The organism is Halomonas marinisediminis, from assembly GCF_004347715.1.
Taxonomy (GTDB): Bacteria; Pseudomonadota; Gammaproteobacteria; order Pseudomonadales; family Halomonadaceae; genus Halomonas; species Halomonas icarae.
In genome coordinates, this window is the sequence record NZ_SLTR01000001.1 from 1 (window position 1) to 113,319 (window position 113,319).

Consider the following 113,319-nt stretch of genomic DNA (forward strand, 5'->3'; position numbering starts at 1 on the left):
TCGGGAGATCGACCACCCGATCCCAGTGGTCGAACGGTTCTATCACTGCTATCCGGGGATTAGGATCCTACTGCTCCATGGTAAGTAGTAGCAGTCGTCGCCAGGGATGATGCAGAAGGAGAAGAGCGTAATGGTCGAGCCGCTTGGCGCAGCAGAGGTGTTTCAGGCGTGTCCGGAGGAGGGGTTCCATTTCGAGCTCACCAGCGAGCTCGAGCCACTGGACCTGCTCGCGGGGCATGTTCGGGCCAGCCAGGCGCTGGCCTTCGGCACGGACATTCGCCGCGAGGGTTTCAACCTCTTCGTGCTCGGTCAGCCGGGGCACGGCAAGCACGATCTGGTGGAGCGCTATCTGATGCGGCGCTCGCGTGATGAAGCCTCGCCGCCGGACTGGTGCTATCTCTACAACTTCGAGGATCCCGCCACGCCGCTCTATCTCGAGCTGCCGTCGGGGTTGGGACGGCAGCTGCGCCGCGATATCGAGGCGCTGGTCGATGAGCTGCGCAGTGCGATTCCGGCGGTGTTCGAGCGGGACGAGTACCAGAATCGTCTGCAGGAGTTGAAGCAGGCGATGGGCGAGCGCCAGCGTGATGCCATCGAACAGGTGCGCCGCGAGGCTCGCGAGCAGGGCATCCTGCTGCTCTCGACGCCCAATGGCTTCACCTTCGCGCCGGCCCAGGGCGATAGCGACGAGATGGTGTCGCCACAGGAGTACGAGGCGTTGCCCAGGGAGGAGCGCGAGCGCCTCGAGCATACGGTGGAGATCCTGCAGCGCAAGCTCGCCCAGGCGATCCGCCGCATGCCGAAGCTGGCCAAGGCGCTGCGCGAGCAGATTCAGCAGCTCAACGAGGAGGTGCTGCAGGCGGCCATCGGCGCGCCGCTGGCGGAGCTCGAGGAGCGCTACCAGACGCAACAGGGCATCATCGATCATCTGGGGATGATTCGTGAAGCGATACTGGAGCACGCCGAGACGTTTGTGGCCGATGAGCCGGAGATTCCCCCGGAGGCGATCTTCAGTCGCTGCTATATCAACCTGCTGGTGGATAATGCCGATACCGAAGGGGCGCCGGTGATCTATCAGGACCTGCCGGGGCACCAGCATCTGGTGGGGCGTATCGAGCATCACGTGCATAACGGCACGCTGCTGACCGATTTCTCGCTGATTCGCCCCGGGGCGCTGCATCATGCCAACGGGGGGTATCTGGTGCTGGATGTTCGCGGCCTGCTGAGTCAGCCCGGGGCCTGGGAGACCCTCAAACGGGTGCTGCAGGCCGGTGAGATCCGCACCGAGTCGCTGGAGCAGGCCTATGGGTTGATCAGCACCGTTAGCCTGGAGCCCCAGCCGATACCGCTGGACGTCAAGATCGTGCTGCTCGGCGAGCGCCTGCTCTACTACCTGCTGTGTGAACACGACCCCGAGTTCCTGGAGCTGTTCAAGGTGCAGGTCGATCTCGAGGATGAGCTGGAGCGCAACGAGGAGAATCTGCTGCTCTATGCGCGGATGATCGCCACCCTGGCCCGGGAGGCGGAGCTGGCACCGCTCGACCGCAGCGGGGTGGCGGCGACCATCGAGCGCGCCGGCCGGCTGGCCGACGATCAGCAGCGGCTCACGGCGAGGCATCGCGACCTGCAGGATCTGCTGCTGGAGGCGGGGTACTGGGCGAGCGTGGAAGGGGCCCGCACGATCACACGGCCGCATGTGGAGAAGGCGGTCGTCCAGCAGTTGTGGCGCGCCGGGCGCATCCGCGAACGTAGCCAGGAGCAGATCGTCCGCGGCACCCTGATGATCGCCACCGAGGGGCGGGTGGTGGGGCAGGTCAATGGGCTGTCGGTACTGGCGGTGGGCGATGTCGCCTTCGGTCAACCGACCCGGATTACCGCCACGGCCAGGCCCGGCAGTGGCCAGGTGGTGGATATCGAGCGCGAGGCGCGCCTGGGCGGGCGCATCCACTCCAAGGCGGTGATGATCCTGTCGCGCTACCTGGCCGGCCGCTATGCCCGGGAGTCGACCCTGTCGCTGTCGGCGAGCCTCGCCTTCGAGCAGTCCTACGGTGGGGTCGAGGGGGACAGCGCCTCGGTGGCGGAGGTGTGCGCGCTGGTCTCGGCCATCACTCGGGTGGGGCTCGATCAGGCGTTCGCGGTCACCGGCTCGATCAATCAGCACGGCGAGGTGCAGGCGGTGGGGGGCGTCAACGAGAAGATCGAGGGCTTCTTCGATATCTGTCGCGCCCGGGGCGAGCTTGCCGGTCAGGCGGTGATCCTGCCGGCCAGCAATGTCGAGCACCTGATGCTCAAGGCCGAGGTGCGCGAGGCGATGGCGGCGGGCAAGTTCCGTGTCTATGCGGTGCGCCATGTGGATGAGGCCCTGGCGCTGCTGACCGGTGAGACCCCGGGAGAGGCCGATGGGGAGGGCAACTTCCCCGAAGCGAGCCTCAATGGTCGTGTGCAGGCGCGCCTGGCGGCCTTCCAGGCGGCGGTCAAGGCCGGCCCGGAAGGGCATGGCAATGACGAGAAGGCCACCGGTGATGGCGAGGAGGGGGAGATGGAGAGTGACGATGACGCCTGACCCCGAGAACCCATCAGCGGTGGCGCTGAGTGTCGAGATGCTTCGGGTACTGACGCTGCTGGATGACTCGCGCCAGGGAGTGGCGGCCCTCGAGGCGGCGGTGCTGCTGGCCGAACAGGTGAGTGCGGAACTGGTGGCGCTGTATGTGGAGGACCAGAACCTGCTGCAGTGTGCCGGCTTCCCCTTTTCGCGCGAGATTGGCGCGAGCAGCGGGGTGGTGCGCCCCCTCAGCCTGGAGCGACTGGAGTCGAGCCTGTTGCACCAGGAGCGCCGAGTGGCGCGGGCGCTGGAGCGGGCCGCGGCGGGCAGGGCGCTGCGTCATCGCCTGCAGGTCAGCCGCGGGCAGGTGGCAAGCGAGGCCCTGGCCGAGGCCGCGCCGGGCGATGTGCTGTTCCTGGGCAAGGCCGGACTCTCGGCGCGCTGGGGTAGCCGCCTGGGCTCCACCAGCCGGCGTCTTGTTCTCGAGGCTCCCTGCACGGTGGTGATCTGGGATGAGCGTCATCCGCCGACGCCCGGCCCGCTGCGCTACTTCCGCGGCGAGGCGCCGGCGCTGCCCTGGGGGGAGACGCCCCGGGAGGCGGTGCGGTGGCATCCACTGTTCGTGGGGCGCGAGGAGCTCGCCATCATGGAGGCGCCAGCCCTCGAGGCGTTCCTGGGCCAGGCGCGGCGTGGGGCGCTGGCCATGACGCGTGAACGCCTGATCCTTCTGCTTGAGCAGGATGCCGAGCTGCTGGCCAGGATCCCGGTGCCTATCGTGGTGGTGCCATGATCCGTTCTTGTATTTGATTCATCGCAGACTGACCTTAAACCTCTAGGTAGAAGGGATGCTCCGCTACCCACTGGGCATTTCGCCACCCTGTGGGAGGCCGGGTTTCCCGGGCGATGGCGCCGACAGGCGGCCGTACCTTGTGGGAGGCCGGTTTTCCCGGGCGATGGCGCCGGTAGGCGCCCGTTAGTCTTGCCGCATTCTTCTGGTCCATCCGGGGAGGCCGTTGGCCTCCATTCGCCCGGCAGAGCCGGCCTCCCACGCAGAGCCGGCCTCCCACGCAGAGCCGGCCTCCCACGATGCATCGCCGGGCTATCTCTCCGAGGGGCAGCCGGTGGTATCGTAAACATCGAAACCTCATCGCCGGGAACTACCATGTCTTTAAACTCCAGCCAGTCAGCGAAGCACCAGGGAGAGAGCCAGACCCAGGCGAAGAGCTCCCGTTACGAGCGTGCCTTCGAGCGCTTCCTGTGGAAGAGTCGCCTGCTGGTGATGCTGGCGGTGGTGCCGAGTCTGCTGGGTTCCCTGGTGCTTTTTATTATCGGCACCCTGGATATCGTCACGTTGGCGATTGATGCTGGCGCCTACTATCTGCTGGGTGGGCAGCCGGACATTCACGACAGCGTGGTGCCGCGCGTCGTGCTGGCCGTGGATATCTATCTGGTGGCCATCGTGCTGCTGATCTTCGGCCTTGGGGTGTATCGGCTGTTCGTGTCGCCGATCGAGCCGGCCGAATCGCATCCGGCGTCAAATCCCTTCAATGTCGCTACGTTCGACGAGCTCAAGGACAAGATCGCGCGGGTGGTCATCCTGGCGGTGATCATCGAGTTCTTCCGCGCGGTGGTGGATATCACCTTCGAGACACCACTCGACGCGATCTATCTGGCGCTCTCGGTGCTGGCCCTGGCGGCCGCTCTTTTCCTGATGAGCCGCGCCCATCGCTCTCACCATGACTAGAGGCCTCGGCGCCTGGCCCGCGCGCCGCCGCCCGCGGCCTGCCGGCTCTGTGGCACAATATCCGGTCCGTGAATCGACAAGGATCGCCAATGGCGTATGTGCTGGTGATGGGCGGTCTCGCCCTCTCGGTTAGCTTTACCCTGGGCTGGGCGCTGTGGCGCCTGGTGCGTGGGGCACTGGGCTGGTTGGGCGGCTCCAGCTCGGGGGGTACCAAGATCAAGCCCAAGGCCCGCAAGCCCGCGACCAGAAAGCCGGCGAGCAAGGCACCCGCCAAGTCATCTGCCGCCAAGTCATCTGCCTCCAGGCCATCCAACGCCAAGAGCGCGGCGCCTCGCAAGGCGGCTACCCAGCAGCCTGCCAGGCCCTGCGAACCCTGGGGCCTGACCCGCTGGCTGGCGGCGAACCGCTCCCTGCTGCCTCTTTCCAGCCTGGCCCTGATGCTCTACGCCTTCGGCCGCCTCGTGGTATTCGGCCTGCAGCACCGCCCGGTGGAAGCGCCGGCCTCCTTTGCCCAGGTGGTCATGGTGATTGGCTGGGTGGCGGCGGGGCTGCTTGGCCTGGCACTGGTTTCCCTGCTGGCCCGCTGGCGGTGTCGGGAGTGACGAGGACTGCGAACCCGCATAACGTTGGCGAGTCTCACCGAGGAAGCGACCGAAGGAGAAACTTGTGCTAGCCAATATTCAGCGATTCTTTCAGCAGATGCTCTCGGAGGAGGGCGACGGTGCCGGGCGTGAGACGCCGAGCCTGGAGCTGGCCGCCGCGGCGCTGCTCTGCGAGGTGATTCGCGCCGACTACGAGGTCAGCCCGGATGAGCTCGAGACGCTGCGTGATCAGCTGCGGCGCCATCTGAGTGTCGGTGAGGAGGCGGTCGATGAGCTGATGGCATTGGCCCAGCAGGAGGTCGAGGGGGCCGTCGATCACTATCAGTTCGTCTCGCTGATCAAACAGCATTACGACTACCCCCGTCGCTGCGAGCTGGTGCGCATGATGTGGGCGCTGGCGCAGGCGGACGGTGAGCAGCATCATCTGGAAGAGCACCGTATTCGCCAGCTGGCCGAGCTGCTGCACGTCAGCCACGGCGACTTTATTCGCGCCAAGATCCAGGTGCAGCAGGGGGATGAGGATAACGGCGGCGGATGAGGAGGAGTGATCTGAAACTTTTTACAGATCTGGGATATCCGCCTGAATCCAGATGATAAAACGGAAAGAATTCATGTTTAGGGGCAATTATTTGGCAGCCTTGTCTGTCGGTGAAACGTTATGATGCCCTGAGAACGCGGCCACCCAGGCGCCAGTTGGCTTGGTGGCAGGGAAGCGTCAATTATTGAGTGGGTCTCACCCCTTGGTGAGGCCTGCATTTCTTTCCAGGAGGTGTTGGTGATGTCTCGTGAAATCGTGGTTCTTGGGGCCGGCATGGTCGGCGTATCGGTGGCCTGGCATCTGGTGCGCCAGGGGCATTCGGTGACGCTGGTGGACCGACGAGAGCCGGGACGCGAGACCTCCTTCGGCAATGCCGGCATCATCCAGCGCGAGTCGGTGCGGCCCTATGCCTTTCCACGCGACCTCGGCACGCTGATGCGCGTGCTGCCCAACCGCGAGGTGGATATTCGCTATCGCCCGGCGGGCATGCTGAGCGCCATGAGCCCGCTGCTTCAGTACTGGCTCAACTCCGGCAAGACCCGCTACGCCAAGATCGTGCCGGAGTATGCGTCGCTGATCATGCGCTGCCTGGAGACCCATGCCCCGATGATCGAGGCCGCCGGGGCCGATCACCTGGTGCGGCGCGACGGTTGGCTCGAGCTCTACCATACCCAGAAGGCCTTCGACGCGCGTATCGTCGAGGCCCGCGAGAACCGCGAGCTCTACGGTGTCGAGTTCGAGGTCCTGGATGCCGCTGGCCTCTATGATATGGAGCCCCACCTCAAGAAAGGGCTGGTGGGCGCCATCCACTGGACCCAACCCTGGACCGTCGCCGATCCCGGCGCGCTGGTACAGGCCTACGCCGAAAACTTCGAGCAGCAGGGCGGCCGCTTTCTGAAGGCCGAGGTACAGGGTGTCGAGAAGGGTGGCAAGGGGTGGAAGGTGACCACCGATCGCGAGTCGCTGGAGGCGGAGCAGCTGGTGGTGGCACTCGGTCCCTGGAGCGACAAGCTGCTCTCGCGCCTGGGCATCTCGGTGCCGCTGTTCGTCAAGCGTGGTTACCATATGCACTACGCCAGCGCCGACGACAACGCTCGTCTCAACCACTGGATCATGGATGCCGAGACCGGTTTCCTGCTCGAGCCGATGCGGGCCGGGATTCGTCTGACCACCGGGGCCGAGCTGGCCGATCTGGAGGCGCCACCCAAGTTCAAGCAGCTCAAGGCGGCGGAGCAGGCGGCGAGAAAGATCTATCCGCTGGGTGAGCGGCGCGATCCCGAGCCCTGGAAGGGCGCACGCCCCTGCCTGCCGGACATGAAGCCGATCATCGGGCCGGCACCCAGGCAGGAGGGAATGTGGCTGGCCATCGGTCATGGTCATCAGGGCTTCACCCTGGGGCCGGTGACCGGCCTGCTGCTTAGCCAGATGATGGCCGGCGAGACACCTGAGGTGGATATGGCGCCCTTCAGCGCCACACGCTTCTAATCGGGACACTCCCCACCCAAGCCGGGACAGTCCTCACCCAAGCAGGAGCAGTCGCCATCCCCACGGGGACTGTTCCGCAGAAGCTATCTCGCTGGAGGCCAATGTAAACAGCGCCGCAGGGCCCTATGCCTTGCGGCGCTGTTTTACCTGGTGGGTGGCCAGCTTGGCTACCAGTGTGACGATAAACACCAGCCAGCCGGCGGTGGCCATCACGTTGAACAGCAGCAGCTTCTGCACGCCGCCAAGCGGCGCGAAGATCAGCTCGAAGGTGATGCCGAGCATAAAGGCGAGGAACAGCGGCAACGCCAGGATATGCATCCACATCTCGGTACGGCGCTTCCTGACGTGATAGCGGCGCAATAGAACCCGGGTAGGCCGGTGCACGAAGGTGACCAGCACGGTGGTGCCGAGCAGCAGCAGGGCCGCCAGGGTGGGCTGCAGGTTGCCGAGGTGAGCCGACAGGCTGATCGACCAGTACACGACCAGCCACATCAAGCCGGCCATGATGGCTGCCAGATCGGCATAGTGGCGAGCCTTGGGCATCTTCTCTCTCCCTGGAATCTGGCCGCATGATACGGGATATCCTGGCTACCTGGCGAGTGGCTGCTTGCTCCCGGGGCGTGTGCTACCCGGCGAAGCGCAGCACCAGCTTGCGGACCCAGTACCAGCGATTGATCAGCAGGGCGGTGAAGATCAGCGAACAGCCGGCCAGTTGCAGCAGGGTCATGGTCTCGCCGTACCAGGCGGCGGCCAGCAGCGCCGTCCAGACCGCCTCGAGCATCAGGATGACCGCGGCATGGCTCGGGGTGGTGAGGCCCTGGGCGTGGATCTGCAGGAAGAAGCGCAGGGTGCTCGAGAGCAGGATGCTGGCCGCCAGCCAGCCCAGGATATCGCCGCCGATGCGGGCCGGCCAGGGTTCGATCAGCGCCGAGGCCAGGCTGAGCAGAATGCCGACGATGGTGAGCTGGATGGCGGTAAGCGGCAGGGCGGGGAGGTGGCGTACCACCCGTGTGTTGATGTTGATCAGCAGCGAGAAGAGCAGCGCCGAGGTGGCGATCAGCCACTGGCTGGGTTCGAGTCGCAGGCCGGCGTTGAGCGACAGCAGGCCGAAGCCGACCAGGGCGACGGGCAGGGCGATCCAGGTGGAGCGCGGCGGGCGGTCACCGAACAGCAGGCGGGCCACCACCGGCACCAGCAGGATGCCGAGACTATTGATGAAGGCGCTCTCGCCCAGATGGCGGGAGTGGAAGAGCCCCATGACCCAGAAGCCGATGGCGGCACTGAACAGCAGGCCCACGCCGGCGCTGGTGACCAGGTCGCGTCGGCGCAGACGGCGCAGGGCGGGAAGGGCGAACAGCACCAGGATCATCCCGGCGACCAGGAAGCGTGTGCCGATAAACAGCAGCGGCGGCATGCCGCCAAGGGCCTCCTTGGAGAAGATCCAGCCGGCGGCGGCGAGCAGGGTGACGGTCAGCAGCAGCAGGTCGGCACGCAGCGGGCTGCGCTCCATGGGGTCGGTCATAGGGTGTCCGGTGAAGCAGCGAAACCTACATGTTAGCAGACTATACGATTCGCCGTTCTGCCATGCTCGGTGGCATCCGGTATACTGGCGCCATAGCAAGCTAACCCCTCAACACAGGATCCGCCGTGACTACCCTGACCCTGACTCGCCCCGACGACTGGCACCTTCACCTGCGCGACGACCAGGCGCTGGCCGCCGTGGTCGAGGCCTCCGCCCGGCAGATGGGGCGTGCCATCATCATGCCCAACCTGACGCCGCCGGTGACCACCACCGAACAGGCGCTGGCCTATCGCGAGCGGATCATGGCGGCGCTGCCCGAGGGGAGCCGCTTCGAGCCGTTGATGACCCTCTATCTTACCGATAACACGCCCGCCGAGGAGATCGAGCGGGCCCACGCCAGCGGCCTGATCCAGGCGGTGAAGCTCTATCCCGCCGGTGCCACCACCAACTCCGCCTCCGGGGTGACCGACCTGGCGCACTGCGATGACGCCATCGCCGCCATGGCGAGACTGGGTATCCCGCTGCTGATGCACGGCGAGGTGACCGACGCCGAGATCGATATCTTCGATCGCGAGGCGGTGTTTATCGAGAAGGTGCTCAAGCCGCTGCTGGAGCGCCACCCGAGCCTCCGCGTGGTGTTTGAGCATATCACCACCGCCGAGGCGGCCGAGTTCGTGGCCGCGGCGCCGGCCAATGTGGGCGCGACCATCACCGCCCACCATCTGCTGTTCAACCGCAACCATATGCTGGTCGGCGGCATTCGGCCCCACTACTACTGCCTGCCGATCCTCAAGCGCGAGCGTCACCGCGAGGCGCTGCTGGCGGCGGCCACCTCGGGCAGTCCGAAGTTCTTCCTGGGTACCGACAGTGCCCCCCATGCCCAGGGGGACAAGGAGAGCGCCTGTGGCTGTGCCGGTGCCTACACCGCGCCGGCGGCGATCGAGTACTATGCCACCGCCTTCGAGCAGGCCGGCGCCCTGGATCGCCTGGAAGGCTTTGCCAGCCACCACGGACCCGATTTCTACGGCCTGCCGCGCAACGCCGACACCGTCACCCTGGTGCGCGAGCCCTGGCAGCTTCCCGAGTCGCTGCCTTATGTCGGCGACGCGCGCATCGTGCCGCTGATGGCCGGCGAGACGCTGGCGTGGAAGCTGATGTAGCAACGACCCACGTAAACCTTCAGCGTGATGGGGTGGTCACCACCCGATTTTCGACTCTCGATTTTCGACTCTCGATTTTCGACTCTCGTCATGGCGATGCATCATATATGTTGCTATTGTTAAGAAAAAGCAGCGTATATGGTGCATTTTGATGAGCCTCCATGATGATCTAGTGCATCGCCGGCGTGACCTGGGATTGACTCAGGCTCAACTCGCCGAGCGAATCGGCGTAACGCGCCAGCAATACCAACGCCTGGAGTGTGGCGGCAATCCGCGCCTGGACACCCTTCGGCTGGTAGCCGACGGTCTCAATGCGCGCCTGGCGCTGATTCCTCTGGAGAAGTGGTACGCCGTCAAGGCGCTGCTCGATGGGGAGAACGAGGGCGGCACTCCTCTCGATGAGGATCCTTGGCAGGGTTTGCTTGGCAGGGAGGAGTGAGGGTGGCCGACGAAAGTGTCGAAATGCTCTCCCTCTGGCTTCATGGCCATCGTGTTGGCTGGTTAGCCGGCTACCGTGGTGGGCGCAATGTACTGGTATTTGACGATGACTGGCGTCTCGACGAAGGGCGCCCCAGCCTGACACTATCGCTGATGCCTTCGGCGCCCCATGGTCGACGCTTGATGCAGGAGCCCTGGATGCGGCGTCAGCGGCTTCATCCCTGGCTATCGAATCTGCTTCCTGAGGGAGCGCTGCGCCACTGGCTGGCCGCCGAGTTCAAGGTGCATCCCGACAATGAGTTTCCTCTGCTGGCTGCACTGGGCCGTGATTTGCCGGGTGCTCTGGAAGTTGCTTCCGTGGCGCCCGATGAGATGCCGGCCTGGGTGTTGGTTCATCGGTCGAGTGTGACGCCTCAGCCGCGGCGGGTAACCGTGGGGCGTGGGTTTTCGCTGGCCGGTGTGCAGATGAAGTTTTCCATGCGCGAACAGGATGGTCGCTTCTTCGGGGCCGATGAGGTGCTGCCTGGTGACTGGATCCTCAAGCCCCCGTCGCCTCATCATCCTTGGCTTGTTCAGAACGAATATTCCGCCATGCGCCTGGCTCAGGCGGCTGGCGTCACGATTCCGGATATTCGCCTGGTCCCGCTCGAGTCACTTCACGGTCTGCCCCGCATCAATCTTCCTGATGAGCCGCTTGCCTATGCGGTCAAGCGATTCGACCGCGAAGGTTCTGGGCGTATACACGCCGAGGATTTTGCGCAGGTATTTTTTCGATATCCCTACGAGAAGTATGACGGTCCTAACTACGAGCAGGTCGGACGACTGCTGCGAGAGTTTTCGGCTGATGGACTGAGCTGTGTGCTGGAGATGGCGCGCCGGCTGCTGATCAACGTGCTATTGGCCAATGGCGATGCTCACTTGAAGAATTGGAGTCTCTGGTATCCGGATCGTTATACACCCCGTCTGTCGCCTGCTTATGACATCGTGATGACCAGGGCCTATCTACCCGATGAGCGTGGGGCGGCCCTGAACCTGAACGGCAAGAAGCGCTGGGATCTGCTGGGAAAAGAGGATTTTCGGCACTGGGCCGAGAGGGTGGGCGTAAGTTGGTCGCTTGTCTCGACTGCCCTTGATGAGACCATGGCAACGGTCCGATCCAGATGGCCCGCCCTATTGGCAACGCTGCCCATGGCAGAAGAGCACCAGTGCCTCCTGAGAGAGCACTGGCGTCGTCTATCGCCGGAGTGGCGGGTCGAGCCCCAGCGTTAGGCGCTGGCGGCTATTGCGCCATCACGCTGCCGATCGCCCAGGCGGGCCACCATCGCCTCGATCATCTTCGAGGAGTGCAGGGCGGCCTTCTCCAGGAACTCCTCGAAGGAGAGGTGGTTGTCGCCGCCGCCGGGGATATCCGAGAGGGCGCGGATCACCACGAAGGGGCAGCCGTAGAGGTGGCAGGTCTGGGCGATGGCCGCGGCCTCCATCTCGGCGGCGAGCATGGTGGGGAAGCGCCGACGGGTCTGGGCCACCAGATCGGGGCAGGCCATGAACACATCGCCGGTGGCGATCAACCCCTCGACCACCCGGACCTCGCCCAGCGCCTCGACACACTCCCGGGCCAGGTGAACCAGTCGCTCGTCGGGCAGATAGGCCGCCGGCATGTCGGGGACCTGGCCATGTTCGTAGCCGAACACCACGGCATCCACGTCGTGGTGGCGGACCTCGCTCGAGACCACGATATCGCCGATCTCGAGCCCCTCGCCGAAGCCACCGGCGGAGCCGGTATTGATGATCGCCTCGGGCTGGTACATGTCGAGCAGCAGGGTGGTGCCGACCGCGGCATTGACCTTGCCGATGCCCGACTGCAGGATCACTACCTCCACGCCATGCAGCCTGCCGCTGTAGAAGGTGCTGCCGACGTGGCTGTGGGTCTGGCACCCCTCGAGCAGGGAGGCGAGACGCTCCACCTCCTGGCTCATGGCGCCGATGATGCCGATGCGCTTCATGCGAAGATTTCCGTCCACTCGTTGCGCTTGGCCAGGAAGCCGCGGGCGATCTGCTTGGCCCCCTCGAGGCTGTGGCTGGCGGCCCAGCCGCACTGCATCTCGTTGCAGGCCGGCACCTCGTCGGCCTCGAGGACGTCCTTGAGGGTATTCTCGAGCAGGGTCAGCACGCCTTCGTAGTCGTCGTGGTTGATCATCGCGATGTAGAAGCCGGTCTGGCAGCCCATGGGGCTGATATCGACGACCTTGTCGGAGTGGTTGCGCGACAGCTCCGCCATCAGGTGCTCAAGCGAGTGCAGGCCGGGCATCTCCATATGGTCCTGGTTGGGCTGGCAGATGCGCATGTCGTACTTGTGGATGGTGTCGCCGCGCTCGCCGGTCTTGATATCGGCCAGGCGCACGTAGGGAGCCTTCACCTTGGTATGATCCAGGTTGAAGCTCTCGACGTTCATCTTGTCGCTCATCTTGATCTCCTCATTCTGTTTCGGGGCTGTTTCGGGGTCAGACCCCAACCCCCGGGGTCTGACCCCTGGGGGCCCCAGGGGAGCTACCCCAGGTAACGTTAACTGGCGTCGTGCATATCGGCGGCCTGCAGGGTGTTCTCCAGCAGGGTGGCCACGGTCATGGGGCCGACACCCCCTGGAACCGGCGTGATCCAGGCGGCACGCTCGGCGGCGGCCTCGAAGTCGACGTCGCCGATCAGGCGGCCATCCTCCTGGCGGTTGATGCCCACGTCGATGACGATGGCGCCCTCCTTGACCCACTCGCCCTTGACCAGCCCCGGCTTGCCCACCGCCACGATCAGCACGTCGGCACGGCGCACATGCGCCTCCAGGTTGCGAGTGAAGCGGTGGCAGACGGTGGTGGTGCAGCCGGCGATCATCAGCTCCAGGGCCATGGGGCGGCCGACGATATTGGAGGCGCCGACCACGGTGGCGTCGAGGCCACGCACCGCCAGGCCACTCTCCTCGAGCAGCGTCATCACGCCCTTGGGGGTGCAGGGTCTCAGCAGCGGCAGGCGCTGTGCCAGGCGGCCCAGGTTGTAGGGGTGGAAGCCGTCCACGTCCTTGTCGGGGCGAATGCGCTCGAGGATGGGGCGGGCGTCGAGGTGCTCCGGCAGGGGCAGCTGAACCAGGATGCCGTCCACGCTGGGGTCGTCATTGAGCTGGTCGACCAGCGTCTCGAGCTGTTGCTGGGTGGTCTCCGCGGGTAGCTGATGTCGAAATGACTCGATGCCGGCCTCGACGCAGGCGTTGTGCTTGTGACGCACATAGACCGCGGAGGCGGGGTCCTCGCCGACCAGGACGACCGCAAGCCCTGGCGTGCGACCCCCTGCTTCGCGGCGTGCCTGCACCTGGCGGGCTACCTGCTGGCGAACACGGGCGGCTATCGCTTTGCCATCGATCTGTTGCGCGGTCATCGAGGATCCTCTGAGTGGCCGGTAGTAAAGGTAAGGGCGTGATTTTCGCATGCCAAGCGGTCGAAACAAAGCGGGTGATATCAGCAAACTGTGTTCTGCCGCTTGACGGGCGAAGAAACTCGCGTAGAATACGCATCGCTCGACGAGGCCTGTGCGGCGGCGTCCAGCCCGCTTGATCGCCGTCGGAGTGTAGCGCAGTCTGGTAGCGCGCCTGCTTTGGGAGCAGGATGTCGGGGGTTCGAATCCCTCCACTCCGACCACAACTTCTTGAATGTCTTGCGGTTTTTTGGCACTCAGGGTTGCGGCGAGGCGACCTGGAACGTAGAATGCGCCCATGGCTCAATCGGATAGAGCAACGGCCTTCTAAGCCGTAGGTTGCAGGTTCGAGTCCTGCTGGGCGCGCCACCCGGTGCGGTAGCAGGCAGTCAGTACGAGCAGTTGTCGAAGTGGTGGATGTAGCTCAGTGGTAGAGCCCCGGATTGTGGCTCCGGTGGTCGTGGGTTCGATCCCCATCATCCACCCCACCTCGGCGTGCTGCAAGATCGAGTCAGTGCTGCAAGCTCAAGACGTTTCATTATCAAGACTATGGTGGATGTAGCTCAGTGGTAGAGCCCCGGATTGTGGCTCCGGTGGTCGTGGGTTCGATCCCCATCATCCACCCCATGTCTTTCGTCATCAGGTTGGCCCCTCTCTTTTGTTTTTCTGATGCTTATCATCCCGCCTAGCATGGGATGGATATCTCTTTCTTCTCGCTATTTCGATGTTTCTCGTGCGGTGTATCTTGCGCGGTCGCTCAGGCGTCGGCGTTTTTTGGCGTGGGTGCGCCGTTGGCCCTTGTAATCTCCCACAGTGCCCCCACATCTTTCGCCTCGGTGCTTGCCAGTGCCGGACGGGATTCATAAAATCACCCTTTTGATTTTCCATTCACGCAATCAACACAGTGCCCCCAGTCGGTAGAGGACATTTCATGCAAGTTTCCGTCGATACGACCTCCCAGATCGAACGCCGCATCACGGTCCAAGTGCCGGCCGCCGAAATCGATGAGGCCGTCAATACCCGTCTCAAGGATGCCGCCAAGAACGTTCGTATGGACGGTTTTCGCCGGGGCAAGGTGCCGATGACGGTGATCCGCCAGCGCTACGGCAGCGAAGTGCGCAACGAGGTGGTGGGCGAGGTGATGCGTGAGCGCTACGTTCGCGCCATTTCCGAGAACGAGCTCAACCCGGCCGGCCTCCCGCAGATCGAGGCCACCGTCAACGAGGCGGGCAAGGACCTGGAGTTCGTCGCGACACTGGAGATCTACCCCGAGATCACGCTGGCCTCCATCGAGGGTGCCGAGGTCGAGCGTCCGGTGGTCGAGGTGAGCGAGGCCGATGTCGACGAGATGATCGACACCCTGCGCAAGCAGAACGCCGAGTGGGAGGTGGTCGAGCGTGCCGCCGAGGATGGCGATCAGCTGACCATCGACTTCCAGGGCTTCCTGGGTGACGAGCCCTTCGAGGGCGGCAGTGCCGAGGGTCATGATCTGGTGATCGGTTCCGGCAGCTTTATCCCCGGCTTCGAGGAGCAGCTGATCGGTGCCACCGCCGGCGATGACAAGGAGCTCAAGGTCACCTTCCCGGAGGACTACCAGGCCGAGAACCTGGCCGGCCAGGAAGCGACCTTCAAGGTCAAGGTCCATGCGGTGAAGGGCCAGGCCCTGCCCGAGGTGGATGCCGAGTTCGTCAAGAAGTTCGGCGTTGACGACGGTGACCTCGACAAGTTCCGCGCCGAGGTCAAGAAGAACATGAGCCGCGAGGCCGAGCAGGCGGTGGACAACCGCGTCAAGCAGCAGGTGCTCTCCGCGCTGCAGAAGGCCAACGAGGTCACCGTGCCCCAGGCGCTGGTCCAGCAGGAGACCGATGGCCTCAAGCGTCAGGCGGCCCAGCAGTTCGGTCTGGGTGAGGACTTCGACGTCTCCCAGCTGCCCAACGAGCTGTTCGAGGAGCAGGCGCGCAGCCGTGTCGAGGTGGGCCTGCTGCTGGCCGAGGTGATCAAGGTCAACGAGCTCGAGGCCAGCGACGACGAGATCCGTGCCAAGGTGCAGGAGCTCGCCGAGCAGTATCAGGAGCCCGAGCAGGTGGTCGAGCACTACATGGGCAACGACCAGCTCAAGACTCAGGTCAAGTCCGCTATCCTTGAAGAGAAGGCCGTGGATGTGCTGCTCGAGCAGGCCAGCGTCAAGGATGTCGAGATGTCCTACCAGGACGTGCTGGCAGCCGCCCAGCAGCAGGAAGAGGTCGACGAGGAAGAAAGCAGCGAAGAGGCCGGCGAGGAAGAGCGCCAGGCCTGATCGATGTCTCCGCGCCCCGGCCAGTGCCGGGGCGCCGTTTCTCTTCGCTTCCCTTTATCGTCGCTTCCATTCATCGGATGCAAGGACAACACGCAGATGAGCAACGAGTTCGAGATCCAGAACGCCGGGGGCCTGGTGCCCATGGTGGTCGAGCAGAGCGCCCGTGGCGAGCGTTCCTACGACATCTATTCCCGCCTGCTCAAGGAGCGTGTGATCTTCCTGGTGGGTCCCGTGGAAGACTACATGGCCAACCTGGTGGTGGCACAGCTGCTGTTCCTGGAGTCCGAGAACCCGGACAAGGACATCCATCTGTACATCAATTCGCCGGGTGGCTCGGTGACTGCCGGCATGTCGATCTACGACACCATGCAGTTCATCAAGCCGGATGTCTCCACCGTGTGCATCGGCCAGGCGGCCAGCATGGGAGCGTTGCTGCTGGCCGGTGGCGCCGCGAACAAGCGCTTCTGCCTGCCCAACTCGCGCATGATGATTCACCAGCCGCTGGGTGGGTACCAGGGACAGGCGTCGGACATCGAGATTCACACGCGCGAGATTCTTGGCATCCGCGACAGGCTCAACCGCATCCTGGCCGAGCATACCGGTCAGGATATCGAGACGATCGCCCGGGATACCGACCGTGACAACTTCATGGACGGCAACCAGGCCGTGGAGTATGGCCTGATTGATGCCATGCTGGATAAGCGGCCCACATCCTGATAGCGTGATTTGCATGACACGCTGATTGTTCCCGGCGGCGCAGGCCGCCGTTGCGAGCTCGGTGGTGCCGGCTCTCGCGGGTGCCACCAACATGAAAAGAGGTAAGCGAATGGCTGACGGCAAAGGCAAGGACGACGGTGGCAAGCTGCTCTACTGCTCGTTCTGCGGCAAGAATCAGAACGAGGTGCGCAAGCTTATTGCCGGTCCGTCCGTCTATATCTGTGATGAGTGTGTCGACCTCTGCAATGACATCATTCGCGAGGAGGTGCTCGATGCCGATGCCGAGAGCGACGACGAGCGCCTGCCGACGCCCCGTGAGATTCGTCACACCCTCGACGACTATGTGATCGGTCAGGATCGCGCCAAGATGGTGCTGTCCGTTGCCGTCTACAACCACTACAAGCGCCTGAGCTCCGAGGTCAAGAAAGATGACGTCGAGCTGGGCAAGTCGAACATCCTGCTGATCGGCCCCACCGGCAGCGGCAAGACGCTGCTTGCCGAGACCATGGCGCGGCTGCTCAATGTGCCGTTCACCATCGCCGATGCCACCACGCTGACCGAGGCCGGTTACGTGGGCGAGGATGTCGAGAATATCATCCAGAAGCTGCTGCAGAAGTGCGACTACGATGTCGAGAAGGCCGAACGAGGCATCGTCTACATCGACGAGATCGACAAGGTGTCGCGCAAGTCCGACAACCCCTCCATCACTCGTGATGTCTCGGGCGAGGGCGTTCAGCAGGCGCTGCTCAAGCTGATCGAGGGCACCACTGCCTCGATACCCCCTCAGGGTGGGCGCAAGCACCCGCAGCAGGAGTTCCTGCAGGTCAACACCGGCAACATCCTGTTTATCGTCGGTGGTGCCTTCGCCGGCCTGGAGAAGGTGATACGTGATCGTGTCGAGAAGGGTGGCATCGGCTTCAATGCCGAGGTCAAGAGCAAGGACGACACCAGGCCGGTAGGTGATGTGCTGGCCACCGTGGAGCCCGAGGATCTGGTCAAGTTTGGCTTGATTCCCGAGTTTGTCGGCCGCTTGCCGGTGATCGCCACCCTGACCGATCTCACCGAAGAGGCGTTGATCGAGATCCTCACCGAGCCCAAGAACTCCTTGGTCAAGCAGTACGCCAAGTTGTTCGAGATGGAAAATGTGGAGCTCGAGTTCCGCGAGGATGCCCTGCGCGCGGTGGCCGTCAAGGCCATGACCCGCAAGACCGGCGCACGCGGCCTGCGCTCCATCCTCGAGTCGGTGCTGCTCGACACCATGTACGAGATCCCCTCGCTGGACGGTGTCAGCAAGGTGGTGATCGATGCCTCGGTGATCAGTGGCGAAAGCGAGCCGTTGTTGATCTATTCACAGCAGCAGGAAGCCGCTAGCGACGGTACCGACGGCTGAACGATCGGGGGTATCCCCCACGGGAGCGCCTTACCTCCATCACCGGCCTGGCCGGCTGGGGTCACGGTGGCTCCCGTTTTTTTTGGCGTGTCGCCTCCTGCCTTGCAATGTTATCCGGTCGCCCCCATTCCACGGGGCATCCCTTCGTTTTTCTTGAGGTACGTCTGCGATGCAGCAGAACGCTGATCAGACCCTGAGTCTGCCCCTTTTGCCGCTGCGGGACGTGGTCGTCTACCCGCAGATGGTCATTCCCCTGTTCGTGGGTCGCGAGAAGTCGATTCAGGCCCTCGATGCGGCCATGAGTGCCGACAAGCGGGTATTGCTGGTCGCCCAGCGTGAGGCCAGCAAGGACGACCCCGACCGCGATGATCTGTTTGCCATCGGTACCGTCGCGGAGATCATGCAGCTGCTCAAGCTGCCCGACGGCACCGTCAAGGTGCTGATCGAGGGAGTCTCGCGGGCCGATGTGGGCGAGCTGAATGACGGTGATGACTACACCAGCGCCGAGGCGTTGCTGCGTGAGAGCACGCCGCTTACCGAGCGTGAACAGGACGCTCTGGTGCGTGTGCTGCTCAATCAGTTCGAGCAGTACGTCAAGATGTCGAAGAAGGTACCCAACGAGGTGCTCAACTCGCTCTCCGGCATCGAGGACCCCAGCCGCCTGGTGGATACCATCTGTGCGCACCTGTCGCTGAAGATTGATGACAAGCAGCAGCTGCTTGAGATGGACAGGGTGCGCGATCGCATCGAGCACCTGATGGCGCTGATCGAGTCGGAGATCGACCTGCTGCAGGTCGAGAAGCGCATTCGCTCCCGGGTCAAGGAGCAGATGGAGAAGTCTCAGCGCGAGTACTATCTCAACGAGCAGATGAAGGCCATCCAGAAGGAGATGGGCGAGCTCGAGAACGTGCCCAACGAGGCCGAGAAGTATGAGCAGGCCATCGAAGACTCTGGCATGCCCAAGGAGGCACGCGACAAGGCCGTCCAGGAGCTGGGCAAGCTGAAGATGATGTCGCCCAACTCCGCCGAGGCCACCGTGGTGCGCTCCTATCTCGACTGGCTGGTGTCGGTGCCGTGGAAGAAGCGGACCCGGGTCAAGCATGACCTGCTCCACGCCCAGAAGGTGCTCGACGAGGATCACTATGGCCTTGACGAGGTCAAGGCGCGGATTCTCGAGTACCTGGCGGTGCACAAGCGGGTCAAGAAGCTCAAGGGGCCGGTGCTGTGTCTGGTAGGCCCCCCGGGGGTCGGCAAGACCTCGCTGGGCAAGTCCATCGCGCGGGCGACCAACCGCAAGTATGTGCGCCTGGCGCTGGGCGGGGTGCGTGACGAGTCCGAGATTCGCGGCCACCGCCGGACCTATATCGGCTCACTGCCAGGCAAGATCGTCCAGCGCATGTCCCGCGCCGGGGTCAGGAATCCGCTGTTCCTGCTCGACGAGGTCGACAAGATCGGCATGGACCATCGTGGCGATCCCGCCTCGGCGCTGCTCGAGGTGCTCGATCCGGAGCAGAACGACACCTTCAGCGATCACTACCTGGAGCTGGATTACGACCTCTCAGAGACGCTGTTCATCTGTACCGCCAACTCCATGAACATTCCCGGGCCGCTGCTCGATCGCATGGAGGTGATTCGTCTGCCCGGCTACACCGAGGACGAAAAACTCGCGATTGCCAAGCGCTATCTGGTGCCCAAGCAGCTCAAGGCCAACGGTTTCAAGGAGGACGAGCTGGCCTTCTCCGATGAGTCGCTGCTCGAGCTGATCCGCTACTACAGCCGCGAGGCCGGGGTGCGTGAGCTCGAGCGTCAGGTCGCCAAGGTCTGCCGCAAGGTGCTGCGGGTGCGTATCGAGAAGGAGAGCGAGGAGGGCGCTCAGGCCCCGATGCTGCTGGCCGCCACGGATATCGAGGAGTATGCTGGGGTGCGCCGTTACAGCTACGGGCTGGCCGACCAGGAGAATCAGGTGGGCCGCGTGACCGGCCTGGCCTGGACATCGGTCGGGGGCGAGCTGCTTAATATCGAGTCGGTGGTGACCCCTGGCAAGGGACGCATCAACAAAACTGGCTCGCTGGGTGATGTGATGAAGGAGTCGGTGAGTGCCGCCCACACCGTGGTGCGCGCGCGTGCCCTCTCCCTGGGGGTCGACCCCGATCGCTTCGAAAAGGAAGACCTGCATATCCATGTGCCTGAGGGGGCGACCCCCAAGGATGGTCCCAGTGCCGGCATCGGCATGGTGACCGCCATGGTCTCGGCCTATACTGGGCGCCCGGTGCGCTGTGACGTGGCGATGACCGGTGAGGTCAACCTGCGTGGTGAAGTGATGCCGATCGGTGGTCTGAAGGAGAAATTGCTGGCCGCCAGGCGTGGTGGTATAAAGACCGTGCTGGTGCCCGAGGAGAACCGCCGGGACCTCAAGGAGGTGCCGGAGAATATCAAGGAGGCTCTCGATATCATACCGGTGCGCTGGATCGATGAGGTGCTCGAGGTTGCATTAGTAAAAAAGGATGAAGAGCCCAAAGAGGATTCTCATTCAGAAGAAACCTCGTCAGCGCAGTCAATGATCAGTACGCATTAAGGTCGATTTTCCCACCATTACTCTGTCTAAAGCCTTGTATGGTGGGGCTCTGCCTTGAATGTTGCTTGACAGCACTTTCCCCGCATTGCTATAAATTGGCCTATGCTGTGATCGTGCTTGTCAATTGCAAAGCCGGTTCGATTAGGGCCAATTTCCGAAAAAGTCAAGGGGTGAAGTGTGAACAAGTCTGAGCTGATCGAAGCCATCGCCGCGTCTGCCGATATTCCCAAGGCTTCCGCCGCGCGTGCCCTGGATGCCATGGTGGATTCCGTGACGGAAAGCCTGAAGAAGGGCGACAGCGTCTCTCTGGTCGGCTTCGGGACCTTCCATGTGAAGGAGCGTGCAGCGCGTACCGGTCGTAACCCCCAGACTGGTCAGCCGATCGAGATCAAGGCGGCCAAGGTTCCCGGCTTCAAGGCCGGCAAGGCGTTGAAGGATTCCGTCAACTAACTGTCGCCGAGCTGGAGTCGCGCAGCTTGCGCCGCTGATGGTTCGCCGTTGATGGTTGATTGATACAGGCGCATCGCCCTCGGCGGTGCGCCTGTCCTCGTTATAGACTCCACCCTTTCCCAGTATTTCTCTTGAGGCAACACTTCCGAGGCCTGCATGCTGCAAAGTATTCGAGACCGCTCCCGAAGCTGGGGAGCCAAGATCATCATCGGGGCAGTGGTCGTGACCATGGCGATGTTCGGTGTGGATTCACTGGTGGGCCTGTTCGGCAATAGCGGCGACGAGGTCGCCGAGGTCAACGGTGAGCCCATCATGCGTCAGGAGCTAGAGCTCTCGGTGCAACGGGCCATTCGCAGCGGCCAGGTGCCGCCGGAGCAGGAGCGGGCGCTGCGCAGTCAGATGCTCGACGAGCTGATCACGACCCGGGTGTTGAGTCAGTATGTCGAGGAGGGCGGGATGCACCTTTCAGAGGAGCAGCTCGACCAGATCATCGTGTCACTCCCCGAATTCCAGGACCAGGAAGGCCGGTTCGACCAGGAGCTGTTCCGCAACCGCCTGGCCAGCGCCGGCTACACGCCGCTGGGCTTTCGCCAACAGCTGCGTGGCGACATGAAGCAGCAGCAGCTGCAGCAGGGGTTGGCGTTCAGCGACTTCAGCCTGCCCGGCGAGCAGGAACGCCTGGCCGAGCTGCAGCGCCAGACGCGTACCTTCCGATATGCCGCCCTGGGGCCCGACGACCTCGAAGAGGAGCTTTCTCCTTCGGATGAGGCCATCGAGGCGTACTACGCTCAGCATAAGGCGCGTTTCCGCCGCCCCGAGCAGGTGCGTCTGAACTATGTGGTGATCGACCGCCAGACCATGGCCGATGAGATGGAGATCGACGAGCAGACACTGCGTGATGCCTGGCGTGAACAGACGGCCGATGCCGATCGCCGGCTCTCCCATATCATGGTGACCTTTGGTGAGCAGCGCAGCCGTGAAGAGGCGGTGGCCAAGCTCGAAGAGGTACAGGCGCGCCTCGCCGATGGCGAATCCTTCGCCGACCTGGCCGCCCAGGTCTCCGATGACACGGTCTCCGCGGAACAGGGTGGCGACCTGGGTGTGGTCAGCCGCGGCTTCTTCGGTGACGCCTTCGACGAGGCCGCCTTCTCACTCGATGAGGGTGGCGTATCGGAGGTCGTCGAGACCGACAATGGCCTGCACCTGTTGACCGTGACCGGGCTTGAGCGTGAGTCGTTCGAGTCAATGCGGGGTGACCTGCACCGCCAGGTGGCGCTGGACAGGGTCTCGGGGGAGTTCAATGAGAAGGTGCAGCAGCTGATCGACGAGAGCTTCGCCGCCGATGATCTGCAGAGTGTCGCCGATGATCTGGGACTCGCGCTTCACTCCAGCGACTGGGTTTCGCGTGATACTCGCGAGGGGGTGCTCTCTGAACCGGGAGTCATGGCCCAGGCGTTCAGCGACGATGTGCTCGAGGAAGGCTATAACAGCGAGGTGATCGAGTTGGATAGCGATCGTCGTCTGGTGCTGCGTGTCACCGAGCATCGCGAGGCGACCACGCTGCCGCTGGATGAGGTGCGCGACGAGGTCGCCGCCCAGGTCACGGCAGAGCAGCGTCGGGAGGCGCTGCGGGCTAGAGCGGTTCAGCTTGTCGATTCCCTTGGCGACGGTGAGTCCGTGGCGCTCGACTGGCAGCGGGTCGAGGAGGTCAGTCGCCAGGAGTCTCGGGGAGTCTCCCCGGCGGTGGTCAATGCTGCCTTCCGGCTGCCGGCACCCGAGGGAGAATCTCCCGTGTATGGTCAGGTGGTCGATGGTGATCGTGCCGTGATCATCGCCCTGGAGTCGGTGGGCGAGGGTGAGGTCGATGAGCAGGTCGAGCGTTTTGTCGCCTCGATGGCCGAGCGGCTGCGCGCTCAGGCCGCGATCCAGGGTCTGATCGAGCACCTGCGCAGCGAGGCCGAGATCAAGCGTTAACGCCATTCGATCAATGCCGCTGGTCAGCCCCCTGTGAGCCGTTGCCTCGCCGGGGGCTCTCTTGTTGTGATATCGCCATACTGATTCCAAGAGCCCTCGACGCATGCAGCTCAAGACAATCTCGATCGCCTCCGATACCTGGTTGATGGTGGTTTCCGTCACCTTCATGCTGATGGGAGGCGTGGCGCTGGCGACGAACTCCCTTCAACTGTCGGGGCCGGTGTTGCTCGCCGTGGATAGTGCCTTCGTTGCATTGGCCACTGGCGTCGGCCTGGTGGGGATTTGGCTTCGTCAACCCGGCCCGCGCATCATGGCTGGCATCACCCTGGCTGGGCTGGCCCTGAATACCCTGGTGCAGGGTGGCCTGGACGAGTCGTCCATGCCGGATATTCGCTGGTTGCAGAGGGGGGTCGGTCTAGGCTCGCTGGAAGCGCTTCTGCTGCTGGTTGTGGCACCGTGCCTGCTGCTGGGCAGTGGGTCACCATGGCTCGGCAGGTTGTGGCGACTCGTCGGTGTGCTGCTGCTGAGTGTTAGCGCCTTGTCACTGTGGGTCTTGGTCGTTGGCAGCGACCTCGGGCGCGCTGTGCGCGATGCCTCCTCCGAAGTCCTGGCACTGTTCACCCTGCTGCTCGGCGCCGCGATGCTGGTTGCCGGCTATCGGTGCGGGCATGACAGGCCCCTTATCGGACGCAAGACGCTCTGCGCCTGCCTGCTGGGAGTGGCCGTCAGCAGTGCGGCCTGGTATCTACTTAACTGGCAACAGGTGGTGCGCGAGACGGGGCGTGCCGAGCTGATCTTCGAGACGATTCGTCTCGATGCCGAGCGGGCCGTGAATATCCGTCTGCAGTCGCTCAGGCGCATGGCCGAGCGCTTGAACGCCACGCCCCATGGTTCGGGGGGCAGGGTCTCGCGTGACGATCAAATTCACTATTTGCGCGACTTGCCGAGCCTGGAGGCTCTTGGGGTCATGGCCCATGATGGGCGCTGGCGATGGCTTCGTGGGCGCGATGCCGAGGCCAGGCAGTGGCTCAGGCGGCAGGCCAGCCGACCACTCGCCGATGACTGGGAGGGGTCACTCTTTACTCACGCCGCCATGTTGTTACCCGATATCGATCACCCGAATCAGGCGCTGATCGTCGTCGGGATACCCCGCCATGATTATCGATTGCTTGCCTTGATTGACCTGGGCAAGTTGCTGAAGAGCGAACTGCATGTGCCGCTTCCTGCGTTTCAGGTGGCGCTGTATCAGGGTGGCGAGGCGCTGCGTCATGATGAGCGGGCGCTACTGAGGGTCGCGGCACCCGGGATGGTAGCCCGCCCCGTGGCGGAGACCCCTCGCATGCTGTCGCGCAGCATAGGGCTGCCGGGTGGCGTCAGGCTTGGCGTCGATATCCACTCGGCCAGGGCATCGCTATGGCCAATGGCGTTGGGATTGCCGGCGTTTGTCGGCCTGGGGGGACTGCTTCTCAGCTTTCTGTTGACGCTGAGCCTGGGCCTGGTAAGGCTCAACGCCTCGCGTACTCGGGAGCTCGATCACTCGCGGCAATACCTGCTTCGTCAGCAGGCCATTCACGCTCTTATCGCCGAAGAGTCGCCTCTCGACGCCCCGCTGGAAGCGGTCTGCGAAATGCTGGAAGAGCAGCTTCCGCAGCGACTCTGTTCCATCATGTTGGCCGATCGGGCCGGGAGCCGTCTTGAACTGGCCGCAGGACGGCGCCTGCCGGCGGCGTACCGCGACGCGGTGGCCACTATTCCCATCGCGCCGGGTGTGGGGGCCTGTGGGAGTGCCGCCTATTCTCGCAAGCTGGTGGTATGTGATGACCTCCCCAGTGACCCCGCCTGGCAGGGCTATCAGACGCTGGTGAGAGAGCACTCACTGCTTGCCTGCTGGTCGTATCCCATCATCGCCAGCGACGGCCGGATGCTCGGTACGTTCGGGGTCTATTCACGCGAGCCGATGCGTCCCACAACGCATGAGCTGGAGCTTGTCCGTCAGGCGGTCGATATCGTCGCCCTGGCCATCGAGCGGGATCATGATCGCCGTTCGTTAAGCGAAAGCGAACAGCGCTATCGCTCGCTCTTCGCCTACAACCCTGATGCCGTGTACTCCCTGGATATGGAGGGCTACTTCAGCAGTGCCAATGCCAGCTGCGAGGAGGTGACGGGCTTTCGGCTCCACGAGATCGTGGGAGTCCACTACTCGCGCTTCGTGCAGCCTCATGAGGTGGCAACGACTCAGTCACATTTTGAGCAGGTACTGAGGGGCGAGGCGCAGCGCTATCAGCTGGAAGTGGTCGGCAGGAGTGGGGAAGCGCGACAGCTGGATATCACCAATCTGCCAATCATGGTGGACGGGAGTATCCGTGGTGTTTTCGGTATCGCCAAGGATATCACCCAGCGTCGACACAACGAGATGCGCCTGCGAATCCTCGAGCAGGGCGTCGAGGTGAGTGTCAACGGCCTGGTGATCGTGGATGCCCTCAGGCCCGATATGCCGATCACCTATGTCAACAGGGCGTTCGAGACCATGACCGGGTATCAACGTGAGGAAGTGCTGGGGCGTAACTGTCGCCTGCTGCAGGGCCCGGATACCGATCCTCAGGCGGTTCTTCAGCTGCGTGAACGGCTGTCGAGGCAGCAGGAGGTCCATGTGACGCTGTGCAACTATCGCAAGGATGGTGCCATCTTCTGGAATGAGCTGTATATCTCGCCGATTCGTGATCGGTGCGGGCAGGTGACTCACTTTGTAGGGATCCAGCACGATGTCTCCGAACGCAAGGCGTACGAAGGGCAACTGGCCTATCACGCCAGCCACGATGTGCTGACCGGCCTGGCGAACCGTGTGGTTCTGGAGGAGCGACTTCCTCATGACCTGGCGCTGGCGAACCGTGAGGGCAAATGGTTATGTGTGCTGTTCATCGATCTCGATGGCTTCAAACCGATCAACGATAGTCTCGGTCATGCCATCGGTGACCAGCTGCTGCAGAGGCTCGCCGCACGGCTGGGAGAGGTGGTGCGTCGCGAGGACACCCTGGTGCGCTTCGGCGGCGATGAGTTCGTGCTGCTTCTCAATGACCCCTGTGATGAGGTGTGGGCGATGGAGGTGGCCGAACGGCTGCTTGATCTCGTCGCACGGCCCTACCGTATCGAGGAGCACGAACTGCACTTGACGGCCAGTATCGGTATCGCCGTCAACGTCGATAGCCAGACGCGTCCGATGGAGCTGATTCAGCAGGCCGATATGGCCATGTATCGCGCCAAGCAGCAGGGGCGCAATACCTATCAGTGGTTTACTCCCGAGATTACCAAGCGGGTGAGCGAACGCGTCGCCTTGCGTAACGAGCTCCAGGAGGCGATCGATACGGAGTCCTTCGAGCTCCACTACCAACCGCTGTTCGATCGCAATGGCGAAGTGGTTGGCCTGGAGGCGTTGCTGCGCTGGCCGAATCACCGGCGGGGTGATATCTCGCCGGCGACATTTATTCCCATCGCCGAGCAGACGGGCCAGATTATCTCCATCAGTCGCTGGGTGCTGATGCGTGCCTGCGAGGACATGGTGAGGCTTCGCCGTCAGGGCATGACAACGTTCGGTGTGTCGGTGAATATCTCACCCTTGCAGTTTCAGCGTGACAATTTCCTCGCCACTCTGGATGACACGCTATCGGCCACCGGGCTGCCGGCCGGTCTGCTGACTCTCGAATTGACCGAAGGCATCCTGATGAGCGAGACGGAGAGCGCCATCGAGGCGCTGCGAGCCTTGCGAGAGATGGGGGTTCAGGTGGCGATCGACGACTTCGGAACCGGCTTCTCGAGCCTGAGTTATCTGAAAAATCTGCCGGTCGACACCGTCAAGATCGATCGCAGCTTCATTCGCGAGATCGATCGCAACGCCAATGATGCTTCACTCACCCAGGGGATCATCTCCATGGCGCATCACCTGGGGCTCAGGGTCGTGGCGGAGGGTGTCGAGACCGACAGTCAATATCGACTGGTCCGCTCTCATGGCTGCGATCTGTTCCAGGGGTTCCTGCTGGCACGCCCGATGTCGTTCGAGAGGCTTCAGCAGTTCCTCGAGACGAGGCGGGGCAGTGCTGATGTCACTCTTGGGACAGGGACACCTTTCACAGGGCCACCTCCCTGAGTTCCGGTCTGGCCTCTTCCTCGATCACGACCTCCCAACCCAGGGTTGGCTGCCAGTCACCCAGCACGATGCGCCGGGCGGGCCGTCCATCGACCTCGAGCTCATGCACTGCCGGGCGGTGGGTGTGACCGTGGATCAGCGTGGTGACGCCATGTTCGGCCATGACCCGGGTGACCTCGTCCTGGGTGACGTCCATGATGTCCTCGGCCTTGTTGGAGTTGGCCTCTCCGGACTGGTCGCGAAGCTGCCTGGCCAGGGCGATGCGCTCCTGGATCGGCATCGACAGCACCTGCTCCTGCCATAGCGGATCTCGGGCCTGGGCGCGGAAGGCCTGATAGGCCTCGTCACGGGTGCACAGGCTGTCACCGTGCATCAGCAGTACCGGGCTACCGCCGAGGGTGACAACGCTGGGGTCCGCCAGCAGGGTGGCGCCGGCTTCGCTCGCGAAGCGCTCACCGAGCAGGAAGTCACGGTTGCCATGCATCAGGTAGACCTCGGTGCCGTCGTCGGCCAGGCGACGCAGTGCCCTGGCGATACGGGCCGCGAGATCGGCATTGCCGCTGGGGTCGATGTCCACCAGGTCGAGCAGGTCATCGCCGATCCAGGCCTCGAAGAAGTCACCGAGGATATAGAGGGCGTGAGAGCCATGGGCGCGCTGCTCCAGCCAGCGTAGAAACCCCTCGGTGATCTCGGGGGCGCCGGGGTGCAGGTGCAGGTCGGAAATCAGCAGGGTGGCCATATGGAGAGTTCCCGGGTTGGCGGCAGAGAGCAAGGCGCCCGCACGGGGCGGGCGCCAGCTGGGGGGGGCAGTACGGAGGGCTTACTCCTCGATGTAGGCCTTCTTGATCACCACGTCTTCGGCGGGCACATCGGCGTGCATGCCGCGGCGGGTGGTCTCGACACTCTTGATCTTCTCGACCACGTCCATGCCGTCGACCACACGGCCGAAGACGCAGTAGCCCCAGCCCTGGATGGACTTGCCGCTATGGTTGAGGAAGGTGTTGTCGGCGACATTGATGAAGAACTGGGCGGTGGCGGAGTGAGGATCCTGGGTGCGCGCCATGGCCAGGGTGCCGATCTCGTTGGCCAGGCCGTTGTCGGCCTCGTTCTCGATGGGGGCGTGGGTCGGCTTCTGGTCGAAGTTCTCGTCGAAGCCACCACCCTGGACCATGAAGCCCTCGATCACCCGGTGGAAGAGGGTGCCGTCATAGAAGCCTTCGCGCACATACTGTTCGAAGTTGGCGGCCGTCTTGGGGGCCTTCTCGTGGTTGAGCTCGACGTGGATGTCACCGAAGGTGGTCTGCAGTACGATCATGCGTAAGTTCCTGTGCAATAAAGGGGCGCTGCCTTGGCGTTGCCCATGGGCGTGGCGCTATAATACCGGTTTTGCCTCGCTGCGCGAAGCTAGCCTGATGATGGCTTGGATCGCCGCGGCGAGGGGCGCCGGGGATGAGCCGAAGAGGAGGTCCTATGCCATGGAAGGCATCGGTAGCGCCCAGGGAGGGGTTCACAGCGCCTCCTCGCAGGCTCGTCGCCGGAAAAGCCCCGAGCAGTGAAGGCCACATCAACGGCCCCCGGACCGCACCCCAACCAGAGGTTGTTTTCCCAACCATGACCACCGACACCACCAGCGCGCCGAACTTCATTCGCAACCAGATACGTGACGAGATCGAGGCCGGCCGCGACGGCAAGATCGTGACCCGCTTCCCGCCGGAGCCCAATGGTTTCCTGCATATCGGGCACGCCAAGTCGATCTGTCTCAACTTCGGCCTGGCCGAGCAGTTCGGTGGTGACTGTCATCTGCGTTTCGATGACACCAACCCGGCCAAGGAGGACCAGGCCTATATCGACGCGATCAAGGCGGATGTCAGCTGGCTGGGCTTCCAGTGGGCGGGCAACGTGCGCTTCGCCTCTGACTACTTCGACCAGCTCTATGCCTGGGCGCAGCACCTGGTGCGTGAGGGCAAGGCCTATGTCGACGACCTCTCACCGGACGAGATCCGCGAGTATCGCGGTACCCTGACCGAACCGGGTCGCCCCAGCCCCTATCGCGAGCGCAGCCCCGAGGAGAACCTCGACCTGCTCGAGCGCATGCGCGAGGGCGAGTTCGCCGAGGGGGAGAAGGTGCTGCGCGCGAAGATCGACATGGCCTCGCCCAATATCAACCTGCGTGACCCGATCCTCTACCGTATTCGCCATGCCAGCCACCACCAGACCGGCGACACGTGGAAGATCTACCCCTCCTACGACTTCACCCATGGCCAGTCCGACGCCATCGAGGGAATCACCCACTCCGTCTGTACCCTCGAGTTCGAGGATCACCGCCCGCTCTACGAGTGGTTCCTTGACAATCTGCCGGTGCCGGCAAGGCCGCGCCAGATCGAGTTTGCCCGACTCAACCTGAACTATACCCTGACCTCCAAGCGCAAGCTCAAGCTGCTGGTGGATGAGGGGATCGTCGATGGCTGGGACGACCCACGGCTGCCGACCATCTCCGGGCTGCGTCGCCGCGGCTATACCCCGGCCTCGATTCGCAAGTTCTGCGAAATGATCGGTGTGACCCGGGCCGATGGCGGCCTGGTAGAGATCGCCATGCTCTATCACGCCATCCGCTCGGACCTCGAGGACAACGCGCCTCGCGCCATGGCGGTACTCAAGCCGCTCAAGGTGGTACTGACCAATGTGCCCGAGGGGCATGAGGAGACCTACGAGGTACCCGGCCACCCGGCGCGGGAGGATATGCCCGTGCGCAAGGTGCCCTTTACCCGCGAGCTCTATATCGACCGGGACGACTTCATGGAGGAGCCACCCAAGAAGTTCTTCCGCCTGGCGCCGGGCAAGGAGGTGCGGCTGCGCAACTCCTACGTGATCCGCTGCGACGAGGTGGTCAAGGATGAGGTCGGCGAGATCACCGAGCTGCGCTGTTCGGTGGACTTCGACACCCTGGGCAAGAACCCCGAAGGCCGCAAGGTCAAGGGCGTGATCCACTGGGTCAGCGCCGAGCATGGGGTGCCCATGGAGGTTCGCCTCTACGACAATCTGTTCCTCGAGGAACAGCCGGACAAGGACAAGGATGCCGACTTCCTCGAGCATCTGAATCCCGAGTCGCTGGTGGTGTGTCAGGCCATCGGTGAGCCCAGCCTGGCCGGAGTCGAGCCCGAGAGTCGCTTCCAGTTCGAGCGCGTGGGCTACTTCTGCGCCGACCGCCATGCCTGTGGCGAAGGCAAGCTGGTGTTCAACCGCACCGTGAGCCTCAAGGACAGCTGGGCCAAGACCCTGAAGAAAGAGACCCAGAAGCAAGAGTCCCAGCAGAAAGACGCGCAGAACAAGGGCTGAGCATGACCGATATGCAGATCTACAACACGCTGACACGCCGCAAGGAGCCCTTCACGCCGATCGAGCCGGGCAGGGTGCGGATGTATGTCTGCGGCATGACCGTCTATGACTACTGCCACCTGGGCCATGCCCGGGTGATGGTGGCCTTCGACGTCATTACCCGCTACCTGCGTCATAGGGGATATGACGTGACCTATGTGCGCAACGTCACCGATATCGATGACAAGATCCTGCGTCGGGCCGACGAGAATGGCGAGACCATTGCGTCGCTGACCGAGCGCATGATCGAGGCGATGCACGAGGACGAGGCGCGCCTCGGGGTGCTGGCGCCGGATCAGGAGCCTCGGGCGACTCGACATATCGACGACATCATCGCCATGATCGAGACCCTGCTGGCCAAGGGCTACGCCTATGCCGCGAACAATGGCGATGTCTACTACCGGGTGAGGCGCTTCGAGGGCTACGGCAAGCTCAATAACCGTGACCTGGACGAGATGCGCTCCGGTGCCCGCATCGAGGTCGATGAGCACAAGGAGGACCCCCTCGACTTCGTGCTCTGGAAGGCGGCCAAGCCGGGCGAGGCGAGCTGGCCTTCGCCCTGGGGCGAGGGGCGTCCCGGCTGGCATATCGAATGCTCGGCCATGTCGAAGTGCTGCCTGGGCGAGACCTTCGATATTCATGGTGGCGGGCCGGACCTGACCTTCCCGCACCACGAGAACGAGATCGCCCAGTCGGAGGCGGCCAACGGCAAGCCCTTCGTCAACACCTGGATGCACGCCGGCGCGGTGCGGGTGAACCACGAGAAGATGTCCAAGTCGCTGGGCAACTTCTTTACCATCCGCGAGGTGCTCGAGCACCATGACCCCGAGGTGGTGCGCTACCTGCTGGTGGCCAGTCACTATCGCAGCGCGATCAACTACGCGCCGGAATCCCTGGCCGATGCCCGCAAGTCGCTGGAGCGGTTTTATAACTCTCTCGAAGGGGTTTCATTCGAAGGTATCGATGCTGCCAGCATTGAGGCCCTGACCGAGGGGGTGGATAGCGACTTCGACAAGCGCTTTAGCGCGGCGATGGACGATGACTTCAATACCGCCGGGGCGCTCTCGGTGCTCTTCGACCTGGCCCGCGAGCTGAACCGCGCGAAGAAGGAGGCCCCCGACCAGGCGCCGGCCCTGGCCGCCGAGCTCAGGCGGCTGGGCGGCATCCTGGGGCTGCTGCAGCAGGACCCGGCCCTCTTCCTCAAGGCGGGGGCCGGTGAGCTGCCGCTCTCGGAAGCGGAGATTCAGGCGAAGATCGACGAGCGCGCCGCGGCCAAGAAGGCCAAGGACTTCGCCACCGCCGACGGGATTCGCGACGAGCTCGCCGCCCTGGGCATCATCCTCAAGGACTCCCGCGAGGGTACCGGCTGGGTCTTCGAGAAGCCCGAAGCCTAGCCTGCCTCGGGAGCCTCGGGTGCCACGTCATCCTCTAGACGCCCGCCCCCTGAACTCGTTTACAGGGGGGGCTGGCGTCCTGGTATCCGGGGTGGCATCGGGAGGTCACTCGGCCCAGAGGCCGCGGTGGGTTTTCTGAAGGGAATCCAGCCGCTGCGCTATTTCCCGACGCGTACCTGCACTGACACCCAGTGCCCTGGCCACTTCATTCCATGCACTGACCGCCGTCATCACTTCCTCGATCACCTGCCTGGCCTCGCTCCAGCGCGTGAATCCGGCCTGGTCGGCCAGGGCCTGAATGACCTTTCGCGGCGGATTCTTGCCGTGCCCCATAAAGGCGGTGGCATGTTCATCGTAAGGGCCCGGGCTGAAGGTCAGGTCATACCCGGGGGAGGGGCGCCACTGGCCATCATTCTGCAGCAGAAAGGCCCAGTTCTTGCTGTGGTCGTCCTGGTTGCAGGCGAAGAGGTTGAAGATTGCTCGTCGAAACAGCGCCCTGCCGACGGCGGGGCTACCGCAGAGGACCTGGCCGGCTTTGATGAGGTCTGCGTAGTCGAGCGATGGCAGGCGGAAGTCGGCGTCCAGCAGGCCGCAGGCGCTGCTCATATGGTAGCGCCCCTGCTGGTTGCAGTCGAAGCGCCGCAACGCCAGCCAGGCCAGTGCCGGAGAGCCCGCAGGAGGGGTGATGAGCTGCCAGTCCGGTGTTTCGATGCCGGCCCGCCTGGCCAGGGCCAAGTAGGCCGCTTCGCACAGTCCTTCTTCATGCCCCAGCGCCAGTGCGCTGGAGGTGAACTTGACCAGCCAGGGCTCCAGTTCCGGGCGAGGGCGGGTGCTGGCCTGGTCAATGGTGCCCGGCGACAGATAGACCTGAACCTTGGGGCGTGCCCCGCCTGAGCTGCCAGCCTGGGCCAGGGCAGCGAACACCGTGTCGGTCTGGCCCTCGAAGAGCCGTCGAGCCTGTTCACCCAACTCGCCCAGGCGGCTCCAGTGATCGGCTTCGTCCTCATCGACAAGTTCTGTTGCTGGGTGGTAGCTGAGTGCCCCCATGCCATGCTCGCCGACGAAGGCCAGCCGGTCCATGGCTGTCACGGCATGGGGTGGAATGCCGTGCTGACGAAACAACCGGTCCATCAGCATCAGGCCCCAGCCGTCTGGCAGTGAGTCGGCGAACAGGCCGTGGAGTCCCTTGTGGGGCGATGGCGGGGCCGCGTGCAGGCGTGTGTCGAAGGGCAGCTGAAACGGCGACAAGCTGTGCTGCTGGCGACAGTAGGCCTCGTCGTACTGGAAGAAGACACCCTGCCTGTTCTGGGCCAGGCGGCCGACGAACACCTGACGGCCATCGCTGAGGCGGCGGCGCACCTCCAGCTGCCGGATAGGATTGAAGTCACTCGTCACGCAGCACCTCCTCGATGCTGCCAGGCATGCTCGGCCTGAGCACCGTCAGCTCCGCTATACGCTCCAGGCGATCCACGCTTTGCCATAGCAGCAGAAACTGACGCAGTGAAATCTGGCCGGTCGTCTCGAACCGCTTGATCGTGGGGGCCGGCACGCCGCTGCGCTCGGCGAGAGCGTCGCGCGACAGCTTCAGCTCCCGTCGACGCTGTCGAACCGCTCCCGCCAGGTCGTGCTGGACATCGCTGGCGGTCAGTAATGTGAGTCGCATGGTAGTCCTTTTTAGATATTATAGTATCTAATTATTCTCTCTTTATTAATTTATAGATATGATAGTGTCCTTTATGGTTTTATCAAGGAAGCGCTGGGGGAGAGCCTTGGACGCCATGGAGTGAATAGAAGGCCTCGATGGCGAGGTGAGGTATGTTCTACTCCCCTATACATTTTTATTGCTGCGGGTCGGTCATGGTCAGGAAGTCGAAGCAGATAGCGTGGGGCTCGGTCAGCCTCGAGGCGCTTGGCAAGCCGCTGGTGCCTGAGGGGCGAGTCGTCAGGGGAGTGGTGCTGAGCCTGATGTTCGGCCTGCTGCTGGGTGGCTGTACCCTGCCCACGCTGCAGGGGCGCAGCATGACCCGGGCACTGCCCCTCGAGCAGGCGCGGGATACCACCCTGGGCGAGCTGGTCCGCGATCGGCTGGATCGACACCCCGAGCGTAGCGGTATCTATCCGCTGGGTGATGCTCACGAGGCGTTTGCCGCCAGAGTGCTGCTGGCAGAGGCCGCCGAGCAGACCCTCGACCTGCAGTACTACATCTGGCACAACGATACCTCGGGCAGCCTGCTGTTCGATGCCGTGCGACGCGCCGCCGATCGCGGTGTCAGGGTCAGGTTGCTGCTTGATGATAATAATACGGTGGGACTGGACGAGACCCTAGCCGCCCTGGATGCCCACCCAGGGATCGAGGTACGCCTCTTCAACCCTTTCGTGGTGCGCTCGCCCCGCGCCATCGGTTATGTGACCGATTTCTCCCGTGCCAATCGGCGCATGCACAACAAGACATTCACCATCGATAACCAGATCACCATCATCGGTGGGCGAAACGTCGGTGACGAGTACTTCGGTGCCACCCGAGGAGTGTTGTTCTCCGACCTGGATGTGATGGCGATCGGACCGGTCGTGCAAGACGTCTCCGACGACTTTGACCGCTACTGGAACAGTCGGTCGTCCTACCCGGCGAGCCGCTTGATCGATAGCGTCGGCAGGGAGGGCCTCGCTCGGGTTGTGGCCAATGCCGAGCAGGCGCGCCGCCTGCCAAGATCCCAGAGCTATCTGGCGGCACTGGAGGCGAGTGATCTGGTGAACGGGCTGGTCCGTGGGGATCTGGCCTTCGAGTGGGCCACTGCCTGGATGGTAAGCGATGACCCATCCAAGGGGCTGGGAGAGGCTCAGGAACAGGAGCTTCTGACCAGTCGGCTCGGTGATCTGCTCGGCGCGCCGGGGCGTCAGTTGGATCTGGTGTCCCCCTATTTTGTGCCCATGAAGGAGGGCACGGAGTGGCTGGCGGGTCTGGCAGAGCAGGGGGGCCAGGTCAGGGTGCTGACCAACTCCCTGGAAGCGACAGACGTTGCCGCGGTGCATGCCGGGTATTCAAAGCGTCGCCGGGATCTGCTCGACGCCGGGGTAGAGCTCTTCGAGCTGAAGCGCAGCGGCGCCATGGATATGATAACGCATAGCAGCCCCTTCGGGCGTTTTGGCAGCTCCGGCTCGAGCCTGCACGCCAAGACATTCGCCGTCGACGAGAAGTGGGTATTTATCGGCTCGTTCAACTTCGATCCCCGCTCGGCGCGCCTCAATACCGAGACCGGTTTCTTGATCGAGAGTCCAGCCCTGGCCACGGCAATGGATGACGCCTTCGATAATCGAGTGTCCGAGCAGAGCTACCGCGTCAAGCTGGCCGATGATGGCCATCTGATATGGCACGAGCAAACGGGCGAACGGGACATCATTCACCGCACCGAACCCAATATCGGTCTGCTGCGTCGTATCGGTGTAAAGGTGATGTCGTGGCTGCCCATCGAGTGGCTGCTGTAGAGGGCAGGCCGGGGGTAAGAAGCAGCTGATCGAGACCCCGTTTGGCGATTGAGCCGCGCCGACCGCTAAGCGACCGGCGCTGCTGCTCCGCTATCTCCCTGTGCTCCCTGGGTCAGTGGCGGTGATCTTAATGGCCAGAGGGCTAAGCATCATGGCCCTGGGGGTCGCGGCGCAGGATCGTGCCGCGATCGCCCACGGCATAGACGCCGCCATCCTGGGTGGCACAGATGGCGCGCAGGCCGACATCACTGCCGCTGGGCTCGGTCAGCCACTGGCCCTCCTCCAGGCGCAGGATCCGCCCTCGGGTGCCCACCGCAAAGGCGCCGGCGGCCGGGGAGCCGGCCACTCCCAGCAGGTCATCGCGCAGGCGGGTCGGCTGAAGCTGCCAGCGCTGGCCGTTGAAATGGGCCAGGGTGCCGGAGAGGCCCACGGTGTAGATATCCTCCAGCGTCGGTCCCCAGACCCCATACAGGAAGTTCTCGGTGCCGACGTTGAATTCGCCCCACTCCTTGCCGTTGTAGCGCAACACCAGGCCGAAGTCGCCGACCGCCAGCAGGTGCCGATCGTCCCAGCCGTGGAGGCTGTAGAGCGCCGACTGGGTGCCGCTGGGCATGCGCTTCCAGCCCAGGCCGTCGAAGTGCAGGATCAAGCCTTCGTCGCCGACCGCGTAGATCGAGTCGGGTCCGGTGCCCCACAGGGAGAGGATGGTGAGGTCGAGATGCAGATCGAAATGCACCTGCCAGTGACTGCCATCGAAGCGGTAGATGCGCCCGAGCTGTCCTGCGGCAAACAGCCCCTTGCCACTGTCCCACAGACAGTGCACCGCGAGCTCGCTGGGAGCGGGCAGGGCGTGCCAGCCATCCGCGTCGAGCCGCAGCACGGTGCCCGCCTCGCCGCAGGCGTAGCAGGTTCCCTCACCGGCCTCGTGGATGCCCCACAGCTGATTGGCGGTGGGGGAGGCCATGGCGGTCCAGGGGCTCGGTTGCGCTGCCGCCGGCGGTGGCGCCAGGGCGGCGGTGAAGTCGGGAGCGGCGGTCATGATGGTGCCGAAGTCACCCACCGCCAGTGCCTCACCGGTGGGTAGCGTGATGATATCCATCAGGTCGTGGTGACTGTTGCTCTCCAGGCGATCGAGGCGCAACTCCTTGAAGTAGTAGAGATGGCCTTGGTCGCCGACGATCAGCACGCCCTCCTTGTAGGCCTTCAGCGCCCGCAGGCGCGGCATCGGCGTCTCGAAGGTCAGTGCCTGGAACTCGCCATGGCGGTAGCGCACCAGCTCCCCGCGAAAGCCCCCCTGGTCGACGAAGTAGCGCCCGCCGCCCAGCAGCAGTTCATCGTCTCCCAGCAGCACCATCGCTTGAAACCCCGAGCTCAGGGGGCAGTCGAGGGCCAGCCAGCGGCCTTCCCGGTTGCGCTGAAGGACCGTCCCCTCGCCACCGGCGGCGTAGACGGTGCCGTTGGGGGCACAGGCCACGGCACGCAGGTTGATGCGTGTCGGACTCGCCTCCCGGTGCCACTCGCTGCCGTCGTAGTGCAGGATCATGCCATCATCGCCCACCGCCCAGGCCTCGCCTGCGGCGTTGCCATCGATGGCGAAGAGCGGGGTGTTTTCGCTGCAGGGAGCGAAGCGCCCCTCGTCGTCGACGATGCCACCGCGCTGCTGGTGCCACTCGGTACCATCGAAGTGCAGGACGGTTCCCATCCAGCCGACCGCGATCAGGCAATCGGGGCTGGGCCCCCAGAGGCCGTGCAGCGGCAGGTTGGTGGGCACGCGCATGCGTTCCCACTGCTGCCCGGCGGTATCGGGGGCGCCGGTGTAGCGCAGCACCATTCCCTCGTCGCCGACCACGAAGACCTCGCCGTTGCCGGCCCAGCCGGACCAGAGCACATCTCCGTCACCGGCACCGACCTCGGGCACCCGGCGCCAGGGGGCACGCTGGGGCGTGCGGGAGCGGGCGCCGTCGAGCAACTGGCTGAAGAAGCGGCGGCGATCGGCCTGGGGAGTATCGCCATGGCGGGCCTGGGTCATGATGTTGCGTCCTCGCAGAGTCAGTGGTGTGGCGCAGCGTCCGGGGCTAGCGGGAGGCGTCGTCGTTGTTTGGAAGAGATCCGGCGCCGAGCAGGGCGCCCAGCTCCGCACGCAGGGCGTCGCGCTGGTCGTCGGGCACACTTGCCAGTGCCGCTTCCAGTTCACCCGACTGTTCATCAGACATCGACGGGTGCTGGCTCAGCGCCTGCAGGGAGTCGGCGGCGGCGGCGGCGAAGGTCTCGCTGGCATGTGCGATACACGCCTCCACCGCGGGCATGAAGGCGCGTGCCTCGGGGCCATGAGGGGCATCGAGCACGATGGGGCGCCCGGCATCGGAGCCGCTGGCCAGGGCCGGGGACAGGGGAATCTGCGCCAGGGATTCCACGCCGACCTCGGCCAGTGCCGCGGCCAGGTGACTCCGCGGGAAAAGGTGGAACTCACCCCCACAGTGGGGACAGGTCACCCCCGCCATGTTCTCCACGACACCGAGCAGCGGCATGCCGCGCTCCTGGCAGAAGCGTACCGCCTTGAGGCTGTCCATCAGCGCCACCTCCTGAGGCGTGGTGGCCAGCAGTGCCGCCACGTCATGCCCTTCGAGCATGTCGGCCAGGGTGATCAGCTCATTGCCGGTGCCCGGCGGCATGTCGATCACCAGAAAGTCCAGCGGACCCCAGTCGAACGAGCCGATCAGGTGGTGCATGAAGTCGTGCTTGTAGGCATCTCGCCACACGATGGGGGTGTCGTCGCTCTCCATCATGAAGGCCAGGGAGCCGACCTGGATGGGATGGTCGATGCTCTCGGTGCGAAAGGCACGGGGACCTAGGCCACGCTTGTCGATTCGCACACGCTCGCCGACGAAGCCGAAGAAGCGGCTCTGGTTGGGGCCGTGGATATCGGCATCGGCGATGCCGACGCGGTAGCCACGAGCGGCAAGGCCGGCGGCGACGTTGGCCGAGACGGTGCTCTTCCCCACGCCCCCCTTGTTGGCCATCACCATGATGATCTGGCCGATCCGCGCCAGGCGCGACTCGATCAGCTGCTTCTCGTGATGCCCCTTCTCCAGCTGGCAGGTCGCCTCATCCGGGCAGAACTGGCAGGCATGACCGCGGCCGCAATCTTCGGGTGCCAGCGCCAGCGGGTCGTGGGAGGGAAAGTGGGAAACTGACATCGTCGCTAACTCCTCAGCTGTCGGAAGCGCCTTCCAGGCCGGTATCCAGCAGGATCCAGGTATGCGTGACGCGCTTGTTGCCGTCGCGCTCGTTGTCGGAACCCTGCCAGACGGCGAAGGCGATCGGAACCTGCTCACGCTCGAGGCTCACATCATACTCGCCACCGGCCGTAAGGGGCCGCGACATCACCACCCGCCATAGGCTGTCTTGCTCGATGGCATCGGGGTAGTAGGCGCCTGCCCCGGTGACGTGTTGGTCGTCGAGCGTCGTGGTGCTGCGGTAACCACCGGCGGCGAGATTCTCGACCCGGTTCGTGTCATCGGCACGCCAGTACCAGATGTTGACGGGGTTTTCGGGGCCGGATCCCATCATGTAGGAGGTGTCGGTATCGCCGATGGCGTACTGGATGGCCACCCCGTCGCGGAAGCTGTCCACGGTGGTGTCGGTATCCTGGCTATCATCCTTCCACTGCAGCCGAACATAGAAGCGTTCGCTGGATCGTGCGACCTGAAAGTGGAGGTGCTTGCTGCGGTTGGCGCCTTCGTCGAAGCGCAGCTTGACCGACTGGTGGACCGGTGGTGCCGGGAACAGCTCGGTGCGATACATCGGGATTCTATCCCAGATGATGTCATCCGGGTCATCCTCGGTGCGCAGATAGATGTTGTCGGGCAGGCGTGCCACCTGAACGCTATCGCCCGGCTTGATCTCGGTGATATTGGGGTTGATCTCGGTATGGTCGGCCCAGGTGGCGGCCGAAGTTAGCGCCAGGGCACACGCCATGGAGCTGTTAAGAAGAAAACGCGTTGTCATGGCAAATCTCCTCGCAAGGGGAACAGGCCCTTGTGTGTGCCGTCGGGTCAGTCCCACAGCGGGCTGATCTCGTGGTCAGAGTGATCGCTGGCGCTGCGGGGCGGTGGGCAGGGGCCGACTCGCGACGCCAGCGCCGCCTGCTGTTTGCTCGCCCAGCGGGGCAGTACGTCGATCAGGTGCGCCAGTGTCGGGTCGAGTGTACGCAGCCTCTCGGCGTTGAAGCGCTCCCGAATGGCCGTCAGAAGCGGCCCCAGATAGCGGGCGATAAAGTCACGTTGTGCGCGCTGGTAGGGGGCTGTGTCGCGCCCGGCGAGCAGCGCCTGGTGTTCGAGATGGCACAGCAGGGCGCTGAACTCGAGCATGGCCACCAGGTGGTCCGGCTCGTCGGCATGGCCCTCATCACCCTGGGCGGGCTGCAGGTCGAAATGCCGATAGAAGGCCTGCACGTTGAGCAGGAAGTTGCCCGGCGTCTGCCCGCCCACCAGGTCATGGTAGGCGCTGGCCACTAGCGGGACCCGTGGCTTGCCACGCTGCCCGTGCACGAAGGTGCTCATGTAGCCGAGCTCCAGCGCAGTCAGATCGGGGCTTGCCGGCAGTTCCGGCCAGGGCTCACCGGTCAGGGTCTGCCAGGCGGGTGCCAGCGCCTCGTGCAGGCGCCCGCTCTCGAGCGCTTGCTGGGTCTCGGCCAACGGGTAGCCGAACAGGGCGGCTGCCAGACGGTAAAGCGTCTCCGCGGCAACCAGCTGAGCTGCCTCGTCTGCGTGTGTGGTAGGGGATGGTGCGCTCACGGGATCTCCTCGTCTCAGCTCAGCTTGAACATCTCGGCATGCTTGTAGCCGATCAGGATGTCCATCAGCTCACTCTCGCGCCCCTCGGCCTTGGCCTGGCGCTCGGCCTGCAGGGTGTCGAGTACCTCGCCCACGCGTGGCCCGAACAGGCTCTCCAGGTAACTGAGCGGAATGCGCGACTCGTCCAGAGCCCTGCCATCGGCCGCATAGCTGGAAGGGGAGAGGGGTGGCACGTAGAAGACATTGGGCTGAGTGCCCCACTCGGCATGCAGTGGCAGCGCGACCTTGTGCTTCTCGACCAGCTGATGGATGGGGCCATCCTCATCATCGCGATAACCGATCCAGCGGATCCGTCCGACACACTGTTGGGCGCAGGCAGTCGGCAGCCCCTTCTCGATACGCGGGTAGCAGAAGATGCACTTCTCTGACTTGGAGATCTGCTCGTTGAAGTAGACCTTCTTGTAGGGGCAGGCGTTGACGCAGTAGCGGTAGCCACGGCAGCGCTCCTGGTCCACCAGCACGATGCCATCCTCCTGACGCTTGTAGATGGCATTGCGCGAGCAGGCCGCCAGGCAGGCCGGGTTGGCGCAGTGGTTGCACAGGCGCGGCAGATAGAAGTAGTAGCTGTTGGGGTAGTCACCCTCGCCCTGATCCTCATCCCAGTTGGCACCCCAGGTCGGCTTGACGTGGGGGCGCAGCCAGGGATCGGTGCCGGTCATCAGTGCTTCCTGATAGTTGTACTCCCAGGGAATGCCATAGTCCTCCTGGCTCGGCTGGCGGCCCAGGCGCAGGGCACCATCGGCATCGAAGCCCCCGCCCATGTTCTGGTAGTCCCGGGGGTAGCCGAGTCCCGGCTGGGACTCCACGTTGTTCCAGTACATGAACTCGCGACCGTTGCGGTTGGTCCACATCAGCTTGCAGGCCGCGGAGCAGGTGTGGCAGCCGATGCACTTGTTCAGGTCCAGCACCATGCTGAGTTGGCGTTTGACAGCCATGACAATCTCCTCTTAAACGGTCCGCGGATCAGCGATGTCTTCGGCCTTGGCGAGTTCGATATCGAAGCTCGATTCATGCAGCAGCTGGTTGGCATTCCAGAGTGCGTACTTGAAGCCCAGGTGTCCCCAGCCGCCAGTCAGCTCGAGGGGCTGCAGGAAGGTGGCCATGGAGTTGTTCATGGGCTTGCGATGGATGTACTGGTGGGGCTCCCAACCATGCTCCATCATGATCGAGTGCTCCGGAATGCTGGGATAGAACTTGGCTTGGGCAAAGAATTCGCCTGTGGAGTTGAACAGTCGAACCGTGTCGCCATCCTTGATGCCACGCTGTTTTGCCAGCTTGGGGTTGATGTAGATATTGGGCTCCCCACGCTGCAGGCGAAGCAGATACTTGTTGCTACGCCAGTTGGAGTGGATCCCCCAGCGGGCGTGGGGCGAATAGAAGTGCAGCGGATAGTTCGACGCCTCGGGACCGGCATAGAGGCGCGCGGTGGGCACGCTGGACTTCAGCTTCATGAAACGCGGATGGTCACAGTAGAAGGTGACGCGTCCGGTCAGGGTGTCGTAAGGCTTCTTGCCTTCGGTCTGGGCGACGAAGGGGTTGTAGGGCTCATCCTTGGGCAGCGGCTGGTTGATGCCGGCATGCTCGTTCATCACGATGAAGCCCCGCTCGGCGGCCTCCTCCAGGGTGACGCCCCCGAACTCCGGTGAGTTCTCGACGATATAGCGTGCGACGGCGAGGTCGGTGCTGAGCTCGCCGTTGCGGGTGAAGTCGTCGTGAATGGTATGCAGGTCGCGAGTGACCTCGCCATCCTGGATCGGGCCGATGCCCCGGGCGATGGCGCGTTCCTGAATCTTCTTGGTCAGCAGCGCCATGATGTCCCAGTCGGGCTTGGATTCGCCGACCGGCTCCACCGAACGCGTGAAGATGTTGCAGAAGCGGTGATAGCCCTGGGTACGCAGGTCCCATGCCTCGTAGTGGCTGGCCGCCGGCAGGATGTAGTCGGCCCACTCGGCGGTGGAGTCCATGCGCACGTTGATGTTGACGTAGAGTTCGCTGGCCTGGCGCAGGTGCTCGTCACGATAGCGGTCGGCGAACTTGTTGCGCCGGAAGGTGTTGTCGGCGATCGAGATCATGCCCTTGATCTCGCCGTGATAGGGCATCCAGCCCTCGTCGATGGACTCGTTGATCATGGACTCCAGGTCGTCGAGGTCGAAGCCCACCCGCTCCTTGAGCTTGGCATTGTCGAAGTGCTCGCGCGCGCCCTCCATCATGCCGCCGCGCAGGAACTCGCCCAGGCCACCCGGCTCGTAACGGGCCGACTTCTTGCCCTCGAAGGTGGCCAGCTCCGTCCAGCGCGGGTGATTCCACGAGATCCAGGAGGTGTCCAGGCCGCCGGTGCGCCCGCCATGGCCGGTCAGGGCCAGGGTCAACGCATAGCTCCAGCAGGTATACAGGCAGTTGGAGTAGCTCGACGTGATATAGCCGAGCATGACGATCGCCTTGTGTGCCTTGGCCAGGTGGCGGGCCTCCTGGCGAACGACATCGGGGTGAATATTGGTGGTCTCGAAGGTGGACTCGGGAGTGAACCTGGCCGCCTCGCGCTTGACCTGCTCGAACACCGTGGTGACCGCGATGCCCTCGACCTCGAACTCGCCTTCGATGGCCGGGTCCACGCCATCCAGCTGCAGGGTCTTGTCGGCGCTGCCCATGGAGCCCTTGGCCTTCACCGCCTGGCCGCTGTTCAGATCCCAGTGGTAGAAGACCTCCTCATCACCGCCCTCGACCAGGTCGGCCTCGCGCAGCAGCTTGCCATTGTCCACGCGCACCAGCATCGGGAGGTCGGTTTGCTCCTTCATGAAGGCCGGCTTGTACAGATTTTCCTCGATGATGACATTGGCCAGCGACATCGCGAAGAAGGGGTCGGTGCCCTGATTGATCGGCATCCACAGGTCGGTATGGATGGCGCTAGGGTTGTAGTCCGGTGCCGTGCTGGTGATGCGTGCCCCGTTGTACTTGGCCTCCCAGAGGTAGTGGGCATCGGGGATGCGCGTGGCATTGGGGTTGATCATGCCCATCAGGATATAGTCGGCATCGAACCAGGCGTCGGAGGTGAAGCTCTCCAGCGGGGTGCCATAGGCGAGGTGAGCGCCGGTCAGCAGGTCACCCACCACGGTAAAGCCATCCAGCTGGATACCGCCGACCAGTGAGGCGAAGCGGCTTGGTCCAGATTGACGCACCATGGTCTGGTTGCCCGAGCCCTGGTGGGTCTTGAGCTTGCCCGGACCATACTTCTCGAAGATATCGATGATCTTGTCGGCGACCTCTTCGGTGGCCTGATCCCAGGAAATGCGCTGCCACTTGCCCTCGCCACGCTCGCCGGCCCGCTTGAGCGGGTAGCGCAGGCGGTCGGCCTCATACATGGCGGTGGAGTGGATAGCGCCCTTCTGGCAGCCCCGCGGGTTGGCGTCGGGCACCTTGGGGTTCACCTGGGGGTACTTGGCGATCTGCTCCTCGCGAATGACGATGCCGTCCTTCACGTAGACGTTCCAGGCGCAGTTGCCCATGCAGTTGATGCAGTGGGCCGCGTGGCCGACACTATCCCAGGCCCACTCGTTGCGGTAGAGATCTTCCCAGCCGCGATAGGGATACTCGGTGGCCAGGGTGTCGCCAATCGGCTCGAGCCGGTTGAGTGCCCAGACATTGCCGCTGAGCATGGCACCGGTGCCGGTGATTCCCAGCCCCTTCAGGAAATCGCGACGCTTAAGCTTCCACATCCCCATGGTTCTCTCCTCATCAAGGGCCATCGCCGGCTATGGAACCGCAGCAGCGATGAAGCACATATCACGGCATTTATTAACGTTGACTGATCAAGAACTGATGTTTGGCAAGCCGGGTGGTCGGGTACCGCGTTACACCGGAGCAGGATGGAGTGTCGTGCCAGGAGGAGTGCGGTCTGTCAGGGAAAATGGCTGGTGTTATCGGCCACCTTGGCTAATCAGGTCGCCTCGAATTATAGACGTCGTATACTGGCGGGCTAGCGCAAAACTGCCCTGGCACAGCGTGATCTGAGATAGGGTTGATGTGCATCAATAAAGCGATGCGATGAGGGGGAGGCGTCTTGTATACAAGGAGCCTTGGCGTTAAATAGTGGCCTTGTGGCGAACCTCGCCATGATCCGGTCAGACGATGAGGAAAGGGTGATGATCAACAAGCACGTTAGAGGATCGGCAGCGGTGCTGCTGTTGTCCGTGGCGGCGTTCTCCGGCTCGGCCAGCGCCGCCGGCGATGCCGAGGCCGGGAGCGAGAAGATCGCTACCTGCGTGGCCTGTCATGATGCCGAGGGCCAGGGGACCGCCGGTATCTACCCCAACCTGGCGGGGCAGTCCGCCACCTACCTGGAGAGCGCCCTCAAGGCCTATCGCGAGGGGCAGCGTGCCGGTGGCATGGCCGCGGTGATGACACCCCAGGCGGCCAACCTGAGCGATCAGGATATCGCCGACCTGGCGGCCTATTACAGCTCGCTCTGACACTGCCCACCCAGGGTGTTAGCCGAGACCGGCAGTTCCTTGGGCGCGAAGTCTCATAGACAGCTGTTGACGTCGCTCCCCGCCTCTGGTGCCTCAGCCCTTGGGGCGGGGAGCAGACATGCGATCTCGCTCATGCGAGAAAAGCCTTCAGCCTTGCCGTTTGCTGGAGAATACCTTCGAAAACTGGTTCGCTGGTGGCCGCGGGAAAGTCGGCAGGCAGGCGGCCGTCGACATCAGCGACGATCGTATCGGCCCGCTCGGCAATCTCCTGGATCATGGCGGTGACTCGCTCAATCGAGAATCCAGCCTGATCTGCGGTATGGACAAAATGCCTCGGCTCCATCCTTGCCCAGCGGTAATGTCGGTTCTTGCCCTTCACTGCCATTGCCATCTTGGCTCTCTCGGGTGCCATGCTGCCCTGGCGCATGAGAGGGTAGGCCGATATGACATCGTATAACGGCGTCATCCGATAAGCGCTGTCCGGCTCGAGGAAGAGGCTGAAGTTCTTGGCATGGCCGTCGATAGCGGCCAATAGCCAGAAGAGTAACTGGGCCTTGAAGAAGAGATCCTGGTCCAGTCTTGCCTGCTGGGAGCCGCGCAACAGCCGCAGGGCGGCATGGATGCCGGGACCACCATCGCTTTCATACTTCAGTGCTGGGGCCACGCCCAGCGCTTGGCAGAAATCTTCCTGGGGGAGACGCATGAGCCATGAGCCATCTTCTGCCCAGCGCCGATCAAACCGCTCGACCACGAGTACCTGTTGTGCGCCGAATCGTGCGAGCTCGGCCTCTGCCACGGGCACTCCAAAGGCTTTCAGCAGTTGAAGGCAAAGCCACTCGTTTTCGCCACTGTGGCGCAGATCGATATTGCTGTGCTCCAGAAAGCCGATCGGCAGCTTGAAGATATGGCTGGTCGGCGTACTGCCTGCAGGGCGCTGCCATGTTCCCTGGTGCCAGAGCAAGGCTGTCTTTTCCTGAGCTCCCGCCAGTGAGATGCGGAAGTCCTGATTCCGACCCATTCCCAGCGGCGTGTCCTGGTAGCCCACCAGCAGGGCCTCGATGGCGCGCTCATCCAGCGGCTCGGCGACCACGCGCCGCACATCAGGCATCGTCATGTCGTGTGGGTAGAGCTGGATCGCGCCGACACAGTCGCGGCCGATGCTGGCAAGCAGGTCGAACGGGTGACGGGTAGGGACCTGAAATCGTGCCTGCAGGCGACCGCGTATTGCCTCCGAGTCCGGGAGGAGGTTGTCGAAGAAGTTGTAGACGGCCTTACCCCGATACGCTGCCATGGTGAGTGGCAGCGACAAAGAGATGGCCCGGGCGCCGGGGCGCTTGAGCCACTCCGGCCGGTATCGAAAAGTCATGGCGCCAGAGCGGTCCTGGCTCAGGGTCCCGACTTCGATCCCATTCATCGCGACGGTCAGACTCGTCAAGTCTACCACTCCTGATCCCAGCCCTCGTCACCCCCCGTGATGCCACCTGCCGGGTCGCGTTCGCCAACGTACAGCTCAAGCTCCAGCGCCGACAGTAGCTTGAAGAGAGTCTCGATCTGGCTTCGCTCTGGGTGGTTCTCGAACCCGGATACGGTTGCCTGCTTGATCCCGGCCAGCTCAGCGGTGGCGTGTTGTGTCAGATGACGCTCTCGCCTCGCGTTCTTCAGGGCATGCGAAAGCATGTCCGGGGAGGTGATCTTCATTTTTACCCCTTTAAGCGGATAATATGGAGTATATCCTCTATAGGGGATTTTTGCACATTATCCGCCTTTAGGGATAGGGCTCACTGTGGATACCCTTGGGGAGCCTCCGACATGCCGCTCAGCGAAGGCCGTGGTGCAATAGGCGGTGGCGGCAGCGGGATCTGGCGCGGCCAGTCGTCGGCGACGATAAACAGGCGTTTCCAGCCGGCCTCGGGGTGCCACAGGGCGATCTGCAGTGGCGGGGCAGGCGCTCGGAAATAGGCGATAAGCTGGGCTTCCAGTTCCCGAAGCGGCTTAAGGTGCTCGGGGCGGGGCAGGGCAAGCCAGTGCGGCTTGTGAAGCCTGAGCCCTCGGGTGCCGCGGGGCAGGCCGTCGCGATAGCGATGCCAGTCGTGCCAGTGCAGCCAGAGACCCTGCAGGTGGTTCCGGGTCGCCTCTCTCGGGGGCGGCAGGGGGTGGTGCCAGGGGGTGAAGAGCACGCCGGGCATGGCGACTCGGCTGGTCAGACTCGGCAGCGCCCCTGCACGGTCGCCATGTTGTTCCAGTACGGCCTTGATGGCGTCACGGGTCTCGGGCCGCTCGGTCATCCGTAGCTGGTGGCGATGCAGGTGCTCGCGCTTGCCGGCCAGACTGTCGGCGCCACCGGGGCCGATCCAGCGGGCCTGGGCGTGGTCGTCCCCCGGGCCTTCCTTCAGCCCGAGATAGAACTTGATGGCGACCTCGAGATGGGTGATCGACGCCTCGGTTTGGCACCGGTAGAGCAGGTCAAGCTCGCCGAGCGTCAGCTTGCCGTCGAGGATGGGCAGGTTGTGGGCCAGCAACTGCGTGCCCGGTGCCGTGTCGAGCAGAAACTGCCAGAGGCGCTCATGGTAGAGCCCCATGCGCCCCAGCAGCGCGTCGCCCACCTGGCTCTCCAGTACCTGGGGCCAGGCCTCCAACTTATCCAGCCAGTCGGCGGCACGGTCATCATCCTCCAGGCCCAGCTGCTCCCGGCTCGGGCGTCCCGGCCAGGGCATGGCGATCAGATCGGGGGCCAGCAGCAGCCACGCCAGATCGCGCACCAGCGGGTGGTGGCAGCGATCCAGCAAGGGCTGAGCGTCGGTAGGCATGCCAGTATCCTGTGCGTTGGCGCAGTGTGCGGTGGCGGCGATGGGCTGCAGGTATTCCCGAGTTTTCTTATACTCAGGGTACATCCATGATCCGTCAGGTGGTATTCCGTCATGCAACGACCCCTGTTTTCCCTCGCCGCCATCGCCGCCGCGGTTTCGCTCGGCGCCACGCCTCTGCAGGCCCAGGAGCCGGTAACGGTCTCCTCCAAGATCGACACCGAAGGCTCGGTGCTGGGTGAGTTGATCGTCCAGCGCCTCGAGGCGGGTGGCGTCGAGGTGGAGGAGCGGCTGCAGCTGGGAGCCACCAGCATCGTGCGCGAGGCGCTGCTGGCCGGCGAGATCGACCTCTATCCCGAGTACACCGGCAACGGCGCCTTCTTCTTCGACATGACCGGCAGTGACGTCTGGCACGATGCCCAGGCCGCCTATGAGACGGTGCGTGAACGAGACGCCGAGAATGGCCTGACATGGCTGGCGCCGGCGGCGGCCAACAATACCTGGGCGATCAGTGTGCGGGGGGAGCTGGCACGCGACCATGGGCTGACCACCCTGGAGGATCTGGCGACCTATCTGGAGGAGGGCGAGACGTTCAAGCTGGCCGCCAGTGCCGAGTTCGTCGAGTCCGAGCAGGCCCTGCCCGCCTTCCAGGAGGCCTATGGCTTCGAGCTCGGTGACGACCAGCTGCTGGTGCTCTCCGGGGGCAATACCGCCTCGACCATGCGTGCCGCCGCCCAGCAGACCAGTGGCGTGAATGCGGCCATGACCTACGGCACCGATGGTGGCCTGAAGGCGCTGGATCTGGTGGTGCTGGAGGACACCCTGGGGGTGCAACCGATCTACCAGCCGGCCCCCGTGGTACGCAGCGAGGTGCTCGAGGCCTGGCCGGAGATCGATGACCTGCTGGCGTCACTCTTCGCGGCGCTGGATCTCGACACCCTACAGCGTCTCAATGGCGAGGTGGCGGTAAACGGACGCTCCCCGGCCGACGTGGCCGCCGATTTCCTCGCCGAGTTGAAGGAGTAAGCGGGTGCCGCGCAGGGAGGCGCCGATCAATCGCGTGGTGCTGTCGCTGACGCTGATGGCGTTGATCACCTGGCTGTGGCTGCCGCTGGGCAGTATCGCGCCCAACCGCATCATGCCCGGCACCGCCTATCCGCTTGCCCAGGCCGTGGGCTGGCCGCTGGCGATGGTGAGCTGCCTGCCGCTGCTGGGACTGCTGGCGGTAGCCTGGCGACCGACGAGATCAGGCTATCGAGTGGCGCTGGCCCTGACCCTGCTGCTGCTGGCGGCCTTGCCGTTATGGCTGGCGCTGATGGCGCAGCAACACCTCGATCCCGGGCTGCCCCAGGCCCGGGTCGGGATCGGCGCCGCCTGGTGGCTGATGCTGTTCTGGCTCTCGCTGCTGCTGATCGAGCTGCGTACCCGGCTGGCGCTGGCCGGCTGGCGGCTGGCGCTCTCGATCGTGCCGGTGCTGGCCGGCTGGTGGCTGGCGGGCAAGGGGCTCGAGTCGCTGGCGCTACGGCAGGAGCTTGCGGGGCGGGGAGAGGCCTTCGGCGAGGCCCTGGTCCAGCATCTGCTGCTGGTGGGTGGTGCCGTGGGCATGAGCCTGCTGCTGGGGGCGGCCATCGCCCTGGCCATGCGTCAGAGCCCGCGGGTCGAACGCCTGGGCTTTGCGCTGCTCAACTTCCTGCAGACCATTCCCAGTCTGGCGCTGTTCGGCCTGCTGCTGGCGCCACTGGCCTGGCTGTCGGCCCGTTTGGACTGGCTTTCCGCGCTGGGCGTCAGCGGTATCGGCTGGGCGCCCGCCTTCCTGGCGCTGCTGGGCTATAGCCTGCTGCCCATGGTGCGCAACACCTTCGTTGCCCTCTCCGGGGTGGAGCCCGGCGTGCTCGAGGCGGCGCGTGGCATGGGCATGAGCCGCGGCCAGGTCTTTCGCCAGGTGCGCCTGCCGCTGGCACTTCCGGTGGTGCTCGAGGGGGTGCGGATTACCACCGTCCAGGCAATCGGCCTCACCGCCGTGGCGGCACTGATCGGCGCCGGCGGCCTGGGCACCTTTATCTTTCAGGGCCTGGGCCAGGCGGCCATGGATCTGGTGCTGCTCGGCGCCTTGCCGATCCTGGCCATGGCCTTGGCCGTCGATGCGCTGTTGGGCGCCCTGACGCGGCGCCTGGATCACCGCTCCGGTCAGACCACGGGAGCCACCCCATGATCGAACTCAAGAGCGTCACCAAGCGCTTCGGTAGCGAGACGGCGGTGGATGCCATCTCGTTGACGGTGAACCGAGGCGAGCTGTGTGCTCTGGTGGGCACCTCGGGGTGCGGCAAGTCCACCACCCTGCGCATGATCAACCGCCTGATCGAGCATGATGGTGGCGAGATCCATATCGATGGCCGCCCCATTCGCGAGTTCGACGGCCGGATACTGCGTCGGCGGATCGGCTATGCGATCCAGAGCACGGGGCTGTTTCCCCACTGGAGCGTGGCGCGCAATATCGGCCTGGTACCGCGGCTGCTCAAGTGGCCGGCCGCCCGGGTCAACGAGCGCGTCGAGGAGTTGATGGCGCTGCTGGGCCTGCCGGTCGAGCAGTTCGCCGGCAAGTATCCGGCCCAGCTCTCCGGCGGCCAGGCCCAGCGCGTGGGGGTGGCCAGGGCACTGGCGGCGGACCCCGATATCCTGCTGATGGATGAGCCCTTCGGCGCCCTGGACCCGATCACCCGGGAGGGGCTGCAGGTCGAACTGCACGACCTGCAGGCACGCCTGCAGAAGACCATCGTCTTCGTGACCCACGACATGGATGAGGCCCTGGCCCTGGCCGACCGCCTGGTGGTCATGAAGGCGGGGCGCATCGTCCAGCAGGGCAGTCCACTCGAGCTGTTGCGGGCGCCGGCCGATGACTTCGTGGCGTCGCTGCTGGGGGGCGATGACCGGGGCCTCAAGGAGGCGGCCATCACGCCGGTCGTCGAGCGCATGCGCCCCCTCTCGCCGCGGCTGCTGCCCCAGGCCAGGGTCGCCCGGGAGGCGACCCTGCACCAGGCCCTGGCGGTGATGTTCCGAGAGCGCGTCGAGCGCCTGGCGGTGGTGGATGACGACGACATGCCGGTGGGGGAGATCTCGCTGCGCGGCATCGTCGGCGTCGTCCGTGCGGAGGGTCGTGACAGGTGAGCGCGAACCGCCTCAAGCGCTGGGCGGCGCCGCTGGCCTGGCTGGTCCTGCTGCTGGTGCTGGCCGCGGGGGGCGAGTGGCTCGAGCCGCTGCTGCGCTGGAGCGAGCCCGAGGCGCGCCGGGTCCTCTACCCCCAGGCCGACCTGCTGACCCTGCTGCTGCGTCATCTGCAGGTGGTGGCGATCGCCTCCAGCCTGGCGGTGGTGGTGGGCGTCGGGGCGGCGATCCTGGTGACCCGTCCCGCCGGGCGCGACTTCCTGCCCCTGGTGGCCCAGGTCGCCTCCATGGGCCAGACCTTTCCGCCGGTGGCGGTACTGGCCCTGGCCGTGCCGGTGCTTGGCTTCGGCACCTGGCCGATCATCGTGGCGCTGCTGCTCTACGGGCTGCTGCCGATCGTTCGCAACACCCTGGCGGGCCTGGAGGGGTTCGACCCGGGCGTCGAGGAGGCCGCACGGGGCATGGGCATGGGCGCCGCCCAGCGGCTATGGCAGGTGGAGTTGCCGCTGGCGGCGCCGGTCATCCTGGCCGGTATCCGTACCTCGGTGACCGTGAACATCGCCACCGCGGCGCTGGGGGCGACCGTCGGGGCGAGCAATCTCGGCGCGCCGATCATCGCCGGTATCGTCAATGGCAATACCGCCTATATCCTTCAGGGGGCCTTGTTGATCGGTCTGCTGGCGCTGACGGTAGATAGCTTTTTTGCCCGTCTGCTGTCAGGTCGCCAGTGAAATCGTCTGGCTGCATGCGACCAAAGGTGAATCCTTTGTGGGTGTCGGTTCTTGTCAGGTTACGTTAACGTCAACCTTGGGTTGCGTTGATCCCACGGGAGTGATCCTCCTGGCGAGGGTCGAGACAAGCGACAACACTACCCCCACAAGGGGTAGAGGATGCCAAGATGACAACGACACAAGAGATCCATTCGCCGACGTTTTTGACCGGCGACGAGCTTTCGATTCCCACCTTCCGTCTGCTCAAGCAGGATGGCACCCTGTATGACGGTGGCGAGGCCCCCGAGCTCTCCCGCGAGCAGGCCCTCAAGATCTACCACAGCATGGTGGCCACCCGGGTGCTCGATGAACGGATGATGGCGGCTCAACGCCAGGGACGCCTCTCGTTCTACATGCAGTGCACCGGCGAGGAGGCGGCGGTGATCGGCGCCACGGCGGCCCTGGATGATGCCGACATGATCATGGCCCAGTACCGCGAGCAGGGGGCGCTGGTCTATCGCGGCTTCAGCTATGACGAGTTCATGAACCAGCTGTTCGGCAACGAGCTCGATTATGGCAAGGGTCGGCAGATGCCGATCCACTACGGCTCACGCAAGCTGCACTACATGACGATCTCCTCGCCGCTGGCCACCCAGATCCCCCAGGCGGCCGGCTACGCCTATGGTCAGAAGCTGGCCGGGGATGAGCTCTGTACGCTCTGCTTCTTCGGTGAGGGCGCCGCCTCGGAAGGGGACTTCCACGCCGCGCTCAATATGGCGGCGGTGCATGAGGCGCCGGTCATCTTCTTCTGTCGCAACAACGGCTATGCGATCTCGACGCCCTCCATCGAGCAGTTCGCTGCCGATGGCGTGGCGCCGCGGGCCTATGGCTACCGCATGCATGTGATTCGCGTCGACGGCAACGACATCCTGGCGGTGCTCGCCGCGACTCGCGAGGCGCGGCGGATCGCCGTGGAGCAGAACAAGCCGGTGCTGATCGAGGCGATGAGCTACCGCCTGGCGGCCCACTCCTCCTCGGATGACCCCTCCGGTTATCGCTCCAAGAAGGAGGAGGAGGCCTGGCGAGAGAAGGATCCGATCCTGCGCATGCAGCACTGGCTGGTCGGTCAGGGCTGGTGGAACGACGACGAGGAGAAGGCGCTTCAGGAGTCGCTGCGTCGCGAGGTGCTCGAGACGATGAAGCGTGCCGAGAAGCGGCCGCCGCCTCCGCTGGACAGCCTGGTCAGCGATGTCTACGCCGATGTCACGCCGACGCTGCAGCGTCAGCTCGACCAGCTCAAGCGCCATATCCGTCAGTATCCCGAGGCCTATCCGAAGGGGGCGCGCTCCCTGGATCCGGATGTAAAGGCGCGTGATGAGGCCAGCGACGCACACGCCCAGGAGGGGGAGTGAGATGCCGACAATGAACATGCTGCAGGCGATCAACAACGCCCTCGATATCGCCATGGCGGAGGATGACAGGGTCCTCTGCTTCGGTGAGGACGTCGGCATCTTCGGTGGCGTCTTCCGTGCCACCAGCCATCTGCAGGAGAAGTATGGCCGTTCGCGCTGCTTCAATACCCCGCTGGTGGAGCAGGGCATCATCGGCTTCGCCAACGGTTTGGCGGCCCAGGGCTCGGTGCCGGTGGCGGAGATCCAGTTCGCCGATTACATCTTTCCGGCCTTCGACCAGATCGTCAACGAGACGGCCAAGTTCCGCTACCGCTCCGGTGATCTCTTCAATGTGGGCGGCCTGACCATCCGCACGCCCTACGGCGGCGGCATCTCCGGCGGGCTCTATCACTCCCAGTCCCCGGAGGCCTACTTCGCGCATACGCCAGGGCTCAAGATCGTGGTGCCGCGCAACCCCTACCAGGCCAAGGGCCTGTTGCTGGCGGCGATCCGTGACCCCGACCCGGTCCTCTTCTTCGAGCCCAAGCGCCTCTATCGCGCCTCCACCGGCGAGGTGCCCGAGGAGGACTACCAGCTGCCGATCGGCGAGGCGGAGGTGACCCGGGAGGGTAGCGACGTCACCGTGCTCGGCTGGGGGGCGCAGATGGAGGTGATCGAGCGTGCCGTGGAGCTTGCCGAGAAGGAGGGGATCTCCTGCGAGGTGATCGACCTGCGCTCCATCCTGCCCTGGGACCAGGACAGCGTGGTGGAGTCGGTGCTCAAGACCGGGCGCCTGGTGATCACCCATGAGGCCCCGCTGACCGGTGGCTTCGCCGGCGAAGTCGCCGCGACCGTGCAGGAGCGCTGTTTCCTCTACCTGGAAGCGCCCATCGCCCGGGTGACCGGCATGGATACTCCCTTCCCGCTGACCCTGGAGAAGGAGTATCTGGCGGATCACCTGAAGGTGTTCGAGGCGATCAAGGCCAGCGTGGCCTTCTGAAGCCGATATCGGAAGCGATCAGTCGAGGAGACGACGAGATGAGCGATTTCATGTTGCCCGATATCGGTGAAGGTATCGTGGAGTGCGAGGTGGTGGAGTGGCGCGTGGCCGAAGGCGATGTGATCGAGGAGGACCAGCCGGTGGTCGAGGTGATGACCGACAAGGCGCTGGTCGAGATCACCGCCCCCGAGGCCGGACGCATCACCCGCCTGCATGTGCCCCAGGGGGAGATTGCCAAGGTGCATGCCCCGCTGTTCGCCTACGAGGCGGAGGGTGCCGATTCGACGGAGACGGCATCAGTCGGCGGTGAGCCAGCAGAAGAGCCGTCGGCGGCATCGGCGTCCACTGCAGCACCATCCACCGCGGCACCATCCACCGCAGCATCATCCACTCCCGAATCGGCGCCCGCGTCCCGGGGGCGGGCGACGAAGGACTTTATCCTCCCCGATATCGGGGAGGGTATCGTCGAGTGCGAGGTGGTGGAGTGGCGCATCCAGGAGGGTGAGGCCATCGCCGAGGACCAGCCGGTGGTCGATGTGATGACCGACAAGGCGCTGGTGGAGATCACCGCGTCAGAGGCGGGGGTGATGAGCAAGCTGCATGTGGCCCAGGGCGAGATCGCCAAGGTCCATGCACCGCTCTACGCCTACACGCCGGAGGCGGGCGTCGGCGAGGATGCGGAGAGCGGCGCTGCGGCCGGGCAGCCGTCAACCCCGGCGGCCTCCGCCGAGCGCGCCCCGATGCGCGAAACGTCGTCCGGCGGCACCGAGGGCGTGCAGGGCCAGGGCCCCTATGGACGCATTCCCGCGGCGCCGGCGGTGCGTCGCCTGCTGCGCGAGCATGGCCTCTCCCTGGAAGCGGTGCCCGGTAGCGGCAAGCAGGGGCGCGTGCTCAAGGAGGATGTGCTCAACTATCTCGAGCAGGGCGGGCTTGAGCAGGGCAGTTCTGGGCAGGGCGCGGCAAGCGCCTCCCGCGAGAAGGCGTCGGCGGCCTCACAGGCGACCTCGTCCGCCTCGTCGGCTCCTTCGGCGTCCTCCCAGGGAGAGGTGCGGGTTGAGCCGTTGCGTGGCGTGCGTGCGGTGATGGCCCGGCGCATGGTGGAGTCGGCCAGCACCATTCCGCACTTTCAGTATGGCGAGGAGATCGACGTCACCGCGCTGCTGGCCCTACGTGAACGCCTCAAGCCACTGGCCCAGGCCGAAGGCGCGCGCCTGACACTGATGCCCTTCTTCATGAAGGCGATGGCGTTGGCGGTGCGTGAGGCACCGATCCTCAATGCCCGGCTCAATGACGACGTCAGCGAGATCCACTACCTGCCGTCGGTCAACGTCGGCATGGCGGTGGATAGCCGAACGGGCCTGCTGGTGCCCAACGTCAAGGGCGTGGAGCGGCGCAGCCTGCTCGAGGTGGCGGCCGAGGTGCAGCGCCTGACCGAGGCGGCCAGGTCGGGCAAGGTGGCCCAGGAGGATCTGCGTGACGGCACCATCAGCATCTCCAATATCGGTGCGCTGGGCGGGACCTATGCCGCGCCCATCATCAACGCCCCGGAGCTGGCCATCGTCGCCATCGGCAAGACCCAGTGGCTGCCACGCTTCGATGCCGAGGATCGCGTGGTCAAGCGGGCGATCATGACGGTGACCTGGGCGGGGGACCATCGGGTCATCGATGGCGGCACCATCGCGCGCTTCTGCAATGCCTGGAAGGGCTATCTGGAAGATCCCGAGAGCATGCTGCTCCACCTCGGCTGACGGTGCCGGCAGCCCTGGGCGGCGGTGTTGTCGCCGGCAACGTCCTCCGTGGTGAGTGAGCGGCATGGCCGGGGACTGTCCTGGAGGAGCGCTACGGCTGGGACAGTCCCCGACAGGGGGCCGTCCCTGACGGTGCTAGCTATCGCTTATCTCGGCCATCAGGTAGTCACGAATAAAGTGGTGTTTTCGCTCAGCCACCAGGCCGAGAACGATCTCGATATCCAGGTTCAGGTAATCGTGAACGATACGATTCCTTAGTCCAATCACGGCGTTCCATGTCGGCAGGTCGCTGGCATCGACCTGGCCGAGAATCGATAGTGTCTTGAAGGCATCGTAGGCGGAGACCGGCACGGGTTCATCCATGGCCTTGAGGGTATGTTTCGCTTTGCCAATGGCATTTTCGGTGAGTACTTGCAGACTGTGCAGAACTCCGTTCTCCTCCAGTGGGCTCAGGATATGCCCCCGGTCCAGTAGTGCTGCAGCCTGATCCAGAACTGCACTCTGCCGTGCCGCCAGCTGGCGAGTTTCCGCTAAATAGAGATCAAACCGCATACTCTTGCTCCAGATACCAGTGCTCGAGATCATGCCAGGTGCGACTCAAAAAACGCATCCATGGCAGATCGTTCTCTCCGGCCAGGGGAATGCCCTCTTCGGCAACGACAGCACGCATCGTCAAGTTAGCTCGCATCAGGTCAATGATATCGACATCGTCCGGTCTACAGCCCAGGCGCTGAGCCAGTTCAGATCTGAGCCGTTCATTGCGTGACAAGACTTCCAGGGCTGGGACACTGTCCTTCTTCCACTGGATGGCGATATCCCAGTCACTGCCGGGGTGGGCATCGTCCCTGGCGCGGCTACCGATCAAGACCGCGAAATCAAGATCATCGATATGTGTCAGCACTTCGCTAATTGATTCCAGTGACTCCTTCATACCCAATGCTGCTCCTAGGCCCGCTTGTTTGTCTTGATTGTCGGTGGCCCACACAGCAGTGGCAACCCTGCCAGAATCGCCGTGACCGTCCCACGCCATGGCACCACCTTCGGCGGCACCGACCAGGTCTGGGACTGTCCCCGCGAGGGAGCTGTTCCTATCTCGTGTGAATCATCGGCGGTTCCTGTCGATCTCGCCCTGCAGAACCTGCATCAGCTCTTCGATATTGTGGATACCCTGCGCCTTGAGCGATTGCTCCATATCGAGGCCCTGTGACTGCTTCGATAGCGCCTGGCGTGGCTCGCTCGGTGCTTCCCCCAAGCGCCGGAAGCCCGCCTGGAAGGGCTCGAGCATGTCGGCGATCTCCTCCTCATCCAGCGCTTCGGGGTCGAACTCCCCATCGAGCCCCTCCAGCAGCTCCTGACCGTGCGCATCCTGCTCGCCGGTGGCGGCCGCCTTCAACGCGGCATAGCCCACCGTGCCGCCAATATCCTCCGGTGGGCACGCCATGGCGCCGCCGATAAATCTCGGGCAGGGGTCGAGCTCCTCCATCCCCGTAGCCTCAACGATAATACGGTGCTCCCAGCCGTCGCCAAAGTCGTAGAGATAGTGGAAGGCATTCTCCTTGACCCGCGCCGCGATCGCCTTGAGCTTGGCATTGCGAGCCAGGGCGATGGGCCTATCGCTCCACTCGTCCGGCACGCCGTAGTAGCGGCCGTTACACTCGAACTCGTAGAGATGACAATCCCCCCAACCCATCACATCCTGGATGAGTTCGTGGAGACGGTGCAGGTTGATCTGCTCAGGCACCACCACGCGGCGCCAGACCAGCGGATCGGTATCGAGCAGCTCGATGCGCAGACGAATATCGGGCATGCGTTCTCTCCGGCAAGGAAAAGTGCGACGCCATGGTAGCCTGACACCGTCCCGGACACCCAGGGAAAGTCCCCGAGGAAATCCCCACGTAATCATGCCAAGAGGCTACACTCACGCGTCGTCTTGTCAGTGTGGCTCACGACACCACCATCGTGATGCCGGCAGGCGACCCGGATCCACCTACTCAAGGGTGAGATCGTCGTACAACAGAGAGTAGAGTATTGGTTTCAAAATACCTGGGGACTCAGGGACAGATCCTGAGGGCCTGAACAGGAGATACCTTCATGACCCAGGCGCCGCTGCAGCAGTTCTATATTCCCGAGGAGCAGTCGGTCTATCTGCTCAGTCAGGATGATGCCCGCAAGCTCAAGGCGTGGGTGGCGCTGTGTCAGGAGAAGCTCGAACGGCTGGGCTATCGAGATATCGAGCTGATCGGCAAGGGGGCCTATGGCTTCGTCTTTGCCGGCGTCACCGCCCTTGGGGATCAGTACGTCTTCAAGTTCACCCGGATCACTCTGCCGCAGCATCTGCAGGACCGCCTCGAGGAGGAGGCCTTCATGCTCGAGCAGGTGGCCCATCCGCGGGTGCCGGGGCTGATCGCCTACCAGCGGGTGCGCAACCAGTCGATCCTGGTGATGCAGCGGGCGCCAGGGTGGAACCTTGAGGAGGTCTCCCTGCGCGAGGGGCGTCTCTCACCCAGGCTGGTCGTGCGCATCGCCGACCAGCTCGCCGATATCCTTCGCAACCTGCGTCAGGAGAAGGGGCCGGCGGGCAAGCCGATCGTGCATGGCGATATCAAACCCTCCAACCTGGTGTTCGATGCGCGGGACGAGACCATCGCCCTGATCGACTGGGGCTCCTCGGTGTTCGCCCAGCTCGATGCCAATCAACAGTTCGTGGCCGCCAGTGTCATGGAGCTGATGTCGGACAACCTTCAGCAGACCAATGCCCGCTTGGGTGATGTCTACTTTATCGGCGACGAGCAGCTCAACGGTGCGCTCTCCTCGCCGCGCTTCGATGAGCAGGGGGCCGCGGGCACCCTCTATGCCCTGGCCTCGGCCCAGTCCTGCCGCTTCGGTCATCACGCCATCCCGGCCACCTCCCTGGGGCTGCCGGTCGAGTTTGCACGCATGCTCGATGGCATGCTCGACCCCGACCCTCGCCTGCGCATGAGGGCCGGCGATCACTTTATCCGCGAGATGCCTCGCATGGCGCGCACGGTGATGATCGATCTGCCCGAGCCGGCGGAGCTGCCGCTGGTGCCGGTCTGGACCCGCCCCTCCGGCCGCGAGATCGACACCGTGGTCTACAGCTCGCGCAAGGCCTTCCTGCGCGAGGAGGGGGTCGCCGAGACCCTCAACGACGTAAATGATGTGCAGCTCGACCGCTACTACAAGAACTTCATGCAGGGCATGGGGGAGACCGAGAAGGCGTTTCTCGCCGCGGTGAGTCGCCTCGGCCGCTATCCGGTGGTGGGCGGGCTGGCGGTGCGCTGGGAGCGCGACGGGGTCTATATCGATACCACCCTGAACCTGCATGACCCGGCGCTCAAGCCTGCCTTTATCGCCGCGGTGAACAATATGGTCAACCTGGCCCGGGCCATCTATCGCCAGGGCATCTTCAAGAGCTGCCTGTTCAATGCCCGGGACACCCTGCACCTGGAGCGGGAGGCGGCGGATCAGCCCTTCGTGCTCGACCCGAGCATGCAGCTGCGCTACGAGGTCAGTGCGGTGCCGGAGCTGGAGGATCGCAGCCGTCTGCATAGCTACTTCGAGGATGGCCCCGACCCGGAGGAGTTTCTGGTCCTGCCCGAGACCATCATCGTCTCGCTGGAAGCGCTCAACGATATCCACCATACCGGCATGATCATCTTCGAGGCGCTGCCTCACCACCTCAAGATCCACAGCTACTACCGGCTGCTGGATCCCTCTCGCGAGGCGGAATTTCGCCAGCGCCTGGAAGATATCCTGGCCGCGGTGGGGTTGATCGAAGGCCTCGGGATCTCCGGCTTCATGAAGATGCCCTACAAGGACACGCGATTCTTCCCGCATGTCGAGTCCCAGCCGGAGCGCTTCTATCCGCGAAATCCGCGCCAGGTGGCCGAACTGTCGCCTCTGCGGGAAAGCGGGTAGCATCAGGCGTCGTTTCTGCACCTGTCACAGGGAGGTGATGCGGCCCATGCTGCAGCCGATGTTGTTCAAGCTACTGGCCACCGCCGGCATCGTGATCCTGGTGGCCCTGGCGGTGGCCCGGGTGGGGCCGCGTCTCGGCGGAATTCTCGCCGGCACCCCGGTGATCCTGGGGCCGGGATACTTCTTCATCCTGCGTGAGCAGGAACCGGCCTTCGTGCAGGAGGCGGTGCTCTCGACCCTGCATGCGCTGGTGGCGACCCTGCTGTTCACCGTCTGCTTCGTGATCACCGCCGAGCGGCTCTCGGCCCTCAGGAGCCTGGGGCTGTCCTGCCTGGTGTGGTTGCCGGCGGCACTGCTGGCGCTGCACCTCCCCGGGGGCCTGGCGTGGTCGCTCGGCGCCTATCTGGCGGTGCTGGTGGTGGCCGAGGGGATCAACCGCTGGCTCAGCCTGGAACAGCCGGTGGTGGTGGCGAGCTCGGGCTGGCTCGATCTGCTGCTGCGCGGCCTGCTGGCCGGCGGTGTGGTCAGTCTGGCCACCACCCTGGGGGCCCGGGCGGGGCCCGAGTTTTCCGGGGTGATCATGGGGTTCCCCGCCGGCATCCTGACCATTGCCTGGGCGCTGCATGAGCGCTACGGAGCCTCGGTCGCGCGCATGACGGTGAGCATGACCCAGCGGGGAATGCTCAGCCTGCTCGCCTTCTGCACCATCAGCTATCTCGGGGTGGGGCAGCTACCCGGCATGCTGGTCTTTGTGCTCTCCCTGGCGGCCTCGATGCTCACCAGCGCGCTGCTCTTCATGTTCAGCCTGTGGCGGGCGCGCCGGCTCTACGCCCGCGAGGCGGCCTGAGCCTCCAAGTCAACCGTGGCTGGCTCTGCCTCGAATGGCACGGGGTTCATTGTGGGAAGCCGGCTCTGCCTCGAATGGCACGGGGTTAATTATGGGAGGCCGGCTCTGCCGGGCGAATGGAGGCCAAGGGCCTCCTCGGATGGGCCAGGAAAAATGCGGCAAGACTAACGGGCGCCTGTCGGCGCCATCGCCCGGGGGATCGGGCCTCCCACAGGGTGACGAAACCCCTAGTGAGTAGCGGAGCATCCCTCCTGGTAGAGGGCTACAGGGAAGCCGCCGCCCGGGCGGCCTGGTCATAGATCCCCGACATCGCCCGCAGCTTGCTGGCCAGACGACTCGTCTCCTCGGGTTCGATACCCAGGGATGACAGCGACTCGATCAGGCAGTCCTCGCGAATCTCGGCATAGCGCTGGCAGGTGCTGCGCCCGAGTTCGGTGGTCCGGAAGAAGGTCTCCTTGCCGTGCTTCTCGCCCTGCACCAGCTGGTGTCTGGCCAGCTTCTTGAGGGCGTAGGTCACGGTATGGCTGTCCTCGACATTGAGTACCAGACAGATATCCCCCAGGCGCTTGGCCCGCTCGCGATGGTTGACGCTATGCAGCACCAACACATCCAGTGAGCCCAGCTCCGGATAGCCGGCGGCGGCCATGCAGCGCACCATCCAGCGAGTGAAGGCGTGGGAGGCGATGATCAGTCCGAACTCGAACTCCGACTGCTCCTGCGCCCGGTGAGAGAGGTGCTCCGAGGAGACGATGGGGCCGCTGACGCGGCCCCTGGGGTGTGTGGCGGTAGAGTCTGTCATGGGAAGCCTACTTGTTCATGGCGGTGGGCAGGTAGGTGACGATCTCGGGGAAGAGCGAGATCAACACCACCCCCAGCAGCATCAGGAAGAAGAAGGGCAGGGCGGCCCAGGCGATGGAGAGGATATTGCGGCCGGTCATGCCCTGGAGCACAAACAGGTTGAAGCCCACGGGCGGTGTGATCTGTGACATCTCCACCACGATGACCAGGAAGATACCGAACCAGATCAGATCGATGCCCGCCGCCTCCACCATGGGCAGCATGATGGAGGTGGTCAGTACCACCACCGAAATGCCATCGAGGAAGCAGCCCAGCAGGATAAACAGCAGCGTCAGTGCCGCCAGCAGCATCCAGGGCGATAGCTCCAGGGTGCCGATCCAGGCGGCGAGATCGCGGGGCAGGCCGGTGAAGCCCATGGCGGCGGTCAAAAAGGAGGCGCCGGCAAGAATGAACGCGATCATGGTCGAGGTGCGAACGGCACCGAGCAGGGCGTCGCTGAAGACGCGGCGAGTCATGGTGCCTTGAAAGCGCGCCAGCAGCAGCGAGAGGACGACGCCTACCGCCGCGGCCTCGGTGGGGGAGGCCAGCCCGGCGTAGATCGAACCGATGACGCCGACGATCAGTCCCAGTAGGGGAATCAACCGCCGTGCACGGCGCAGCTTCTCGATCAGGGGCAGACGCTCCTCACCGGGCGGCACCCGGTCCGGATAGCGCCACGCCCAGAGCATCAGATAGAGGGCGAACAGCGAGATCAGCATCAGGCCCGGCAATACGCCCGCCATAAACAGGCGTGAGATGGACTGGTCGGTGGCCACGCCGTAGACGATCAGGATGATCGAGGGGGGAATCAGCAGCCCCAGGGTGGCGGAGCCGGCCAGGGTGCCGATCACCACACTCTCGTCATAGCCGCGCTTCGTCAGCTCCGGAATGGTCATCTTGCCCATGGTGGCACAGGTAGCCGCCGAGGAGCCGGAGACGGCCGCGAAGAGCCCCGACCCCACCACATTGGTATGCAGCAGTCGGCCGGGAATGCGCTGCATCCAGGGCGAGAGGCCGGTGAACATGTCGTCGGCGAGGCGCGAGCGAAACAGGATCTCGCCCATCCAGATAAACATCGGCAGGGCGGTCAGCTCCCAGCTGTAGCTGGAGCCCCAGATATCCGAGGCCATCACATCGCCGGTGGGGATCGAGGTGAACTGGGAGAGCCCCAGCCAGCCGAGGGCCATCAGCGAAAAGGCGACCCAGACGCCGCTGCCGAGCAGCAGCAGCAGGGCCCCGAAGAGGACAAGCATCATCACTAGCATGGGAATCTCCGGACCTATTCCTGGCCGCTGTCATCGATGGTGAAGGTGTGGGGGCGGCGAATGGCGATGCTCAGGGTCTGCAGCAGCGTCTCGACCAACACCAGGCAGAACAGGATCACCCCCGTGATCATGGCGGACTGGGGAATCCACAGGGGGATGGGCACCAGCCCGTAGGAGGTCTCGTTGAAGGCGATGCTGTCGGCGAGCAGCCAGTAGAGGTTCCAGGCCAGATAGAGGCATAGCGTCAAGGCCACCCCAAGACAGAACACCTCCACCCAGGCGCGAGCCGTCGGCGCCAGGCGACCGATCAGCAGGGTGACGCGAATATGGCCGCCATGCACGAAGGTGTAGGCCAGCCCCAGGAAGCTGGCGCCGACCAGCAGGAAGCCGGAAATATCGGAGAGGGCGGGGATCGCCAGGCCGATGCGCTCGCCACCGATGGCGGTGGCGAGTCGGTCGATCAGGCGGCCGACGATCTGGGCGCTGATCAACAGGCAGATCAGCGTCAGGCAGGCGGCCGCGAGATAGCCGCCGAGGTTGTAGAGGGGTCGCAGTCGATAGGTCATGGGCGCGGTTCCGCGAAGGGTCCAGGCGCGCCCCGGCCCTTGTGGCCGGGGCGGTCGATTCGGGATTACTCCCGGGCACTCCGGTAGGCATCGAGGATCGTCTGACCCTGCTCACCGGCGCGCTCGACCCACTCCTCGGTCATGGTGTCGCCGACCTCCTTGAGTTTCTCGGCCAGTGCCTCGCTGGGCTCGGTGACGGTGATGCCGTTCTCCTCGAGCACGGCGATGGCGTCATCGGTCTCCTGGCGACTCATCTCCCAGCCACGGGTCTCGGCCTCGGCGGCGGCCTCGAGCAGGGCCTGTTGGCTCGCCTCGGGAAGGCGCGAGAAGGCCTTCTCGCTGACGATGATCATGTTCTTCGGCAACCACAGCTGGGCGTGGTTGAAGTGGTTGAGGTAGTCCCAGGCCTTGGTGTCGGCGCCGGTGGCGGGCGAAGTGATCATCGCCTCGACGCGGCCGGTGCTGAAGGCAGTGGGGATGTCCGGCACCTCCACCTGGGTGGGCACGGCACCGACCAGCTGGGCGATGCGCTCACTGGCAGTGTTGTAGGCGCGCATGCTGAGGTTCTTGAGATCGTCGCCGCTCTCGATGGCCTGGTTGGTGTAGATCCCCTGGGGCGGCCACGGCACGGCGAAGAGCAGGCGCAGGCCCTGCTTTTGCAGCTCCTCGGCGATGATCTCGCGGGAGGCTTCCCACAGCGTCCAGGCCTCCTCGTAGCTGGCGGCCAGATAGGGCACGGAGTCCACCTCGAAGATGGGATTCTCGTTGGCGAGGCGCGACATGATCACCTCGCCCATGGGCACGATGCCCCGACGCACCGAGTTCTTGATTTCGGCATGGCCGATCAGCGAGCCGTTGGAGTGGACGGTGATGTCCAGCTCGCCATCGGTCGCCTCGCGCACGTCCTCGGTGAACTCACGAATATTGACGGTATGGAAGGTGCGATCACCGTAGGGCGTGGGCATGTCCCACTCGGTGGCGGCCTGGGAGGTGCCGGTCATCGCGGTCAGGCTGACCCCGAGAGCGGCGGCGGTCGCCAGGTAGGGAAGTCGGGAGTGGCTAACAGTCATCGAGAGATCCTCGTGATGTGTTTTTTTGGAGTGTTTTTTCTGCCGCGTTTTTTTCCGGACAGGGAATCCATGTCAGCGGCTACGCTGTGAGTGTAGTCGCTGAAAGGGTGCGAGGTTAGGCGCGAGGAGTTGGCTACGTCAACGATACCTAGACTAATAGATGATGTTTTGACGACAAAACGTTGGTAAATTCTTATCAAATTTTAGATCGGGAGACTCGCATGACGTCACGCCTCTTGCTGCTCAATGCCGATATGGGGGAGAGCTTCGGCCCCTGGGTCATGGGAATGGACCAGGAGGTGATGCCCCATGTGGACCTTGCCAACGTGGCCTGCGGCTTTCACGCCTCGGATCCCGATGTGATTCGCCAGACCGTGCGCCTGGCGGCGCGGCATGGCGTGCGGGTCGGGGCGCACCCGGCCTATCCCGACCTGGTGGGCTTCGGTCGCCGTTCACTGGCCTGTTCGGCCCAGGAGATCGAGAACCTGGTGCTCTATCAACTGGGGGCCCTGGCGGGGGTGTGTCGCGCGGAGGGCCTCGAGGTCAGCTATGTGAAACCCCATGGCGCCCTCTACAACGATATGGCCCGAGACCCGGAGATCATGAGCGCGGTGATGCGGGCGATCCTGGCCTTCGACTCCTCGCTGCCCCTGATGACCATGGCGACCCGCGACACCTCGACGGCCGCCGACCTGGCCCGCCAGCACGGGGTCAACCTGTGGTTCGAGGCCTTCGCCGACCGCGCCTACGACGGCGCGGGGCGGCTGGTATCGCGCCGGGAGCCAGGTGCCGTCCATCACGACCCCGAGGTGATCGTCGACCAGGCCGTGCGCATCGCCAGCGGTGAGCCCCTGGTGGCAAGCGACGGCAGTGAATTGACCCTGGCCGCCGACACGCTCTGTGTGCATGGCGACAACCCCGAGTCCATCGCCGCGGTGAAGGCGATCCGCGAGGCGCTCAACCGCCTGGGAGCCGGGGCATGAGTCAGGCGCCGAATTCAGGGCTGCCTACGCCGCGGATCGAATCCGCCGGCCTCGATGGCTGGCTGGTGCGGCTCTTCCCGACCATCGAAGAGGCCAACCTGGCCTGGCTCGGGGCCCTGGCACGGCGCTGCGAGACCGCCTTCGGTGAGGCTCTCATCGACCTGGTGCCCTCCTATACCACGCTGTTGGTAGTGTTCGACCCGCTTCGGCTCACCCCCGAGTCGGCGCGCCGACGGCTGGCCGACCTGCTGGCCGACTTGCTCGCCGACCCGGCCCCCGAGCAGGAAACGGAGGCCGGCGAGCTCCATGAGCTACTCACCTGGTATGACCCCAGCGTGGGCCCGGACCTGGAGCGGGTGGCGCAGCACGCGAACATGAGCCTGGAGGCGGTGATCGATTGCCATGCCGGGCAGACGTATCGCGTCTTCGCGCTGGGCTTCGCCCCCGGGTTTGCCTTTATGGGTCTGCTCGACCGGCGCCTCGAGGTGCCGCGGCTGGATACCCCGCGCCAGCGAGTGCCGGTCAACAGCGTCGCCATCGCCGGCCGCCAGACCGCCGCCTATCCCGCGGTGTCGCCGGGGGGCTGGAACCTGCTGGGCAGGACCACGGCGCGGCTGTTTGATCGTGACCGGGAGGGCTTCAGCCTGCTGCGGGTCGGCGATCGGGTGCGGTTCGTCCCGGTGGACCGGGCGACCTTCGAGCGCCATGGCGGTGATGCGACGCCCATGGAAACGCGGCCGAGGGGGGCGGGCATATGAATGAATATACCGTTATCGGGCTTCGCGTCGAGCGTGCGGGGCCGCTGGCGCTGCTGCAGGATGCCGGTCGGTTCGGCGTGCGGCGTCTGGGGGTGACCCAGGGCGGGCCGGCGGACCTCCACGGCTGGGCCTGGGCCAATCGCCTGGCGGGCAACGCCTGGGGCACGCCGGTCCTGGAGGTCACCTTCGGGGGGCTGGCCCTGGTGGCCGAGCGCGATCTGAGCATCGCGGTGGCAGGGGCCGACCTGGCCGCCACCCTGGACGGGGAGCCCCTGGCGCTCTGGCGGCCGGTGTCGATCAAGGAGGGGCAGACCCTGGCCTTCGGCACGCCACGCAATGGCCTGCGAGCGTATCTGGCGGTGGCCGGCGGCTTTCGTGCCGAGCCGGTGCTGGGCAGCGTCAGCTGTGTGGTGCGCGAGGGGCTGGGAGGCTTCGATGGCCATGGCGGCAAGCTCGCCGAGGGGGATCGCCTGGCGGTGTCGCCGGGGGCAGGGGAGCGGGTCGGCAGAGAGGCTGTCCCAGTACCGGAGCAAACGGACTACACGGGGCTTGCGACCCTGGCGCTGCTGCCGGGTGCCCAGGTGGCGGACTTCACCGGCGCCAGCCTCTATGCCGCCTTCAATAGTCGCTGGCGGGTGGACGATCGCGCCGATCGCATGGGGGTGCGTCTGACCGGGCCTCGGCTGAATTGCCGCATCGGCTCATTGATCTCGGAGGGGATCGGGCTCGGAGCCGTGCAGGTGCCGCCGGACGGCCAGCCCATCGCGCTGCTCAACGACCGCCAGACCATCGGCGGTTATCCTCGGCTGGGTGCCCTGACGCCACTGGCGGCCTCTCGCCTGGCCCAGTGCCTGCCGGGGCAGGAGGTGCGTCTGGTCGCCACCACCGGCGAGCGGGCGCTGGGCGACTATCGGTACTTCCGGCGCTCGCTGGAACGATAGCGGGCCACCCGACGGTGGCTAGGCCCCCAGGCCACTCTCGCGCAGTAGCTGGTCGATGCTGGTGCCGCCTCTCGCCGCCTCCGCTCCCTCCATCATCAGCTCGGCCTCGAGGGCGGCGACACCGCTTTCGAGGCAGCGCTCGATAAGTTCAGCCTTGCTCAGGCCAGTGGTCTGGACGAGTGCGTCGAGGCGTCGATCCAGTTCACGTGAAAACCGCAATAGATGGTGGGGCATAACACGTTCTCCATGGTAAGAGGCTTGCCGCGTCATACGACAATGGCCATCCTGGCAGGCCTGTATGTCCCTACCATGACAGATTTTCTGGAGAATGGTAGGGCATCTCGCATTAGGCCAGCCCCTGCTGACGCATCGCCTCGGTGATGATCGGCACGGGGGTCATCAGATGGTCGCGCATCATCCTGGTGGCGCGTTCGATGTCCCGCGCCAGGATGACCTCGACGAGCTCGGTATGCTCCTGATGCTTGCGCGCCAGGGCATCCTCGGAGAGTACCGTCTCCCGAAGCCAGAGGTGGCGATAACGCTCCACCTGGTCGAACAGGCTGTCGCGAATCTGCAGCAGGTGGGGGGAGCGACAGCCGCTGACGATCGCGCTATGAAAGGCCTGGTGGCGGGTATCCCAGACCTCGAGCAGCTCCTCCGAGGAGTTGACCTTCACCACCTTGGAGAGCGTATGGGCGCGAGCCAGGATGTCGGCTTCCCAGCTGTCATCGCCGCGCTCGATGGAGAGCCTGAGCAGCAACCCCTCGATCTGGGCCCTGGCGTCATAGATATCGTTGAGCTCGGCCAGTGACATCGGCGCCACCCGAAAACCGCGCTGGCTGATGGCCACCACCAGGCGTTCCGCCACCAGCTGGGAGAGGGCCTCGCGCAGCGGGCCGACGCCCAGGTCATAGCGCTCCTTCAGACGGCTCATCAGCAGCTTTTCGCCGGGCTTGTAGACATTGCGGATGATGTCGTTCTTCAGGCGGTGGTAGGCGCTGACCCCGAGGTTTTCACGTGTTGTGCTGTCCATGTTGTCGTCATTTTTCCGATGTGCTGACATGATAACCGAATATCGCTACACCAGATAATACCCTACTGAGCAAGGCCCGACGCCACGCGGCTGGACACGAGATCGAGCCTGAAGGGGGCTAATCCCTCCCCCCACACACCGATCCGATACGCCTCAGGGCGCTTATTACCGCCCCATCACGATCTTCCCGTCTCCCTCCTGGCAAACCAGGTCTCCAGCTGTCGCTGCGAGATTCCCATGCCGGCGATACGGTGCGGCGCCAGGGCGTTCAGGTCCTCATGGAGGTGGCGCAGGAAATGCTCACGGTGCTCTTCACGGATTGCCTGGCTGCGCTCTTGAATGCGCTCCTCCATGGCGACGCCCGTCAGCAGCTCGGCCACGATCTCGGCGATCAGCTGTCGGCGGGAGCGACGATAGGCGACCCGCAAGGGATCGAAACCGACTGCTTCGGCCGCCACATCATAATCGCGGCAGGAGCGCAGATAGGTCCAGGCATAGAGTTCGGCCAAGGGGGAAACCTCGTTGAATTCATAGGCCACCAGGATCGCCGCGTGGTAATCGCCAGGCTCGACATCATGAAAGGAGAGCGGCACCAGGTTGTGGCGCACCAGAGGAAGGTTGGCCGCCAGGCGCGCCGTTCGCTTGTTCACATCGACGAAGGGCTGTAGGTAAGAGAGCTGGACCAGCAGGAAAAAACTCTGCTCGAAGGGGTCATGGATGGCCAGGGCCTTCTCGACCAGCTGTTCCAGACGCGGCAGCAGCTGGTGGCGGCGCTCCAGGGGCAGATAGCGAGAGCCACCGATTCTTACCGCTTCATCGCGCAGCTCACCCGCCATTCCAGGGGCCACCAGGCCATCCGCGAGCAAATAATGAAGCGATTGGATATTGCTGACCGAGATCTCCAGCCGATTGATTCCCTCAACGAGGAAGTGGATCGCATCTCGATGGTTGAGGATCATCGCCTGCTCAGCATCCAGCTTATCGGTGGCGGCGACTCCTTCAAGCAGCAGCCGCTCAGTTTCTGCCAGTGAATAGGTATTTCCCTCCAGTCGCGAGGAGTTGTAGGAGAGATCAACCAACAGGCGGTTATAGATCCGTTTGGCGAAGGTGCCCGCCGGCATGGCACCCGAGAAACGGCTGCCACTGGAGGCCAGTAATTCACGCTGCGACTCGCTCAGATAGTGACTACGGCCGGGAACATAGGCCTCGATCCATTCATCACGGTAGGTGCTTGCAGGGCGCTGGAAAAGAGGCACATCGAGGCGTCTCAAGGCGGCACGTCCCTGCTCGCTTAGCGGCTCCTGGAGTCTCGACGCGGATGCTCGTGCACTGAACTGCGGCTGGCCGCCGACCGCTATCGCGCGATACTGGCGGTTACGCGGCCCGCCGCGGCTTTCAAGGACGCCCAGCTCCACCCACTCCTTGAGCCAACGCCGCAGTGTGCGGGGCGCAAGGTCACTATCCAGGCCTGCAAGAATCTCTGCCAGGGAAAACCAATCACTCTTTGTTGCCAAGTGATCGAGAACCGTCTGTCGGCCAGCGACATGCTGGGTCATCGCACCTCCCTCAAAGCCGACGCGTATTATTGGCCATAACCATTTACCGGCCATTTGTCGGCCATTATAGCCCAGAGGGCCCATTGCCGGCCACTTGCTGGCCATTCTCTGGCATTATCGGCCAAACGAATATTGGTCCTCATCGAGAATATCGTCAGCGAGATCCAGCCTGCTCACGCCGGGCCAGATAACGCTCGGCGAAGGTGGCCGAGGTTACCGAGCGCCGGTGAAGAACCCCTTCCAGGCGCCTTGGGCAAATCCCCGAACTGGGGGCAGAGGTCAGAGGCTCTCGTCTTCCACCGGGCTGGGCTTAAACGCCTGCCAGGCGGCGAAGGTGCTCAGAAAGACCCGGCCGGTCAGGTCATCGAGGAAGTCGCTGCGCTTCAGGCGGTCCATGACCGGCCCCTTCACCTCGGCCAGGTGCAGCGTGACCCCTGCCTCCTTGAGGCGCTCATTGATGGCCTCCAGGCTCTCCAGCGCCGAGGCGTCGATCAAGTTGACCGCCGAGCAGATCAGCACCACATGCTCCAGACCGGGGTAACGAGCCACGATCTGCATGACCGTATCTTCCAGGTAGCGGGCATTGGCGAAGTAGAGGCTTTCGTCGATGCGCAGGAAGGCCACATGGCCGAGGGTCTCGACCTCATGGCGTTGGATGCTGCGGAAGTGCTCGGTTCCCGGAATGCGCCCGACCATCGCGCTGTGGGGGCGACTGGTACGATAGAGGAAGAGACCGATGGAGAGCGCCACGCCGCTGATGATGCCCGCCTCGACGCCCTCCGTCAGGGTCAGCAGGATGGTGACGGCCATGGCGGAGAAGTCACTGCGCGAATAGCGCCAGGTCTGACGGATCAGCGGGATATCGACCAGAGTGAGAATGGCCACGGTGATGGTGGCGGCCAGGGTGGCGATGGGCAGGTGGTACAGCAGCGGGGTAAACAGCAGCGTGACCAGGCCGATGCCCAGCGCCGCGAACAGGCCGGCAAAGGGGGTCCTGGCCCCCGCCTCGTCGTTGATCACGGTGCGCGAGAGGCCACCGGTGACCGGCATGCCGCCGGTGACGGCCGCCGCCAGGTTGGCGCCACCCAGACCCACCAGCTCCTGGTTGGGCGAGATGCGCTGACGGCGCTTGGCGGCGAGCATCTGGGCCATGGAGATGGACTCGACGAAGCCCACCACGCTGATCAGCAGGGCCGGCATCAGCAGTGCACGCCACAGGCCGAGGTCCAGCTCCGGCAGGTTCAGCGGTGGCAGCCCGCCGGGAATGGCGCCAACCACGGCGACGCCACGCTCCTCCAGGCCGAGCTGCCAACTCAGCAGCGTGGTAGCGACAACGGCGAGCACCGGTCCACTGCGTGCCACCAGGCCGGCGGTGGGGGCGGCGAGCCCCAGCTTGATCAGCAGCGGGCGGCCATAGCGGCGACTGGCGACCAGGAAGAGCAGGGTGCCCAGGCCGATGGCAAGTGTCGGCCAGTGCAACCGGTGGAGCTGTTCGGCGAGGCTCGTCAGCAGCGTCAGGGCGGTGTAGCCGGCGGCCGAGATGCCGGCCAGGTGGGCCGCCTGGCTGATGGCGATCAGCACCGCCGAGGAGGCGAGGAAGCCGGCGATCACCGGGTGGCTCAGGAAGTTGGCGAAGAAGCCCAGCCGCAACAGGCCCATGGCGACCAGCATCGCCCCGGAGAGCAGTGACAACACCAGGGCCGCCTGGAGATAGGCGGCGCTGCCCGGGGTGGCGACATTGGAGAGGGCCGCGCCGGTCATCAAGGCGATGATCGCCACCGGGCCCACCGCCAGGGTGCGGCTGGTGCCCAGCAGGGCATAGATCACTGCCGGCAGCAGGCTGGCGTAGAGGCCCACCACCGCCGGCAGCCCAGCGAGCAGCGCATAGGCCAGCGACTGGGGGATCACCATGGCGGTGACGATCACGCCGGCCAGCACGTCGGCCCCCAGCAGGCGCCGGTTATAGTGGGGTAGCCAGCTCAGGACCGGTAGATAGCGCTTGAGCATGTTCTCCCTTGGCCTGGCGGTTGGAATAAGCACCTAGCCTAAACGATATTAGTGGTCTCGTTCAGAGTTGGTTAGCATCGGGTAAACACGTTTTAGCTTAATTACCACACCAATCACCACACCCAAGGACATGATATGCAACGCGAGACCATTGCCCTTCACCACGCCTACACCCCCGACGACCAGCACGCGGTGGCGGTGCCGATCCACCAGACCACCTCGTTCGCCTTCGACAGCGCCCAGCACGCCGCCGACCTCTTCGACCTCAAGGTCGAGGGCAATATCTATTCGCGGATCATGAACCCCACCTGCGGCGTGCTCGAGCAGCGCGTGGCCGCCCTGGAGGGCGGTATCGCCGGTCTGGCGGTGGCCTCCGGCATGGCGGCGATCACCTATGCCATCCAGACCATTGCCGAGGCGGGGGACAATATCGTCTCCATCAGCGAGCTCTATGGCGGCACCTACAACCTCTTCGCCCATACCCTGCCGCGCCAGGGCATCGAGGTGCGCTTCGCCGACAAGGATGACTTCGCCGGTATCGAGGGGTTGATCGATGCGCGCACCAAGGCGGTGTTCTGCGAAAGCGTTGGCAACCCCTCCGGGGGCGTGGTGGACATGGAGGCCCTGGCCGAGGTGGCGCACCGCCACGGCGTGCCGGTGATCGTCGACAACACCGTGGCCACCCCCTTCCTGTGGCGCCCCATCGAGCACGGCGCCGATATCGTGATCCACTCCGCCACCAAGTATATCGGCGGGCACGGTACCACCGTGGGTGGGGTGATCGTGGACTCCGGCAAGTTCCCCTGGGCCGACAACGCCGAGCGCTTCCCGCTGCTCAACGAGCCGGATGTCTCCTATCATGGGGTCTGCTATACCCGCGACCTCGGTGAGGCGGCCTTTATCGGCCGTGCCCGTGTGGTGCCGCTGCGTAACATGGGGGCGGCACTCTCCGCCCAGGCCGCCTGGCAGCTGCTGCAGGGCCTCGAGACCCTGGGCCTGCGTATCGAGCGCATCTGTGCCAACGCCCAGCGTGTGGCCGAGTATCTACAGGGCCACGATGCCGTCACCTGGGTGCAGTATGCCGGCCTCGAGAATCACAAGGACCACGCCCTGGCCAGGAAGTACATGGAGGGCCATGCCTCCGGCATCCTCAGCTTCGGCATCAAGGGCGGCCGTGAGGCCGGGGCGCGCTTCTACGATGCCCTGAACCTGGTGCTGCGCCTGGTCAATATCGGCGACGCCAAGACCTGCTCCTCGATCCCGGCGGCGACGACCCATCGCCAGCTCAACGACGAGGAGTTGAAAAAGGCGGGGGTGACCGCGGACATGGTGCGCCTCTCCATCGGCATCGAGCATGTCGACGATATCATCGCCGACCTCGACCAGGCCCTGACGGCCAGCCAGGCTTAGCCTGAACAGTTTAGCCCTGTCGCCCGGGGCTGATCTGGCGACAAGCCCCGGGACGCCGGACCGACGAGGAGGCGCTGTAAATACTTCCCTGTACGCTACTGACGCCTTCCCTGGCGTAGGACCTCCTCTTCGGCTTATCTCCAGCGCCCTGGAGTGAACTATTAGCCCCGGGGTCAGACCCCGGGGTTTAGACCCCGGGGTTTGGAGTCTGCCCCCCATCCGGGAACCTCCGCCAGGGAATCAGCGCGCCGGCTGCGGGGTTTCCCGCAGCCGGCCTTGCCATGCCGACCAGCTGTAGAGGGCGAGCCCCGTCCAGATCATCACGAAGGTGGCCAGCTGCACGCCGCTCAGCGGCTCGCCGAACACCAGCAGGGCGATCAGGAACTGGATGGTGGGGTTGATATACATCAGAAAGCCCAGGGTGGCCAGGCGCAGCCGCCTGGCGGCCCCGGCGAAGGCGAGCAGTGGCAGGGCGGTGATCACCCCGCTGGCGACCAGCAGCAGGGTGACCCGGCTACCCTCCAGGAAGTGGGAGAGTTCGGCCTGGGTCAGCCAGCCCAGGGCGATCAGCCCCAGGGGCAGCAGCAACAGGGTCTCCACGAACAGCCCCGAGAGGCCATCCAGGGGCACCTGCTTGCGCAGCAGTCCATAGGTACCGAAGGAGAAGGCCAGGGCCAGGCTGATCCACGGCAGCTCACCCAGCATCACCAGCTGCGTCAGGATCGCGGTGGCGGCCAGGGCCACGGCCACCCCCTGCAGTCGATGCATGGTCTCGCGCAGTACCAGCATGCCCAGCGCCACATTGACCAGCGGCGTCATGAAGTAGCCGAGGCTGGCCTGCAGTACCTGGCGGGTCTCCACCGAATAGATATAGAGCCCCCAGTTGAGCCCGATCAGCAGGGCACAACCCAGCACTCGCCCCAGCCGCCGCGGCTGGCCCAGCGCTTCTCTAATCGGCGCCCACCGCCCGAGCAGCGTCACCAGGCCAACCAGAAACAGGCAGGACCACAACACCCGGTGGATCAGGATTTCATAGGCGGGCACCCCCTCGAACAGCGCGAAGAACAGCGGGAAGCAGCCCCACATGCTGTAGGCGGCCAGGCCGAATATAACGCCCCGGCGAGCCTCACGGTCGGCGGGAGAGGAGGAAGCGGCGAGCATGTGGTGATCTCAGGTGATGAAGTTGTCTCCAACTTAGCAGGCTATTGAGCGTTGTTCGAGGGGAGGCTGTTCCGGCCTGTCTCCTTGCGCTGGCTGACGATGGCCGCCGGGTGGGGTAGTCTGGGCGCCAATATTGCCATCCCAGAGGGAGTACCGATGAGTGAGCTGAGAACGACCCTGGTGCAGTGTGATCTGCGCTGGGAGGATCCGACGGCCAACTGCCGGATGCTGGAGGAGACCCTTGGCGATCTCGGGGGGGAGGAGACCGACCTGATCGTGCTGCCGGAGATGTTTGCGACCGGCTTCACCATGAACTCTCGCGAGATGGCCGAGCCCATGGGCGAGAGTGCCACCGTGGCCTGGCTAAGGGAGCAGGCGTGGCAGCGAGGCTGCGTGGTTACCGGTAGCGTGGCGGTGGTCGACAACGGCGACTATTACAACCGGCTGGTGTGGGCGCGTCCCGACGGCTCCTGTGCCACCTACGACAAGCGTCATCTGTTTCGCATGGCCGGCGAGCACGAGCGCTATGCCATGGGGCACGAGCGCGTGATTGTCGAACTCAAGGGCTTCCGAATTCTGCTTAGCGTCTGCTATGACCTGCGCTTCCCGGTCTGGCTGCGACAGCAGCCGAGCGCTGACGAACACTTCGAGTATGACGCCCTGCTGTGCGTGGCCAACTGGCCGGCCCCCCGGCGACACCCATGGCGCGTGCTGCTGCAGGCGCGGGCCATCGAGAACCTCTGTCCGGTGATCGGGGTGAATCGTGTCGGCGAGGATGCCAAGGGGTTGCCCTACAGCGGTGACTCCATGTTGATCGATGCCAAGGGCGAAGCGTTGATCGATGAACCCGAGGGCACCGCCTTCGTGAGAACCGCCACGCTCTCCCTGGAGGAGCTGCAGCGCTTCCGAGACAAGTTCCCCGCCTGGCGCGATGCCGACCACTTCCGCCTGGCGGATGGGGTGGGCTGCTGATGCGTCTCGACCGCTTTATCTGTGAATCCACCGAGCTGACCCGCAGCCTGGCCAAGAAGGCGATGCATCGCGGTGAGGTCTGCGTCGACGGCGAGATCATCAAGAACCCGGCCACCCAGGTGAGCGAGGGGAGCCGCGTGACCCTCCAGGGCGAGCCGCTGGTGTTGGTGGGCCTGCGCTATGTGATGTTGCACAAGCCGGTCGGCGTCGAGTGTACCGCACGACGCACGCTCTATCCGCGCGCCATCGACCTGATCGACCTGCCGATGCTGGAGCGTCTGCAGACGGTAGGGCGCCTGGATGTCGATACCACCGGCCTGGTGCTGCTGACCGACGATGGTCAGTGGTCGCACCGGGTCACCTCGCCCAAGCGGCGCTGTGGCAAGGTCTATCGGGTAACGCTCGACGAGCCCCTCGAGGGGAGTCGGCTCGACGATGCCGTTCGCGCCTTCGCGGAGGGGATTGTGCTCGAGGGCGAGGAGAAGCCGACCCGGCCCGCTGAGCTCTCGATGCGCGAGCCGCGCGTCGCCGAACTGGTCCTCTACGAGGGCAAGTATCACCAGGTGAAACGGATGTTCGCGGCCATCGGTAACCACGTCGTGGCCCTGCACCGTGAATCGGTCGGTCCGCTCGCGCTGGGCGAGCTTGCCGAAGGCGAGTGGCGCGAACTCTCCGCCGAAGAGGTCGCTGCCTTCTAGCGGGGCGCCAGCCCAGCGGCGGCCACCAGGGCGCGGGTATAGTCGCTGCGTGGCCGCTCGAGCACCTCCAGGCAGTCGCCCTGTTCCACGATCTCGCCCTCCTTGAGTACCAGGATGCGGTGCGCCATGGCGCGCACCACTGCCAGGTCGTGACTGATAAATAGATAGCTGATGCCGCGTCGTGCCTGAAGGTCGCGCAGCAGTGCGACCAGCTGTTTCTGCACGGTGCGATCCAGGGCCGAGGTGGGCTCGTCGAGCACCAGCAGTGCCGGTTCGAGAATGATCGCCCTGGCGACGGCGATGCGCTGCCGCTGGCCCCCCGAGAATTCGTGAGGGTAGCGGTCGGCGCACGCCTCGGGCAGCCCCACCTCGCGCAGGGTGTCGGCCACGCGACGGCGGACCTCGCTCTCCTCGAGGTCCGGGTGGTGGAAGCGAAGTCCCTCGCTGACGATATCGGCGACCGGCAGTCGTGGGGAGAGCGAGCCGTAGGGGTCCTGGAAGACGATCTGCACCCGCTGACGCATGCGTCGCAGGGCGCCGCCGGTGAGACCGTCCAGGCGGCTGCCATCGAGGTGGATCTCGCCGTGGCTCTGCACCAGGCGCAGCAGCGCCATGGCCAGCGTGGTCTTGCCGGAGCCTGATTCGCCGACGATGCCCAGGGTCTCGCCATGACCGAGCCGCAGCGACAGGGGTTTTACCGCCTCGAAGGCCGGCGGGCGCTTCATGAGAAGCTTCTTGGGGCGCTGAAAGCTTACTCCGAGACCCTCGGCCTTCAGCAGCGGCGTCGCCGAGACGACAGCCACGGGGCGACCCTCGGGCTCGGCCTCCAGCAGGGTTCGGGTGTAGGCACTGCGGGGTGAGGTGAAGACCCGCTCCACCGGCCCCGTCTCCTGCTCGCGGCCCTGGTAGAGCACGCAGACCCGGTCGGCGTGGCGGCGCACCAGATTCAGATCATGGGTGATAAACAGCATGCCCATGCCGTGCTGGTCACGCAGGTCGGCGAGCAGGGCGAGGATCTCCTGTTGCACGGTGACATCGAGTGCCGTCGTGGGCTCATCGGCGATCAGCAGCTCCGGCGCGTTGGCGATGGCCATGGCGATCATGACCCGCTGACGCTGGCCGCCGGAGAGCTGGTGGGGCCAGGCGTCGGCCAGCTCCTCGGCGCGGGGCAGCTGCACCTGCTCCAGCAGTTCGATGACCCTGGCCCTGGCCCCCTTGCCGGTAAGCCCCTGATGCAGGCGCAGGGTCTCGCCGATCTGCTTGCCGACGGTATGCAGCGGATTGAGCGAGGTCATCGGCTCCTGGAAGATGAAGCCGACCCGGCCGCCGCGCAGGCCCTGCCAGTCACGGGCACGCAGGCGGGCGAGGTCGGTATCGCCCAGCCAGCGGGCGCCGGTCACGCTGGCATTGCCCGGCAGCAGGCCCATGGTGCCAAGCGCCGACACCGACTTGCCGGACCCCGACTCGCCGACCAGGGCCAGGGTCTCCCCACGCCCGACGCTGAGGGTCAGGCGATCCACCACGTTGACGCCGTCGAAGGCGATGGAGAGGTCCTCGAGACGCAACAGGTCAGGCATCGGCGGGTCTCCTCTCGATGGCCGGGGCAGCATGCTGGATATGCCGGGGATCGAAGGCATCTCGCAGCCCTTCGCCGATAAATACCAGTAGCGAGAGCATCAATGACAGGCTGACGAAGGCGGTGATGCCGAGCCAGGGGGCATGCAGGTTGTTCTTGCCCTGGGCGACCAGCTCGCCAAGCGAGGGCGAGCCCGGGGGCAGGCCGAAGCCCAGGAAGTCCAGGGCGGTGAGGGTGGTGATGGCGCCGGTAAACAGGAAGGGGATAAAGGTCAGGGTGGCGACCATGGCGTTGGGCAGCACATGCCGCCACATGATCAGCCTCGGCGTCAGCCCCATGGCGCGCGCCGCCCGCACATACTCGAGATTGCGGGCACGCAGGAACTCGGCGCGCACCACGTCGACCAGGCCCAGCCAGGAGAACAGCAGCATGATGCCGAGCAGCCACCAGAAACCGGGCTGCACGAAGCTGGCCAGGATGATCAGCAGAAAGAGTACCGGCAGGCCCTGCCAGATCTCGGTGAAGCGCTGGCCGATCAGGTCGGTCTTGCCCCCGAAGTAGCCCTGGATGCCGCCGACCAGCACGCCCAGGGCGAGGGAGCCGGCGGTCAGCACCAGGGCGAAGGCCACCGAGAGTCGAAAGCCATAGATCACCCGGGCCAGCACATCGCGCCCCTGATCGTCGGTGCCCAGCCAGTGGCGAGCATCGGGAGGCGCCGGTGAGGGACGCATCATCTGCATGTCCAGGGTCTGGTACGAGAAGGGTACCGGCGGCCATAGCGCCCAGCCGTGCGTCGCGATCTGCTCGCGCACGAAGGGGTCGTGGTAGTCGGTGGTGGTCGGCAGGAAGCCATCGAACTCGGTCTCGGGGTAGTCGACCAGCAGCGGCACGTACCACTCCCCCTGATACTGCATCACCAGGGGCTTGTCGTTGGCGATCAGTTCGGCGGCCAGGCTCACCACGAACAGTGCGCCGAAGATCCAGAGCGAGACCCAGGCGCGGCGATTGGCCCGGAACACCCCGAAACGGCGTCGCGTGATGGGGGAGAAGCGCCCCGCCAGCTTGGTAAAGGCAGCGACCATCGGCTCAGGACTCCCGTGTCTCGAAGTCGATGCGGGGATCGACCCATACATAGGTGAGGTCGGAGACCAGCTTGAGAAGCAGGCCGATCAGCGTATAGAGGAACAGGGTGCCGAAGATCACCGGGTAGTCGCGCTGCATCACCGCCTCGAAGCCGAGCAGCCCGAGCCCCTCCAGGGAGAAGATTACCTCGATCAGCAGCGACCCGGTGAAGAAGATCGAGATCAGCGCGCCGGGGAGGCCGGCGATGATGATCAGCATGGCGTTGCGGAAGACGTGGCCGTAGAGCACTCTCTGGTCGCTGGCCCCCTTGGCGCGAGCGGTCAGCACATACTGCTTGTGAATCTCGTCCAGGAAGCTGTTCTTGGTGAGCATGGTCAAGGTCGCGAAGCTGCCGATGGTCATGGCGATCACCGGCAGGGTGATGTGCCAGACATAGTCCTTGATCTTGCCCCAGGCCGAGAGATCATCGAAGTTCGGGGAGGTGAGGCCGCGCAGGGGAAAGAGGTCCCAGTAGCTGCCGCCGGCGAACAGCACGATCAACAGGATGGCGAACAGGAAACCGGGTATGGCATAGCCGACGATGACTAACCCCGAGGTCCAGACATCGAAGCGCGAACCATGGCGCAGGGCCTTGCGAATCCCCAGCGGAATCGAGATCAGATAGACCAGCAGGGTGGTCCATAGCCCCAGCGACACCGACACCGGCAGGCGCTCGATCATCAGCTCGATGACCGGTCGGTCGCGAAAGAAGCTGACCCCGAAGTCGAAGGTGGCGTAATCCGCCAGCATGCCGATGAAGCGCTCGTGGGCGGGCTGGTCGAAGCCGAACTGGGCCTCGAGCTGCTCGATAAAGCGTGGATCGATGCCTCTGGCACCCCGCGACTCATCTTGCACCACCACCTCGCCGCCGCCGGTGTCGAGGCGCGTGCTCGAGAGGCTGTTGATTCCCTCGAAGCGGGCGAGCATCTGGTCGATGGGGCCGCCGGGGGCGGCCTGCACGATGATGAAGTTGAGCAGCATGATGCCGAGCAGGGTCGGGACCATCAGCAGCAGGCGGCGCAGGATATAGCGGCTCACGTTTGTGGCCCTCGTGTTCGCAGTCCTCGTGGTCGCCGCCCTTGTGGGTAGCGGACCCTGCGGGTCATCGACATGTCCCTAGTCTCCCTGCTGACGCTCTTCGATGCGTGTTGCCCGTTCGGGATCCACCCACCAGGCCTCGAGATCCATGCCGTATTGGGGCGAGGGCTCGGGCCAGCCGAACTTGTCCCACACCGCCAGCCGGGTTTCGCCGGAGTGGTAGTGGGGGATGACGATAAACTGGTGGCGCAGCACACGATCGAGGGCCCGGGTGAGGGTGTTGAGGCTCTCGCGACTGTCGGCTCGGATCAGCCGCTCGACCAGGTCGTCGACGACCGGGCTCGCCAGCCCCATCAGGTTGCGGCTCTGGGGCGTCTGGGCATAGTCGCTGGTCCAGAACTCCCGCTGCTCGTTGCCGGGGTTGTTGGACTGGGGGAACTGGCCGACCACCAGGTCGAAGTCGAAGCTGCGCAGACGGTTCAGATACTGGTTGATATCGACGATGCGAATGGTGCCACGGATCCCCAGGCGCGCCATGTTGCGCAGCATCGGCTGGACTACCCGTTCCAGACCGCTGTCGTAGAGCAGCACCTCGAGCGCCAGGGGCTGGCCTGTCTCGGCCTCCACCAGGCTACCGTCACGCACCTCAAAGCCCGCCTCCTGAAGCAGCGTGAGGGCGAGGCGCAGCCGCTCACGCAGCGCCTCGGGGTGGTCCATGGGCAGCGGCTCGCTGAACACATCCTCGGGCAACTGCTCTCGCCAGGGCGCCAGCACCTCTAGCTCGGCCTCACTCGGCAGTCCCGTGGCGGCCATCTCGGAGTTCTGGAAGAAGCTCTCGGTGCGTCGATAGGCGTCGTAGAAGATATTGGCGTTGAGCCAGGGGAAGTCGAAGGTCAATGCCAGGGCCTCGCGGACCCTGGGGTCCTGAAACTTCTCCTGGCGCAGATTGTAGATAAAGGCCTGCATCGGCGCCGGCTGACCGTCGGGCACCCGGAGTTTCCTGACCAGCCCGTTGTTGAAGGCCGGGAAGTCGTAGCCGGTGGCCCAGGTGGCGGCGCGAGCATCGACACGATAGTCCAGCACCCCGGCCTTGAAGGCCTCCCAGGCGATATCCCGGTCGCGGTAATAGTCATAGATCAGGCGGTCGATATTATGGCGGCCACGCTTCACCGGCAGGTCACGTGCCCAGTAGTCTTCCACGCGCTGATAGACGATGCGTCTCCCAGGGTCGACCTCGGCGATGCGATAGGGTCCGGAGCCGGGGTGTCGCTCCAGGGTCGGTGAGCCGAAGTCGCGGCCTTCCCAGTAGTGTTTGGGCAGGATCGGCAACTGGCCGACGATCAGCGGCAGCTCCCGAGAATGGGTGGAGGCGAACGCGAAGCGCACCGTGTCATCGTCCAGGGCGGTCACACTCTCGACGTCGGCGTAGTAGGCCCCGTAGAAGGGGTTGCCCTGTTCGGTGAGCAGTTCAAAGCTGAAGACGACGTCTCTGGCCGTCAGGGGCTCACCGTCGTGGAAGCGTGCCTCGGGGCGCAGATCGAACTCGATCCACTCCCGGTCGGGGTCCAGCCGGATGCCTTCGGCCAGCAGTCCATAGAGCGAGAAGGGCTCGTCGGGGTTGCCCTCGAGCAGGGTGTCGTAGATGCGCGAAACCCCGGCGGCGGGGGTGCCACGAATGATAAAGGGATTGGTGGAGTCGAAGCTGCCCCCCACGGCGGCCTGGGTCAGGCTGCCCCCCTTGGGCGCCTCGGGATTGACGTAGGGAAAGTGCGCAAAGCCTGCGGGGAGTGCCGGCTCACCGTAGAGCGAGAGGCCATGCACGGTGGGAACTCTGTCATCGTTCGTCGCCGGGGCCTTCGGGTCGGGTGCCGACGGGTTTGATGCAGCCGAGCCCGAAGTTGATTGTGCGCTGGCCTGAGAAACGAAAAGGCCGAACAGGGAAACCAGCAAGAGACATGAGGCGGCTAGGCAGCGGCGTGATGGTGTAGGCATTCAGACATCCCGTGTCGACGGTAACGCCTGCTGGCGCCGGCGTCGTTGCCTGATAAGGTGTCAGTCTCGAGCGTGAAAGACAATACCCATGCCGTGCTTAACGCGAGGCGAGGCTGCGGGTGGGAAGCTCGAGCGTCTGCCCTGGGCGAATCAGGTTGCCCGAAAGGCCGTTGGCCTGGCGCAGCTCGGCGACGCTGATGCCCTGAAGGGCGGCGATCTCGGCCAGAGTGTCGCCACGCTGCACCCGGTAGCGGGAGTCCTGGGTGCCGCCTGGCGCCGCAGGAGTGTCGAGGCGTGCCAGCATGGCGTCGGCGCGTTCGGCAGGTACCAGCAGCACACGATCATTGCCGGGGAGAACGGTGCCGCCGGTTACCCCCGGGTTGAGCTCGGCGATCGTACCCTTCGAGACGCCGGCGAGGCGGGCAGCCTCGTCCAGGCGCAATGGGCGCTCCACGGGGATCTTGGCGAAGGCCGGGGCATTCTCGATGGCGGGGAGGGTGACCTGGTACTCCTCGGGCGAATCGATGATGGCGGCGATGGCCTTGAGCTTGGGCACGTAGTTCATGGTTTCGCGGGGCAGCGAAAGACTCCAGTAGTCGCCGCTCCTGCCCTGGGCGAGAGCCCGGCGGCGCGCCTTGTTGACGGTGCCGGCGCCGGCGTTATAGGCCGCCAGGGAGAGCTCGAGATCGCCCTCGTACCACTGGTCGGCCTGGTATTCGATATAGTCGAGGGCGGCGTAGGTCGAGGCCACCACGTCCAGACGCCCGTCGTAGCCGCGCTGACGGCTCAAGCCCAGGGAGTCACCGGTGCGCGGCATGAACTGCCACAGACCGGCGGCGCCACGATGGGAGCGGGCGCTCGGATCGAAGGAGCTTTCGATAAACGGAATCAGGGCGATCTCGCCGGGCAGGCCGCGCTCCTCGACCTTCTGGGTGATCCAGGCCAGCCAGGGGCGTGCACGCTCGGTGATTTCGGCGATATTGTGCGGGGACTGGCGATAGTGGTCGATCCAGGCCTGCACGCGTGGCTCGTCCCGCTCGTCTTGCCACTGGAAGCTGTCGCGCAGCTGGCTCCAGGCATCACGGGGCTCAACCGCCAGTTCGTTCCAGAAGTGCTGGGACGTCAGGCGGGGGGAGGGCGTGAAGGTGGCATGCTGCGCCGCTCGGTCGCCACGGCTCTGGTCGAATGTCGCTGCCTGTATCTGGGCGCCGGCGGTCATCAAGGCCCCGAGCAGGGCCGCGCTGCTGGCGAAGGCGAAGAGCCGGCGGCGAGTGGTGTAGTAGGTCATCCGGTCGTGTTCCTCCAAGGCACGGCTTGGCCTCCGGCAGTGCCGGAAGGCATCAGGCGTCCTGGATCGAGTTCAGAAGTTGTCCTTCCAGGCGCGCAGGGTGGCGAAGGTCGCCTCGTCACTGTCGACGTCGCCATGGGCCGAGCTGGCCTGGCGTACGCCGGCATCTGCCACGCGCAGGAAGGGATTGATGCGTTTCTCGCGAGCCAGGGAGGTGGGCAGTGTCGGGCGATCTAGCTCCCTGGCACGCTGGCACTCTTCCATGGCCTGGACCACGTCCGGATTGTGGGGGTCGGCGGCCAACGCAAAGCGCAGATTGGCCTGAGTGTATTCATGGGCGGCGAAGACAAGGGTGTCATCGGGCAGTGCCGCCAGCTTCTGCAGCGAGGCGTGCATCTGTGCCGGGGTGCCTTCGAAGAGGCGGCCGCAACCGGCACTGAACAGGGCGTCGCCGCCGAACAGCAGTGGCGGAATGCCGGCGGTGAAGAATGCGATATGATCCAGGGTATGGCCGGGCACCGCGATCACCTCGAATAGCCGTCCCATGACGCGAACCTCATCGCCCTCGCCCACCCTGGTGCCGATGCCGTCGATGGCATCGTTATCGGGGCCAATCACCTGCGGTGAGTAGCGTTCGATAAGCTCGGATAGGCCACCGGTATGATCCCGGTGGTGGTGCGTGATCAGCACCGTCGAGAGTGTCAACGACTCGCGCTCGAGCAGCTCGATGACCGGGGCGGCATCGCCGGGGTCCACCACGCAGACATCGGGGGTCGTGTCCTGACGCAGAAGCCAGATATAGTTATCGCTAAACGCGGGAATCGGTGTCACGCTCAACATGGGCTGAGTGTCCTGAGTGGGCATGAACGGTTCGCAAAATCCGCTTAATATGAAGAGTAGGGAGGGACATGTCAACCGACAGGGGTGCCCAGCGGCTGGCGGCACTGTATCGCGAAGGCCAGCGCTTCTGGTCCACACCGACGGGTGAAGCCATACGGTGTGCCGAAAGGGCCTGCCTGGGACCGGTCTGTGAGCGGCTCTTCGGCATGCACAGTCTCGAGCTGGGATTTGGCAGCGTGTTGGCCGACATGTGTCCGGTGCGCCACCCCATGCAGTGGGCACCGACCCGAGAGCTGGCCCAGGGGGCATCGACGCTGGTCTGCTCACCCGACGCGCTGCCACTCCCCGATGGCAGTCTCCACCTGGTGGTCGTCCACCATCTGCTCGAGGTGGCGCCCGATCCGCATCACATGCTGCAGGAGGCCGCACGCATCACCGCCGATGAGGGGCGGCTCATTCTCTTCGGCTGGATGCCGTTGTCTCCCATGGCCATGGGACGGCTATCACCCGCGCGTCGCCAGCGACTTCCCTGGCGTGGTCAGTGGCGCTCTCCCAACCGATTGCGCGACTGGTTGGCGTTTGTCGACTTCGAGATCGAACGGGTAGACTACTGCGCTTTTCACCTGCCGGGACGCTTGCCCCGTAATGCGCTCTTCGAAACGCTGGGACGTCGCTACAACCTGCCATTGGGTGACAGTTACATGATCCAGGCTCAGCGCCGTCCGCAGCTGATCGAGACCCGAAGAAGTGGATTACGTTTTACTGCTCCGCTGGGAGGGGCGGCATTTGGGGCGGCCCGTCTGGAGCCCGACCACAGGGTGGCTCGACAGCAGACGGTTCAAGAGAGAGGGATGACAGAGAGTGAGTGACTCAGAGGTCGGCGGTACGCCGTCGGTGACTATCTATACCGATGGTGCCTGTCGTGGCAATCCGGGACCCGGTGGCTGGGGGGCGCTGCTGATCAGCGGACCGCATGAGAAAACGCTGAATGGCTACGAGGCGCGCACCACCAATAATCGCATGGAGCTGATGGCGGCGATCATGGCACTGCGCGAGCTCAAGCGCTCCTGTCGTGTGGCGCTATGGACCGATTCAGAGTATCTGCGCCGCGGCATCACCGAGTGGATCCATGGCTGGGTCAAGCGGGGCTGGAAGACGGCCGGTCGACAGCCGGTCAAGAATGCCGAGCTGTGGAAGGAGCTGCTCGAGGAGACCCACCGCCACGAGATCGAGTGGCACTGGGTCAAGGGGCATAGCGGTCATCCGGGGAATGAGCGCGCCGATGCGCTTGCCAATGAGGCCATCGACAGCCACCGCCAGCAGACGTGAGGGAGATGTGATGCGTCAGATAATTCTGGACACCGAGACCACGGGCATTGACCCCAGGGAAGGCCACCGCCTGATCGAGATCGGCGCGGTGGAGATGGTCAATCGCCGACTGACCGGGCGTACCTACCACCAGTTCATCAACCCCGAGCGCGAGATCGAGGAGGAGGCGATCTCGGTGCATGGCATCACCAATGAACGGGTTGCCGGTGAGCCACTGTTCGCGGAGATCGCGGATGAGTTCTGGGCCTTTATCGAGGGTGGCGAGTTGGTCATCCATAATGCTCCCTTCGATGTGGGGTTTATCGACCATGAGCTGACCATGCTCAACGCCTCGCGCGGCGAGCCACGGCTGGGGCCGGTGGCGGAGCATTGTCGCATTCTCGATACCTTGCAGCTGGCACGCGACAAGCATCCAGGCCAGCGCAACAACCTGGATGCGCTGTGCAAGCGCTACGAGATCGATAACGGTCACCGGGTCCTCCACGGCGCCCTGCTTGATGCCGAGATCCTCGCCGAGGTCTATCTGGCGATGACCGGTGGCCAGACCGCCCTGCTTCTGGACGCCTCCATGAATGCGGAGGGGGGCAGAAAGGCCGGCATCCAGCATCGGCCCGTATCGATAGCGGCGGGGCAGCTGCGCGTGTCGACGCCAAGCGACCAGGAGCTGGCCGCCCATCGCAAGAAGCTGGCAAGCATCCGCGAGGCGGCGGGTGAGTGCCTGTGGGATGGCGTGAAAGGGATTGTGCACTGATGCTGCGTCGCGAACTCCCCCTCGAGGCGCGAGAAGGCCATGTGATTCGACTTGCCGAAGGGCGCATCGCGCCAGCGCCCGACGGCGGGGTCCTGCAGCCGGTCATGCCCTGGACGGAGCAGATGCAGCCGCTGGGCTATTGGCATGACGTGCCGGTGGCGCTCTCTCTCGAGGCCGAGGCGGGCGATGACTGGCCAAGCGGGCGTGAGTGGCTGGCGCGGCTGCCGGAGTCGCGCTTCGGGCTGGTCTCGACCTCGCTGCAGGTGGCCGCCTGGCTACGCAACCATCGCTTCTGCGGTCGATGCGGCGCTCCGGCGGCCCGTCTCGATGCTGAGTTTGCCATGCATTGCCACGGTTGCGGGCACCGCAACTATCCTCGCATCTCGCCCTGTATCATCACTCTGGTGACGCATGGGGAGTCGCTGTTGCTGGCGCGCAGTCCGCGCTTTCCACCACGGCGTTACTCGACCCTGGCAGGCTTTATCGAGCCCGGGGAGTCGGCAGAGGAGGCGGTGCGCCGCGAGATCTTCGAGGAAGTGGGGGTGAGCGTAGGCAGGATTCGCTACTTTCGCAGCCAGGCCTGGCCGTTTCCCCACGCCCTGATGCTCGGCTTCTTCGCCGAGGCGGCCAGTCGACGCATCCGCATCGATGGCGTGGAGATCGCCGATGCCGCCTGGTTCTCTCCACGCCAGCTACCTCAGCTGCCTCCGCTCTACTCGATCTCACGGGCCCTGATCGAGACACATCTGGCCGAGGTGGCGGCCCGCTAAGTTCAGCGACGGGCTCGACTGGGACGGAGAGTTGCGGTTAGTCGCCGGGAAACAGGCTGGTCAGCTTGGTGGCCAGCATGACGTTGCCGGTGGCCTTGAGCTTGCCGGTCATGAAGGCCGTCATGCCGTTGACCTCGCCGGTCATCAGGCCCTTGAGTGTCGCGGTGCTCATGGTCAAGCTGACGGAGGGGTCGTCGTGTTCCCCCTGCTCGACGCTCAGCGATTCATCCTGGATGACCAGGTAGTGGCTCTCGGCATCGTCGAAATGGAACTGGAAGACCTCATCCATGCCGCTGGCGGCCTGGGGGTCGAAGCGAGACGTCAGGGTGTCGAGGGTAGACTGGCTCAAGTGAGACTCCTGCGGGTTTGGGGGATGGCGTGAGCGTATTTCAAACAACTGTTTTAATCAAGCGGGCCTTAGCTGTTGTGATGCGCAGAGCTGTAGTTATTTACAAAGCTGTAGTTATTTACAGAGCTGTTGTCATGTGCAGGGCTCCGGGTCGCTAGGGAGGCATTGATGGGAGAGTGGCTAGCGGACGTCGGACTGTTTCTGGTCCAGTTGCTGAGTGTGGTGCTGGTGGTCGGGCTCGCAGTCGCGGTGGTGGCCAGATTGCGACAGGAGGCGGGCAGCGACTCACGGCTCAAGCTCGTGGAACTCAATCGGGGGCGTGACGAAAGGAAGCGGCGATTGCGGCTGGCGGCCAGCGAACCGGGGGCTCGCAAGCGCCTGCTCAAGGCCTTCAGACGTGAGGACAAGCAGCAGGCCAAGGCCGGCAAGTCTCATAAGCGTGAGGGAGAGGAGCGCCGGTCGACGGTCTGGCTGATCGACTTCCATGGGGATATTCGAGCCAGCGGGACCGACCGCTTCGCCGAAGAGATTTCGGCGGTCATCGCGGCAGCCGAGTCGGGAGACGAGGTGGTGGTGCGCCTCGAGTCCGCGGGTGGCCTGGTGCATGCCTATGGTCTGGCTGCCGCCGAGCTCGACCGCCTGCGTGACGCGGGACTGGCCACGACGGTCTGTATCGACAAGGTGGCCGCCAGCGGTGGTTACCTGATGGCGTGTGGGGCGGACAGGGTGCAGGCGGCACCGCTGGCGGTGGTGGGCTCGATCGGTGTGGTGGCCCAGGTGCCCAATGTGCACCGCCTGCTCAAGCGCCACGATATCGATGTCGAGGTGCTGACCGCCGGACGCTACAAGCGCACCCTGACGGTACTCGGTGAGAATACCGAGGAGGGGCGCGAGAAGTTCATCGATGATCTGGAGAGGACCCACGAGCTGTTCAAGCGCCATGTGGCAAAGCGCCGACCCGAGCTCGATATCGAGGCGATCGCCACCGGCGAGATCTGGTACGGCAGCGAGGCCCTGGACAGGGGGTTGGTCGATGCTCTGGGTACCAGCGAGGCCTATCTGGTAGAGCGCATGCAGGAGGCCAGGGTCATACGGGTCAAGCTGGAGCCGTCACGCCGGCTTGGCGAGCGGCTCGGTGCGGCGGTGTCCGCCGGAGTGGAGCAGGCGCTGCTGCGAGGTGCCCAGGCGCTGGATGCCAGTCGCTGGCAGAAGCGCTGAGCCTGACGCCTGCGTCGCCCTCCGGCTTGGAGGCCTGGCCTACGGCCCGGAGGGCTTGATATGACGCCTTCGCTCGTCAGCTGTCAGCCAGGCCGAGGTTAACGAGGGTGGCGATGATCGACCTGACGCTGTCGCCCTGTAGCGAGTAGTAGATGGTCTGGGAGCTGCGGCGGGTCGATACCAGCTCCTCCCGACGCAGGATGGCGAGGTGTTGTGATAGGGCCGACTGGCTCAGTGCCAGATGTCCATTGAGCTCGGTCACCGACATCTCGCCCGTGTCGAGCAGGCAGAGGATGCGAAGCCGGTTGTCGTTGGCCATCGCCTTGAGCAGGGCGGTGGCGCGATCAATGGCGCCGCTCCCCCCTTCGATGAGTCGTGCTGCCTCGCGGCTGGGAGTCTTCATGGCGTGTCCCCGCGCTGCGCGTGAGTGGAGGGGTCGTGCCCGGCGCTACCGAGCGCCGCGACGGTATATCATGCTTTGCTCAAGCATAGCGTAAATCCTGTTGTCTGTGGGCGTCGAGGCGGCGGTTTTTTCATGGAGCCCGCCTTACTACAGTTGTTGACAATAAAGCATCAAGATCTGCTTCTTTCGTCGAAATTTAGCCTATCGTATGAGGGAGCCCGGGGGGCTGTGCTTTACAGTGTCAACAATTACATGCACTGGACCGTGACAGGATCGCCATGAGCAACCACTCGATGAACAGCTACGCCAATGAATTTCGTCGTTCGATCGATCACCCCGAGACCTTCTGGGCCGAGCAGGCGCGCCGCATCCCCTGGTTCAAGGAGCCTGAGAGGATCCTCGAGTATGATGAGGCCAACCATGCCCGCTGGTTCGGAGACGGCGAGCTGAATATTGCCTATGCCGCTCTCGACTATCATGTCGAGCAGGGCAGGGGGGAGCAGCCTGCCCTGTTGTGGGACTCCCCGGTGACCGACAGCAAGCGCACCCTGAGCTATCGGGAGATGCGCGATCAGGTGGCGCGGTTTGCCGGTGCTCTGAAGGCGATGGGGGTCGAGAAGGGCGACCGCGTGGTGATCTACATGCCCATGGTGCCCGAGGCTCTGGTCGCCATGTATGCCTGTGCCAGGCTCGGCGCGGTGCACTCGGTCGTGTTCGGTGGCTTCGCGCCCCACGAACTGGCGGTGCGCATCGAGGATGCCGCCCCCAAGGTGGTGGTCGCCGCCTCCTGTGGCGTCGAGGTCGGCAAGGTTCTGCCCTACAAGCCGATCGTCGACGCGGCCGTCGAGCAGAGTGCCCATAAGCCGGATGCCTGTGTGATCTTCCAGCGCGAGCAGCATCTCGCCGAGCTGGGTGAGCGCGACCATGACTGGGCGACGCTGGTCGAGACATCGACGCCCGCTGACTGCGTCCCGGTGAAGGGCACGGATCCCCTCTATGTTCTCTACACCTCGGGTACCACGGGCAAGCCCAAGGGGGTGGTGCGCGATACGGGCGGCTATGCGGTCGCGTTGAATTACTCCATGGACGTGATCTATGACGTGGCGCCGGGCGAGGTGTTCTTCTCGGCCTCGGATGTGGGCTGGGTGGTTGGCCACTCCTACATCGTGTATGCGCCGCTGCTGCGCGGGGCGACCACCGTCGTCTACGAGGGCAAGCCGGTAAAGACGCCGGATGCCGGAGCGTTCTGGCGGATCATCGAGGAGTATGGGGTGAAGAGCTTCTTCACCGCGCCGACGGCCTTCCGTGCCGTCAAGAAGGAGGACCCGGACGGCAAGTTGCTGGCGCAGTACGATATTTCGAGTCTCAAGGCGCTGTTCCTGGCGGGGGAGCGCCTCGATCCGCCGACCTTCCACTGGCTGGATGATCTGCTCGACGTGCCGGTCATCGACCACTGGTGGCAGACCGAGAGTGGCTGGCCCATCGCCGCCAACCTCCATGGCCTCGAGTCCATGCCCACCAAGGCGGGCAGTGCCACCGTGCCGGTGCCCGGTTTCAACGTGCAGATCCTCGACCGTGAGGGTGAGTCCATGGCGCCCATGGCCCAGGGCAGCGTGGTGATCAAGCAGCCCCTGCCCCCTGGCTGTCTGACGGGGGTGTGGGGCGACCCTCAACGTTTCCATTCGGCCTATATGGCAGCCTTTCCGGGGTATTATCTGACCGGGGATGGCGGCTATATCGATGAGGACGGTTATCTGTTCATCATGGGGCGCACCGATGATGTCATCAACGTGGCCGGTCACCGCCTCTCCACCGGCGAGATGGAGGAGGTCGTTGGCGATCATCCTGCCGTGGCCGAGTGTGCCGTCATCGGTATCCATGACGCGCTCAAGGGGCAGCTGCCGGTGGGGCTGGTCATCCCCAAGGATGGCTTCGATGGGCGGGAGGTGGAGCTGGAGAAGGAGCTGATCGCCCTGGTGCGGGAGAAGATCGGACCGATCGCCTGCTTCAAGCAGGTGCTGGTGGTGGATCGTCTGCCCAAGACGCGCTCCGGCAAGATCCTGCGCAAGCTGTTGCGCAACATTGCCGATGGCAAGGAGTACTCGGTGCCTTCCACCATCGATGACCCGGCGAGCCTCGAGGAGATTCACGAGGCCATGCAGGCCCATGACGTCGGTGCCGCCAGCGAGGCGCGCCAGGTCTAGGCGTCGCGCTGGGTGACATCATGATGTGATCGCACGCCGCCCCATGGGGCGGCGTGCGGCGTTTCGGGCAGGCGCCCTCCACCCTGGCTAGTGTCCTCTGCGCTGGCCCTGGCGTCGCGCATGGCCAGTCGGTTCCCCACGCCGTATAATGCGCCCGCGCCGCGTCGCTACCGACGCAATCTTGCACGAGGGTTCCCTCACCCCTCCCCAAAAAAGGATTCACGATGTTCGTGCTCTCTTCACTACAGTATCGTCGCTGTCTGGCGCTGCTGGTTGCCTTCCATATCGCCGTCATCGCCGCCAGCAACTATCTGGTGCAGTTGCCATTCATGGTGTTCGGTCTGCATACCACCTGGGGCGCCATCAGCTTTCCCTTTATCTTCCTGGCGACCGACCTGACCGTGCGTCTGTTTGGCAAGGGGCCGGCCCGGGCGATCATCATGCGGGTGATGTTTCCGGCGCTGGTGGTCTCCTATGTGGTGTCGGTGGTGTTCCCCCGTGGCAGCTTTGCGGGGCTCCAGGCGCTTGGCGAGTGGGACCTGTTTGTCGCGCGCATTGCTGTGGCCAGCTTCATGGCCTATGTGCTGGGTCAGTTGCTCGATGTTCACGTCTTCGATCGCCTGCGTCGACTGCGCGCCTGGTGGGTGGCACCGGCGATCTCCACGGTACTGGGCAATCTGGCCGATACCCTGGCCTTCTTCTCGATTGCCTTCCACAACAGCTCCGACGCCTTTATGGCAGCCAACTGGCTGGAGATCGCGCTGGTCGACTATGCGGTCAAGCTATTGATCAGCGTGGTGTTCTTCCTGCCTCTCTACGGCGTGCTACTGGCCTGGCTCAGCCGTCGCCTGGTAAGCGTCACCGGGGGCGAGGATGTGGCGCCTGAAGTGGCGCGTGCCCGATACTGATTTTCGGTTTTTGCGAACCTCTATTACCCGAAACCAGCTTTCCGAATCCTGCTTTACGAACCACAGCACGAGGACCCTTCCATGTCGATCGAGCTCAACTACCTGGATACCGGTGGCGATGGCACGCCACTGGTGGTGATCCACGGCCTGTTCGGCAGTGCCGATAACTGGCGTTCCCATATCAAGGCCTGGGAGGAGCGCCATCGGGTGGTGGCGGTGGATTTGCGCAACCACGGTCGCTCCCCACATGTGGAGGGCATGGGGTACACGGCAATGGCCGACGATATCCTGGCCCTGCTCGATAGCCTGTCGATCTCCCGTGCTCACCTTCTCGGACACTCCATGGGGGGGAAGGTGGCGATCACCCTGGCGCGTCAGGCCCCTGAGCGGGTCGCATCGCTGATCATCGGAGATATCGCGCCGGTGGCCTATGGGCACGATCACGACAGTGTCATGGCGGGACTGCGCCGAGTGAAGGAGGGTCGCCCCGCGAATCGCCGCGAGGCCGATGCGCTGCTGGCGGAGCATGTGAAGGAGCGGGCGGTGCGCCTGTTCCTGGCCACCAATCTGATGCGTGGTGAAGACGAGGGACTGGTGCTACGCCTCGGGCTGGACCAGATTCAGTCAGACTATGAGTCGATCATGGCCGAGCCGGCGGGAAGCAAGCCCTTTACCGGGCCCACCCTGGTGCTGCGAGGCAGTGCCTCCCACTATGTCGCCGACGAACACCTTCCGGCACTGCGCAAGGTATTGCCGGAGGCACAGCTGGTGACGCTGGACGCCGGGCATTGGCTACATGCCGAACAGCCAGAGGCATTTCGTGGGGCCATCGATACCTTTATCGACGCGCTGTAGCGCCCTTTACCCAGGCGCTGTTCCTGGAGGCTACTGAGCACCAGGGTCCACCGCCAATTTCTCCAGTGGGCTGATCGTATCGATCAGCCCGTTTTCATGTAGGTAGGCCTCGACACGGCGGTAGCGCCTGCTGTCCAGTGCTGCCGGCTGGGCGCTCATGCGCAGCAGGTTGGCATTCCAGCTTGCCCGGTTCGCGGAGGTGTCAAGCGTAGGCTCCTGCTCGATCAGGGCCTCCCAGGCCGCGTCGGGGTGCTCGATTATCCAGAGGGTGGTCTCTCGCAAAATGTCAAGCAGCTCGTTGATCGACTCTCGCAAGCGGGGAAACTGGTCGCGGTGGGCCACGAGTATCAGGCCGTCGTGGTGGGGAATGCCGAACTCCTCGACCTTGAGCAGTCGGTTTGCCACGCCCCGGTTCGCCAGTTGATGAGGCAGTGTCAGGCGCAGGGGCGTCACCAGCCCGTCCAGGGTCTGCTCGGTCATGGCGGTGGCCAGGGCAAAGCCGGTCTCGACTAGCTGAACCTCGTCGGTGCTGATGCCGTGAGGCTCGATAAGTGCCGGTAATAGTATATCTCGGGCCACGTCGGTCGCGTGCCCGAGGCTGAGTCCGGCGAACCCCTCCGGCCCCTCGACACCGGCGGACTCGCGAGTCACCACACCGGTCAGCGGAGTGTCGACCAGCGTCGCGACGCGCAGGGGAGCCTTGCCACGGTCGACCTGCAGATGCAGTTGCAGCTGGTGGGTGAGCGCCAGGTCGATGAGTCTGGCATCGAGGAGGCGAAGCGGCGCGCCTGGGTCGGCCGGTGTCCGAATCTCCAGCTCGAGGCCTTCGCGCTGGGGCAGCCCGTTGCTCGCCGCCAGGATCAGCGCGGCGTGGTGCAGGCTGGGGTACCAGTCGAGCATGATGGTCAACGCCTCCAGCGGCGGCGGCGCCAATGGCTCAGGGGGCGAATGAATAACGCTGGGTACAGGAATGGCAGGTTCGACGAGTTCTGCCTGGTCGCCAAGGGGGATCTCCTCTGACTCGCCCCCTTTCCTGGAGTCCGAGGCAGCTTTTGGCAAGGGCTCAATATTCGGCACCATCACATCGCCCTCCAGGGTCAGCGGCGGGGAAGGTGCCTCGAGGCTCTCCGCGGCCCAGGTCAGGGGGGGCGTGAGTGTCTGGAGTACCAGCAAGCTGAGAGCGAGGCATCGGTGACGCCAGTAGGGAGAGGCATGCTGCTTGGGCATTCATGAGCTCCGCGGCTGATGGGGTGTGCGGCCGCAGGCCAGTGTATCCGGATCTCCGGCTACCCCGCCAGTTGGTGTCGGGAGCTCTCACCCAGGCCTGTCGCGCGCTTTCCGGGCACATGCAATAATGCATGGCCCGCTCTTGAGAGGATGCCATGGACGTCATCAACACCCTGTTCTTCTTCACCGGGCTGCTTATCGCCCTGAGCGTGCTCGGTAGCCGAGTCTCCTCAATGATTGGCCTTCCTCTCCTGCTGATCTTCCTTGGTCTGGGCATGCTGGCCGGCGAGGAGGGAGTGCTTGGGATCGAGTTCGATAACTACCCCCTGGCCTTTCTGATCAGCCATCTGGCCCTGGCCATGATTCTCCTCGATGGCGGACTGCGGACACGCCTGAAGACTTTCCGCGTCGCCTTCAAGCCAGCTTTGACCCTGGCGTCTGCCGGTGTCTTTATCACCGGGGGGCTGGTCGGCCTGTTTGCGATGTGGATATTCGACCTCGGTCTGGTCGAAGGCCTGCTGGTAGGAGCCATCGTGGGCTCGACCGATGCGGCCGCGGTGTTCTCGATGCTCAGCGGGCGAGGCCTGAATCTCAACGAGCGGGTCGGGGCGACCCTGGAGATCGAGTCCGGCACCAACGATCCCATGGCGATTTTCCTGACCCTGGTGCTGGTGGAGATCCTGGTCGGCGACATCGGTGGGCCCGTGGAGACCGGGCTGATGCTGATCGAGCAGTTCGGCCTCGGCCTGGTGATCGGGGTGGGTGCCGGCTGGTTAAGTGGCCGTCTGCTGCGCTGGGTCGATCTGGCGCCCGGGCTCTACTCTCTGCTCGCCCTGTCGCTGGGGTTCTGTATCTTTGGCCTGACCAGCTTTCTCGGTGGCAGCGGCTTCCTGGCGATCTATCTGGCCGGCCTGATGATCGGCAACCAGAAGGGACGCCACCTCAACTACATCCTGCCGGTCCATGATGGCCTGGCCTGGCTCAGTCAGATAGGGCTCTTCCTGGTGTTGGGCCTGCTGGTATCGCCATCGGACCTGCTGCACTATGCGCTGCCTGCGACCCTGGTGGGGCTGATGCTGATCTTTGTGGCGCGCCCCCTGGCGGTACTGGTCTCGCTCAAGCCCTTCTTCAAGTTTCGCTGGCGCGAGCTCGGCTTCATCTCCTGGGTCGGCCTGCGTGGAGCCGTGCCGATCGTGCTGGCGATCTTCCCGGTGATCGGTGGCGTGGAGGGGGCGGAGCTTTACTTCAATGTGGCCTTCGCGGTGGTACTGTTATCCCTGTTGCTGCAGGGCGGCACGCTGTCGCTGATGGCGCGGTGGACCCGGGTGCTGATACCGACACCGGTCAGCCCCAACCATCGCGGCCCTCTGGGAATTCTGCCCGAGAACGATTACGAGATGTTCGTCTACCGGGTCGAGAACGAGGATCTCGCCGACGTCCCCATTCGCCTGCTGCGCTTTCCCTCCGGCGCCCTGATCTCGGCCCTCTTTCGTGAGCACGCCATGCTACACCCCAAGGGGAGTACGCGATTGCAGCTGGAGGATGTGCTTTGCGTGATCGGTCGCAGCGAGGATCTGCCGGCGCTGAATCGGCTCTTCAATGGAGAGGCGAAGCTCAAGCAGGAACGCGCCTTCTTCGGCACGTTCACCTTCGAAGGGGAGGCCAGGATGCAGGATATCGCCGATGCCTACGGGCTGACCCTGAGTCCCGGTGAGCGGGAGATGAGCCTCAGCGAGTTTGTCTCGTTGCGTGTCGGTGGCCACCCGGTGGTCGGCGATGATGTGGACTGGCACGGCATCCACTGGGTGGTCAGCGAGATGGATGGCAACCGCGTGACCCGGGTCGGTCTGCGGCTTTACTAGCCATCGCCGATATATCCGCTAAGGCATTGATCGCCATTGGCTCTTGACCTGAGAGAGAAAGCTGGTAATATTCACCGCCGTAAGCCGGAGGGATGGCAGAGCGGTTGAATGCACCGGTCTTGAAAACCGGCGTAGGTGAGAGCCTACCCAGGGTTCGAATCCCTGTCCCTCCGCCATTACACTAGGAAAAGCCACTGTTCTCAGTGGCTTTTTCTTTTTTTAAGCCTCTCTCCTGGCCCATGTGGTTCATCCCCTGACCTCGGCGACTGCCTGGAGGCGACGGGTTACTCCTGGGTCGCCCGCCTTGCGACTATCTCGCCACGTCTTGTCGCCACCAGGTTGGCTACCCTTACCTACCTTCTGCCATAGCATCCTTTCCTCGAGGCCACCCGAATGGCATTGAAAGCCACGATCTACAAGGCAAGGCTGCAGATTGCCGATCTGGACCGCCACTACTACGGTGACCATGTTCTTACCCTGGCTCGTCACCCCTCGGAGACCGACGAGCGCATGATGCTGCGCGTGGTGGCCTTCGCCCGACATGCCCATGAAGATCTCGCCTTCGGTCGCGGTGTCAGCACCGACAATGAGCCCGATCTCTGGGTGCGGAGCCTGACCGACGAGATTGAGCTGTGGATTCAGCTGGGACAGCCGGATGAGCGCGAGATACGCCGTGCCTGCGGCCGCGCCCGCCAGGTGGTGCTCTATACCTACAGCGGTCAAGGAGCGGGCATCTGGTGGGAGCAGCTCGGCAGCAAGCTGGCCAACCTGGGCAATCTCTCCGTCTATGACATCTCGCCGGAGACCATGGCAGCGCTGGGGCAGTTGGTGCAGCGCGGCATGGAGTTCAATATCACCATCCAGGATGGCGCCATCTGGCTGGCCAGTGCCGAGGCGGCATTGGAGGTTGGCGTCGAGGTACGCCAGGAAGCCGACACGCGGCGGTAGTTGGCAGACCGTGCTTCGGGAAGCTGACCCGTCAGCCGCTCCGCTGGCAAAGCCCCCTTGCGGGCAGGGGGAGGAGCTCGCAAAGTAGTGGGACGCTCGCTGCTGCGAGACACCCCATGTCGACGCCTGACACCTTGCCCCGCCCGACACTCGCGGTTGCCGCTGCCGTGATCCGCAACGAGCGGATCCTGATGGTTCGCCGTGCCCATGCCCCGAACGCCGGGAGGTTGGCTCTGCCCGGGGGCAAGGTGGAGCCTGGCGAGACGCTCAAGGCCGCCGCCGAGCGTGAGCTGCGCGAAGAAACCGGGGTGCTGGCCAATGCGGGTGAGGTGCTTGCCGCCATCGATGTGCTCGACCATGACCCCATGGACCATCTACGCTCACATCATGTGGTGGTCGTGCTGCGCATGGCGTGGCAGGGCGGGGAAGAGGCTGCGGCAAGCGACGCCAGGGAGCTGGTCTGGCTCGATCGGGATGCACTGGAAAAGGCGGGGCCCGATGTCTGCAGCAGTGCGGCCAGGGTCGCTGGCGCGCTATTGGCGGCAGGAGACCAGCAGAAACAGCGTTGAGGTCCAGTGCATCAAGCTCTTGCGCGAGGAACTTCCAGCCGGCATGCTAGTCGATTGGCAAGATCAACTGACGTTAGGGAGCACAGGATCAATGGCCTACCAAGAGTCACAGATTAGCCGCCAGCAGAGTCAGGTGGGAGTCAGCAATACCAGCAAGGTATTGCGCAACACCTATGGCCTGCTGGCCATGACGCTGCTCTTCTCCGCCGTGACGGCGGGCGCCGCCATGGCGATGGGTATCGAGCGCATGAACATTCTGGTGTTCTTCATCGGTGCCTATGGACTGATGTTCCTGGTCCACAAGACGGCAAACTCCGCGATGGGGCTGCTGGCCACCTTCGCCTTCACCGGCTTTATGGGCTTCACCCTGGGGCCGATCCTAAACGCCTATCTGGCGATGCCCAACGGCGCCGCCCTGGTGATGAATGCCCTGGCGATGACCGGGCTGACCTTTATCGGCCTCTCCGCCGTGGCGCTGATCACCAAGAAGGACTTCAGCTTCCTGGGTAACTTCATGATGGCGGGTGCCATCGTGCTGGTGCTGGCCATGGTCGCCGGGCTGTTCTTCCAGATCCCCGCGCTGATGCTGATGGTATCCGCCGGCTTCGTGCTGTTCTCTTCCGCGGCGATCCTCTATCAGACCAGTGAGATCGTTCATCGCGCCGGTGAGACCAACTACATTCTGGCCACCATCACGCTCTATGTGTCGATCTACAACCTCTTCGTCAGCCTGCTCTCCCTGCTGGGCATCATGAGCAGCGACTGACAGCGCGAGTCACGCGAGACAGGGCTGGCCCCGCTTCGGCGGGGCCAGTCTGTTTGCAGGCCAGTTTCAGGAGTCCCCGGATGCGCTACGCCATCCTTCTACTCGATGCGCCCTACACCAGCCAGGCATCCCACTCCGCCTTGCGTTTTACCCGCGCGCTGCTGGCGCGGGGGCATGATGTCGAAGGAGTGTTCTTCTACCATGACGGCGTGCATAACGCGGCCAGGCTTGCCGCGCCGCCACAGGATGAGCCACATCTGGTCGATAGCTGGGCCGAGCTGGCGCGGGAGCACTCCGTTCCCCTCCAGGTGTGCATTGCCGCCGCCCTGAGGCGTGGCCTGCTCGATGAACAGGAGGCCGCACGGCATGGCAAGCTGGGGGCCAGCGTTGCACCACCCTTCGAGCTGACGGGGCTGGGGCAGCTCGTCGACCTGGGTCTGCGCTGCGATCGCCTGATCACCTTCGGCCCCTGAGGAGAGTTTCCGATGCAAGATGCAACATCGCAGGCCGAGCTGATGGTGATCCTGCGCCATGCCCCTCATGGCTCCAGCTGGCTCAAGGAGGGACTCGATGTCGCCCTGGTCGCTGCGGCCTTCGATCGGCGAGTCACGCTGCTGTTCATGGGCGAGGGCATTACGGCGCTGCTTGAGGGGCAACAGGCAGGCCCGCTGGGGCAGAAGGGTACGGCCCCGACACTCGCCATGCTCGAGATGTACGACATCGACAACCTGCTGGTGGAGCAGCGGGGCATGGATGAGCTCGGTTTGACCTGTGATCAGCTGATGCTCCCTGTCACGGGGGTGGACGACGCCGAGATCTCCCGCCTGGTGGCATCACATGCCCTGGTACTGAATTTCTGACGAGGCACACCATGTTGCTGCATACCCTGAACAGGCCCCCGACATCCCAGGTTCTTGCCCAGGCCTTGGCGGGAATGGGGCCGGATGACAAGCTGCTGTTGATCGAAGATGGTGTCATCGGTGCCTTGCCGGCACACCGGGAGCATTTCAACCGGGTGGCGGGGCGCCTCTATGCCCTGCAGGAAGACCTCGAGTCCCGTGGACTCCTCCCGCTCCGGGACCAAGCGGTGAGGGTTGTGGACGTCGAAGGCTTCATTTCCCTGACCGAAACGTGCGAGCGCACGGTGAGCTGGTACTGATGGCAAGCACAGAAATATACCGTTATCTACCTGTAGGTAAACAATTTATCCCACTCGACCCGGAAGGCTATCTCGTCAACATGAACGAGTGGTCGATACACGTCTGTGAGCAGCTCGCGGAGGAAGAGGGCATCGCGATGACCGCAGAGCATTGGGAGGTCATCCAGGTGCTGCGGGACTTCTATGCCCGCTTCGAACAGGCACCGGCGATGCGTCCACTGGTAAAGGCCGTCGGCCAGGCCCTCGGGCCCGACAAGGGACGCTCGATCTACCTGATGAAACTGTTCCCGGGCAGCCCCGCCAAGGTAGGCGCACGACTGGCAGGGCTACCCAAGCCCGCCAACTGCCTATGAGGCCATTATGAACTTCCTTGCCCATGCCTGGCTCGCCCGCGGTGGAGGCGACGATTTTCTGTATGGCAATCTGATCGCCGATGGCGTGAAGGGGAGCGACCTGGAGGCCTGGTCCACCGACGTGGCGCACGGCATCCGTCACCACCGTCGGGTCGATGCCTTCGTGGATCGCCACGCGGTGACCCGAGATATTCTGGCGTGCTCGCCACGCTCTGGCAGACGCTATATGGGCATCGCCCTGGATCTGGTCTGGGACCACTTTGTGGCCCTGGACCTCGAAGAGGCGCAGGATGAGGAGTCGTCGGTCGTCTCACGCAGTTATCGGTTGCTGAGCCGCCGCTCGGCACCCTCACGGCTGGCACCGATGGTGCCCGTGCTGGTGGAGCAGGATTGGCTGCGTCGCTATGCCGACTTTAGCTTCACCTGCCGAGCCATCCGTGGCATCGGTCAGCGCCTCTCGGGACCCAACCGGCTCGCGGAACTGGTGCCGTGGCTGGAAGCCGAATATCCCAGACTGGGGGAAGAGTTTCAGCGCCTCTGGTCCGATGTGCGCGAAGCGCTGGAAGTCGCTCCTTATGATACTAACCGCTCATGAGCCACAGGCAGTTGATCGGCTCTCCGGGGGAGATCGAGGTCTCCGCGGGAATGACCGCCAAAGCGTCGGCCTCGATGCAGGAGGAGAGGACGGCCGAGTTCTGGTCGGTAAAGGCCTCGGCATGCACGCCCTGGTCATCGAAGCGCAGCTTCACACGCATGTAATGCGCGCGAGGCCCGGTCCGGGTCGCAAATCCACTGCGCGCCGGTATTTCGGGTAGCGTGGCCAGGGCCGGGCAGCCCAGCATGCGGCCTATCAGGGGCCTCAGGAACAGCCAGGTCCCGACGAAGCTTGAGACCGGGTTACCGGGAAGTCCCACGAAGCGCGCCTCACCATCGCCGTTGCCGCGGCCGATTCTCCCCAGGGCCAGCGGTTTCCCTGGACGGATCGCCAGACGCCACAGGTCCAGCTCCCCCAACGCTTCCACCGCCGCCTTGACGTGATCCTCCTCGCCGACGCTGACACCTCCAGTAGTCACCACGATGTCGGCGTGGCTGGCGGCCTCGGCGAGCATGCGGCGGGTAGCGGAAGGGTCGTCGGGAATCGATGTCATCGAGACGACCGTTGCCCCGAAGCGTTCCAGCAGGCGGCGCAGCATGGGGCGATTGGAGTTATAGAGTTGTCCCGGCCCCAGAGGAGTGCCGGGGTCGACGATCTCATCCCCGGTGGAGAGCAGCGCGACGCGTGGACGCCGGCGCACCTCCACCTCGGTGATGCCCTGGCCGGCAAGATGCCCCAGGGCGGCGGCCTCCAGGCGACGGCCGGCCTCCAGCAGAACCGAGCCGCAGGCAACGTCTCGGCCCCGTCGACGGATGTTGTCACCCTGCGGGATATCGCCGGGAAGGGTGGCGACGCCATCCGCTACCTCGACACGCTCCTGCATCACGACGCAGTCGGCTCCCGGCGGAATCTCTCCGCCGGTGAAGATCCGCGCGCAGCTGCCGGGCGAGAGTGGCTGCACCGTAGTCCCGGCGGCGATGCGCTGGCGAATGGGCAGTGCCTGGCCGGCATCGCCATGGTGCAGCGCATAGCCATCCATGGCGCTGTTGTCGAAGGAGGGCACATCGAGTCGCGCCATGACGTCATTGGCCAGCACGCGGCCGGCGGCCTCCTCGCACGCCACGCGCTGGGTCTCGAGCACCCCGACATCCTTGAGCAGCGCGTCAAGAGCCGCCGTCACCGGTTTGAGTGGGCTATCCATGCTGACCCCGCTCGGGAATCACCAGGTTGGTCTGAAGGTATAGAGAGTTGCACGGCTTTTGCGGATTGATGGTCATCTCAGACATGCTGACCCCGCTCGGGAATCACCAGGTTGGCAAAATTGCACGGCTTGTGACGGCTATCGAGCTGCTCGGCCAGGATGCCGTCCCAGGCGGTGCGGCAGGCGCCGGTGGAGCCGGGCAGGCAAAAGATGACGGTCGCATTGGCGAGCCCGGCCAGGCAGCGGCTCTGTACGGTGGAGCTGCCGATTTCCTGCCAACTCAGATGGCGGAATAGTTCACCAAATCCCTCGATGCGTTTATCGAACAGCACCGAGACCGCCTCCGGTGTGGAGTCGCGTCCGGTAAAGCCTGTTCCTCCGGTGGTCAGCACGACCTGAATGTCGGGGTCGGCGATCCAGGCCGCCACGACGGCGCGAATCTGATAGATATCATCGCGGACAATACGCTTGTCGGCCAGTCGGTGCCCGGTGCGCTCCAGGCGTTCGACCAGTGCCTGCCCGCTGCGGTCGGTCTCTTCGGTGCGGGTATCGGACACCGTCAATACGGCGACAGAGAGGGGAATCATCGGCTCAGCCATTCTGGGATGACTCCTCGCGGCCCTGTTTTCGCGCCTGCTGGGCCTGGAAGGCGGCCTGCTGCTCCGACGTGGCATCCAGCTGATACTTCTCCTTCCATTCGCCATAGGGCATACCGTAGACATACTCGCGCGCCGTCTCGTAGTCGAGTTCGGCGCCGCGTTCCTCGGCGGCGCCCACCAGCCACTTCGACAGGCAGTTGCGGCAGAAGTCGGCAAGGATCATCAGATCGATATTCTGTACCTCCTTGTGCTCATCGAGGTGACGCAGAAGGTGGCGAAATGCCGCGGCTTCGAGCTCGGTACGGGTTGTTTCGTCGAGATGGTGCATAAGACGCTCTCCTCTGTGCGGTTTTCGTCCAGCATAACAAAAAGACACCGCCCTCGGGCGGTGTCGATGGTTGAGTGACGAGCGGTTCAAGGGGAGCTCTGGGCGGGTCCCTGGGCGGTGTCATTCTTGCCACGCGAGGCAATCTGTTCCTCCGGGACCGTCTCACCCTTCACCTCTTCGTACCAGAGGTTGTGGTGCTCCTTGGCCCAGGTCTCGTCGACATAGCCGGTGGTCATTCCCTCCAGGGAGCCCTCGGTGCCAATGGTGCCGATATAGATATGGCCAAAGGCCACGGCGGTCAGGCCCAGGGCACCCACTGCATGGATCAGGTTGGCCCACTGCATGGTGTCCCGTGCCTGTCCATAGTTGGGGAAGTCGAGCACCAGGCCGCTGATGATCACCACAATGCCGGCGGTGGCCAGCAGCCAGTACCAGACCTTCTCGCCGGCATTGGCGAAACCGGCATCGGGATGCTCATTGCCGATCATGCCACCGCCCTTGCGGAACCACTCGAGGTCATGCTTCTTCGGCAGGTTGTGCACGAACAGCTTGGCCAGCAGCACAATCAACAGGATGCCGAAGAGGGGCCCCAGATAGTTGTGCAGTAGCTTGGAGCCCGACACCATGGTGCCCCAGATACCGGCCCCGAACAGTGGATAGAAGACATGCTTGCCGTAGAGCAGCGTAACGCCGGTCAGTGCCAGCACGATAAACAGTGTCGCGACACTCCAGTGCAGCGTCCGCTCGAGTGCACTCCAGCGAAGCAACTTGTTGCCCGTGCGTGGCTCTTCCAGCCGTTTGCGACCGGCGACCAGGTAGAAGATGACGATCATCACCAGCATGCCGCCCATGACGATCAGGCCATAGGGTGATACCCAGCGATTACGCCACTGGCGCCAGCTCTCGCCGCTGGCATTGACCAGGTTGTAGGTGGAGTCGAAGCGGCTGTCGCGGTAGTAGGCATCGACCTCACCGCTGCGTACCTGCCGCCAGGTGTCGGCATCCAGGGCGGGCACGGCAGTTGCCGCCTCCGCCTGTGGGTCCGATTGAGCCTCGGCGACCTGGGGCAGCGCGAGACCAACCACCAGCAACAGCGCCAGGAAAGGCAGTCGCCATAGCGACCGCCAATGGATGGTGTGACTCATGACATCACCTCCTCAGCCCTGGCGTGCGGCGTCGTAAGCGAGAGAGTCAGCCATGGAAACATCAGGCTGGCCCGCCCTGGTCTGCTGCCTTTCGCGACGCTGGTTACCGGACCAGCCCCCATCGGGGTGGCCGCGCCGCACGACCCGCTGGCGGAAGATATCCGCCACTTCCTGGGCATCACCGGCCAGCAGGGCCTTGGTGGAGCACATTTCGGCACACAGCGGCAACTTGCCCTCCTCGATACGGTTGGCGCCGTACTTCTGGAACTCCTCTTCCTTGGTTTCCGCCGGGCCGCCGGCACAGAAGGTGCACTTGTCCATCTTGCCGCGCTCGCCAAAGGCGTTCTGCTGGGGGAACTGCGGGGCGCCGAAGGGGCAGGCATAGAGGCAGTAACCGCAACCGATGCAGAGGTCCTTGTCGTGGAGCACGATGCCATCATTGGTCTTGTAGAAGCAGTCCGTGGGGCAGACCGCCATGCAGGGGGCATCGTCACAGTGCATGCAGGCGACCGAGATGGAGACCTCCTCGGGCTGTCCGTCGTTGAGTGTCACGACACGACGGCGCTGGATCCCCCAATCGGTTTCGTTGGCGTTCTTGCAGGCGGTGACGCAACCGTTGCACTCGATGCAGCGCTCGGCGTCACACATAAACTTCATCTGGGCCATGATAATCTCCTTGGCGCGGAGTGGAACCTGGCCACTCCGCGTTTCATGTCAGGCGTCAGGCGCGCTCGATACGGCACAGGGTGCACTTGGTTTCTTGCATCTGGGTCACCGAGTCGTAACCGTAGGTCGTGGCGGTGTTGGCCGCCTCGCCCTGAACGTAGGGGGCCGACCCCTCCGGATAGCGGTCATGCAGATTCTCGCCCTGAAACTTGCCACCGAAGTGGAAGGGCATGAACACGACCTCACGCGCCACGCGCGGAGTGACCAGCGCCTTGACCTTGACGCGCCCCCCCTCGGCGCCTTCTACCCAGACATCCTCGCCCTCGGCGATGCCAAGGTCGTTCGCCAGTGCCGGGTTGATCTCTACGAACATCTCCTGCTGCAGCTCGGCCAGCCACGACATGGAGCGCGTCTCTTCGCCACCGCCCTCGTACTCCACCAGGCGGCCGGAGGTCAGGATGATCGGATATCTGTCGGTGACATCCTTCTCCTGAATGCTGCGATAGAGAGTCGGCAGGCGATAGTGGGAGTCGACGTCATCCCAGGTTGGATAGTCCTTCACCAGATCGCGGCGGCTGGTGTAGAGCGGCTCGCGGTGCTTGGGAATGGGGTCCGGGAAGGTCCAGACATTGCAGCGCGCCTTGGCGTTGCCGAACGGGGCGCACTCGTGGGCGATGGCCACGCGCTGGATGCCGCCGGAGAGGTCGGTCTTCCAGTTCTTGCCCTCGGCTTCGGCCTTCTCCTCCTCCGTCAGGTCGTCCCACCAGCCAAGATCCTTGAGCATCTGGGCGGTGAACTCCGGATAGCCATCCTCCAGCTCGGATCCCCGGCTGTATGAGCCGTCGGAGAGGATGTTCTCACCATCACGCTCGATGCCGAAGCGGGCGCGGAAGGTCAGGCCACCCTCGGAGACCTTCTTGCTGGTGTCATAGAGGATCGGTGTGCCGGGGTGACCCATCTCCGCCGTTCCCCAGCACGGCCATGGCAGGCCGTAGTAGTCGCCATCGGCGGGGCCACCCTCGGCCTTGAGGTCACTGAAGCTGAAGGTGTGCCAGTTCTTCTGATGCTGCTTGAGGCGCTCGGGGCTCTGGCCGGTATAGCCCACCGTCCACATGCCGGCATTGAACTCTCGAGTGATGTCCTCGATAAGTGGCTCGGTGCCATTCACCGTGATGTTCTTGAAGAGCTCCTCGGCGAAGCCCAGCTTGCGCGAGAGCAGGTACATGATCTCGTGGTCAGGCTTGGCTTCGAACAGCGGGTCGATGACCTTGTCGCGCCACTGCAGCGAGCGGTTGGTCGCGGTGACACTCCCGGTGGTCTCGAACTGAGTGGCCGCCGGCAGCAGGTAGACACCGTCCTGCCGTCCATGCATGACGCCAGCCACCGTGGGGTAGGGGTCGACGATGACCATCATCTCCAGCTGCTGCATGGCCTTCTGCATCTCGGGGCCGCGGGTCTGGGAGTTGACCGCATGCCCCCAGTAGAACATCGCCTTGAGCTGCGTTCGCTGGGAGATATTCTCGTCATCTTCCAGTACGCCATCGATCCAGCGCGATACCGTGATGCCGTTGGTATGCATGGGCTTGCCATCGGCATACTCGGTCTGGTCGAAGCGGCTCTTCAGCCACTCGTAGTCGAGATCCCAGACTCGGGCCCAGTGCTTCCAGGCCCCCTCGGAAAGGCCATAGTAGCCGGGTAGCGAGTGGGACATCAGCCCCAGATCCGTGGCGCCCTGGACGTTGTCGTGGCCGCGGAAGATGTTGGCGCCACCGCCAGACTTGCCGACGTTGCCGAGTGCCAGCTCCAGAATGCAGTAGGCGCGGGTGTTGTTGTTGCCGGTGGTGTGCTGGGTTCCCCCCATGCACCAGACGATGCAGCCGGGACGGTTTTCGGCGAGTCGCCGGGCGGTGTCATGCATCTGCGCCTCGGGCACGCCGGTGATGCGCTCCACCTCGTCGGGAGGGAAGTTGGCGACTTCGGCGCGCACCTCGTCCATGGCATAGACGCGCTGCTCGATATATTGGCGGTCTTCCCAGCCGTTGGCGAAGATGTGCCACAGCAGGCCCCAGATAAAGGCGACGTCGGAGCCGGGACGAATGCGCACGAACTTGTTGGCCTTGGCGGCAGTCCGCGTGAAGCGAGGATCGGCAACGATGATCTCGCAGTTGCTCTTCTCCTTGGCCAGCAGGATGTGCTGCATGGCGACCGGGTGCGCTTCGCTGGGGTTGGAGCCGATAAACAGAATCGACCTGCTGTTCTGAATATCGTTGAGCGAGTTGGTCATCGCTCCATAGCCCCAGGTGTTGGCTACGCCGGCCACCGTGGTGGAGTGACAGATGCGCGCCTGGTGGTCGGTATTGTTGGTACCGGCCAGGGCGGCGAACTTGCGCATCAGATAGGCCTGTTCGTTATTGAACTTGGCCGAACCCAGCCAGTAGATACTGTCGGGACCATGCTGGTCGGTGAGTTCCAGCACCTTGCTGCCGATCTCCTCGATGGCATCATCCCAGCTCAGGCGCTGCCATTCGCCGCCTACCAGCTTCATGGGGTACTTGAGGCGGCGGGTGGAGTGACCGTGCTGGCGGAGAGAGGCTCCCTTGGCACAGTGAGCACCACGGTTGATGGGGTGGTCGAAGGCCGGCTCCTGCTTGGTCCAGACGCCCTCCTGTACCTCGGCATAGACACCACAGCCTACGGAACAGTGGGAGCAGACGGTACGCCGGGTTTCCACCGGGGCGTTGGAGACCGCGGTCTTCTCGGCGGCCTCGGCACGCCGCATCATCGGAGTTCCCATGAAGCCGGCGGCAGCGAGGCCACCGGTGGTCGCACCGCTTCGCTTGAGGAACTGGCGACGAGACATTCCCAGGCCCTGAGGCTGCTGGGACGGTGCCTTACGAGTCAGACGCATGACATTTCTCTCCTTGCTGGCAGCCGTCAATCACGCAGGGTGGCGTAGAAGGCGCGGATATGGGGCGTTTCGCGATAGTGGGTGTCGGCCTTTTGAGGAGCGGCCTTCTGCTCGGCGTCTGCCTGGGCCAGGGTCACATGTCCCACTGCAGCAGCAGTCCCCGCCGCGACGGTACCCACACCGAGTGTCTTCAGGAAGCGCCTACGTTCGGGGTTGCTTGTCGCACGCATGGTCTTCTCCTCTCTCATGCTCAATTTTTCTTCTCGCCATCTCTGTCATGGCCAACGGCTGACATCGGGGAGGTAATGTCAGGGTTCGATGATTCTGACCGGGGAGCGCTCTGCCTCTGCCGCCAGCTGGCTGTGCTCCTCGGCGATGAAGGTTTTGCCCAGCTCTCCCGTTCGAGCATAGAAGAGCGTATCGACCCGGGCCAGGTCGTCGAGGCAACGCTCCGCCCACGGAGCAAGGTGGGACATGAAGAACCCTCCCGCCTCCGGTGATTGCTCCTCGACCAGCATGGCCATCACCTCGAGCATGGCGGCCAGATGATCCTCGGGGTCATGGCTGTTGTCACTCCGCGTGAAGCCGAGCCGTCGCAGGTCCGCGCGTAGTGCGACCAGCGCCTGCTCCATCAGCTCGCCGTGGCGATACCATGAGGCATAGGGGGTGATCTCTCCCTGAATCACCCCCACCAGGTGGCGGAAGTGGGCGCGTTCCAGCTCTTCCGGGCTGGCGGCAGCCGCCGCCCGCGCCAGGGCTATCAGGGCCGAGACGACGGGGTCCTGGTGCGTCGCGATGCCGTCATCGGATTGGTGGTCGGCCAGCCAGGCAAGCAGAGGCGCGTCGGCGGGTTCGCGTATCAGGCGTGCCAGGAGACGGTAGAGGTCGGCGCGCAGTGCGTCCTGCTCCATCGCTGCCTCATCCTCCCTGGCCGGCACTGACGATTCGATATCCCGAGTCATGGCGTCATACCTTGAGTTGTGATTCCGGGTCGCGGGCCATGGACTGCCACACATCCTTTACGCGGCAGTCCTCGCACATCTCGAGACGCGCGGCCGCATCACCGGCAAAGTAGGGGTGATCGGCCAGTTTCGCCTTGATGTTGGCGATGGTGGCGGCGGTCGCGAAGGGCTTGTCACAGCGAATGCAGCAGAAGGGCGCTTCCTCGTGACGCACCTGCCGCTCGGTGCGACTGGGGTCGGCCAGGAAACCCGGCAGCAGATGAATGGCATCCTCGGGACAGGCCTCGACGCACAGGCCACACTGCACGCAGTCGGCCTCGCGATAGCTGAGCATCGGCGTCTGATCGCCGGTAGCCAGGGCCGGGGTGGGACAGTTGCTGACGCAGGCAAAGCAGAGCGTGCAGGCGTCACGATTCACCTCCAGGCCGCCATACGCCGACCCCGGTGGCATGGGGTGACGTTGACCGCTGCTCTCACCCAGAGCCATCAGCCGCGCCAACACTGCTTCGAAGCGCTCGCGCTTGCCATCCCCCGAGAGCACAAGAGGCTCCTCGCCGAGGGGCAGTCGCTGCGGCAGGGCGTCACGGGCGGCACTGTCACCGCGCTGAATACGACGAACCCGACCCGGGTCATGGCCCAGGGCCTCCAGCATCACCTGGGCTTGGGCGATCTGGTCATCGATAAAGGCGCTCAGCGTGGCCGGCAGGTCGGCATGTACCTGGATTCTCACCTCGGCGGCACCCGCGGCCAGGGCGGTGAGCCACTGGTCGTGCCCGGCATTGCCCAATTCCTCCAGCGGTACATCGAGCAGGTGGCCCGCCGGGGTATCTGCCTCACCCTCCAGGTCTGCAGCCTCGACAAAGCGCATCACCGGCGCCTTGCCGCCGGCCTGGCGATAGGCCTCCAGCCAGCTGATGAGTGCCTCCTGCTGGCGAGCGGGTTCGGGCAGGCGGAACTGGATGGCGCCGGTCGGGCAGGCGCTGGAGCAGCTGCCAACGCCCTGGCAGAGGTAGGGGTCGATCTCGATGCGCGACTCGATGCGGCCCTTGTGACTGGAGATGGCATCGGCGGGGCAGACCTCAAGGCAACGCGTGCACCCGACATTGCCGGAGGCGGAGTGGGCACAGAGGTCGGCGTTGATCTGAAAGTAGCGTGGCTTGTCAAACTCTCCAACCAGCTCGGCAAACTCGCTCAGCTCGACGTCACATGCCGAATCCTGGGGGGAGAGGTGCCGATAGCCGGGAGGGAGGAGCTCGAGCTCCAGCACAGGGGAGCGTCCCAGGTCGAGAATCAGGTCGGCGTGGCGACGGCCGAGCAACGCCAGTGCCAGATCCAGAGGGGCGTCCGGGCCATGCAGGCCGATGCTGAACTGCCCGAGATAGCCCTCGATATGCAGCTGGCCACGCTGGGTGGGCGTAAGCGTTCGGGAGGGCAGCTGGCGGGTGCTCTCCAGCAGCGTCTCGAGTTGATCCTCGTCGAGCCTGGCATCATCGGCACTCGGCTCGGTGATCAGCAGTGCCATGGCGGCAAGGCCACTGCGCTGCAGGCGTGCCGCCGCCTGACGCACGCTAACCTCGTCGCCGAGGAGCAGGGCATGCCCGGCACTTTCATAGGTGACGCTGGCCGGTGTCAGGTTGACCGGCCAGGAAACACGCTGTCTCGCCGTCTCGCGGGCGCTGCGGTTGGCCGCATCGTCCACGGTTATGGCGTCAATGGCCACGGTTATGGCATCAATGGATGGTGTCATGCAGCCTCACGGTCGTAGTGTCGCGCTTGTTTTTATTTTAGGAAATATAAAAATATCACATTTAGATAAGCTTATTATCGCCGTCTGTCGCCTCTTCGTCTAATGGACTCTGCGCTGACTCCTCATGGCGCGACAAGCCCTCGACGTCGTCGTCTCGCTGAGCGGCGCATGGCGGCTCGGCAGGGCGTGACGCTTGGGTATTACAATCGATATCATCGTCCGCGTGCTGCGCTTCCTGCGGGGTCTCCTCGAGGGCCTCTTCACTGGGACGAGTCCAGCGGCGCAACTGCTCGGCCATGTCCCGGGCCAACGGCTTGAGCACTTCATGATAGTTCTCGTCATAGTCGTCGAGGCCGTCGCGTATCCCGTAATTGCCGGCCGACCAGAGACGGCGCAGCGCTCGTCGGCGAAGCTGACGGCTGACCCCCTGCTGCAGGTAGGCAGAGAAGTCGGCCTCGGCCGGGAGGGTGTCGGGGTCCGGCAGTGTGTGATCGAGGCTGCCGGGTGCAAGCGGCTCGGCCTCCCGCGTCCCCCCCTCCTGGTGGTCACTCGTCTGGTTGTCACTGGAAGTCGCGTGAGTGGCGTGAGTGTCTGGCTCCTCCAGGGGCGCACCATCGGGCAGTGGCGCTGCCATCTGCGACTCTTCACCCAGCTTGCGTCGCGACCAGCGCTCGAAACGGCTCATGGCGTGATCTCCCGGGCGCGTCCCGCACCCTTGCGTTTCTTCTTGCGTCCTTCCGGCGGCGCCTCGCCGTGGCGGGCCAGGTAGGCTTCGATCCAGGCCTGAATCGCCAGGGGCATCGCCACCTCCAGCACTTCCTGCTCACCGTCCATCCAGCTGCCGGCGACGTCCTGGCTGGCGGTGATCGCCGACGGGACGGGAGGCTCGCCGGCATCGCCGCCACGCACGAAGAGTCGCGGCGTCTCGGAGGTGAGATTGAAACGGTAGGCGGCTCGCTCGGTCATGGTGAGCTGAAGCGTCAGTGTCCAGGGTCCGTCGTCACCCAGGGTCAGCTCACGGATAAAGTGGCGCCGTGAGACAAAGCCCTTGATGCGGGTTGTCTGCTCATCCAGCGTGAGACTTACGGCGCGGTGATTGGAGAAGGCTGTCATGGGGAAAGAATTCTCGAGCGTGGGTGGCTGTCTACATTGAAGACTTTCTGTATCGGGAATGCCATCATGGCCTGCCTACAGTTATAGTTTGCCGGGAGCTCGTAACGGATGCCACCGATCAGCCTTAGCCGCGCCCGCCTGCCCGCCACCCTGGAGATCGAGGTGCTCGATGAGTATGGCGATCACCGTCGCCAGGCGATTGCCGCCGAGCGTCCGCTGACCCTCTATCTCAACAAGCGAGAGATCGTCACCCTGATGACCCTGGGGGCGGATCCCGAGGCGCTGGTGGCGGGCTATCTGCGCAATCAGGGGCTGATAGAGCGTCGCGAGGATCTGGTGGCGGTGCATGTCGACTGGGAGGTAGAGGCCGCGGCGGTGGTCACGCGCCACCTTCCCGAGGATCTCGATGAGCGGCTCGGGCATCGCACCGTGACCACCGGGTGTGGCCAGGGCACGGTCTTCGGCAGGCTGCTGGATGCCGTGCCTCAGCAGCCTCTTTCCGTCGAACCGGTTCGCCAGTCGGTCCTCTATGCACTACTCGAGAATCTGGGCGCCTATAACGAGACCTACCGCAGCGCCGGAGCGGTGCATGGCTGTGCCCTCTGCCGTCAGTCCGAGGTGCTCGACTTCGTGGAGGATGTGGGGCGCCACAATGCGGTGGATACCTTGGCGGGACGTCAGTGGCTGGAAGAGGGGACTGTCGAAGCGTCGGATATCTTCTATACCACCGGCCGCCTGACCTCGGAGATGGTGATCAAGGTGGCCCAGATGGGCATCGGGGTGCTGGTCTCACGCTCCGGGGTGACCCAGAAGGGCGTGGAACTGGCGGAGCGGTTCGGCGTCATGCTGATCGCCCGCGCCAAGGGGCGCCACTTCCAGGCGATCCATGCTGACCGGCGCCTCGAACTCGATGCCATCCCCGCCAGGCGCCCGGGGGACAAGCGACGCGAGAAGGCTTGATCAGGCGGCCTCACCGCGGGTACAGACCGATAGGACAACGGCATCCTGTTCGCTGGTAGAGACCAGAGCATGGCCCATGGCACTGTCGAAGTAGATGCTGTCGCCGCACTCCAGGCGTAGCGGTTCGTAGAACTCCGAGTAGAGCAGGATCTCGCCCTCCAGCACCATCAGAAACTCCTCGCCGTCATGTCGCACCCACTCGCTGAAGTCCTCGAAGGCGCGTGCCCGCACAATGGTCTTGAAGGGGATCATGCGCTTCTGTGCCAGCTCGCAGCTCAGCAGTTCATGTTCATAGGTGGGTGTCGGGTGCAGGTCACCCTGACCACGTCGTGTCAGGTCGCGGCGCCCCATGGTGCGAGTCTGCTGGCGTGGCGGGGAGAGAAGCTGGGGCAGGTCGATGTCCAGCCCACCGATCAGCTTCTGAACGGCGGTGAAGGTCGGTGAGATCTGGTCATTCTCGATCTTCGACAGCGTGGAGCGGGCAAGCCCCGTACGCTGACTGACATCCTCCAGCGTCCACTGGTTGGAGAGACGTATCTCGCGGAGACGCTCGCCGAGGCGCAGCGGTTCCACGAAGGGCTTGCGCCCGGAGGCGATGCGCAGGGCGGCATCCTGGTCGGTGGTGTCTGGCATGTTCTTTTGTTCACTATAGGAAACAGATTTTCCTCAGCTTACCACACCGCCACCGGGTGTCGGCTATCTGCGGTTACCCTCAGGTGCCCTCACCATCACCAGCCTCATCACCGAAAGGCAGTCCGAGCAGTGCCTTGACGTGGGCATCGACGCTGCGTCCCAGTGACGCCAGGTGATAGCCCCCTTCGAGTACCGACACCAGGCGGCCGTCGGCATAGAGCTCGGCAATTTCCAATGCCATCCGTGTGACCCAGTGAAAGTCGTCATCCTCCAGGCAGAGCTCGGCCATATCATCCTCGCGATGGGCGTCGAAGCCTGAGGAGAGCAGCACCAGGTCGGGCTTGAAACGATGCAGCGCGGGCAGCCAGTCATCCTCGATGGCCTGGCGAAAGGCTGCACTGTCGGTGCCGGCGGAGAGTGGCGTGTTGATCACGTTCTGCCACTCGCTACGCAGGTAGCGCCAAGGATAGAAGGGAAACTGGAAGCTGGTGCAGACCAGCACCTCGGGATCATCCTTGAAGATATCGATGGTGCCGTTGCACTGGTGGACATCGAAATCGAGGATGGCGATGCGCCGTGCACCGTATTTTTCTCGGGCGTAGGCGGCACCTACCGCAATATTGTTGTAGAAACAGAAGCCCATGGCGTCGGTGGCTTCGGCATGGTGGCCTGGCGGGCGCACCGCACAGAATACGTTGTCGGACTGGCGGCGAAATACCTGATCGACACCGCGGATCACCGCACCGGCGGCGACGCGTGCCGCCCTGAGGCTGTCGGGATTCATCATGGTGTCACTGTCAAGGGTGACGATACCCGCTTCCGGTACGCACTTGTCCAGGGCACGAAGATGGCGCAGGGGGTGGACCAGAGCGAGCTCCTCCTCGGTCGCCGGGCGCGCCTCTGTCTGCATGGTCTGCTGCAGGGTTCCCGTCAGGGAGAGGCGGGCACGAATTGCCTCGAGCCTCAGAGGGCTTTCCGGGTGCTCTGGCCCCATATGGTGAAGCTGGCAGTCGGGATGCGTGATATATCCGGTAATCATGAGGCTCTCCATGCAGGCTTGGATCACTTTACTTGTCTCCAGCCCTTGCCAGACAGTGTCAATAGGTCGTACACAGTAGGCAGCTACCTCAAGCGCCATGCGCCAACTGCCGGGAGATCTTCGTGAGTACCCGTTTCCTTCGCCACTTCTTCGAACCCGGTACCATCGCCGTGATAGGTGCCTCGGAAAAGCCGGAATCCCTGGGCGGGATCGTCATCCGCAATCTCATCGAGGGGGAGTATCCCGGCGCCATCTGGGCGGTGAACCCCAAGGGCTACAGCAGCGTACATGGTCAACCGGGCTTCTCCCGGGTGTCTCAACTTCCCGAGGTGCCCGACCTGGCGGTGATCTGTTCCCCGATCGAAACGGTACCGGGGCGCATCGCCAGGCTGGGCAGCTTCGGTTGTCGTGCCGCCCTGGTGCTCTCCGGAGGC

General features: G+C 64.3%; 106 protein-coding genes, 5 tRNA genes and 1 pseudogene (1 of these 112 only partly in view). 60 read left to right on the forward strand and 52 right to left on the reverse strand.

Annotation, left to right across the window (positions count from 1 at the left end; genetic code table 11):
• The first annotated feature begins 130 nt into the window (after positions 1-130).
• From E0702_RS00005 to E0702_RS00030, 6 genes are all read left to right on the forward strand, one after another.
• Positions 131-2,563 (forward strand): Lon protease family protein, encoded by a 2,433-nt coding sequence (locus tag E0702_RS00005; protein WP_132040920.1) that lies wholly within the window; start codon positions 131-133, stop codon positions 2,561-2,563.
• Positions 2,553-3,332, forward strand: coding sequence for a universal stress protein (locus E0702_RS00010; RefSeq protein WP_165927453.1), 780 nt, complete (start codon positions 2,553-2,555; stop codon positions 3,330-3,332). Before E0702_RS00005 ends, E0702_RS00010 begins: the two co-directional genes overlap by 11 nt.
• A 372-nt stretch (positions 3,333-3,704) precedes the next feature.
• Positions 3,705-4,286 carry a YqhA family protein gene (locus E0702_RS00015; protein ID WP_132040922.1) on the forward strand — a complete coding sequence of 194 codons (582 nt, stop codon included), beginning with the start codon at positions 3,705-3,707 and terminating at the stop codon, positions 4,284-4,286.
• Positions 4,287-4,375: 89 nt separating this feature from the next.
• Positions 4,376-4,888 (forward strand): hypothetical protein, encoded by a 513-nt coding sequence (locus tag E0702_RS00020; RefSeq protein WP_132040923.1) that lies wholly within the window; start codon positions 4,376-4,378, stop codon positions 4,886-4,888.
• 64 nt (positions 4,889-4,952) lie between these two features.
• Positions 4,953-5,426 (forward strand): TerB family tellurite resistance protein, encoded by a 474-nt coding sequence (locus E0702_RS00025; protein WP_132040924.1) that lies wholly within the window; start codon positions 4,953-4,955, stop codon positions 5,424-5,426.
• Between the two features lie 240 nt (positions 5,427-5,666).
• Entirely contained in the window at positions 5,667-6,911 is a 1,245-nt protein-coding gene (locus tag E0702_RS00030) for an NAD(P)/FAD-dependent oxidoreductase (protein ID WP_132040925.1), read from the forward strand.
• A gap of 123 nt (positions 6,912-7,034) precedes the next feature.
• Here E0702_RS00030 and E0702_RS00035 read toward each other — a convergent pair whose 3' ends face one another.
• Entirely contained in the window at positions 7,035-7,454 is a 420-nt protein-coding gene (locus tag E0702_RS00035) for a hypothetical protein (protein ID WP_132040926.1), read from the reverse strand.
• An 82-nt stretch (positions 7,455-7,536) separates the two neighbouring features.
• On the reverse strand, positions 7,537-8,433 hold the full coding sequence (locus E0702_RS00040; protein ID WP_132040927.1) for a DMT family transporter: 897 nt from the start codon (positions 8,431-8,433) through the stop codon (positions 7,537-7,539).
• A 125-nt stretch (positions 8,434-8,558) separates the two neighbouring features.
• Between E0702_RS00040 and pyrC the strand changes: the two genes are divergently transcribed.
• The 3 genes from pyrC to E0702_RS00055 all read left to right on the forward strand — a co-directional run bounded on the left by pyrC (position 8,559) and on the right by E0702_RS00055 (position 11,300).
• On the forward strand, positions 8,559-9,593 hold the full coding sequence (pyrC, locus tag E0702_RS00045; RefSeq protein WP_132040928.1) for a dihydroorotase: 1,035 nt from the start codon (positions 8,559-8,561) through the stop codon (positions 9,591-9,593).
• A 151-nt stretch (positions 9,594-9,744) separates the two neighbouring features.
• The gene (locus E0702_RS00050; RefSeq protein ID WP_132040929.1) at positions 9,745-10,032 is read left to right on the forward strand and encodes a helix-turn-helix domain-containing protein; all 288 of its coding nucleotides are present in this window, start codon (positions 9,745-9,747) and stop codon (positions 10,030-10,032) included.
• Between the two features lie 2 nt (positions 10,033-10,034).
• Positions 10,035-11,300, forward strand: coding sequence for a type II toxin-antitoxin system HipA family toxin (locus E0702_RS00055; protein ID WP_240721622.1), 1,266 nt, complete (start codon positions 10,035-10,037; stop codon positions 11,298-11,300).
• Here the strand turns inward: E0702_RS00055 and mtnN are convergent.
• The 3 genes from mtnN to folD all read right to left on the reverse strand — a co-directional run bounded on the left by mtnN (position 11,297) and on the right by folD (position 13,451).
• Positions 11,297-12,034, reverse strand: coding sequence for a 5'-methylthioadenosine/S-adenosylhomocysteine nucleosidase (mtnN, locus tag E0702_RS00060; RefSeq protein ID WP_132040930.1), 738 nt, complete (start codon positions 12,032-12,034; stop codon positions 11,297-11,299). The genes E0702_RS00055 and mtnN overlap by 4 nt on opposite strands.
• A complete protein-coding gene (locus E0702_RS00065; protein WP_132040931.1) occupies positions 12,031-12,495 on the reverse strand; it encodes an S-ribosylhomocysteine lyase in 465 nt (154 codons plus the stop codon). Before E0702_RS00065 ends, mtnN begins: the two co-directional genes overlap by 4 nt.
• 98 nt (positions 12,496-12,593) lie before the next feature.
• The gene (gene folD / locus E0702_RS00070; protein WP_161422818.1) at positions 12,594-13,451 is read right to left on the reverse strand and encodes a bifunctional methylenetetrahydrofolate dehydrogenase/methenyltetrahydrofolate cyclohydrolase FolD; all 858 of its coding nucleotides are present in this window, start codon (positions 13,449-13,451) and stop codon (positions 12,594-12,596) included.
• A 183-nt stretch (positions 13,452-13,634) separates the two neighbouring features.
• Between folD and E0702_RS00075 the strand changes: the two genes are divergently transcribed.
• The 11 genes from E0702_RS00075 (at position 13,635) to E0702_RS00125 (ending at position 27,030) form a co-directional block, all read left to right on the forward strand.
• Positions 13,635-13,711 (forward strand) — tRNA-Pro (locus E0702_RS00075).
• A gap of 68 nt (positions 13,712-13,779) precedes the next feature.
• Positions 13,780-13,856 (forward strand) — tRNA-Arg (locus E0702_RS00080).
• 44 nt (positions 13,857-13,900) lie between these two features.
• Positions 13,901-13,975 (forward strand) — tRNA-His (locus tag E0702_RS00085).
• 64 nt (positions 13,976-14,039) lie between these two features.
• Positions 14,040-14,114: transfer RNA gene (locus E0702_RS00090), tRNA-His, on the forward strand.
• Between the two features lie 304 nt (positions 14,115-14,418).
• Positions 14,419-15,783 (forward strand): trigger factor, encoded by a 1,365-nt coding sequence (gene tig, locus E0702_RS00095; RefSeq protein ID WP_132040933.1) that lies wholly within the window; start codon positions 14,419-14,421, stop codon positions 15,781-15,783.
• Between the two features lie 96 nt (positions 15,784-15,879).
• Entirely contained in the window at positions 15,880-16,500 is a 621-nt protein-coding gene (gene clpP / locus E0702_RS00100) for an ATP-dependent Clp endopeptidase proteolytic subunit ClpP (protein WP_132040934.1), read from the forward strand.
• A gap of 109 nt (positions 16,501-16,609) precedes the next feature.
• Positions 16,610-17,890: an ATP-dependent Clp protease ATP-binding subunit ClpX gene (gene clpX, locus E0702_RS00105; protein ID WP_132040935.1), complete on the forward strand. Its 1,281-nt coding sequence runs from the start codon at positions 16,610-16,612 to the stop codon at positions 17,888-17,890.
• 169 nt (positions 17,891-18,059) lie between these two features.
• Entirely contained in the window at positions 18,060-20,465 is a 2,406-nt protein-coding gene (lon, locus tag E0702_RS00110; RefSeq protein ID WP_132040936.1) for an endopeptidase La, read from the forward strand.
• A 177-nt stretch (positions 20,466-20,642) separates the two neighbouring features.
• Positions 20,643-20,915, forward strand: coding sequence for an HU family DNA-binding protein (locus E0702_RS00115; RefSeq protein ID WP_132040937.1), 273 nt, complete (start codon positions 20,643-20,645; stop codon positions 20,913-20,915).
• Between the two features lie 156 nt (positions 20,916-21,071).
• Positions 21,072-22,889: a SurA N-terminal domain-containing protein gene (locus tag E0702_RS00120; RefSeq protein ID WP_132040938.1), complete on the forward strand. Its 1,818-nt coding sequence runs from the start codon at positions 21,072-21,074 to the stop codon at positions 22,887-22,889.
• 103 nt (positions 22,890-22,992) lie between these two features.
• Positions 22,993-27,030 carry an EAL domain-containing protein gene (locus tag E0702_RS00125; protein ID WP_240721623.1) on the forward strand — a complete coding sequence of 1,346 codons (4,038 nt, stop codon included), beginning with the start codon at positions 22,993-22,995 and terminating at the stop codon, positions 27,028-27,030.
• Here E0702_RS00125 and E0702_RS00130 read toward each other — a convergent pair.
• Together E0702_RS00130 and E0702_RS00135 are read right to left on the reverse strand one after the other, a co-directional pair.
• Positions 27,011-27,769, reverse strand: a complete 759-nt coding sequence (locus E0702_RS00130) for a UDP-2,3-diacylglucosamine diphosphatase (protein WP_132040939.1) — start codon at positions 27,767-27,769, stop codon at positions 27,011-27,013. The two genes, E0702_RS00125 and E0702_RS00130, sit on opposite strands and share 20 nt — an antisense overlap.
• A gap of 81 nt (positions 27,770-27,850) precedes the next feature.
• Positions 27,851-28,345, reverse strand: coding sequence for a peptidylprolyl isomerase (locus E0702_RS00135; RefSeq protein WP_132040940.1), 495 nt, complete (start codon positions 28,343-28,345; stop codon positions 27,851-27,853).
• Between the two features lie 296 nt (positions 28,346-28,641).
• On the opposite strand from E0702_RS00135, the gene E0702_RS00140 reads away from it, so the two are divergent.
• Positions 28,642-30,366 carry a glutamine--tRNA ligase/YqeY domain fusion protein gene (locus E0702_RS00140; RefSeq protein WP_132040941.1) on the forward strand — a complete coding sequence of 575 codons (1,725 nt, stop codon included), beginning with the start codon at positions 28,642-28,644 and terminating at the stop codon, positions 30,364-30,366.
• Between the two features lie 11 nt (positions 30,367-30,377).
• Positions 30,378-31,799, forward strand: coding sequence for a cysteine--tRNA ligase (cysS, locus tag E0702_RS00145; RefSeq protein ID WP_132041245.1), 1,422 nt, complete (start codon positions 30,378-30,380; stop codon positions 31,797-31,799).
• A 105-nt stretch (positions 31,800-31,904) separates the two neighbouring features.
• On the opposite strand, the gene E0702_RS00150 is transcribed toward cysS, so the two are convergent.
• Both E0702_RS00150 and E0702_RS00155 read right to left on the reverse strand, forming a co-directional pair.
• Positions 31,905-33,194: a type II toxin-antitoxin system HipA family toxin gene (locus tag E0702_RS00150; RefSeq protein WP_132040942.1), complete on the reverse strand. Its 1,290-nt coding sequence runs from the start codon at positions 33,192-33,194 to the stop codon at positions 31,905-31,907.
• Positions 33,184-33,462, reverse strand: coding sequence for a helix-turn-helix domain-containing protein (locus E0702_RS00155; protein WP_132040943.1), 279 nt, complete (start codon positions 33,460-33,462; stop codon positions 33,184-33,186). Before E0702_RS00155 ends, E0702_RS00150 begins: the two co-directional genes overlap by 11 nt.
• 194 nt (positions 33,463-33,656) lie before the next feature.
• Here E0702_RS00155 and E0702_RS00160 point away from each other — a divergent pair, with 194 nt between their 5' ends.
• Positions 33,657-35,282, forward strand: a complete 1,626-nt coding sequence (locus E0702_RS00160) for a phospholipase D family protein (protein WP_240721624.1) — start codon at positions 33,657-33,659, stop codon at positions 35,280-35,282.
• Between the two features lie 142 nt (positions 35,283-35,424).
• On the opposite strand, the gene E0702_RS00165 is transcribed toward E0702_RS00160, so the two are convergent.
• From E0702_RS00165 to clrA, 6 genes are read right to left on the reverse strand one after another with little or no spacing between them, the layout of a single operon-like run.
• On the reverse strand, positions 35,425-37,311 hold the full coding sequence (locus E0702_RS00165; RefSeq protein WP_132040944.1) for a glycosyl hydrolase: 1,887 nt from the start codon (positions 37,309-37,311) through the stop codon (positions 35,425-35,427).
• 46 nt (positions 37,312-37,357) lie between these two features.
• Positions 37,358-38,479, reverse strand: a complete 1,122-nt coding sequence (locus E0702_RS00170) for an Mrp/NBP35 family ATP-binding protein (RefSeq protein WP_132040945.1) — start codon at positions 38,477-38,479, stop codon at positions 37,358-37,360.
• A gap of 13 nt (positions 38,480-38,492) precedes the next feature.
• Entirely contained in the window at positions 38,493-39,290 is a 798-nt protein-coding gene (locus tag E0702_RS00175; RefSeq protein WP_132040946.1) for an ethylbenzene dehydrogenase-related protein, read from the reverse strand.
• Positions 39,291-39,337: 47 nt separating this feature from the next.
• Entirely contained in the window at positions 39,338-40,078 is a 741-nt protein-coding gene (locus E0702_RS00180) for a molecular chaperone TorD family protein (protein ID WP_165927454.1), read from the reverse strand.
• A 14-nt stretch (positions 40,079-40,092) separates the two neighbouring features.
• On the reverse strand, positions 40,093-41,073 hold the full coding sequence (gene clrB, locus E0702_RS00185; RefSeq protein ID WP_132040948.1) for a chlorate reductase subunit beta: 981 nt from the start codon (positions 41,071-41,073) through the stop codon (positions 40,093-40,095).
• 12 nt (positions 41,074-41,085) lie between these two features.
• On the reverse strand, positions 41,086-43,851 hold the full coding sequence (gene clrA, locus E0702_RS00190) for a chlorate reductase subunit alpha (RefSeq protein ID WP_132040949.1): 2,766 nt from the start codon (positions 43,849-43,851) through the stop codon (positions 41,086-41,088).
• A gap of 426 nt (positions 43,852-44,277) precedes the next feature.
• Between clrA and E0702_RS00195 the strand changes: the two genes are divergently transcribed.
• Positions 44,278-44,604 (forward strand): c-type cytochrome, encoded by a 327-nt coding sequence (locus tag E0702_RS00195; protein ID WP_132040950.1) that lies wholly within the window; start codon positions 44,278-44,280, stop codon positions 44,602-44,604.
• A 130-nt stretch (positions 44,605-44,734) separates the two neighbouring features.
• Here the strand turns inward: E0702_RS00195 and E0702_RS00200 are convergent, their stop codons facing one another.
• The 3 genes from E0702_RS00200 to E0702_RS00210 all read right to left on the reverse strand — a co-directional run bounded on the left by E0702_RS00200 (position 44,735) and on the right by E0702_RS00210 (position 47,411).
• Entirely contained in the window at positions 44,735-46,039 is a 1,305-nt protein-coding gene (locus E0702_RS00200; protein WP_132040951.1) for a type II toxin-antitoxin system HipA family toxin, read from the reverse strand.
• Between the two features lie 2 nt (positions 46,040-46,041).
• The gene (locus tag E0702_RS00205) at positions 46,042-46,302 is read right to left on the reverse strand and encodes a helix-turn-helix domain-containing protein (RefSeq protein WP_132040952.1); all 261 of its coding nucleotides are present in this window, start codon (positions 46,300-46,302) and stop codon (positions 46,042-46,044) included.
• Positions 46,303-46,382: 80 nt separating this feature from the next.
• Positions 46,383-47,411, reverse strand: a complete 1,029-nt coding sequence (locus E0702_RS00210; RefSeq protein WP_132040953.1) for a DUF1853 family protein — start codon at positions 47,409-47,411, stop codon at positions 46,383-46,385.
• Between the two features lie 111 nt (positions 47,412-47,522).
• Between E0702_RS00210 and osmF the strand changes: the two genes are divergently transcribed.
• From osmF to E0702_RS00245, 8 genes and pseudogenes are all read left to right on the forward strand, one after another.
• On the forward strand, positions 47,523-48,434 hold the full coding sequence (osmF, locus tag E0702_RS00215) for a glycine betaine ABC transporter substrate-binding protein OsmF (RefSeq protein WP_132040954.1): 912 nt from the start codon (positions 47,523-47,525) through the stop codon (positions 48,432-48,434).
• A gap of 4 nt (positions 48,435-48,438) precedes the next feature.
• Positions 48,439-49,620 (forward strand): ABC transporter permease, encoded by a 1,182-nt coding sequence (locus E0702_RS00220; RefSeq protein WP_306766888.1) that lies wholly within the window; start codon positions 48,439-48,441, stop codon positions 49,618-49,620.
• Positions 49,617-50,573: an ABC transporter ATP-binding protein gene (locus E0702_RS00225; protein WP_132040955.1), complete on the forward strand. Its 957-nt coding sequence runs from the start codon at positions 49,617-49,619 to the stop codon at positions 50,571-50,573. Before E0702_RS00220 ends, E0702_RS00225 begins: the two co-directional genes overlap by 4 nt.
• Positions 50,570-51,301, forward strand: coding sequence for an ABC transporter permease (locus tag E0702_RS00230; RefSeq protein WP_240721625.1), 732 nt, complete (start codon positions 50,570-50,572; stop codon positions 51,299-51,301). Before E0702_RS00225 ends, E0702_RS00230 begins: the two co-directional genes overlap by 4 nt.
• A 167-nt stretch (positions 51,302-51,468) precedes the next feature.
• Complete coding sequence (locus E0702_RS00235) at positions 51,469-52,692, forward strand: thiamine pyrophosphate-dependent dehydrogenase E1 component subunit alpha (RefSeq protein ID WP_132040956.1); 1,224 nt, start codon at positions 51,469-51,471, stop codon at positions 52,690-52,692.
• 1 nt (position 52,693) lies between these two features.
• Complete coding sequence (locus E0702_RS00240) at positions 52,694-53,671, forward strand: alpha-ketoacid dehydrogenase subunit beta (RefSeq protein WP_132040957.1); 978 nt, start codon at positions 52,694-52,696, stop codon at positions 53,669-53,671.
• Positions 53,672-53,721: 50 nt separating this feature from the next.
• A pseudogene (locus E0702_RS21725) lies at positions 53,722-53,868 on the forward strand (biotin/lipoyl-containing protein); the annotation flags it as partial.
• A 240-nt stretch (positions 53,869-54,108) separates the two neighbouring features.
• Positions 54,109-55,419, forward strand: coding sequence for a 2-oxo acid dehydrogenase subunit E2 (locus E0702_RS00245; protein WP_439952319.1), 1,311 nt, complete (start codon positions 54,109-54,111; stop codon positions 55,417-55,419).
• Between the two features lie 135 nt (positions 55,420-55,554).
• Here the strand turns inward: E0702_RS00245 and hepT are convergent, their stop codons facing one another.
• The 3 genes from hepT to E0702_RS00260 form a co-directional block, all read right to left on the reverse strand.
• Positions 55,555-55,971 (reverse strand): type VII toxin-antitoxin system HepT family RNase toxin, encoded by a 417-nt coding sequence (hepT, locus tag E0702_RS00250; RefSeq protein ID WP_132040959.1) that lies wholly within the window; start codon positions 55,969-55,971, stop codon positions 55,555-55,557.
• The gene (gene mntA, locus E0702_RS00255) at positions 55,961-56,350 is read right to left on the reverse strand and encodes a type VII toxin-antitoxin system MntA family adenylyltransferase antitoxin (RefSeq protein WP_132040960.1); all 390 of its coding nucleotides are present in this window, start codon (positions 56,348-56,350) and stop codon (positions 55,961-55,963) included. The genes hepT and mntA overlap by 11 nt, the downstream gene beginning before the upstream one ends.
• A 171-nt stretch (positions 56,351-56,521) precedes the next feature.
• Positions 56,522-57,226: a plasmid pRiA4b ORF-3 family protein gene (locus E0702_RS00260; RefSeq protein WP_132040961.1), complete on the reverse strand. Its 705-nt coding sequence runs from the start codon at positions 57,224-57,226 to the stop codon at positions 56,522-56,524.
• A gap of 284 nt (positions 57,227-57,510) precedes the next feature.
• Here E0702_RS00260 and E0702_RS00265 point away from each other — a divergent pair, with 284 nt between their 5' ends.
• The gene (locus E0702_RS00265; RefSeq protein WP_132040962.1) at positions 57,511-59,358 is read left to right on the forward strand and encodes a protein kinase domain-containing protein; all 1,848 of its coding nucleotides are present in this window, start codon (positions 57,511-57,513) and stop codon (positions 59,356-59,358) included.
• A 46-nt stretch (positions 59,359-59,404) separates the two neighbouring features.
• Positions 59,405-60,205, forward strand: a complete 801-nt coding sequence (locus E0702_RS00270; RefSeq protein WP_132040963.1) for a hypothetical protein — start codon at positions 59,405-59,407, stop codon at positions 60,203-60,205.
• 262 nt (positions 60,206-60,467) lie between these two features.
• On the opposite strand, the gene E0702_RS00275 is transcribed toward E0702_RS00270, so the two are convergent.
• The 4 genes from E0702_RS00275 to E0702_RS00290 form a co-directional block, all read right to left on the reverse strand.
• The gene (locus E0702_RS00275) at positions 60,468-61,004 is read right to left on the reverse strand and encodes a winged helix DNA-binding protein (protein ID WP_132040964.1); all 537 of its coding nucleotides are present in this window, start codon (positions 61,002-61,004) and stop codon (positions 60,468-60,470) included.
• Between the two features lie 7 nt (positions 61,005-61,011).
• Positions 61,012-62,307, reverse strand: coding sequence for a TRAP transporter large permease (locus tag E0702_RS00280; protein WP_202597166.1), 1,296 nt, complete (start codon positions 62,305-62,307; stop codon positions 61,012-61,014).
• A 14-nt stretch (positions 62,308-62,321) separates the two neighbouring features.
• Positions 62,322-62,873, reverse strand: a complete 552-nt coding sequence (locus E0702_RS00285; protein WP_132040966.1) for a TRAP transporter small permease — start codon at positions 62,871-62,873, stop codon at positions 62,322-62,324.
• A 65-nt stretch (positions 62,874-62,938) separates the two neighbouring features.
• A complete protein-coding gene (locus tag E0702_RS00290; RefSeq protein WP_132040967.1) occupies positions 62,939-63,943 on the reverse strand; it encodes a TRAP transporter substrate-binding protein in 1,005 nt (334 codons plus the stop codon).
• Between the two features lie 221 nt (positions 63,944-64,164).
• On the opposite strand from E0702_RS00290, the gene E0702_RS00295 reads away from it, so the two are divergent.
• Genes E0702_RS00295 through E0702_RS00305 form a run of 3 tightly spaced genes read left to right on the forward strand, consistent with a single transcriptional unit; the run spans position 64,165 to position 66,625 of the window.
• Complete coding sequence (locus E0702_RS00295) at positions 64,165-64,926, forward strand: 5-oxoprolinase subunit PxpA (RefSeq protein ID WP_132040968.1); 762 nt, start codon at positions 64,165-64,167, stop codon at positions 64,924-64,926.
• On the forward strand, positions 64,923-65,684 hold the full coding sequence (locus E0702_RS00300; RefSeq protein WP_132040969.1) for a 5-oxoprolinase subunit B family protein: 762 nt from the start codon (positions 64,923-64,925) through the stop codon (positions 65,682-65,684). The genes E0702_RS00295 and E0702_RS00300 overlap by 4 nt, the downstream gene beginning before the upstream one ends.
• Positions 65,681-66,625, forward strand: a complete 945-nt coding sequence (locus E0702_RS00305) for a biotin-dependent carboxyltransferase family protein (RefSeq protein ID WP_205741855.1) — start codon at positions 65,681-65,683, stop codon at positions 66,623-66,625. The genes E0702_RS00300 and E0702_RS00305 overlap by 4 nt, the downstream gene beginning before the upstream one ends.
• 18 nt (positions 66,626-66,643) lie before the next feature.
• On the opposite strand, the gene E0702_RS00310 is transcribed toward E0702_RS00305, so the two are convergent.
• The 4 genes from E0702_RS00310 to E0702_RS00325 form a co-directional block, all read right to left on the reverse strand.
• Positions 66,644-66,859: a ribbon-helix-helix protein, CopG family gene (locus tag E0702_RS00310; protein WP_132040970.1), complete on the reverse strand. Its 216-nt coding sequence runs from the start codon at positions 66,857-66,859 to the stop codon at positions 66,644-66,646.
• Positions 66,860-66,971: 112 nt separating this feature from the next.
• Complete coding sequence (gene csiR / locus E0702_RS00315; protein ID WP_132040971.1) at positions 66,972-67,658, reverse strand: DNA-binding transcriptional regulator CsiR; 687 nt, start codon at positions 67,656-67,658, stop codon at positions 66,972-66,974.
• Between the two features lie 176 nt (positions 67,659-67,834).
• The gene (locus tag E0702_RS00320) at positions 67,835-69,214 is read right to left on the reverse strand and encodes a Fic family protein (protein WP_165927455.1); all 1,380 of its coding nucleotides are present in this window, start codon (positions 69,212-69,214) and stop codon (positions 67,835-67,837) included.
• Between the two features lie 279 nt (positions 69,215-69,493).
• Positions 69,494-71,221, reverse strand: a complete 1,728-nt coding sequence (locus E0702_RS00325) for a SulP family inorganic anion transporter (protein ID WP_132040973.1) — start codon at positions 71,219-71,221, stop codon at positions 69,494-69,496.
• 135 nt (positions 71,222-71,356) lie between these two features.
• Here E0702_RS00325 and E0702_RS00330 point away from each other — a divergent pair, with 135 nt between their 5' ends.
• Entirely contained in the window at positions 71,357-72,631 is a 1,275-nt protein-coding gene (locus E0702_RS00330; RefSeq protein WP_132040974.1) for an O-acetylhomoserine aminocarboxypropyltransferase/cysteine synthase family protein, read from the forward strand.
• Between the two features lie 240 nt (positions 72,632-72,871).
• On the opposite strand, the gene rarD is transcribed toward E0702_RS00330, so the two are convergent.
• The gene (rarD, locus tag E0702_RS00335) at positions 72,872-73,792 is read right to left on the reverse strand and encodes an EamA family transporter RarD (protein WP_132040975.1); all 921 of its coding nucleotides are present in this window, start codon (positions 73,790-73,792) and stop codon (positions 72,872-72,874) included.
• Between the two features lie 156 nt (positions 73,793-73,948).
• On the opposite strand from rarD, the gene E0702_RS00340 reads away from it, so the two are divergent.
• Complete coding sequence (locus E0702_RS00340) at positions 73,949-74,764, forward strand: amidohydrolase (RefSeq protein ID WP_132040976.1); 816 nt, start codon at positions 73,949-73,951, stop codon at positions 74,762-74,764.
• The gene (locus tag E0702_RS00345) at positions 74,764-75,462 is read left to right on the forward strand and encodes a pseudouridine synthase (RefSeq protein WP_132040977.1); all 699 of its coding nucleotides are present in this window, start codon (positions 74,764-74,766) and stop codon (positions 75,460-75,462) included. The genes E0702_RS00340 and E0702_RS00345 overlap by 1 nt, the downstream gene beginning before the upstream one ends.
• On the opposite strand, the gene E0702_RS00350 is transcribed toward E0702_RS00345, so the two are convergent.
• From E0702_RS00350 to gloB, 6 genes are all read right to left on the reverse strand, one after another.
• Positions 75,459-77,039 carry an ABC transporter ATP-binding protein gene (locus tag E0702_RS00350; RefSeq protein WP_132040978.1) on the reverse strand — a complete coding sequence of 527 codons (1,581 nt, stop codon included), beginning with the start codon at positions 77,037-77,039 and terminating at the stop codon, positions 75,459-75,461. The two genes, E0702_RS00345 and E0702_RS00350, sit on opposite strands and share 4 nt — an antisense overlap.
• Positions 77,032-78,120, reverse strand: a complete 1,089-nt coding sequence (locus E0702_RS00355; RefSeq protein WP_132040979.1) for an ABC transporter permease — start codon at positions 78,118-78,120, stop codon at positions 77,032-77,034. The genes E0702_RS00350 and E0702_RS00355 overlap by 8 nt, the downstream gene beginning before the upstream one ends.
• A gap of 4 nt (positions 78,121-78,124) precedes the next feature.
• On the reverse strand, positions 78,125-79,198 hold the full coding sequence (locus E0702_RS00360) for a microcin C ABC transporter permease YejB (RefSeq protein ID WP_132040980.1): 1,074 nt from the start codon (positions 79,196-79,198) through the stop codon (positions 78,125-78,127).
• Positions 79,199-79,276: 78 nt separating this feature from the next.
• Complete coding sequence (locus E0702_RS00365) at positions 79,277-81,190, reverse strand: extracellular solute-binding protein (protein ID WP_132040981.1); 1,914 nt, start codon at positions 81,188-81,190, stop codon at positions 79,277-79,279.
• A 97-nt stretch (positions 81,191-81,287) separates the two neighbouring features.
• Complete coding sequence (locus E0702_RS00370; RefSeq protein WP_132040982.1) at positions 81,288-82,478, reverse strand: transglycosylase SLT domain-containing protein; 1,191 nt, start codon at positions 82,476-82,478, stop codon at positions 81,288-81,290.
• Positions 82,479-82,550: 72 nt separating this feature from the next.
• The gene (gloB, locus tag E0702_RS00375; protein ID WP_132040983.1) at positions 82,551-83,318 is read right to left on the reverse strand and encodes a hydroxyacylglutathione hydrolase; all 768 of its coding nucleotides are present in this window, start codon (positions 83,316-83,318) and stop codon (positions 82,551-82,553) included.
• Between the two features lie 68 nt (positions 83,319-83,386).
• Here gloB and E0702_RS00380 point away from each other — a divergent pair, with 68 nt between their 5' ends.
• From E0702_RS00380 to nudC, 4 genes are read left to right on the forward strand one after another with little or no spacing between them, the layout of a single operon-like run.
• Positions 83,387-84,187, forward strand: coding sequence for a methyltransferase domain-containing protein (locus E0702_RS00380; RefSeq protein ID WP_132040984.1), 801 nt, complete (start codon positions 83,387-83,389; stop codon positions 84,185-84,187).
• A complete protein-coding gene (gene rnhA / locus E0702_RS00385; RefSeq protein WP_132040985.1) occupies positions 84,180-84,647 on the forward strand; it encodes a ribonuclease HI in 468 nt (155 codons plus the stop codon). The genes E0702_RS00380 and rnhA overlap by 8 nt, the downstream gene beginning before the upstream one ends.
• A 10-nt stretch (positions 84,648-84,657) precedes the next feature.
• Entirely contained in the window at positions 84,658-85,398 is a 741-nt protein-coding gene (gene dnaQ, locus E0702_RS00390; protein ID WP_132040986.1) for a DNA polymerase III subunit epsilon, read from the forward strand.
• Positions 85,398-86,168, forward strand: coding sequence for an NAD(+) diphosphatase (gene nudC / locus E0702_RS00395; RefSeq protein WP_132040987.1), 771 nt, complete (start codon positions 85,398-85,400; stop codon positions 86,166-86,168). Before dnaQ ends, nudC begins: the two co-directional genes overlap by 1 nt.
• 37 nt (positions 86,169-86,205) lie before the next feature.
• On the opposite strand, the gene E0702_RS00400 is transcribed toward nudC, so the two are convergent.
• Positions 86,206-86,517: an SCP2 sterol-binding domain-containing protein gene (locus E0702_RS00400; protein ID WP_132040988.1), complete on the reverse strand. Its 312-nt coding sequence runs from the start codon at positions 86,515-86,517 to the stop codon at positions 86,206-86,208.
• 168 nt (positions 86,518-86,685) lie between these two features.
• On the opposite strand from E0702_RS00400, the gene sohB reads away from it, so the two are divergent.
• Positions 86,686-87,735: a protease SohB gene (gene sohB / locus E0702_RS00405; protein WP_132040989.1), complete on the forward strand. Its 1,050-nt coding sequence runs from the start codon at positions 86,686-86,688 to the stop codon at positions 87,733-87,735.
• A 76-nt stretch (positions 87,736-87,811) separates the two neighbouring features.
• Here sohB and E0702_RS00410 read toward each other — a convergent pair whose 3' ends face one another.
• Entirely contained in the window at positions 87,812-88,138 is a 327-nt protein-coding gene (locus tag E0702_RS00410; protein ID WP_132040990.1) for an ArsR/SmtB family transcription factor, read from the reverse strand.
• Positions 88,139-88,395: 257 nt separating this feature from the next.
• Here E0702_RS00410 and E0702_RS00415 point away from each other — a divergent pair, with 257 nt between their 5' ends.
• The 3 genes from E0702_RS00415 to E0702_RS00425 all read left to right on the forward strand — a co-directional run bounded on the left by E0702_RS00415 (position 88,396) and on the right by E0702_RS00425 (position 92,105).
• On the forward strand, positions 88,396-90,342 hold the full coding sequence (locus tag E0702_RS00415; RefSeq protein ID WP_306766890.1) for a propionyl-CoA synthetase: 1,947 nt from the start codon (positions 88,396-88,398) through the stop codon (positions 90,340-90,342).
• 224 nt (positions 90,343-90,566) lie between these two features.
• Entirely contained in the window at positions 90,567-91,250 is a 684-nt protein-coding gene (locus tag E0702_RS00420; protein WP_132040992.1) for a 7-cyano-7-deazaguanine/7-aminomethyl-7-deazaguanine transporter, read from the forward strand.
• An 81-nt stretch (positions 91,251-91,331) separates the two neighbouring features.
• Positions 91,332-92,105 carry an alpha/beta fold hydrolase gene (locus E0702_RS00425; protein ID WP_132040993.1) on the forward strand — a complete coding sequence of 258 codons (774 nt, stop codon included), beginning with the start codon at positions 91,332-91,334 and terminating at the stop codon, positions 92,103-92,105.
• A gap of 30 nt (positions 92,106-92,135) precedes the next feature.
• On the opposite strand, the gene E0702_RS00430 is transcribed toward E0702_RS00425, so the two are convergent.
• Positions 92,136-93,332, reverse strand: coding sequence for an ABC transporter substrate-binding protein (locus tag E0702_RS00430; RefSeq protein ID WP_132040994.1), 1,197 nt, complete (start codon positions 93,330-93,332; stop codon positions 92,136-92,138).
• A 155-nt stretch (positions 93,333-93,487) separates the two neighbouring features.
• Between E0702_RS00430 and E0702_RS00435 the strand changes: the two genes are divergently transcribed.
• From E0702_RS00435 to E0702_RS00480, 10 genes are all read left to right on the forward strand, one after another.
• The gene (locus tag E0702_RS00435; RefSeq protein ID WP_132040995.1) at positions 93,488-95,194 is read left to right on the forward strand and encodes a potassium/proton antiporter; all 1,707 of its coding nucleotides are present in this window, start codon (positions 93,488-93,490) and stop codon (positions 95,192-95,194) included.
• Positions 95,195-95,280: 86 nt separating this feature from the next.
• Positions 95,281-95,370 (forward strand) — tRNA-Ser (locus E0702_RS00440).
• Between the two features lie 217 nt (positions 95,371-95,587).
• Complete coding sequence (locus E0702_RS00445; RefSeq protein WP_132040996.1) at positions 95,588-96,142, forward strand: YaeQ family protein; 555 nt, start codon at positions 95,588-95,590, stop codon at positions 96,140-96,142.
• A gap of 116 nt (positions 96,143-96,258) precedes the next feature.
• Positions 96,259-96,711, forward strand: a complete 453-nt coding sequence (locus E0702_RS00450) for an NUDIX hydrolase (protein ID WP_132040997.1) — start codon at positions 96,259-96,261, stop codon at positions 96,709-96,711.
• A gap of 91 nt (positions 96,712-96,802) precedes the next feature.
• A complete protein-coding gene (locus E0702_RS00455; protein ID WP_132040998.1) occupies positions 96,803-97,477 on the forward strand; it encodes a Bax inhibitor-1/YccA family protein in 675 nt (224 codons plus the stop codon).
• Between the two features lie 80 nt (positions 97,478-97,557).
• Positions 97,558-97,950, forward strand: coding sequence for a sulfurtransferase complex subunit TusD (gene tusD, locus E0702_RS00460; RefSeq protein WP_132040999.1), 393 nt, complete (start codon positions 97,558-97,560; stop codon positions 97,948-97,950).
• 12 nt (positions 97,951-97,962) lie between these two features.
• Positions 97,963-98,337: a sulfurtransferase complex subunit TusC gene (gene tusC / locus E0702_RS00465; RefSeq protein ID WP_132041000.1), complete on the forward strand. Its 375-nt coding sequence runs from the start codon at positions 97,963-97,965 to the stop codon at positions 98,335-98,337.
• A gap of 11 nt (positions 98,338-98,348) precedes the next feature.
• Positions 98,349-98,636: a sulfurtransferase complex subunit TusB gene (gene tusB / locus E0702_RS00470; RefSeq protein WP_132041001.1), complete on the forward strand. Its 288-nt coding sequence runs from the start codon at positions 98,349-98,351 to the stop codon at positions 98,634-98,636.
• Positions 98,636-98,989 carry a TusE/DsrC/DsvC family sulfur relay protein gene (locus tag E0702_RS00475; protein ID WP_132041002.1) on the forward strand — a complete coding sequence of 118 codons (354 nt, stop codon included), beginning with the start codon at positions 98,636-98,638 and terminating at the stop codon, positions 98,987-98,989. The genes tusB and E0702_RS00475 overlap by 1 nt, the downstream gene beginning before the upstream one ends.
• A gap of 7 nt (positions 98,990-98,996) precedes the next feature.
• Positions 98,997-99,584, forward strand: coding sequence for an ACP phosphodiesterase (locus E0702_RS00480; RefSeq protein WP_132041003.1), 588 nt, complete (start codon positions 98,997-98,999; stop codon positions 99,582-99,584).
• Here the strand turns inward: E0702_RS00480 and E0702_RS00485 are convergent.
• From E0702_RS00485 to E0702_RS00535, 11 genes are all read right to left on the reverse strand, one after another.
• A complete protein-coding gene (locus E0702_RS00485; protein ID WP_132041004.1) occupies positions 99,571-100,785 on the reverse strand; it encodes a molybdopterin molybdotransferase MoeA in 1,215 nt (404 codons plus the stop codon). The two genes, E0702_RS00480 and E0702_RS00485, sit on opposite strands and share 14 nt — an antisense overlap.
• A 77-nt stretch (positions 100,786-100,862) precedes the next feature.
• Entirely contained in the window at positions 100,863-101,384 is a 522-nt protein-coding gene (gene moaB / locus E0702_RS00490) for a molybdenum cofactor biosynthesis protein B (protein WP_132041005.1), read from the reverse strand.
• The gene (locus E0702_RS00495; protein WP_132041006.1) at positions 101,377-101,712 is read right to left on the reverse strand and encodes a DUF1244 domain-containing protein; all 336 of its coding nucleotides are present in this window, start codon (positions 101,710-101,712) and stop codon (positions 101,377-101,379) included. Before E0702_RS00495 ends, moaB begins: the two co-directional genes overlap by 8 nt.
• 86 nt (positions 101,713-101,798) lie before the next feature.
• Positions 101,799-102,857: a formate dehydrogenase subunit gamma gene (locus tag E0702_RS00500; protein ID WP_132041007.1), complete on the reverse strand. Its 1,059-nt coding sequence runs from the start codon at positions 102,855-102,857 to the stop codon at positions 101,799-101,801.
• Positions 102,858-102,869: 12 nt separating this feature from the next.
• Positions 102,870-103,523 (reverse strand): formate dehydrogenase FDH3 subunit beta, encoded by a 654-nt coding sequence (gene fdh3B / locus E0702_RS00505; protein ID WP_132041008.1) that lies wholly within the window; start codon positions 103,521-103,523, stop codon positions 102,870-102,872.
• Positions 103,524-103,578: 55 nt separating this feature from the next.
• Positions 103,579-106,431, reverse strand: a complete 2,853-nt coding sequence (locus E0702_RS00510; RefSeq protein ID WP_132041009.1) for a molybdopterin-dependent oxidoreductase — start codon at positions 106,429-106,431, stop codon at positions 103,579-103,581.
• A 26-nt stretch (positions 106,432-106,457) separates the two neighbouring features.
• Positions 106,458-106,661 (reverse strand): twin-arginine translocation signal domain-containing protein, encoded by a 204-nt coding sequence (locus E0702_RS00515; protein WP_132041010.1) that lies wholly within the window; start codon positions 106,659-106,661, stop codon positions 106,458-106,460.
• Between the two features lie 78 nt (positions 106,662-106,739).
• Complete coding sequence (locus E0702_RS00520) at positions 106,740-107,393, reverse strand: TorD/DmsD family molecular chaperone (protein WP_240721626.1); 654 nt, start codon at positions 107,391-107,393, stop codon at positions 106,740-106,742.
• Positions 107,394-107,397: 4 nt separating this feature from the next.
• Positions 107,398-109,140, reverse strand: coding sequence for a 4Fe-4S dicluster domain-containing protein (locus E0702_RS00525; RefSeq protein ID WP_132041011.1), 1,743 nt, complete (start codon positions 109,138-109,140; stop codon positions 107,398-107,400).
• Between the two features lie 61 nt (positions 109,141-109,201).
• Positions 109,202-109,825, reverse strand: coding sequence for a DUF3306 domain-containing protein (locus E0702_RS00530; RefSeq protein WP_132041012.1), 624 nt, complete (start codon positions 109,823-109,825; stop codon positions 109,202-109,204).
• Positions 109,822-110,253, reverse strand: coding sequence for a DUF3305 domain-containing protein (locus E0702_RS00535; protein WP_132041013.1), 432 nt, complete (start codon positions 110,251-110,253; stop codon positions 109,822-109,824). The genes E0702_RS00530 and E0702_RS00535 overlap by 4 nt, the downstream gene beginning before the upstream one ends.
• A gap of 108 nt (positions 110,254-110,361) precedes the next feature.
• On the opposite strand from E0702_RS00535, the gene E0702_RS00540 reads away from it, so the two are divergent.
• Positions 110,362-111,213, forward strand: a complete 852-nt coding sequence (locus E0702_RS00540) for a formate dehydrogenase accessory sulfurtransferase FdhD (RefSeq protein ID WP_132041014.1) — start codon at positions 110,362-110,364, stop codon at positions 111,211-111,213.
• Here E0702_RS00540 and E0702_RS00545 read toward each other — a convergent pair whose 3' ends face one another.
• On the reverse strand, positions 111,214-111,846 hold the full coding sequence (locus tag E0702_RS00545; RefSeq protein WP_132041015.1) for a helix-turn-helix domain-containing protein: 633 nt from the start codon (positions 111,844-111,846) through the stop codon (positions 111,214-111,216).
• Positions 111,847-111,925: 79 nt separating this feature from the next.
• Complete coding sequence (locus tag E0702_RS00550; RefSeq protein WP_132041016.1) at positions 111,926-112,885, reverse strand: histone deacetylase family protein; 960 nt, start codon at positions 112,883-112,885, stop codon at positions 111,926-111,928.
• Positions 112,886-113,007: 122 nt separating this feature from the next.
• Here E0702_RS00550 and E0702_RS00555 point away from each other — a divergent pair, with 122 nt between their 5' ends.
• On the forward strand, positions 113,008-113,319 hold the 5' end (the start) of the coding sequence (locus E0702_RS00555) for a bifunctional acetate--CoA ligase family protein/GNAT family N-acetyltransferase (protein WP_132041017.1). 2,436 nt of this gene lie beyond the right edge of the window; only the first 312 of its 2,748 coding nucleotides appear in the window; it begins with the start codon at positions 113,008-113,010; the stop codon falls past the right edge of the window.

Bases quoted from the DNA above. Each gene is read 5' to 3' on its own strand.
- E0702_RS00005 (WP_132040920.1), top strand. From the start codon at position 131: ATGGTCGAGCCGCTTGGCGCAGCAGAGGTGTTTCAGGCGTGTCCGGAG.
- E0702_RS00010 (WP_165927453.1), top strand. From the start codon at position 2,553: ATGACGCCTGACCCCGAGAACCCATCAGCGGTGGCGCTGAGTGTCGAG.
- E0702_RS00015 (WP_132040922.1), top strand. From the start codon at position 3,705: ATGTCTTTAAACTCCAGCCAGTCAGCGAAGCACCAGGGAGAGAGCCAG.
- E0702_RS00020 (WP_132040923.1), top strand. From the start codon at position 4,376: ATGGCGTATGTGCTGGTGATGGGCGGTCTCGCCCTCTCGGTTAGCTTT.
- E0702_RS00030 (WP_132040925.1), top strand. From the start codon at position 5,667: ATGTCTCGTGAAATCGTGGTTCTTGGGGCCGGCATGGTCGGCGTATCG.
- E0702_RS00035 (WP_132040926.1), bottom strand. From the start codon at position 7,454: ATGCCCAAGGCTCGCCACTATGCCGATCTGGCAGCCATCATGGCCGGC.
- E0702_RS00040 (WP_132040927.1), bottom strand. From the start codon at position 8,433: ATGACCGACCCCATGGAGCGCAGCCCGCTGCGTGCCGACCTGCTGCTG.
- E0702_RS00050 (WP_132040929.1), top strand. From the start codon at position 9,745: ATGAGCCTCCATGATGATCTAGTGCATCGCCGGCGTGACCTGGGATTG.
- mtnN (WP_132040930.1), bottom strand. From the start codon at position 12,034: ATGAAGCGCATCGGCATCATCGGCGCCATGAGCCAGGAGGTGGAGCGT.
- E0702_RS00065 (WP_132040931.1), bottom strand. From the start codon at position 12,495: ATGAGCGACAAGATGAACGTCGAGAGCTTCAACCTGGATCATACCAAG.
- folD (WP_161422818.1), bottom strand. From the start codon at position 13,451: ATGACCGCGCAACAGATCGATGGCAAAGCGATAGCCGCCCGTGTTCGC.
- tig (WP_132040933.1), top strand. From the start codon at position 14,419: ATGCAAGTTTCCGTCGATACGACCTCCCAGATCGAACGCCGCATCACG.
- clpP (WP_132040934.1), top strand. From the start codon at position 15,880: ATGAGCAACGAGTTCGAGATCCAGAACGCCGGGGGCCTGGTGCCCATG.
- clpX (WP_132040935.1), top strand. From the start codon at position 16,610: ATGGCTGACGGCAAAGGCAAGGACGACGGTGGCAAGCTGCTCTACTGC.
- lon (WP_132040936.1), top strand. From the start codon at position 18,060: ATGCAGCAGAACGCTGATCAGACCCTGAGTCTGCCCCTTTTGCCGCTG.
- E0702_RS00120 (WP_132040938.1), top strand. From the start codon at position 21,072: ATGCTGCAAAGTATTCGAGACCGCTCCCGAAGCTGGGGAGCCAAGATC.
- E0702_RS00125 (WP_240721623.1), top strand. From the start codon at position 22,993: ATGCAGCTCAAGACAATCTCGATCGCCTCCGATACCTGGTTGATGGTG.
- E0702_RS00130 (WP_132040939.1), bottom strand. From the start codon at position 27,769: ATGGCCACCCTGCTGATTTCCGACCTGCACCTGCACCCCGGCGCCCCC.
- E0702_RS00135 (WP_132040940.1), bottom strand. From the start codon at position 28,345: ATGATCGTACTGCAGACCACCTTCGGTGACATCCACGTCGAGCTCAAC.
- E0702_RS00140 (WP_132040941.1), top strand. From the start codon at position 28,642: ATGACCACCGACACCACCAGCGCGCCGAACTTCATTCGCAACCAGATA.
- cysS (WP_132041245.1), top strand. From the start codon at position 30,378: ATGCAGATCTACAACACGCTGACACGCCGCAAGGAGCCCTTCACGCCG.
- E0702_RS00155 (WP_132040943.1), bottom strand. From the start codon at position 33,462: ATGCGACTCACATTACTGACCGCCAGCGATGTCCAGCACGACCTGGCG.
- E0702_RS00160 (WP_240721624.1), top strand. From the start codon at position 33,657: ATGGTCAGGAAGTCGAAGCAGATAGCGTGGGGCTCGGTCAGCCTCGAG.
- E0702_RS00165 (WP_132040944.1), bottom strand. From the start codon at position 37,311: ATGACCCAGGCCCGCCATGGCGATACTCCCCAGGCCGATCGCCGCCGC.
- E0702_RS00170 (WP_132040945.1), bottom strand. From the start codon at position 38,479: ATGTCAGTTTCCCACTTTCCCTCCCACGACCCGCTGGCGCTGGCACCC.
- E0702_RS00175 (WP_132040946.1), bottom strand. From the start codon at position 39,290: ATGACAACGCGTTTTCTTCTTAACAGCTCCATGGCGTGTGCCCTGGCG.
- clrB (WP_132040948.1), bottom strand. From the start codon at position 41,073: ATGGCTGTCAAACGCCAACTCAGCATGGTGCTGGACCTGAACAAGTGC.
- clrA (WP_132040949.1), bottom strand. From the start codon at position 43,851: ATGTGGAAGCTTAAGCGTCGCGATTTCCTGAAGGGGCTGGGAATCACC.
- E0702_RS00195 (WP_132040950.1), top strand. From the start codon at position 44,278: ATGATCAACAAGCACGTTAGAGGATCGGCAGCGGTGCTGCTGTTGTCC.
- E0702_RS00205 (WP_132040952.1), bottom strand. From the start codon at position 46,302: ATGAAGATCACCTCCCCGGACATGCTTTCGCATGCCCTGAAGAACGCG.
- E0702_RS00210 (WP_132040953.1), bottom strand. From the start codon at position 47,411: ATGCCTACCGACGCTCAGCCCTTGCTGGATCGCTGCCACCACCCGCTG.
- osmF (WP_132040954.1), top strand. From the start codon at position 47,523: ATGCAACGACCCCTGTTTTCCCTCGCCGCCATCGCCGCCGCGGTTTCG.
- E0702_RS00225 (WP_132040955.1), top strand. From the start codon at position 49,617: ATGATCGAACTCAAGAGCGTCACCAAGCGCTTCGGTAGCGAGACGGCG.
- E0702_RS00235 (WP_132040956.1), top strand. From the start codon at position 51,469: ATGACAACGACACAAGAGATCCATTCGCCGACGTTTTTGACCGGCGAC.
- E0702_RS00240 (WP_132040957.1), top strand. From the start codon at position 52,694: ATGCCGACAATGAACATGCTGCAGGCGATCAACAACGCCCTCGATATC.
- hepT (WP_132040959.1), bottom strand. From the start codon at position 55,971: ATGCGGTTTGATCTCTATTTAGCGGAAACTCGCCAGCTGGCGGCACGG.
- mntA (WP_132040960.1), bottom strand. From the start codon at position 56,350: ATGAAGGAGTCACTGGAATCAATTAGCGAAGTGCTGACACATATCGAT.
- E0702_RS00260 (WP_132040961.1), bottom strand. From the start codon at position 57,226: ATGCCCGATATTCGTCTGCGCATCGAGCTGCTCGATACCGATCCGCTG.
- E0702_RS00265 (WP_132040962.1), top strand. From the start codon at position 57,511: ATGACCCAGGCGCCGCTGCAGCAGTTCTATATTCCCGAGGAGCAGTCG.
- E0702_RS00270 (WP_132040963.1), top strand. From the start codon at position 59,405: ATGCTGCAGCCGATGTTGTTCAAGCTACTGGCCACCGCCGGCATCGTG.
- E0702_RS00275 (WP_132040964.1), bottom strand. From the start codon at position 61,004: ATGACAGACTCTACCGCCACACACCCCAGGGGCCGCGTCAGCGGCCCC.
- E0702_RS00280 (WP_202597166.1), bottom strand. From the start codon at position 62,307: ATGCTAGTGATGATGCTTGTCCTCTTCGGGGCCCTGCTGCTGCTGCTC.
- E0702_RS00285 (WP_132040966.1), bottom strand. From the start codon at position 62,873: ATGACCTATCGACTGCGACCCCTCTACAACCTCGGCGGCTATCTCGCG.
- E0702_RS00290 (WP_132040967.1), bottom strand. From the start codon at position 63,943: ATGACTGTTAGCCACTCCCGACTTCCCTACCTGGCGACCGCCGCCGCT.
- E0702_RS00295 (WP_132040968.1), top strand. From the start codon at position 64,165: ATGACGTCACGCCTCTTGCTGCTCAATGCCGATATGGGGGAGAGCTTC.
- E0702_RS00300 (WP_132040969.1), top strand. From the start codon at position 64,923: ATGAGTCAGGCGCCGAATTCAGGGCTGCCTACGCCGCGGATCGAATCC.
- E0702_RS00305 (WP_205741855.1), top strand. From the start codon at position 65,681: ATGAATGAATATACCGTTATCGGGCTTCGCGTCGAGCGTGCGGGGCCG.
- E0702_RS00310 (WP_132040970.1), bottom strand. From the start codon at position 66,859: ATGCCCCACCATCTATTGCGGTTTTCACGTGAACTGGATCGACGCCTC.
- csiR (WP_132040971.1), bottom strand. From the start codon at position 67,658: ATGGACAGCACAACACGTGAAAACCTCGGGGTCAGCGCCTACCACCGC.
- E0702_RS00320 (WP_165927455.1), bottom strand. From the start codon at position 69,214: ATGACCCAGCATGTCGCTGGCCGACAGACGGTTCTCGATCACTTGGCA.
- E0702_RS00325 (WP_132040973.1), bottom strand. From the start codon at position 71,221: ATGCTCAAGCGCTATCTACCGGTCCTGAGCTGGCTACCCCACTATAAC.
- E0702_RS00330 (WP_132040974.1), top strand. From the start codon at position 71,357: ATGCAACGCGAGACCATTGCCCTTCACCACGCCTACACCCCCGACGAC.
- rarD (WP_132040975.1), bottom strand. From the start codon at position 73,792: ATGCTCGCCGCTTCCTCCTCTCCCGCCGACCGTGAGGCTCGCCGGGGC.
- E0702_RS00340 (WP_132040976.1), top strand. From the start codon at position 73,949: ATGAGTGAGCTGAGAACGACCCTGGTGCAGTGTGATCTGCGCTGGGAG.
- E0702_RS00345 (WP_132040977.1), top strand. From the start codon at position 74,764: ATGCGTCTCGACCGCTTTATCTGTGAATCCACCGAGCTGACCCGCAGC.
- E0702_RS00350 (WP_132040978.1), bottom strand. From the start codon at position 77,039: ATGCCTGACCTGTTGCGTCTCGAGGACCTCTCCATCGCCTTCGACGGC.
- E0702_RS00355 (WP_132040979.1), bottom strand. From the start codon at position 78,120: ATGGTCGCTGCCTTTACCAAGCTGGCGGGGCGCTTCTCCCCCATCACG.
- E0702_RS00365 (WP_132040981.1), bottom strand. From the start codon at position 81,190: ATGCCTACACCATCACGCCGCTGCCTAGCCGCCTCATGTCTCTTGCTG.
- E0702_RS00370 (WP_132040982.1), bottom strand. From the start codon at position 82,478: ATGACCTACTACACCACTCGCCGCCGGCTCTTCGCCTTCGCCAGCAGC.
- gloB (WP_132040983.1), bottom strand. From the start codon at position 83,318: ATGTTGAGCGTGACACCGATTCCCGCGTTTAGCGATAACTATATCTGG.
- E0702_RS00380 (WP_132040984.1), top strand. From the start codon at position 83,387: ATGTCAACCGACAGGGGTGCCCAGCGGCTGGCGGCACTGTATCGCGAA.
- dnaQ (WP_132040986.1), top strand. From the start codon at position 84,658: ATGCGTCAGATAATTCTGGACACCGAGACCACGGGCATTGACCCCAGG.
- nudC (WP_132040987.1), top strand. From the start codon at position 85,398: ATGCTGCGTCGCGAACTCCCCCTCGAGGCGCGAGAAGGCCATGTGATT.
- sohB (WP_132040989.1), top strand. From the start codon at position 86,686: ATGGGAGAGTGGCTAGCGGACGTCGGACTGTTTCTGGTCCAGTTGCTG.
- E0702_RS00410 (WP_132040990.1), bottom strand. From the start codon at position 88,138: ATGAAGACTCCCAGCCGCGAGGCAGCACGACTCATCGAAGGGGGGAGC.
- E0702_RS00420 (WP_132040992.1), top strand. From the start codon at position 90,567: ATGTTCGTGCTCTCTTCACTACAGTATCGTCGCTGTCTGGCGCTGCTG.
- E0702_RS00425 (WP_132040993.1), top strand. From the start codon at position 91,332: ATGTCGATCGAGCTCAACTACCTGGATACCGGTGGCGATGGCACGCCA.
- E0702_RS00430 (WP_132040994.1), bottom strand. From the start codon at position 93,332: ATGCCCAAGCAGCATGCCTCTCCCTACTGGCGTCACCGATGCCTCGCT.
- E0702_RS00435 (WP_132040995.1), top strand. From the start codon at position 93,488: ATGGACGTCATCAACACCCTGTTCTTCTTCACCGGGCTGCTTATCGCC.
- E0702_RS00445 (WP_132040996.1), top strand. From the start codon at position 95,588: ATGGCATTGAAAGCCACGATCTACAAGGCAAGGCTGCAGATTGCCGAT.
- E0702_RS00450 (WP_132040997.1), top strand. From the start codon at position 96,259: ATGTCGACGCCTGACACCTTGCCCCGCCCGACACTCGCGGTTGCCGCT.
- E0702_RS00455 (WP_132040998.1), top strand. From the start codon at position 96,803: ATGGCCTACCAAGAGTCACAGATTAGCCGCCAGCAGAGTCAGGTGGGA.
- tusD (WP_132040999.1), top strand. From the start codon at position 97,558: ATGCGCTACGCCATCCTTCTACTCGATGCGCCCTACACCAGCCAGGCA.
- tusC (WP_132041000.1), top strand. From the start codon at position 97,963: ATGCAAGATGCAACATCGCAGGCCGAGCTGATGGTGATCCTGCGCCAT.
- tusB (WP_132041001.1), top strand. From the start codon at position 98,349: ATGTTGCTGCATACCCTGAACAGGCCCCCGACATCCCAGGTTCTTGCC.
- E0702_RS00475 (WP_132041002.1), top strand. From the start codon at position 98,636: ATGGCAAGCACAGAAATATACCGTTATCTACCTGTAGGTAAACAATTT.
- E0702_RS00480 (WP_132041003.1), top strand. From the start codon at position 98,997: ATGAACTTCCTTGCCCATGCCTGGCTCGCCCGCGGTGGAGGCGACGAT.
- E0702_RS00485 (WP_132041004.1), bottom strand. From the start codon at position 100,785: ATGGATAGCCCACTCAAACCGGTGACGGCGGCTCTTGACGCGCTGCTC.
- moaB (WP_132041005.1), bottom strand. From the start codon at position 101,384: ATGGCTGAGCCGATGATTCCCCTCTCTGTCGCCGTATTGACGGTGTCC.
- E0702_RS00495 (WP_132041006.1), bottom strand. From the start codon at position 101,712: ATGCACCATCTCGACGAAACAACCCGTACCGAGCTCGAAGCCGCGGCA.
- E0702_RS00500 (WP_132041007.1), bottom strand. From the start codon at position 102,857: ATGAGTCACACCATCCATTGGCGGTCGCTATGGCGACTGCCTTTCCTG.
- fdh3B (WP_132041008.1), bottom strand. From the start codon at position 103,523: ATGGCCCAGATGAAGTTTATGTGTGACGCCGAGCGCTGCATCGAGTGC.
- E0702_RS00510 (WP_132041009.1), bottom strand. From the start codon at position 106,431: ATGCGTCTGACTCGTAAGGCACCGTCCCAGCAGCCTCAGGGCCTGGGA.
- E0702_RS00515 (WP_132041010.1), bottom strand. From the start codon at position 106,661: ATGCGTGCGACAAGCAACCCCGAACGTAGGCGCTTCCTGAAGACACTC.
- E0702_RS00520 (WP_240721626.1), bottom strand. From the start codon at position 107,393: ATGACTCGGGATATCGAATCGTCAGTGCCGGCCAGGGAGGATGAGGCA.
- E0702_RS00525 (WP_132041011.1), bottom strand. From the start codon at position 109,140: ATGACACCATCCATTGATGCCATAACCGTGGCCATTGACGCCATAACC.
- E0702_RS00530 (WP_132041012.1), bottom strand. From the start codon at position 109,825: ATGAGCCGTTTCGAGCGCTGGTCGCGACGCAAGCTGGGTGAAGAGTCG.
- E0702_RS00535 (WP_132041013.1), bottom strand. From the start codon at position 110,253: ATGACAGCCTTCTCCAATCACCGCGCCGTAAGTCTCACGCTGGATGAG.
- E0702_RS00540 (WP_132041014.1), top strand. From the start codon at position 110,362: ATGCCACCGATCAGCCTTAGCCGCGCCCGCCTGCCCGCCACCCTGGAG.
- E0702_RS00545 (WP_132041015.1), bottom strand. From the start codon at position 111,846: ATGCCAGACACCACCGACCAGGATGCCGCCCTGCGCATCGCCTCCGGG.
- E0702_RS00550 (WP_132041016.1), bottom strand. From the start codon at position 112,885: ATGATTACCGGATATATCACGCATCCCGACTGCCAGCTTCACCATATG.